Here is a 114,786-nt window from a genome sequence, read left to right as displayed (position 1 = left end):
AGACCGTCTACGAGATGTTCCCGCGGCTGAAGGAGCGGCGGAGCAATTTCGGCAACCAGCTCTCCGGCGGCGAGCAGCAGATGCTGGCGATCGGCCGCGCGCTCACCCTCAATCCGAAAGTGCTGCTGCTGGACGAGCCGACCGAGGGCCTTGCGCCCATCATCGTCGAGGAACTCCTGAAGGCGATCGGGACCATCACCCGGTCCGGAGGTATCTGCTCGATCATCGTCGAGCAGAATGCCCAAAAGATTCTGGGGCTCGCCGACCGCGTTGTGATATTGGAGCGCGGAACGATCGTCCACGACGCTCCGAGCGCCGCGCTGAAGACCGACCCCACTGTCCTGGAGCGCCATCTCGGCGTTGCCGGGGCGAGGGCCCACTAAGATGTCCAGGGAGTGATACATGCAGCGAACCAAAGCCCCCTTCCGCGCCGACGAGGTTGGCAGCCTCCTGCGTCCGGCCAAGATCAAGGAAGCCCGTAGCGGGCTGGAGAAGGGCGAGATTTCGGCCGACGATCTGCGCAAGATCGAGGACATGGAGATCGAGAAGGTCGTGCACAAGCAGGCCTCGATCGGGTTGAAGCTCGCCACCGACGGCGAATTCCGCCGCTCCTGGTGGCATTTCGACTTCCTGGCCAAGCTCACCGGCTGCGAGCTGTTTCATCCCGACACCGGCATCCAGTTCACGGGCGTGCAGACCCGTCACGATGCGGTCCGCGTCATCGGCAAGCTCGACTTTCCCGACAGCCATCCGATGCTGGACCACTTCCGCTTCCTGAAGAAGGTCGCTGACCAGGCCCACGTCACCGCCAAGATGACGATCCCCTCGCCGGCGGTGCTCCACTTCCGCGGCGGTCGCAAGTCGATCTCCAAGGACGTCTATCCCGATCTCGACGCCTTCTACGAAGATCTCGGCAAGACCTACCGCAAGGCCGTGAAGGCGTTCTACGACGCCGGCTGCCGCTATCTCCAGTTCGACGACACCGTCTGGGCCTATCTCTGCTCGCAGGACGAACTGCAGAAGGCGCGCGAGCGCGGCGATAACCCGGATGGCCTGCAGCAGATCTATGCGCGCGTCATCAACTACGCGCTGGCGGAGAAGCCGGCCGACATGGTGGTGACGACCCACGTCTGCCGCGGCAATTTCCGCTCGACCTGGATCTCCTCGGGGGGCTACGAGCCGGTGGCCGAGACCATGCTCGCCGGCACCAATTACGACGGCTACTTCCTGGAGTACGACAGCGACCGCGCCGGCGGCTTTGAGCCGCTGCGCTTCCTGCCCAAGGGCAACAAGGTCGTCGTGGTCGGCGTCATCACCTCGAAGTTCGGCGAGCTCGAGAAGAAGGATGACATCAAGCGCCGCCTGGAGGAAGCCGCCAAGTTCGCGCCCTTGGAGCAGCTCGCATTGTCCCCGCAATGCGGCTTTGCCTCGACGGAAGAAGGCAACATCCTCTCCGAGGAGGAGCAGTGGGCCAAGCTCAGCCTCGCGGTCGAGATCGCGAAGGAAGTGTGGGGTAATTGAGGCTTGGCGTCATTCCGGGGCGCGCTTGGCGCGAACCCGGAATCTCGAGATCCCGGGTCTGGCGCCTGCGCGCCATCCCGGGATGACGACGCGCAAGCGCGTCGTCACTTCTCCGCCAGATAGACCTCACCCAGCAGCGACGAGTTCGACCACGGCACCTGCTTATTCTTGGTGGTCGAGACGACCTCGGCCCGTACCCGCGTGAGCATCTGCTGTACCTCCAGCCCGGGCGTGCCGATATGACGGGACAGGGCGGCGGAGAACGGGGAGTTGGCGCCTTCGCCGTCGAGCGCCACCTGGCCCGGCGCCGTCGCGAATGCGATCAGCGTGCCGGCCCCGAGTGTTGCACCGGTGCCGAGACTCGTCGGCGCGGCGAGGCCCGACGCGCTCTCGATGGCGCGACTGTTTCCGGCAGATGCGACCTGCTGCGCCATCGGATTATTGCGGCAGGCATCGAAGATCAGGATGTTGGTGCGGACCTGGTCGTCGAGGCCGGCCATGATCGTGTCCATGTCGATCATCGCCTCCGTCAGGCTCGCGCCCGGTTTGAGCGCAACGTCGACCGGAATGAGATAGTTGCGGCCGTCCACCTGCACGCCGTGGCCCGCATAATAGACCAATGCCACCTGCGCCCGTGCGGCCGCGCGCAGAAAGTCGCGTGTCATCTTCTGCATCGCGGCGCGATCGAGATCGACGCCCTCCGACACGCTGAAGCCGATGTCGCGCAGGCTCTTGGCGACGGCGCGCGCATCGTTGGGTGGGTTGGGCAGCGCCTTGACGTGGGTATAGGCGCCGTTGCCGATCACCAGCGCCATGCGCGTGCCGCGGCCGACCGGGGCCGGCGATGGTGTCGGCGCCGCGCCGGTCTGCTGTGGAGCGGGGGCGGAGGCAGGCTGGGCCGTCGGTGAGGGCGCATCGCGCGGGATCGGCGTAGCCGCGTCCGTCAGCAGCGACAGGCGCACGCGTGCTGTGGCCTGGTTGGCCTTGCTGCCGGCGTCTGACGCCACGATCGCCAGCGTCGCCTTGTAGTCCTCGCCGGCGCGGGCGTAGTCGCCCTTGGCTTCATAGGCCAGCGCGCGATGCGTGTAGCCGGAGATCAGCACGCTGTTGGGCGGCGTCATGATGTTGACCGGCGGCTTCTCCTTGGTGAGCCGGATTGCCTCACTGCCGTCGGCGATGGCGCGATCGAGATCGCCCCTGGCGCGCCAGATCGCGGTGCGATTGATGAGCGGCTGCGGCAGCGAGGGATCGAGCCGGATCGCCTGGTTGATGTCGGCGAGCGCGCCGTCGAGATCTCCGAGCGCTTCCTTGGAGATTCCGCGGTTCTGGAACGAGAACGCCGATTTCGGATCGGCCTTGATCGCCATGTCGTAGTCGGCAATCGCCTTCGCATAATCGTGCTTGCCGCGCCGGGCGTTGCCCCGATTGTGGAAGATGGTGCCGCTGGGCGGGCCGAGCTTCAGCGCATCGTCGAAATCGGCGATCGCGATGTCGTACTCTCCCTTGTCGTAATAGGCCGAGCCCCTGAGGTTATAGACCGCCTGGCTCGGCTGCAGCCGGATCGCTTCCGTCGCATCGGCGATGACCTTGGCGTAATCGCCTTTCTTGTTCCAACCAACCGCCCGCCAGAAATACACGGTGGCGAGTTGCTCGCCCTTGAAGCCCTTCAGCGCGATGATCTTGGTGCAGGCGTCGACCATCTTGTCTGCGGGCGTGGTCTCGCTGGTGCAGAGGGGGCCGAGCTGGTTGCGCGGCTGCGCCGCCGCCGGCGCCGACCAGTGCGCGAACATGAGCAGGCAGAGCGTGACGAGCAGGCGGCGCATGGTGGTGTCTCAGGCGAGAGGAGGGGCGCTTGTTTGTTGCCCGGCCAGCCGCAGGGGTTCAGCTCTCTCCGGACGCACACAAGCCACCTACCGCTATTCCCTGAGTGGGCAGAATTTGCTATGACGCAGGTCCCAACTCTCCTGCCCACCGATTTCCCACGCATGAAGAACGACGAAATCCTGAGCCAGATCACCGACTTCTGCCGCAAGGCGGACATGGCGGAATCGACGTTCGGCCGGCGCGCGGTGAACGATGGGAAGCTGGTGCATCGCCTGCGCGAGGGAAAGCGCATTACCATCGACACGCTGGAGCGGATCCAAGCCTATATGGCGGCGTCGATGGCCGGCGGCGTGCCGCCGCCGCGGGGACTTCAGGTGCCCCCCGAGAAGCGCGATCCGCGCGGTAATTTCCGCTTCTTCGAGAACCGCCAGAAATACCTGCTATTCGTCCACACCTGCAGCGAAAAGCGGGTGATCGCGGACCGCGTCGCACTGGAGCTCGCCTCCATCCATCCGCGTCCGCCGGCGCTGCGCCTGTTCGACGCCGGCGTCGGCGACGGCACGGTGCTGGCGCGGGTGCTGCGCGCCACGCACCAGCGCTTCCCGCACATGCCGTTCTACGTCGCGGGCAAGGAGCTCAGCCTGGAGGATTTGCGCCTGACGCTGGAGAAGGTGCCGGACCGCATTTTCGAGCACCCGGCGTCGGTGTTCGTGTTCACCAACATGTTCTACGCGGAGGCGCCTTGGCTGACGCCGGCTTCGCCTGCCGCCGCGGCGGCAACCGTCTGGCATGAGGTGCCGCTCCGCGGCGCTTCGTCGGGCGAGTTCGAGCAGCAGATCGCGGAGCTGAGGCCTTTTCTGGAGCAGAACTGGCGCGCTGCGATCAGCCCACGCACGGCCATGCCGCTCTACGAGCGGCCGGTGGTCCTCGTGCTTTATCGTGAGGACCACAGGTTCCTGCTCGATTCGACCATTCCGCGGCCTGGCCAGACTGAGGCCAATTTCGACCTCGTCATCGCATCCCAGCCCTACCGGGCCCTGTCATCGGTCAATTTCCGGGCCAAGCGGATCATTGCACCTCTGGCGCGGGCGCTTCGGCCGGGCGGCAGGCTGATCGGAATCCACTCCCATGGGCAGGATCCGGGCATGGAAATGATCCAGGCGATCTGGCCGGGAGAAAATCCTTTCTCAGTCAGCCGTCATGAGCTACTGCGTGCAGTTAAGTATGAACTTGGATCGGTGGGCCGCGACTTAAATTTTAATGCATACGCGGATAACCGTTCGATCTTCAGGTATGATATGGAAGCGCTGCCCAACGAGGTCACCGGCACCATCGGGACGTCGACGGCCTTTGCAGCGTGGAATGCGGCGGTGTATGTCGCTCAGATTGAGGACGACCGATTGACGGAAATGACTCAAAACGGCCGCACTCTGGATGCCGCCAGGGACGTGCTGCGAAAGTACAATGGGCTCTGGTTTCTCGACGAATCCTACGTCATCTCGCGCCGGCGTGATTGACATCATCAAATGTAAACATCGCAAACGCCCGCCGGCTAGCGGCGGAACAAGGGGTTACTGATGCGCGCGTCCTATCTCTTCACCAGCGAGTCCGTGTCCGAGGGCCATCCGGACAAGGTCTGTGACCGGATCTCCGATGAGATCGTCGACCTGTTCTATCGTGAAGGGCCGAAGGCGGGCATCGACCCCTGGCAGATCCGCGCCGCCTGCGAGACGCTCGCGACCACCAACAAGGTGGTGATCGCCGGCGAGACCCGCGGCCCGAAGTCGGTGACCAACGAGCAGATCGAGAGCGTCGTGCGCGGCGCGATCAAGGACATCGGCTACGAGCAGGAAGGCTTCCACTGGAAGACCTGCGACATCGAGATCCTCCTGCATCCGCAGTCGGCCGACATCGCCCAGGGCGTCGATGCGCTGCAGCCGGGCGAGGTCAAGGAAGAAGGCGCGGGCGACCAGGGCATCATGTTCGGCTACGCCACCAACGAGACGCCCGATCTGATGCCGGCGCCGATCTTCTACGCCCACAAGATCCTGCGCCTGATCTCGGAAGCCCGTCACTCCGGCAAGGAGAAGGTGCTGGGCCCGGATTCCAAGAGCCAGGTCACCGTGCAGTACGAGAACGGCAAGCCCGTCGGCGTGCGCGAGATCGTGGTCTCGCACCAGCATCTGGTTCCCGACCTCACCTCGAACCAGGTTCGCGAGATCGTCGAGCCCTATGTGCGCGAGGCGCTGCCCAAGGACTGGATCACCCCGAAGACGATCTGGCACATCAACCCGACCGGCAAGTTCTACATCGGCGGTCCCGACGGCGATTCCGGCCTGACCGGCCGCAAGATCATCGTCGACACCTACGGCGGGGCGGCCCCGCATGGCGGCGGCGCGTTCTCCGGCAAGGATCCGACCAAGGTCGACCGCTCCGCGGCCTATGCGGCACGTTATGTCGCCAAGAACATCGTCGCCGCCGGCCTTGCCGACCGCTGCACGCTGCAGCTAGCCTATGCCATCGGCGTGGCGCGTCCGCTGTCGATCTACATCGACACCCACGGCACCGGTAAGGTGTCGGAAGACCAGCTCGAGAAGGCCGCGGCCAAGGCGATGGACCTCACCCCCCGCGGCATCCGGACCCATCTCGATCTCAACCGGCCGATCTACGCGCGCACCTCGGCCTACGGCCATTTCGGCCGCACGCCCGACAACGAGGGCGGCTTCTCCTGGGAGAAGACCGATCTCGTCGAGCAGCTCAAGCGCGCGCTCTGATTCACTCGCGTCGTTCCGGGCGCCGTGACAGCGCGAACCCGGAATCTCGAACTTTCCGGATTCCGGGTTCGCTCGTTCGACGAGCGCCCCGGAATGACGAGCCAAACAAACAGGAACCTCTCATGAACGCGAAGCCCGGCTTCACCGATTACATCGTCAAGGACATTTCGCTCGCCGATTTCGGCCGCAAGGAGATCTCGCTGGCCGAGACCGAGATGCCCGGCCTGATGGCCACCCGCGAAGAGTACGGCCCGAAGCAGCCGCTGAAGGGCGCGCGCATCGCCGGCTCGCTGCACATGACGATCCAGACCGCGGTGCTAATCGAGACGCTGGCGGCACTCGGTGCCGACATCCGCTGGGTCTCGTGCAACATCTATTCGACGCAGGACCACGCCGCGGCTGCGATCGCGGCTGCCGGGATTCCCGTTTTCGCCGTCAAGGGCGAGACGCTGAAGGACTACTGGGACTACACCGCAAAGCTGTTCGACTGGCACGGCGGCGGTCACCCCAATATGATCCTCGACGACGGTGGCGATGCCACCATGTACGTCCATCTTGGCCTGCGCGCCGAGAACGGAGATGCCGCCTTCCTGGAGAAGCCCGGCTCCGAAGAAGAGGAAGTCTTCTTCGCGCTTCTGAAGAAGCAGCTCAAGGAAAAGCCGAAGGGCTATTTCGCCGCCATCGCCAAGAGCATCAAGGGCGTCTCTGAGGAGACCACGACGGGCGTGCATCGTCTCTATGACATGCAGAAGGCAGGCACGCTGCTGTGGCCGGCCATCAACGTCAACGACAGCGTCACCAAGTCGAAGTTCGACAACCTCTATGGCTGCCGTGAATCGCTGGTCGACGGCATCCGCCGCGGCACCGACGTGATGCTGTCGGGCAAAGTCGCGATGGTCGCCGGCTTCGGCGACGTCGGCAAGGGGTCGGCCGCCTCGCTGCGCCAGGCCGGCTGCCGCGTCATGGTCTCGGAAATCGATCCGATCTGCGCGCTGCAGGCCGCGATGGAAGGCTACGAGGTCGTGACCATGGAAGACGCCGCGCCCCGCGCCGACATCTTCGTCACCGCCACCGGCAACAAGGACATCATCACGATCGAGCACATGCGCGCGATGAAGGATCGCGCCATCGTCTGCAACATCGGTCACTTCGACAACGAGATCCAGATCGCGTCTCTGCGCAATCTGAAGTGGACCAACATCAAGCCACAGGTCGACGAGATCGAATTCCCGGACAAGCACCGCATCATCATGCTGTCGGAGGGGCGCCTCGTGAACCTCGGCAATGCGATGGGCCATCCGTCCTTCGTGATGTCGGCGTCCTTCACCAACCAGACGCTGGCCCAGATCGAGCTGTTCGCCAACAACCAGGACGGCAAGTACAAGAAGGAAGTCTACGTGCTGCCGAAGACCCTCGACGAGAAGGTCGCCCGCCTGCACCTCGCCAAGATCGGCGTCAAGCTCACCGAGCTGCGCAAGGATCAGGCCGATTATATCGGCGTGAAGCAGGAAGGCCCGTACAAGAGCGATCACTACCGGTACTGAGACGCGGCGTCTGCCAGAACTGAAGAAGCCCCGGAGCAATCCGGGGCTTCTTTGCTTCCTGACGGTCAGCATGCGCGAAGCTGCCTCCCTCGGCGAGACTACGCCGCGACCACCTTGATCGTTGTCCTGAACACGTCCTTGTTGGGATTGACGACAACGATGGAGAGTTCGCCGACGTTACGTACATCTTCTTCGAGCAGGGCGATCGTGCCCTCTGTCGCGCTGGATTTCTTGAAAGCTCTGTCCTTTCCGTTGACCGTCGCCTTGGTGTCCGTCTGGAAGCCGCTCCCGGTGACAGTCAACTCCTCCAGTTTTCCCTGGGTCAGCTTGGCCGGGGCAACTCTGAGCTCGGCGTTGCTCGCGTTGAGAGGGTTGTCGCGCTCGACCGGTTTCTTCATCGCGAAGACTGCGTCGAACACTGCGGCAAGCTTGTCCGTTGCCTGTTTGGAGAACATGCCCGCCAATGCTGCGAAAGCGGCCATACCGTAGGGATTCAATTGCAGAGTAGAATTGGTCGGCACAGGCCCGCCCGCGGCCGGGGTTGAAAGAGTCGGAAGAAGAAGACCGCCTCGGACGATGAAGTAGAACAGCACGGCGAGCGTCATGCCGATCGGCACGCGCAAGATCATGAACCACAGCCAATTCGTGCTGAGCTTGCGGTTACCCACGTAGTCTCCGAACGACGTCATCGTGTGCGTGAGGCTGCCAAGTGCCCCGGCGACCATCACGGTGAACAACATCTGTTTGTCGGGCTCCCAGGAATGGCGCGAGAGGAAGATGTGGAAGCTCTTGAATGAGCGGCCGTCGGATTCAAGGACAGGCCATGTCGCAACGAGCAGATAGAAAAACAGGACGGTTATGATCAGGTAGAGCGCACCCATCAGGTTGACCGTGAGGATGGCGGGAGGCGTGATCAACTCGGCCTTAACGTTGCCGTTGTCGGACGTGCCATCCGCGGTGGAATCTGTCATGACAACCTCAATCTAAATGAATTGAAACAGCAGCCTCAAATAGCTCCCGTTATAGTAGATGGATCGCTTTGATGCAATTGTAGTCTCTGTCGTCGCGGTGATCGGCACTTCCAGGATGTTTGCCGCGCTGCACTCAACGGAGCGGGCAACTCCTCATGGATTGACGGGCGCGGCTAGCGGGCCGACAATCCGCCCCGGCGGAGGAAGCCATGCAACAACAACATTTCGACGTCCTCATCGTCGGTGCCGGGCTATCAGGCATCGGCGCCGGCTATCATCTGCAGACCAAGTGTCCGGCCAAGAGCTACGTCATCCTGGAGGGGCGCGACTGCATCGGCGGCACCTGGGACCTGTTTCGCTATCCCGGCATCCGCTCCGACAGCGACATGTTCACCCTCGGCTATTCGTTCAAGCCGTGGACCGATCCGAAGGCGATCGCCGACGGGCCGCAGATCCTGAACTACGTGCGCGAGACTGCTAGCGAGAACGGCATCGACAATCACATCCGCTATCATCATCGTGTCAAGCGTGCGGCGTGGTCGACGCCGGACGCGCGCTGGACGGTGGAAGCCGAGCGCAGCTCTGGCGAGGGGGCGGCCGAGCTCGTGCGCTTCACCTGCAATTTCCTATTCATGTGCACGGGCTATTACAAATACGAAGCGGGCTATACGCCGGAGTTCAAGGGCGTGGCGGATTTCGCCGGCCGCATCGTGCATCCGCAGAAGTGGACCGAGGACATCGACTACGCGGGCAAGCGTGTCGTCGTGATCGGCTCGGGCGCGACTGCGGTGACGCTGGTGCCGGAGCTCGCCAAGAAGGCGGCGCAGGTCACCATGCTGCAGCGCTCGCCGACCTATGTGGTGTCGCGGCCGGCGCAGGATCCCCTCGCCAACAAGCTGCGCCGCAATCTGCCGGCGCGGTTCGCCTATCACCTGATCCGCTGGCGCAACGTGATGTGGGGGATGTTCTTCTTCCAGCTCAGCCGGCGCAGGCCGGCGAAGGTGAAGGATCTCATCCTCAAGGGCGTGAGAATCGCGCTAGGCCCGGACTACGACGTCGCGACCCACTTCACGCCGCGCTACAATCCCTGGGACCAGCGGCTGTGCCTCGTGCCCGACGGCGACCTCTTCAAGGCGATCCGCGAGCAGCGCGCCAGCGTCGTCACCAGCGAGATCGACACCTTCACGCGTGACGGCATCCGCCTGAAGGATGGCCGCGAGCTGGCCGCCGACATCATCGTGACGGCGACCGGGCTGGTGCTCCAGGTCGTCGGCGGCCTCGAGGTCAGCGTCGACGGCCGCTCCGTCGATTTCGCCACCACGCTGACCTACAAGGGCATGATGTATGCCGACGTGCCGAACATGGCCTCGGCCTTCGGCTACACCAACGCGTCCTGGACGCTGAAATGCGACCTCACCTGCGAATATGTCTGTCGCATCATCAATTACATGGATCGGCACAATTTCCGCCAGTGCATGCCGCACAATGACGATCCCACCATCACCGCGCAGCCTTCGCTCGATTTTACCTCGGGCTACGTGCAGCGCTCGATCGCCAAAATGCCGAAGCAGGGCTCGAAACGGCCGTGGCGGCTCCACCAGAACTACGCGCTCGACATCGTCTCGTTGCGCTTCGGTCGGATCGACGACGGCGTGATGCAGTATTCCTGATCTTGCTACGTAGGATACCGGGATAGCTGCGCGTTCGCTTGAGACGAATCGCGACTTGCGGTAGTATTTTTGCGCTGCAAGAAGTTTATTTCCGACAACGTCTGAGTTCCGCGTCGTTGCCGTCTTGAGGGGAGCGCGGGACATGCACGTCCTTGCCCTGGTCACGCAAAAAGGCGGAAGCGGCAAGAGTACGCTGTCCGTTGGACTGGCGGTGGCAGCAATGCAACGCGCTGAGCGCGTCGCTCTTATTGAGGCGGACGCGCAAGGTACGATCTCGAAATGGAAAGAGCGCCGCGATCATCCCTATCCCCGCGTCGAGCGCGTTACCGATCCTGCCGAGATCGAACCGTTGATCGCGCGCCTGAAGGCCGAAGGCGTCTGGCTCGCCATCATCGACACAGCTGCCACGACCAACAGCCTGGCAATGCGCGTCATCGCCTGCGCCGATCTATGTCTCATCCCGGCGCGCCCGAGCCCGGCCGATATCGAAGCCGCAATTCCCACACTGATCGCCATTCGCAGGCTCAACCGGCGATTTGCCTTCATCCTCAATCAGACACCGACGCGGGGGTGCCGGCTGAGCGAAGCTGCCACATCGCTAAGCTCGCTCGGCGTGCTTGCACTCCCATTTATTGCGCAGCGTAACGATCACCAGGATGCACTCGGAGCAGGGTCAGGCGTGACGGAGTTCGCACCGGCGGGCAAAGCTTCGGACGAAATTGCAAGTCTGTGGGGCTGGATCGCGGCGCACTTGGCCGAGGAGTCGGATGACTATGGGAAAGGCGCGCTCAAAGCTGCCTGCTGACATTGCCCGCACCGGGCGTCGCTCGCTGCTGGAACTGGCGGCGGAAGTGAGCCGTGCGGTCGACGAGGGCTTGGCCATGCCGCCGGGCTCAGTCGCCGTCTTCCCCCAAGATGCGACGCAGATCGCGCAAGAAGCGCCTGCTCCGATGACTGTTCCGGCACGAGAAGCCGCCAGCGTCATCGTTGCAGGACCTGAACCTCCGAGCAGCACCGATCTCATCGCGGACATGGCCAAGGAGTATCAAGCCCGCGCATTGGACGGCATCAGCGCTGCGCTCAACTACGCCAACGATCTCGCAAAGTCACGGCTGGCCAGTGTGACATCAGAGGCCAATGAAACCGTCGTCACGGAGACCGATCTCATCGACGCGATTGGAACGGCAGCCGAATGTCGCACCGTCGTGCTCGAACTGATGAAGGTCAATGCGGGCGCGACCTTGGAATATGCGCGGGAGCTAGGGCGTGCCAAAACGCTGGCGGAGTTGGTTGAGCTGTCGGGCACGCATGCGCGAAAGCAATGCGAGTTGGTCCTGAAGCAAACCGAGTTGCTGAGGTCGCTTGCTCAAAGCATGATGAAGCCCACTGCCAGTTGATGCGGCTCGCCTGCCATCATCGCGCTCAGGATCCGCGCTGACGGTCGGCAACAGCAGGGCCGCGGCCTCGATCGGGGAGCGACGTCGCCCCCGGCGCCGTTCCCTCGCGGGTCACTTGAATGGTGACGATGGGCATTGTCGTTCTCCTCCGCTCAGTGGCCGGCGCTCTGGCCGCCGTCGACATGCAGGATCTCGCCGGTGACGAAGGAGGCACCTTCGAGATAGAGCACGGCGTCGACGACGTCGGACATCTCGCCCATGTGGCCGACCGGGTGCAGCGCGTCGAGCTGCGCGTGCGTCGCGACCGGATGCATCGGCGACTTGATGATGCCGGGCGACACCGCATTCACGCGGATGCCGCGCCTGGCGTATTCGATCGCGAGCGACTTGGTCGCGGCGTTCAGCCCGCCCTTGCTCAGCGAGGCCAGCACCGAGGGCACATTCGAATTGGCCTGATCGACCAGCGTCGTCGTGATCTGGACGACGTGGCCAGACCTCTGCTTCTCCATTTTGGCGATGGCGAGCTGCGTGATGTTGAAGAAGCCCGCGACATTAGTGCCCATCACTGCGGCATAGTCCTTGGCCGTGTACTGCGTGAACGGTTTTGCGACGAAGATGCCCGCGTTGTTGACCAGCGTGTCGATCCGGCCGAAGCGGGCGATTGCTTGCGACACCACGCGCTCTGCGGTGGACCGGTCGGCGATGTCGCCTGCAACGGCGAGGACGTCGTCGTCACCCGACGGCTTGATGGAGCGCGCAGTTGCGACGACGCGATAGTTGCGATCGCGAAAACCCTGGACCAGGGCGGCGCCGATACCCTGCGATGCACCGGTGATGATGGCGACCTTCTGCTCGATACCCATGACGCGCTCCTGTTGTCGGCTTGAAAACCTGCGCCAGCGGCGGCTGGCTTGGGCGTTGAGGTACGCTGCGGCGGCTTGCTTGCGAATATCCGCTGCCCGGCAGACACTCTTTCGCGGCGCGAACGAATGCCGGATCGATCTTGCGGAGGTTGTCGCAGCCGGCGCAAACGCCTAGCTTTCAGCCGAAATCTCAGGGGGGGTGCGGCGAGCGCATGGATCGTCTGGACGCGATGAAGGTGTTTGTCCTTGCGGTGGACGAGGGCAGTTTGGCTGCCGCAGGACGCAAGCTCGGCCGCTCGCCGGCGGCGGTGAGCCGCGCCGTCGCCTTTCTGGAGCAGCGGGTCGGCGCCGAGCTGCTGCACCGGACGACACGCTCGATCAAGCTGAGCGAGGAAGGCGAGCGTTATGTCGCGATCTGCCGCCGCGTGCTCACCGATCTGGAGGAGGCCGAGGACATCGCGGCCGGACCGCGCACGGCTCCGCGTGGTCTGCTCACGATCACCGCTCCGGTGGTCTCGGGCGAGATGGTACTGCGGCCGATCCTCGACGCGTTTCTCGACGCCTATCCGACCGTGTCGGCAAAACTCCTGCTGTTCGACCGTGCCGTCAATCTGATCGAGGAAGGCGTCGATATCGCGCTTCGCATCGGGTCCGTTGGCGGATTCGGCGATGGTGGCGATGCGGGTCGGCGGGATCAGCCGCGTCGTGGTGGCAGCTCCCCGCTACCTGAAACAGCATCCGCGCATCACCGAGCCGGGCGATCTCGCCAAACACCAGATCGTCGCGATGGCGCATCTGCCAAATTCCTGGACCTTTGCGCCGCAGCGGGGCTCATCGGCACCGCGCACCGTGCAGTTCACCCCGCGGCTCGTCGTCAACAGCACCTATGCGGCAGTGGCCTCCACTGTGGCCGGGCGCGGCGTGGCGCGGATGTATTCGTACCAAGTGGCCGAGCAGGTCGCGCGCCGCGAGCTCGAGATCGTGCTGGCGGACGACGAGGATCCGGAGATGCCGGCGCATCTGATCTGCCCGCAGGGCCGGCTTTCGGTGCCCAAGGTGCGCGCCTTCACCGACTTCGCCGTGCCCCGGCTGAAGAAGCAGTTTGCGCTGCTGAAGCAGAGCATCAAGGCGCGCTGAGCCGCTTCATGCCTCAGCAATGCGCGGTTTCGCGTATACGGCGGGGCGGCTGAATCGGCGATGGTTCCGGAACGGTTAACGCCGATTTAACGGATGAGTCCTAGCCTGTCTCGGCCGGGGTTACTCGCAAGGCCGAGGTGAGCCCAATGGAAGCCCAGAGAATAGCGGTCGACGCCGTCGTCGCGCTGACCGATTGCGACCGCGACGCCGTCATCGCCTTCATCCGCCGGCTTTACCTTGCCGGCGTCACCGACCCCAAGCGCCTGACCTTCAAGGGCCTGCAGGCGCTGTCGAGGGCCTGATTCGGCTCGGTTTTCGGCCGGTTTGAGCCCAGTCCATCCCCTTGCTCTCCGCGGCGTGATTGCAACCCACTGGCGAATATCTTGCCGCTCGGGCCGGGTCGGGCTACACGACACCCCGGCTGGGTCACCTGGGATTGGGGAAATGTTGAAACAGCTTTTTGCGCCGCAGCTCGTCATTTTGTATGTGCTGGCGGCCTCGACGCTTTACGTTCACTTCCGCGGCAAGCAGCGGCTGCGCTTCGCGCGCCAACTCGGCGATCACTCGACCTATCTCGCACCTTACAACGTGCTGATGTATGCGGGCTCGGCGGTGCCGAACAAGCCGGTGATCTCGGTCGATCAGTTTCCGGAGCTGAAGCCCCTCAGCGAGAACTGGGAGACCATCCGCGACGAGGCCGTGCGCCTGTTCGATGAAGGTTTCATCCGCGCGGCGGCGAAGAACAACGACTGGGGCTTCTACTCGTTCTTCAAGAGTGGCTGGAAGCGGTTTTACCTCAAGTGGTACGACGACTTCCTGCCGTCGGCGAACACGCTGTGCCCGAAGACGGTGGAGCTGCTCAAGTCGATCCCGAGCGTGCATGGCGCGATGTTCGCGATGCTGCCGCCCGGCGGCAAGCTCGGCGCGCACCGTGATCCCTTCGCGGGTTCGCTGCGCTATCACCTCGGCCTGGTCACGCCGAACTCGAACAAGTGCCGGATCCTCGTCGACGGCGTCGAATGCGTCTGGCGCGATGGCGAAGCCTTCATGTTCGACGAGACCTTCATCCATAGCGCCGAGAATGCGACCGACGTCAACCGCATCATCCTGTTCTGCGACGTCGAGCGCCCGATGAAGTACGGCTTCATGACCGCGATCAACCGCTGGGTCAGCCATCACATCGTCAAGGCGTCGGCGACCCAGAATGTCGATGGTGAGCACGTCGGCGTGCTCAACAAGGTGTTCGGCAAGCTCTACGAGATCCACCTCGCCAGCCGCAAGGTCAAGGAGTGGAACCGCAATGTCTATTACACGCTCAAATATTCGCTGACGGCGCTGATCCTCGGCCTGATCGTGTATTCGGCACTAAATTGAGGCAAATACGCGAGGCGGATCAGCGAAGCCTGGTCCGCCGTGGCCTCATCTCGATCCGCCCTTGCGCGATCGTCTGATCTCGGTCGGCATTGTCTAGTGATGGTGCTTGTGCTTGTGCCCTGCGGAGCCGTCGGGACGCTGATAGCCCCGCAACTCTGCATATCGCTGCATCTGGCTCTGATCGAGCAAGGCAGCGGTCGACAGATGATACTTGAGGTGGCTCTCGCGGAGTTGCCCCTGAGTTTCGGTAATGGCCCCAATGCTGGTCTTGAGCGCTTCCGATGTGACCGCACGGGACGAGAAAAGGTCTTCCAGCGCTCTCTCTTGCTCGACGAGCTTGTTACCCAGCGGAACCGCTTCCTGTTTCATTGCATCGAACAGCCGTTGAACCTCGGCGCGCTGATCGGCGGTCAGGCCGAGACGATCACTGAGCTCGAGTACGTGGCTCGGACCGGGATATCCATTGAGCTCCGCAGCAAGAGCCAGGCCCATCCCGCGTCCGGCGCGGAGATCGTCAATCTGTTGCTGCGACAGCGCCTTGATGGGGCGCTTCTCGAGGCCGGCATAAGGTTGACTGGACTGCGCGCCGGCCGCGCTGCTGGTGAGGACGAGGGAGGCTGCGAGCAGAAGCAGGCGGTTCATCAATCTGGCTCCATAGGGCCGATGTCGAAGCATCGAACCCCGGCTGTGACGTGACCCTGTCGCGATCGAGTGATCGCGGCGCGCAAATCTTGCTGGATGGTCCGGCCCATGGCAACAAAGATCGCCGATTGAGTTGCCGAATGTGGAGCAGGTGATGGCCTCTTTGCCGACCGCGAATGCTGAGATCACGCAGTTCTTCCGCCGATGGCTGGACACATTCGCAGGTTACGTCCGCGAGGTTGATTACGCCTCGGCGCGGCCGCTCTTCCATCCGGACGTGCTCGCTTTCGGCACCCATAACGACGTCATCCCCGGCCTCGATCGATGGGTCAAGACGCAATGGGACAATGTCTGGCCGAGGACGACCGACTTCCGTTTCGTCCTCGAGCAGACGTCCGTTCTGGCATCATCAGACGGCACGATGGCAACCGTGATCGCGCCGTGGACCAGCACGGGCTATCATCCCGATGGCAGCTCGTTCGCGCGCCCTGGCCGGGCGACGATGGTGTTTTCGAGGAACGGCGATGGCTGGCTGTGCGTGCATTCGCACATGTCGCTCAATCGCGGTGTGCCGCAGGCGAGCCATGCCGATCGGCCGGTGAAGGCGTGGTAGCCCGAGGGCGTGCACGATCGACATGCAAAAGGCCCCATTCCGGGGCCTTTTGAGTCCGAGCTGCAACAAGCCTTATTCCGGCTGGCCGATGCTGACCTTCAGCGTGCCGACGCCGTCGACGCCGCATTCGAGCTTGTCGCCGGGTTGGAGCTGCGACACGCCGGCGGGCGTGCCGGTCATGATGATGTCGCCGGCGGCGAGCTTCACCTGCTGGGAGAGCTGCCAGATGATCTCGGGCACGTTCCAGATCAATTCGGTGAGGTCGCCCTTCTGCGCTTCCTTGCCGTTGACGGTCAGCCAGATCTTGCCCTTGGCGGGATGGCCGATCTTCGAGGCCGGCTGCAGCGCGGAGCAGGGCGCCGAATAGTCGAACGACTTGCCGATCTCCCACGGGCGCTCCTTCTTGCGCGAGGCGATCTGGAGGTCGCGCCGGGTGAGGTCGATGCCGACGGCGTAGCCGTAGACGTGGTCCAGCGCCTTCTCGGCGGGAATGTTCAGTCCACCGCTCTTCATCGCGACGACCAGCTCGACCTCGTGATGCAGATCCTTGGTCAGCGGTGGATAGGGAATGGTGGCGCCGTCGGGCACCAGCATGTCGGCGTGCTTGGCGAAGAAGAACGGCGGGGCGCGCTCGTCATTGCCCATCTCGCGGATGTGTTCGAGATAGTTGCGACCGACGCACCAGATGCGGCGCACCGGATAACGGCCGCTCTCGCCGACAACGGGAAGCGAAGCCTGGGGCGGAAGCGGGATGACATAGGAGGCGGCGTTCATGCGGGTCTCGCTGCTCTTGGGGTGGAACGAACTCTATGCGGTTGCGCTGATCGGCGCCAGGGCGCCGGCGTCGTGATGCTGCAGGCGGAAGAACGAGGCGTAGCGGCCGCCGCGACGGAGCAGCTCGTCATGGCGGCCCTGCTCGACGATCTCGCCGCCTTCGACCACCAGGATGCTGTCTGCGTGCATGATGGTGTGCAGGCGGTGCGCGATCACGATGGTGGTGCGGTTCTGGCAGAGATGCTCGATCGCCTCCTGCACCTGCCGCTCGGATTCGGAATCGAGCGCGGCGGTGGCTTCGTCCAGGAGGATGATCGGCGCGTTCTTGAGCAGCGCGCGTGCGACCGCTATGCGCTGGCGCTGTCCGCCCGAGAGCTGGGTGCCGTGCTCGCCGACCGGCGTGTCGTAGCCGAGCGGAAAGCCCATGATGAAGTCGTGCGCGCAGGCCGCCTTCGCCGCCGCGACGATCTCGTCCTCGCTGGCGCCTGGCTTGCCGAAGGCGATGTTGTTGCGGATCGTATCGCGAAACAGATAGACGTCCTGGCCGACATAGGCGGTCTGGGCACGCAGCGATTTGCGCGAGACCGACGAGATCGACTGGCCGTCGATCACGATGTCGCCCTGCGTCACCTCGTAGAAGCGCAGCAGCAGCCCCAGCACCGTCGACTTGCCGCCGCCGGAGGGGCCGACCAGCGCAGTCACCTTGCCGGGCTCGGCAACGAAGCTCATGCGATTGAGCACGGTCTCGCCCGAGCGATAGGAGAAGCTGACGTCGCGCAGCTCGATGCGGGCATCTGTCAGCTTCAGCGCCGGCTTGTCATCGTCGGACTGCTCGCTCGCGGGGCTGTCGACGACCTCGAGCAGCATGCGGGCGCCGACCAGCTGGCTGTTGAGATCGATGTTGAGCCGGGCCAGCCGCTTGGCCGGCTCGGTCGCCATCAGGAACGCGGTCATGAAGGAGAAGAACGCGCCGGGCGTGGCGTTGAGCGCGACCACCGCGTAGCCACCGTACATCAGGCAGCCCGCGATCGCGAAGCCGCCCAGCATCTCCATCAGCGGGTTGGACCGGTTGGCGACGCGGGCCATCTTGTTGGCGTTGCGCTCGACGATCGCGATGTTCTCGTCGATGCGCTTCTGCATGGTCTCTTCGAGCGTGAACGCCTTGACGGTGCGGATGCCCTGCAGCGATTCCTGCATCGTCTCCATGATGTCGGCCGTGCCGGTGAACTGGTTGAAGGCAAGACCCTTGATGCGCTTGACAAGCTTGCGCAGCACCAGCATCGCCGGCGGCACCGCGACAAGGCCGATGAACGACATCAGCGGGTCCTGCCAGACCATCACGCTGATCATCGCGAGCAGCATCAAGAGGTCGCGCCCGACCGCGTTGACCAGCATGTTGAGGACGTCGGAGATCGACTTGGCGCCGGCGGTCAGGCGCGCCAGGAATTCGGAGGAGTGCCGCTCGGAGAAGAAGCCGACGCTTTCGCGCATCAGCTTGGCGAACAGCTGGCGCTGGTTGGTGGCGAGGATGGCGTTGCTGATCTTGGTCAGGATCACCATGTGGCCGTAGGTCGCCACGCCCTTGACGAACAGCAGAGCGACCGTGATGGCCGAGAACATCGCGATGCCCGGGATGTTCTTGTCGACATAGGCCTGGTTGATGACCTGGCCGAGGACGTAGGTCGCGCCTGCGGTCGCGCCGGCGGCAAGCGCCATCAGCGCGAAGGCGACGAGGTAGCGCCGCCAGTAGACGATTCCCTGTTCCGTGATCAGGCGGCGAATCAGGACCGCTGCCGCGTAGGGATCGTCGGTGATTTTCTTTGGAAACTGGGCCATCCGGTGTCCATTGACGGCGCAGGACAAAGCCTGCCCGCGCGTCAGGGATCGATGGGCCTCTGTGCCCGCTCAAGCCAGGTTTTTCAAGCCCAATTAAGGGCTTGCGCTTGGGATGTTTCTAGGCCGAGGCGGCGTGGCGGAGTTCGCCGTGGCGCTCGCGGAACAGCTTGTCCTCCCAGGCCAGCGCATGGCCTGCGATGGTCTCCAGATCGTCGTATTGCGGCCGCCAGTCGAGCAGGCTGCGGATGCGGCTGGTGTCGGCGACCATGGTCATGATGTCGCCGGGCCGGCGCGGGGCGTATTGCACGGCGAAGCTGCGGCCCGACACCCGGCGCACCGCGTCGATGGTCTCCAGCACCGAATAGCCGCGGCCATAGCCGCAATTGAGCGTGGTCGAGGCGCCGCCATTGCGTAAGTACGCGAGGGCCGAGCGATGCGCCTGCGACAGGTCGGTGACGTGGATGAAGTCGCGGATGCAGCTGCCGTCCGGGGTCGGATAGTCGGTGCCGAACACGTCGATCTTGGCGCGCTGGCCGGTGGCGGCTTCCACCGCGATCTTGAGCAGGTGCGTCGCGCCGACGGTGGCTAGCCCGATGCGCGCCTGCGGATCGGCGCCGGCGACGTTGAAATAGCGCAAGGTCACGTACTGCATGCCGTAGGCGGCGGCGACGTCGTGCAGCATGATCTCGGTCATCAGCTTCGACGAGCCGTAAGGCGACAGCGGCCGCGTCGGCGCGTGCTCGGGCACCGGCACCTGGTCAGGATTGCCGTAGACGGCGGCGGTCGAGGAGAAGATGAAGCGGCCGATGCCGCGCTTGACCGCGACGTTGAGCAGGTTGCGCGCGGTGGTGAAATTGTTGCGGTAATAGCCGAGCGGATCGCGCATCGAATCCGGTACGACGACGGAGCCTGCGAAATGGATGATGCTCTCGATGTCGTGCTGGGCGATCACGCCTTCGAGCAGGTTCTCGTCGCCGGCGTCCCCAATGAACAGCGGCACGCCTTCGGGCAGGTAGGCCGAGAAACCGGTGGAGAGATCGTCGATTACGACGACGTCCTCGCCGGCTTCCGCCAGCGCCAGGACCGTGTGACTTCCGATGTAGCCGGCGCCGCCGGTGACTAGCACAGTCATGATCTCACCCGTCTTCGATCAACGCGCAAGGCTAGCGCTTGCGTGGTGAAGAGGGGGTATCGGCTCAGCTGAACTGGTCACTATGCTTAATGTTGCGTATAGGGACTTTGCGAAACGGAGTGTGACGTGGCGAATTCCCCCGGCGATCTCGAAGTGATCGTGCCAAATCTGCACAGGCGCTATTCCGGGGTCACCGCGACCAACCGGATGGTGGCGCCGCGGCTGGCAAAGCTGTACCGCGCCGCCTGGTTCGGCTCGGACGCGCCGGCGGGGATCGCGCGTCTGAACGTTGCAGATTTCCTCAAGCTCTGGCGCCGCAAGGCGCCCTTGATCTGGCATGCGCGCCGCAACAACGAGATGATCGCCGGCGTTAGCTTGCGCGCGCTCGGCTGGCCGCTCAAGCTCGTGTTCACCTCGGCGGCGCAGCGGCATCACAGCTGGATCACGCGCTGGCTGATCCGGCGCATGGATGCGATCATCGCAACGTCAGATCTCTCAGCCTCGTTCCTGAAAGTGAAGGCGACGGTGATCCCGCACGGCGTCGACACCGACGTCTACGCGCCGCCCGCCGATCGCGCTGCGGCTTTCGCGGAAGCCGCGCTGCCGGGCCGCTACGCCATCGGCTGCTTCGGCCGCGTGCGGGCGCAGAAGGGCACCGATCTGTTCGTCGATGCGATGTGCCTTCTGCTGCCGCGCTATCCCGATTTCACCGCTGTCATCGTCGGGCAGATCACGCCGGAGCAGACGCCCTTCGCCAACGAGTTGAAGAAGCGCATCGAGGCCGCCGGCCTGCAATCGCGCATCGTCATCACCGGCGAATTGCCGATCGAAGCGGTGCAGCGCTGGTATCAGCGCCTGACGATCTACGCCTTCACCTCGCGCAATGAAGGCTTTGGGCTGACGCTGATCGAGGCGATGGCGGCGGGGAGCGCGCTGGTTGCCGCACGCGCCGGCGCGGCCGAGCTCGTCGTCGAGGATGGCGTTACCGGCGTGCTGATCCCGACGGGCGATGCCGACGCGCTCGCAGCAGCGCTCGAGCCATTGATGCGCAATGTGGCCGCAGCGACTGCGATGGGCGAGCGCGGGCGGGCGCGGGTGCTTGAGAAGTTCAGCCTCGATGCCGAAGCGGCGCGCATCGGCGAGGTCTACCGGCCGCTGCTGTGAGCACGGCTCCCCGGAGCCTCAAAACAAAACTGCGAAAACAACCCCATGCACAGTAGCCGAGGTCAGCAAAACCAAGGACTTGGACGAGAGTTTGATCGATTGCGGATTTTTCGCATCGCATTTTGACTCGTCGGGCAAAACAGGGGCAGAATGTCATCATTGGCGCGAGCCGCGGTCACGTCAGCTCTTTGCCCGCACTCCCATCTCCCCCAGCACTCTCTCCGCAATCCCCACCACCTCCGCCGCCGCAATATTCCGCATGCAGCGGTGATCGTTGATCTTGCAGACCGTGCTCTGGCAGGGCTGGCAGGACAGCTTTTCCTTGTCCTGCACGACGGTCGCCGCGAGGCCGTTGAGCGGGGCCCAGAGGTAGGGGCTGGTGGGACCGAAGATGCCCATGGTCGGCGTGCCCAGGGCCGCTGCGATGTGCATCAGGCCGGAATCGTTGGAGATGGCAACGCCAGCGGCGGCCATCGCGAGGACACCGTTGCGCAAGTCCGTGCCGGTGAGGTCGCGCACCCCTGGGCCAGCGGTCCCCGGGCCGGCGGCGGCAACGATCTCCTGGGCGAGCCCCTTTTCGGCGGGGCCGCCGACCACCCAGACCTCGAGGCCGCGCTCGACCAGCAGGCGGGCGGCTTCGGGATAAGAGGTCCAGCGCTTGGAGACGCCGACCGAGCCGGGGGCGAGCGCCACCGCGGCGCCGGCGCCGAGGCCATTGGCCTCGCGCCAGCGGGCGATCTCATCGGCGGGGACGCGCAGTTGCGGCACCGGCCATTCCGCCGGCAGGGGCGCGCCGTCGGGCTGGGCGAGGGCCGCGTTCTTGTCGATGAAGCGCGGCAGCTTCTTCTCACCCCAGCGCCAGCGGTTGAGCAGGCCGAACCGGAACTCGCCGACGAAGCCGATCCGTTCGGGGATACCGGCGAGCGCCGGCGCGATCGCCGCCTTCCAGGTCCGGGGCAGCACCAGGGCGGTGCCGTAGTTCCGCTTCCGTAGCAGCTCCGCCAGACCGAGCTGGCGTGTGACGGCCAGCCGGCTGCGCGGCAGGTCCCAGACGATGCCGGCGCGCACCCCGGGCATGTAATCGACCAGCGGGGCGCACAGGGACGTGGTGAGCAGGTCGACCGGCCGGTTCGGCCAGCGCTCCTTCAGGACCCGCACGACGGTGTGATTCCGTACGAAATCGCCGATCCACATGTAGGGAACGATCAGGATCGGGCGGGTGTCGCTCCGGTCTGCGTCACTACCAAGCTGCGAATCAATATTCATTCGTTATGAGGGCCGAGCGGGTGCCGATATCGCGGTTCGGTTAGCCGCTCCGGGCCGATAGGTAAAGCCGGCAGAACAGCGCTCCCAAAACCGCTTACACTTTGGCGGATCATGCGCTAGGGCAGGATCGGGCACCTAAAATCGGGCAGGGTGGTGGAATGTTGCTGGTGACCGGCGGGGCCGGTTTTATCGGATCGAATGTCGTCGCCGCGCTGAACGAAGCCGGTCGCAGCGACGTCGTGATCTGCGATCTCCTCGGAACCGAAGGCAAGTGGCGCAACCTCGCCAAGCGGCAACTTGTGGATATCGTTCCGCCGGCCGAGCTGATGGACTGGCTGAAGGGCCGCAAGCTGGAGGCCATGATCCATCTCGGGGCGATTTCCGAGACCACGGCGACCGACGGCGATCTCGTCGTCGAGACCAATTTCCGCCTGTCGATGCGTCTTCTGGACTGGTGCACGATGAACGCGGTGCCGTTCATCTACGCGTCCTCGGCGGCGACCTATGGCGACGGCGCGGAAGGCTTCGACGACGATTCCTCGTTGCCAGCGCTGAAGAAATTGCGGCCGATGAATCTCTACGGCTGGAGCAAGCACCTGTTCGATCTCGCGGTCGCCGAACGTGTGGCGCGCGGCGATCGCCTGCCGCCACAATGGGCCGGCCTGAAATTCTTCAACGTGTTCGGCCCGAACGAATATCACAAAGGCTCTATGATGAGCGTGCTGGCGCGGCGCTTCGACGACGTGAGGGCAGGCCGCGTCGTGCAGCTGTTCAAGTCGCATCGCGAGGGCATCGAGGACGGGGATCAGCGTCGCGATTTCATCTATGTCGACGACGTCGTGCGCGTGGTCCTGTGGCTGCTGGCGACGCGGTCGGTGTCCGGCCTGTTCAACGTCGGCACGGGCAAGGCGCGCAGCTTCAAGGACCTCATGCTGGCCGCCTATGGAGCGCTCGGCACCAGGCCCAACATCGAATATATCGACATGCCCGAGCAGATCCGCGGGGCTTACCAGTATTTCACCCAGAGCGAGGTCGATCGTCTGCTCCGCGCCGGCTATAACGGAGGCTTCACGACGCTCGAAGACGCGGTGAAGGCCTATGTCGGGGACTATCTCGACCGGCCCGATCGCTTTCGCTGAGGCCCTTTCGACCATGCCGACGCCCATTCTCGATTTCGATGCCCTCGCGCAAGCCATCTCAGGCCGGACGGTGCTGTGCATCGGCGATATCATGCTGGACGAGTTCGTCTACGGCGAGGTGTCGCGGATCTCGCCGGAAGCGCCGGCGCCCGTCATTGCCGCCCAGCGCAGCGAGATCCACGTCGGGGGCGCCGGCAACGTCGCGCGCAACGTCGCTTCGCTCGGCGCGCGCTGCATCTTCGTCGGCCTGATCGGCGAGGACGAGGCCGGTGCGCGGCTCGAGGCCGCGCTCAATGATCAAGCCGGCATCGAGAGCGTGCTGGTCCGCGACGCCTCGCGGCCGACCACGCGAAAAGTCCGTTTCGTCTCCGAACATTTTTCCACGCACATGCTGCGCGCGGATTGGGAGCAGGCGCTGGCCGCGTCCGACGACGTCGAAACCAAGTTGATCGACGCGATCCTGCCGCAGATCGCGCGCGCCGACATCGTGCTGCTGTCCGACTATGCCAAGGGCGTGCTGACGGCGCGCGTGATCCGCCATACCATCGATGCAGCGCGCAAGCTCGGCAAGCCCGTCATCGTCGATCCCAAAAGCCTGAACTGGGCGATCTACCGCGGCGCGACGCTGCTCACGCCCAACCGCAAGGAGTTCTCGGAAGCGACCCGCAGCCGCGCCGACACGGTGCAGAGCATCGTCGAGGCCAGCGAGGACGTGATGCGGCTCGCCGATTGCGAGGCGATCCTGGTCACCCAGGGCGAGCACGGCATGACCTTGGTGCCGCGGAATGGCGGGGCCGTCCACGTGCCGGCCGTCCCGGTGAAGGTGCGCGACGTCTCCGGCGCCGGTGACACCGTCGCCGCTGCGGTTGCGGTGTCGCTCGCGGCCGGCGCGGACTGGGACACGGCGCTGCGCATGGCCAACGCCGCTGCCGCCGTCGCGGTCGGCAAGCAGGGCACCGCCAGCGTCAGCGCGGCCGAGCTGCGGCGCAAGATCCTGCCGCATGCCACGCTCGCGGCCGAGGAGAAGATCGTGCTCGATCCGGCCGCACTCGACGCGCAGGTTGCCGAATGGAACAGGCAGGGCCTGCGCGTCGGCTTCACCAACGGCTGTTTCGACATCCTCCATCCCGGCCACGTCAAGGTGCTGACCGCGGCGCGCGCCGCCTGCGACCGCCTGATCGTGGGGCTCAACAGCGACGCCTCGGTGCGGCGGCTGAAGGGGGCCGATCGTCCGGTCCAGGACGAGCGCGCGCGCGCCGAGGTGCTCGCCGCACTGGAGGCCGTCGATCTCGTCGTCATCTTCGCGGAGGACACGCCGATCGACCTGATCACCAGGATCAAGCCTGGCGCGCTGGTGAAGGGGGGCGACTACACCCGCGAACAGGTCGTGGGCCACGAGGTGGTCGAGGCCGCTGGCGGGGCAGTCGTGCTGGTCGACATTCTCCAGGGCTTCAGCACGACGGCGCTGGTGCATCGCGCCAGGGGAGGGAGCAAGTGACGGCGCTCGTACGCGAAACGACCAGCGAAATGTTGCATCGCCGTCTGCGCAGCCCCGCTGCCTGGCGTGAGACCGTCGACCTGTTTGCGATCCTGACCGCGGCCTCGCTGCCCTGGTCGACCTCGCTCGCCGGCATCTTCAACGCACTGATGCTGGTCTGCATGGTGCCGTACTTGGACTTCCGCGCATTCCTGCAATCGCTGAAGCGTCCGATCTGCATCGCGCCGATCGCGCTCTTCTTTCTCGCGCTGCTGGGGACGCTATGGTCGGACGCGGCCTGGGGTGCGCGCTTCTACGCGGTCAGTCCGACCGTCAAGCTGCTCGTGCTGCCGGTTCTGCTCTATCATTTCGAGCGCTCGCCTCGGGGCAAGTGGGTCTTCGTCGCCTTCCTGGTGTCCTGCGCGTTGTTGTCGGTGATGTCCTGGCTGGTCGCCTTCTATCCGAACCTCTCGCTCAAGACAGACTCTGAGCGCGGCATTTTCGTCAAGAACTATATCGACCAGAGCCAGGAATTCGCGCTTTGCGCGGTCGCGCTGGCCTATCCGATCGTGATGCTGTTGCGCGAGAAGCGCTATTGGCTTGCCGGGCTGCTGACGGCGCTGGCGCTCAGCTTTTTCGTCAACATGGTGTTCGTGGTGGTGTCGCGCACCGCGCTCGTCACCATTCCGATCATGTTCGGCGTGTTTGCACTGCTTCACCTCAAATGGCGCAGTATCGCGCTCATCTCCGTCGCGTTGCTCGTTGGCGCCGTTCTCGCCTGGCACGCCTCGCCGTATTTGCGCCATACCGCCGAGAGGTTCTCCGACGACTACACGCGCTACATGGAAAGGGGCGAGCCGAGCTCGGCGGGCCTGCGGCTCGAATTCTGGCGAAAATCGCTCGGCTTCTTCGCTGACGCGCCGATCGCGGGGCACGGCACCGGCTCCACGCGCGGATTGTTCGAGCGGGTCGCGACGCCCGCCGGCCAGTACAAGGCGTCCGCCGAAGTGATCGGCAACCCCCACAATCAGACGTTGAATGTCGCCGTGCAATGGGGTCTGATCGGCGTCGCGGTGCTCTATGCGATCTGGATCCTGCATCTGCTGCTGTTCCGGGGCGACGGGCTTGCCAACTGGATCGGGCTGCTGGTGGTGGTGCAGAACGTCTTCACCTCGCTGTTCAATTCGCATTTGTTCGACTTCCACGAGGGCTGGATGTACGTCATCGGAGTCGGCGTCGCCGGCGGAATGGTGCTTCGGGAACAACAGCGCGGGGCGAAGATGGGGGAAGCCGGTTCCTGAGGGGCCACGCGGCTGGCAAGTCTCGTCGAGATGGGCTATCAGCGCGGTCAGGTTGTATCCAAACGGGTTTTCATCGGTCGGCGGATGACGCGGCTTTCGCATCTCACCTCGCGCAATTTCCTGATCGCGCTCCACGACCTGCTCGCGACCACGGCGGCGCTTTTTGCCGCCTTCTATCTGCGATTCGAGGGTGGGGACGGCTTCTTCGAGCGCCTGCCGCTGCTGTTCCAGATCCTGCCCTACTTCCTCGCCTTCAGCGTGGTCGTTTTCTTCGTCCTCAATCTGACCACGACGAAATGGCGCTTCATCTCGCTGCCGGATGCGCTGAACATCATTCGCGCGGCGACGGTGCTGACGTTCGCGCTGCTCGTGCTCGACTACATCTTCGTCTCCCCCAACGTCCGAGGCTCCTTTTTTCTCGGCAAGATGACGATCGTCCTCTACTGGTTCCTCGAGATCTCCTTCCTCAGCGCACTGCGCATGGCCTACCGGTACTTCCGCTATACGCGGGTGCGCCGTGATGCGAGGACCGGGGATGCCGCGCCGACCTTGCTGATCGGCCGCGCCGCGGATGCCGAGGTACTGCTGCGCGGGATCGAGAGCGGGGCGATCAAGCGGATCTGGCCGGTCGGCGTGCTGTCGCCGTCGAGCGCCGACCGCGGCCAGTTCATCCGCACCGTGCCGGTGCTGGGGGGCATCGACGACGTCGAGGACATCATCGCCGACTTCGCCAAGCGCGACAAGCCGATCGCGCGCCTCGTCATGACGCCGTCGGCGTTCGAGCCGGAGGCCCATCCGGAATCGGTCCTGATGCGGGCGCGCAAGCTCGGCGTCATCGTCAACCGGATGCCCTCGCTCGAGAGCGGCGACACGCCGCGACTCACGGCGGTCGCGGTCGAGGATCTCCTGCTGCGACCGAGCGAGAAGATCGACTATGCGCGCCTCGAGGCCCTGGTCAGGGGCAAGGCCGTGCTCGTCACCGGTGGCGGCGGCTCGATCGGCTCGGAAATCTGCGAGCGCGTCGTGGCCTTCGGCGCCGCGCGGCTCCTGATCGTGGAGAACTCGGAACCGGCGCTCTATGCGATCTCCGAAGCGCTCGCCGCCCGCCCGGCGGCAGCCGCGATCGAAGCGCGGATCGCCGACATCCGCGACCGCGAGCGCATCATGCGCGTGATGGCGGAGTTCAAGCCGGACATCGTATTCCACGCCGCGGCGCTCAAGCACGTTCCGATCCTCGAACGCGACTGGAGCGAAGGCGTCAAGACCAACATCTTCGGCTCGATCAACGTTGCGGACGCCGCCGTGGCGGCCGGCGCCGAGGCGATGGTGATGATCTCGACTGACAAGGCGATCGAGCCGGTGTCGATGCTCGGCCTGACCAAGCGCTTCGCGGAGATGTACTGCCAGGCGCTGGATCGCGACCTCGCCGCCGCCGCGCGCGGGGCCAAGCCGCCGATGCGACTGATCTCGGTGCGGTTCGGCAACGTGCTGGCCTCGAACGGCTCGGTGGTGCCGAAGTTCAAGGCCCAGATCGAGGCCGGCGGCCCGGTGACCGTGACGCATCCCGACATGGTCCGCTACTTCATGACCATCCGCGAGGCCTGCGATCTGGTGATCACCGCGGCCACGCATGCGCTCGGAACCCAGCGTCCCGACGTCTCCGTCTACGTGCTCAACATGGGCCAGCCGGTGAAGATCGTCGATCTCGCCGAGCGCATGATCCGCCTCTCCGGTCTGCAGCCCGGCTACGACATCGAGATCGTGTTCACCGGCATGCGCCCGGGCGAGCGCCTGCACGAGATCCTGTTCGCCTCGGAGGAGCCGACCCGCGAAATCGGCGTCCCCGGAATCATGGCGGCGCAGCCGAACGAACCGCCGATGCTGACGCTGCGCAAGTGGATCGCGGCGCTGGAGCAGGCGATCGCACGCGACGATCGCGCCACCATCAGGACCATCCTGAAGGACGCGGTCCCCGAATTCGGGTCGACCGCGGCCTGATCATGCAGCCTCGAGGCAGGATCGTCGTCGCTTGTGCCGATCTCGTCAGCGGATCGTTGCGCCACGTCGTTTCGTCGGAGCAGCGATGAGCGAGACCAGGCCGGTCGCGCTGGTGACGGGGGCGAGCGGCTTCCTTGGCCGGCATATCGTGCCTTCGCTGACGCGGGCGGGATGGTCGGTCCGCCGTGCGGTGCGCAATTCGGAAGCGACTGGCGGCGAGGCCGTGGTCAAGTCGATCGGGCCCGAGACCGACTGGCAGGCCGCGCTTGAAGGCGTCGACGCCGTCATCCATCTCGCGGCGCGCGTGCATTACAAGAACGAGGAGCACGCGGTCCAGCTCTACCGCGACGTCAATGTGGACGGCACACTGCATTTGGCGCGGAGTGCGGCCAGCGGTGGCGTGCGCCAGTTCGTCTTCATCAGCACCGTTCTTGTTCACGGCCGCAGCAATGACGGCGCTGCGCCGTTCAACGAAAAGGATGTCCCGACGCCGCGTGGCCTCTACGGGACATCCAAGGCCGAGGCCGAGGCGGGCTTGAGGCTGCTGGCGCACGACAGCGACATGAAGATCACGGTAATCAGGCCGCCGCTGGTCTACGGCGCGGGCGCCAAGGGCAATTTCGCGCTGCTGACGCGCGCGGTGAGGCTGGGGCTGCCGCTGCCCCTTGCGGCGATCCGCAACAGTCGCAATTTCCTTTCCGTGCAGAACCTCGCGTCCTTCATCCTGCACCGGCTCGGCCATCCCGACCCTACGAGCAATTTCGACATATTCCTGCTGGCGGACAGGGAGCGGGTCTCGACGCCTGAATTCGTCGCCTGCCTGGCGAGGGCGTCCGGCAAGCGCGCCCGGCTGTTCGGCATCCCGCCAAACCTGCTCAGCGCCGTCCTCCGCGGCTTGGGCGGTCAGAACATGCGTGACGGGCTGATCGGCTCGCTCGAGCTCGACATCTCCAAGGCGCTTGCGACCGGCTGGCAGCCGCAGCTCAGCCTCGAGGAAGGCTTGCGCCTCGCGGTGTCGGATCAGGCGCCCTGAGACCGGGAGAAACGCTTCAGCACAATTGCTGTCGCGAGCGCGCCGGCCACGAGAGCGAACGCGGTGACCGGCAACGTGGCGGCGCGAACGGTGAGGATAGCGAGGCCGACGAGCAAGAGGTTGAGCAGGAAGACGTGCCCGACTACCCGCTTCACCGTGAATCCGTTATCGGTCGCACGCTGATAAAAGTGGGTGCGGTGCGCCGACCAGAACGGTTCGCGCCGGATGATGCGCCGGAACAGCGTGATGGTGGAATCGGCAAGATAATAGGCGGGCAACAGCAGCGCCGCGGCCGGCTGCCCCTGAAACGCAAGCTCCAAAAGGCACCAGCCGAGCAGGAGGCCGATCGGCAGGCTGCCGACATCGCCCAGGAAGACTTTTGCGACCGGACGGTTGAACGGCGCAAAGCCGAGCACGGCGCCGCACAGGGCGGTGGCGATCAGCACCGCCGGCCATGAGAGATCCCCGAGCATTCCCAGCAGCAGCAGCGCGGCGGTGACCGGAACGACTTCCGCCACCGTCATCAGGTCGAGCCCATCCATGAAGTTGACGAGGTTCACGAACCAGACGCCGGCAAGGACGATGAGACCGCGCTCCAGCGCAAGCGGCAACGCCGGCACGATGCGCGCGGTGTCGGGGGCGGTGAGCACCACGGCGCCGACGCAGGCGGCCTGCAGCACCAGTCGCACCAGCACGGGCAGCGACTTGATGTCGTCGGCGAAGCCGACCAGCGCGATCACGATCGTGGCAGCGACCAGCGCCGGCGGGATCGCGACATTGGCGGAGGCCGCCCACAGCGATGCGACGATCAGCGTCGCGGCGATCACCGCGATGCCGGCGCCCTGCGGGGTCGGGACGCGATGTGAGGACCGCGCAGTCGGCCGCGCCAGCGCGTAGCGCTGCAGCAGGGGCCGGCCGGTCCAGGTCACGAGCGCGGAGATCAGCGCGGCGGCCGCAACGGCAAGCAGCAGGGCCGCGCCGGCGAGCGCATCGGCAGCCGAACTCACTCCGGCACTCCGATCGGGGCCGCCCCCTGCGCGGCCTTCTCCGCGCTGAGGATCCAGACCAGGCCGCCGACCGCGCCGACGATGAAGAACACGGCGCCGTACAGCAGCGAGACGTTGACGCCCTCGTTGGCGGCAAGTCCCGCGAAGCCGAATGCCAGGCCCATCGTGGCTTCCCGCACGCCCCAGCCGGCGATCGAGATCGGCATCATCGTGATCAGCATCACCGGCGGCACCAGCAGAAAGACGTCGCTGAAGCGGACCGGGGCCGCGATCGACTGCACCACGCACCAGGCGATGACGACGGCGAGCACGTGAACGAGGACCGATAGGATGGCGATGACCGGACCACGAGTGCGGCTGAAGATCACGCGATTGGCGATGACGGCACAGGCGTGGATGTGATGCGTCGCCCACCAGGTCTTCAGCCAGCGCCATTTCAGCGCGCCGAAGATCAGAAAGCCGAGGCCGCCGGCGAGCGCCAGGAGATCGACGAGCAGCAGCGCCGAGCGCCCGTGTTGATCCGTGATGAGCGCGTAGCTCCAGGGCAGGCTGGCGACGATGAGGACCGCGAGCGCGATCAGGCCGATGGCGCGGTCGACGAAGATCGAGTAGGTGGCTGCACGCCAGCCGGCGCCGGCGCGTGCGACCAGCCACAGCCGGACCGCATCGCCGCCGATCGCCGATGGCAGGGTCTGGTTGAAGAACGCGCCGATCACGTTGTAGCGCATGGCGCGGCTGAGCTCGAGCGGCGCGCCGCAGACGGCGCTGATCTCGCGCCAGCGCAGCACGCCGACGAAGATCTGCACGAACGTCACCACGATGGCGATGCCGATCCAGAGCAGGCTGGTGACGGTGAAGCGTGAAAACAGTTCGGACAGATCGACCTTGCGCAGCGCCAGGTAGAGCAGCGCCGCGGAAATCACGATCTTGACAGTCGACAGCAGGATTCGGCGCATCTCGTCCGCATGAACAGGGTTTGCGAAGATTTGAGGCAACCCGACGCGAGGCGCCGAATTCGGCCGCTTTGGTATGGTTTTGGCGCCGATCTTGCAATAGCCGTCGTTAAGGACGCCATGAGGAGACCGCTTGAAGGAGCGGGGAGCCTATTGCGACCCCGTGGAGGTGGCGGCTAGAGAGGGATCGGGCGAGGGATCACCCAGGGAACAGGATGACGGATCAGGCGATTTTGGTCACGGGTGCGGCCGGCTTCATCGGCTTCCACGTCGCCCGGCAGCTCCTGGGCGAAGGCCGCACCGTCGTTGGGCTCGACAATCTCAACAGCTATTACGATCCCGCGCTGAAGAAGGCGCGCCTTGCCCTGCTCCGGGACGAACCCCGCTTCTCGTTCGTCGAGGCCGATCTCGCCGATCGCGAGACCATGGCGGCGCTGTTCGCGCAACATCGTTTTGCCAAAGTCGTGCATCTCGCCGCGCAGGCCGGCGTGCGCTACTCGATCGAGCAGCCGCAGACCTACGCCGATTCCAATCTCGTCGGCTTTCTCAACGTGTTGGAGGGCTGCCGCAACAATGGCTGCGGTCATCTGGTCTACGCCTCGTCATCGTCCGTTTACGGCGCCAACACAAAACTGCCATTTGCGGTTGCGGACCGCACCGACCATCCGGTCAGCTTCTACGCCGCGACCAAGAAAGCGAATGAGGTGATGGCGCAGTCCTACAGCCATCTCTACCGCCTGCCGGTCACGGGGCTGCGGTTCTTCACCATCTACGGGCCATGGGGCCGCCCCGACATGGCCATGTTTCTGTTCGCGAGCGCCATCATGGCCGGCAAGCCGATCCGGATCTTCAACCATGGCAAAATGCGCCGCGATTTCACCTACATCGACGATGTGACGCGCGTCGTGTCCAAGCTGATCGATCTCGTGCCTGCGGAGGATCCGGCTGCCGCAAATGCGCCGTCAAAGCTCTACAATGTCGGCAATCATCATCCGGAGGAACTGATGCACGTCGTCGGTCTTCTGGAGCGGGAGCTGGGCCGGACGGCGATCAAAGAATTGCTGCCGATGCAGCCGGGAGATGTGCTGGAAACGTTCGCGGATGTCGAGGATCTCTCGCGCGACACCGGCTTTGCACCGTCAACGCCGATCGAGCATGGGGTTCATAACTTCGTCACCTGGTATCGGGACTATTTCAAGGTTTGAGATCACGATGGACAAACGCATAATCCCCCTGATCATGTGCGGCGGTGCCGGCACGCGGCTGTGGCCCGCTTCGCGCGAAGTACGCCCCAAGCAGTTCCTGCCGCTGTTCGGCACGCGCTCGACGTTCCAGGACACGCTGCTCCGCGTGTCCGATCCTTCTCTGTTCGACCGGCCGATCGTCATCACCAACGCGGCCTATCGCTTCATGGTGCTGGAGCAGCTCGCGGAGATCGGCATCGAGGCCGACGTGATCCTCGAGCCGATGCGGCGCGATTCCGGCCCTGCGATCGCGGCCGGCGCGGTGTTCGCGCAGAACCGCGCCGTTGACGCCATCGTGCTCGCGCTCGCCGCCGACCACGTCGTGCAGAATAGTGCCGCCTTCGTCGCCGCCTGTCGCGAGGGCCTCACCGCCGCGAATGCCGGGCGCATCGTCACGTTCGGCGTCAAGCCGGAGCGGCCGGCGACCGAATACGGCTACATCAATCCGGGCGAGATCATCGCGGGCGAGGTGCATGCGGTGGCGCGCTTCGTCGAGAAGCCGGACGCGGTGAAGGCCTCCGACTACGTCAATTCGGGCTATCTCTGGAACAGCGGCAATTTCATGTTCCCGGCGAGCGTGCTGCTCGACGAATATCGCAGGGTCGATGCGGCAAGCGTCGAGGCCGTCACCAATGCGGTCAACAATGCCGGCCGCGATCTCGGCTTCGTCACGCTGGAGCCCGAGGCGTTCGGCGCGGCCAAGGCGATCTCGATCGACTATGCGGTGATGGAGAAGACCTCGCGCGCCGCCGTGGTGCCGGTGTCGTGCGGCTGGTCCGACGTCGGCTCCTGGCATGCGGTGTGGGAGCTGTCGGAGAAGGACGCGCAAGGCAATGCCGCGCACGGCACCGCCGTGTTCGAGGATTCCCGCAACTGCAACGTCACCACCGATTCAGCACTGGTCGCACTCGAAGGCGTCGACGATCTCGTCGTGGTCGCCACCGCGGATGCGGTGCTGGTCTCGCGGCAGAAGGATGCCAACGGGCTGAAGCGCCTGGTGACGAAATTGAAATCGGTCGCGCCGAAGGTCACCGAGGAGCATCTCAAGGTGCACCGGCCCTGGGGCAGCTATCAATCCGTCGACAATGGCGAGCGCCACCAGGTCAAGCGCATCGTGGTGAAGCCGGGCGGGCGGCTGTCGCTGCAGAAGCACCATCATCGCGCCGAACACTGGATCGTGGTCCGCGGCACGGCCCAGGTGACCGTCAACGAGACCGTGAAGACGGTGCACGAGAACGAGTCGATCTACATCCCGATGGGCGCCGTCCACCGGATGGAGAATCCGGGCAAGATCCAGCTGGAGCTGATCGAGGTCCAGACTGGAAGCTATCTGGGGGAAGACGACATCATCCGGATTGAAGACGACTATCAAAGGTCGTAACCAGCAAGCTCCGAATCACGCGACCCGGGCCGGGAGAAAGGTATCCTTTTCGACCTAAGGCCCGGGGAACGTGTAACTTTTTGAATCAAATCGTGTCCGGCCCGCCAGGGCGGGCATTCGCCACAAATGTGGCGTCCGTGCTAGAAGCGGCCCGGGGATTTGCGTTGAATCGGGGTTTGCTCAGATGAGTTCCAGGGGATCTGCACCGGCAAAGGCCGGCTTGCGCGTCGGTGTCATTGGCGCCGGCGTGATGGGCAGCAACCATGCGCGCGTGCTCAGCGGCCTGCCCGGCGTCAGCCTCGTGGGCGTCGTCGATCCCTCGCCGGCACATCGCGCGCGGGCCACGGAACTCGCCAATTGCGAAAGCTTCGAGACACTCGACCAGCTGTTCGCCGAAGGCGTCGATGCCGTCACCATCGCAGCGCCGACCCATCTGCATCACGAGGTCGCGCTCGCTTGCATCGCCAAGAACATCCATGTGCTGGTCGAGAAGCCGATCGCCTCCACGGTGGCAGAGGGCTGCGAGATCGTCGCCGCCGCACAGAAGGCCGGCGTGACGCTGATGATCGGTCATGTCGAGCGCTTCAATCCGGCAGTCGCCGCGGTCAAGCAGGCGATCGCGGGCGAGGACATTCTCTCCATCGCGATCACCCGCGTCGGCCCGTTCCCGCCGCGCATGTCCAATGTCGGCGTCGTCATCGACCTTGCCGTGCACGACATCGATCTGATCCGCTGGTTCACCGAATCCGACATCGTCGAGGTGCAGCCGCAATTGTCGAGCGCGGTCGCCGAGCGCGAGGACATCGCGCTCTTGCAGTTCCGCACCGAGAGCGGCGTGCTCGCCCACATCAACACCAACTGGCTGACGCCGTTCAAGGCGCGCAGCGTGACGGTCGCAACGCGCGGCAAATACGTCATGGGCGATCTCTTGACGCGCCAGGTCACCGAATGCTTCGGCTTCAAGCCTGATGGCAGCTACTCGATGCGGCATCTGCCGGTCGGCCATGACGAGCCGCTCCGCGCCGAGCTGATCGCGTTCCTCAAGGCGGTGCGCAACGGCGAGACGCCGGCGGTGACGGGCGACGAGGGCGTCGCCAGCCTCGAGATCGCCACGCAATGCCTGGAGACGCCTTCGCGTCCTGCGGCGACGTCACCCGCGCGCAAGGGACCACGCCGCGTCGCCGGCTGATCCCTTTCCATGTCGACCGCTCAAACGTCACAAGGCGCCAAAAATCAGGTCGAGAATCAGGTCATGAACCAGCACTTACGTTCCGAACCCATTCCCTTCATCGACGTCGCCTCGCAGCGCCGCCGGCTCGGCGCCTCGCTCGATGCCGCCGTCAAGCGCGTGATGGACCATTGCCAGTTCGTCAACGGGCCGGAGGTCTTCGAGCTCGAGAAGCAGCTCGCGGCCTATTCGGGCGCCAAGCACGTGATCGGCTGCGCCAGCGGCACCGATGCGATCCTGATGGTGATGATGGCCAGGAATGTCGGGCCCGGCGATGCCGTGCTGTGTCCGTCCTTCACCTTCATCGCGACGGCCTCGCCGGTGGCGCGGACCGGTGCGACGCCGGTCTATGTCGACGTCGACGAGGCCACCTTCAACATGAGCCCGGAATCGCTCAAGCGCGGCATCGCCACCGCCCGCAAGGCCGGCCTCAAGCCCGTCGCGGTGATTCCGGTCGATTTGTTCGGCCAGCCCGCCGATCACGACGCCATCGCCGAGATCGCCCGGGCCGAAGGCCTGTTCGTGCTCGACGACGCCGCGCAAGGCTTTGGCGCCAGCTACAAGGGCCGCAAGCTCGGCACCTTCGGCCACGCCACCGCGACCAGCTTCTTCCCGGCAAAGCCGCTCGGCTGCTTCGGCGACGGCGGCGCCATCTTCACCGATGACGACGAGCTCGCCGCCACCTTGCGCAGCATCCGCGTGCACGGGCAGGGCGTCGACAAATATGACAACGTCCGCCTCGGCCTCACCGGCCGGCTCGACACCATGCAGGCCGCGGTGCTGATCGAGAAGCTGAAGATCTTCGACGACGAGATCGCCGCCCGCAACAGGGTCGCGGAGCGCTATGCGCGCGGCCTGTCCAATGTCGTCACCGTGCCGCGCCTTGCGCCCGGCAATACTTCGGTCTGGGCGCAGTACACCATCCGCCTGCCCAAAGGCACTGACCGCGACGGCTTTGCCGCCGCGTTGAAGGCGCAGGGCGTGCCGACCGCGATCTATTACGGCAAGTCGATGCATCAGCAGACCGCCTACAAGCAATATCCGGTCGCTGAGGGCGGATTGCCGGGTTGCGAGAGCCTGTCGCAGGACGTCATCAGCCTGCCGATGCATGCTTACCTGACAGAAGCCGACCAGGAGCGAATCATCGCCGCCGTGCAAGGCGCGCTGGCGGGGTGATCTCTGCGTTCTTGCCACGTTGCTCGTCATGCCCGGGCTTGTCCCGGGCATCCACGTCCTTCAAGTGCGCGTGGTGAGGCGTGGATGGCCGGGACAGGCCCGGCCATGACGCCGGGGGTGACTTTCGGTAGCCCCAACGCTCACCTCATCTACGATGGCCCTCCGCCGCTAGCACCTAGACCTAATCGCGCCATGCTCTAAAACAGACGCATGCTCGGACGCATCTTCACGGTCGGTGGTTACACGCTGTTGTCGCGGCTGACGGGATTTGCCCGCGACATCATGCTCGCGGCGATCCTCGGCGCCGGTCCGGTGGCCGACGCCTTTTTCGTGGCGCTGCGGCTGCCCAACCATTTCCGCGCGATCTTCGCCGAGGGCGCCTTCAACGCCGCCTGGGTGCCGGCCTATGCCCATGTCCATGGCGAGAAGGGCGAGGCGGCGGCAAAGCTGTTCGCCGACCGCATCTTCACGCTGCTGCTGGCCTCGCAACTGGTGCTGCTGATCCTCGCCTGGCTGTTCATGCCGCAGGCCATGAGCTTACTTGCGCCGGGCTTTTCCGAGGACGCCGAGCAGCGCAAGCTCGCGATCGAGTTGACCCGGATCACGTTTCCCTATCTCCTTTTGATCACGCTGGTGACGCTCTATGGCGGCATGCTCAACGTGATGCAGCGCTTCGCCAGCGCCGCGGCCGCCTCGATCTTCCTCAATGTCGCGATGATGATGACGCTGGCGGTGGCCGTCTGGTTTCCGACCGCGGGCCATGCGGCGGCCTGGGGCGTGCTGATCTCCGGCTTCCTGCAATATTTCCTGCTCGCCGGCGATCTCGCCCGCCATGGCGGCCTGCCGCGCTTTGCGCCCTTGAAGCTCGACGAGGACGTTCGCGGCTTCTTCAAAGCGCTGGGACCTGCGACGCTGGGCTCGATGGGCACGCAGCTCGCGCTGTTCGCCGACACCATCATCGCGACCTTCCTGCCCGCCGGTGCGCTGTCGGCGCTCTATTACGCCGACCGGCTCAACCAACTGCCGATCGGCGTCATCGGCATCGCCATCGGCACGGTGCTGCTGCCGGAGATGTCGCGGCGGATCACCGCAAACGACCACGATGGCGCGCTGAGCGCGCAGCGCCGCGCCTTCGATTTCACGCTGCTGTTCTCGATCCCGTTCGTCGCGGCCTTCCTCACCGTGCCCGATGCGATCATGCGCGCGCTGTTCGCGCGCGGTGCGTTCTCCAAGGCCGATGCCGCAGCCGCCGGTGCGACGCTCGCGGCCTATGCCATCGGCCTCATCCCGTTCGTGCTGATCCGCAGTGCGGTCGCGACCTTCTACGCGCGCAAGGACACCGCGACGCCGGTGCGGGCGTCGTTGACTGGTATCGCGGTCAATGTCGCGCTGAAGGTCGCCTTGATGGGATCGCTGGCCCAGGTCGGCCTCGCGCTGGCCACCGCCGTCGGCGTCTGGACCAATCTGCTCCTCGTGCTGTTCTTCGCCGTGCGGCGCGGCTTTCTCGTGCTCGACCGCGCCTGGCTGCTGTCGCTCGCCAAATTTCTGCTGACCGGATTGATCCTCGCCGCCGCGTTCTGGCTGATTGCGCGCTTCAGCGGCCCTGCGCTGGGCGCGATGCACTTCCGGGACGAATTGATGCTGATCCTGCTCGCGGTCGGCGGCACGATCGTCTACGCGCTTGCGATCCTGGTGCTGTTCGGCCGCAAGTGGCTGGTCTCGCTGGTGCGCGGCTAGAGAGAGCACGGCATTCGCCTCCAAGCTGCAGCCAACATCGGCACATCTCTTGATTTTGCGCGATTGCGGTGGTAGGAGTCACTCATGATCAAGTGCTCGCGCAAAGTCTCCCGCAACCACATCACCCGCTTCGGCTGGGCGGTGGGAGGAGTCGTGCGCTAGGATTTCGACGACAACTTTTCCACCAGGCCCCGCCGGCATCGGACGGGGCCTTTTCTTTTGGCCACGGTCCCTGCCGGCTCAACAGCAGGAGCGTCCGATGCCACCACAATTGACGAACATTTCATCCGAGGCCGAGCACGATGCCGCGGTGCTTCGCCTCGACCAATCCATTGCACTCGCGAAGGAGGCCATGGACGAGGTTCTGGCGGCAGCGGCTCGCCTCAACCTGTCCGTTGCAACGCCGAGCCAAGCCTTGTCGGGGAGAGAAGCTGCCGCAGCCGCGCCCGCACAAAGCCTCCTGGGCCTGCCCAGGCGATACCGGCGTGCGATTGGGGAATGGTTGCTGCACCCCCGGGTCAGTTTGCCGGACCTGAGTGACAGGGAGCTGATGGACATCGGCCTGACGCGCGCCGAGATCGATCATCTCACACCTGAGCGGGCGATCGATACGCTCAGAGATCGTACGACCTATCTGTTGAGCCGCGGCGGGATGTGAGTGATCGACAATCCCCTCAGATGCATCCGCGATGCAACCATACGAGGATAGCGACCATGACGTCACATTCGCACGCTGCTGAGGCGGACGTGGAGATCCGGCGATTGACCCTCGAAGACCTGGATATTTTCCGCGAACTCCGCGGAGAAGCACTCCAGCGGCATCCGCAGACGTTTGGATCGCCCGAAGAGGATGACGGCGGCGATGCCATGCTGGCTGCCTATCGCCATTGGCTCAGCGGCACCATGTTCGGCGCCTTTGGATGCGGGAGCTTGATCGGAATCGCCGGCCTCTATGTCTCCGTTGACAAAAGAACACGGCACAGGGGCCGCATGTACTCGGTCTACGTAACAGAAACCAGCCGAGGCAGAGGTGTCGGAGACAGGCTCATCAAAGAGCTTCTTGCCCATGCGGAGGCATGTGTCGAACAGGTGCATCTTGAGGTGCTCACGACGGCAATTGTTGCGATCAAGACCTATAGGCGCAACGGGTTCGAGGTCTACGGTACGGATCCCCGAGCCGTCCGCGTGGGTGACGTCACCTATGACAAATACCTTATGGTCAGGACGTTCAGCCGATAACGTTGGCCTGGTGTGGCTCATCGGGAATGCTGGCGCGGCGGTGCAACGCGCGGTCACGGCGTCGCAGCCGTCACCCGACCGCGTCTGTCGTGATCCCCGGCGCTCGGCTGGACTCCCCGACCGGGTCCATGGGACACTCCACCGAGCGGAGGGGGAAGCTCACATGATCCTGGTGACCGGCAGCGCGATCGCAAGGCAGGACTCGTTCGATGAGGTCCGTCGGCTAAGCCTGGAACACGTCCAGCGCTCGCGCGCCGAGCCCGGCTGCATCTCGCATGCGGTGCATGTCGATTGCGAGAACCCCCTCAAGTTCGTATTCGTCGAGCAGTGGGCCGATCGCGCTGCGCTGCTGGCGCACTTTGCGGTTCCGGCCTCGCGCGGCTTTGCCCGTGCGCTGCAATCGCTCGTCTCGGAGCCGACGACCCTTGAGGTCTACGACGCTGCCAGGATGGCCGGGCTTTGACGCGCCAGTTTTTCCACGGCAATATGCCCACAAAACAACCATGAGAACGGGAAGATAACATGGCGGCTCCCATCAAGTTCGGCGTTGGCCAAAGCGTGCTGCGCAAGGAGGATGACGCGCTCATCCGCGGCAAGGGCCGCTATACCGATGATTACGCGCCGCAGGCCGCCCTCCGCTGCCTGGTGCTGCGCTCGCCGCATGCGCATGCCAAATACACCATCGATGCAGGCCGCGCCCGCGGACTGCCGGGCGTCGCGCTGATCCTGACGGCTGCTGACGTTGCGGATCTCGGCAATCTGCCCTGCCTGTTCAACCTCGAGACCGATCCGTTCACCGGCCCGCCTTACCCGATCCTGGCCAAGGACGAGGTGCGTCACGTCGGCGATGCCGTCGCCTTCGTGGTCGCCGAGACCATCGATCAGGCCCGCGACGCGATCGAGGCGATCGAGGTCAATTGGTCGCCGCTGCCGGCGGTGACCGGTGTCGTCAACGCTGTGAAGAAGGGCGCGCCGCAGGTCTGGCCCGACAAGCCCGGCAATGTGCTGTTCGACGTCTCGATCGGCGACAAGGCCGCGACCGAAGCTGCGTTCGCCAAGGCGCATGCGGTCGCCGAGATCTCCATCGTCAATCCGCGCGTGGTCGCGAACTTCCTGGAGACGCGCGCGGCGGTCTGCGAATACGATTCAAAGCGCGACCATCTGACGCTGACGGTCGGCAGCCAGGGCAGCCACCGCCTGCGCGACATCCTCTGTCAGAACGTCCTCAACATCCCCACCGACAAGATGCGGGTGATCTGCCCTGACGTCGGCGGCGGGTTCGGCACAAAGCTGTTTCCCTATCGGGAATATGCCCTGATGGCGGTCGCCGCGCGAAAGCTGAAGAAGGCGGTGAAGTGGGCGGCCGACCGCTCCGAGCATTTCATGGGCGATGCGCAGGGCCGCGACAACGTCACCACCGCCAAGATGGCGCTGGCTGAAGACGGCAAATTCCTGGCGATGGATTGCGACCTGATGGGCGACATGGGCGCGTATCTGTCGACCTTCGGGCCCTACATCCCGCATGGCGGCGCCGGCATGCTGCCGGGCCTCTACGACATTCAGGCGTTCCATTGCCGGGTGCGCACCATCTTCACCCACAGCGTGCCGGTCGATGCCTATCGCGGCGCGGGCCGGCCTGAAGCTGCCTATGTCATCGAGCGCCTCGTCGATGCCTGCGCGCGAAAGCTCGACATGACGCCGGATGCCATCCGCCGCAAGAATTTCATCCCGCCGAAGGCGTTGCCCTACAAGACCGCTACCGGCAAGGTCTACGATTCCGGCGACTTCGCCGCGCATCTGAAGCGCGCGATGGAGATCGCGGAATGGAAGGAATTTCCCAAGCGCGCCAAGCTGGCCAAGAAGCAGGGGCTCATCCGCGGCATCGGGCTTGCGAGCTATGTCGAGATCTGCGGCGTGATGGGCGAGGAGACCGCCAACGTCCGCCTCGATGCCAATGGCGACGTCACCGTGCTGATCGGCACGCAATCGAGCGGGCAGGGCCATCAGACCGCCTATGCGCAGATCGTTGCCGAGCAGTTCGGCGTTGCGCCCGAGCGCGTGCATGTCCGCCAGGGCGATACCGACGAGATCGCGACCGGCCTCGGCACCGGCGGCTCGGCCTCGATCCCCTCGGGTGGCGTCAGTGTCGAGCGCGCCACGCGCGAGCTCGGGCAAAAGCTGAAGGAGATCGCGGCGCAGGCGCTCGAAGCCAGCGCCGGCGACCTCGAGATTTCGGAAGGCGTGGTGCGGATCGCCGGCACCGACCGCTCGATCTCGTTTGCCGATCTCGCCAAGCGGCCCGGGGCCGATCCGTCGAAGCTGAACGGCAGCGCGACCTTTGCCAGCGCCGACGGCACCTATCCCAACGGTACCCATGTTGCGGAGGTCGAGATCGATCCGGCGACCGGCATCATCAAGATCGTCAACTACGTGATCGTCGACGATTTCGGCAAGACGCTCAATCCGCTGCTTTTGGCGGGCCAGGTGCATGGCGGTGCCATGCAGGGCATCGGCCAGGCCTTGATGGAGCAGGTGGTGTATGGACCGACCGACGGCCAGCTCATCACCGCGACCTTCATGGACTATGCGCTGCCGCGCGCGGCGGACGGGCCGGCCTTCGTGTTCGAGACCCACAACGTGCCCTGCAAGACCAATCCGATGGGCGTAAAGGGGGCCGGCGAGGCCGGTGCGATCGGCTCCTGTCCGGCCGTCGTCAACGCCATCGTGGATGCGCTCTGGCGCGAATACAAGATCGACCACATCGACATGCCGGCAACGCCCGAGCGGGTGTGGGTTGCGATCAGCGAGCATCACCGCCGTCACAGCTTGTGAAGCCGGGCTTCCCGCGCGCACGGGAATAAACGCGCCGCGCGGGGTTCTACCCATGATGGGTCCCGGCTTCACCAGAAGCCGGCGACGTCTCATTCCCTGAACGTCTCGAGAGCCGGAGAAACGAACCAATGAAACGGACGATGATTGTCGCGGGCGCCCTCGTGCTGGGCGCGGGCGCCGTCATGGCGCAACAGGAGATTGCCGTCCAGCAGGACAATCTGATGCGAGCGATCGCCAAGAATCAGTATGGCGTCCTCCAGAAGATGAGCAAGGGCGATATTCCCTTCGACAAGAAGGCTGCCGATGAGGCCATCGCCGCCATCGAGGCCGATGTCGCCAAGATCGCCAAGACCTTCGAGATCAATCCCAAGCAGGATGTCATCAATGCGACCTACGGCTCCTCGCCGAAGGTCTGGCAGAACAAGGCCGATTTCGATTCCAAGATTCCGCCGGTGCAGAAGGCGATCGCCGACGCCAAAGGCAAGATCACCAATGTCGCGGGCCTGAAGGCGGCCTACACTGAGATCAACGACCGCTGCAATGATTGCCACGAAACCTATCGCGTGAAGTTGAAATAGCGGGGCGGGCTACCAAGGACTTCAGAAAGGGCGGCTGCGAAAGCAGCCGCCTTTTTCTTGACCGCAGCCCGCAGGAACTTCTGTTCGCAAGGCCTGACGGATTGCCGCGAGAGCGGCTATCTTTGCGCGAGCGGCCGTGCGCCACCCGAGTCTCCTCCCGGCACCCTCACGTGAGTTCCAACGCGCGGCGAGCACCTATCAACAGCGAGACAGGCCATGGCAAAACCGTTCCCGTCGAAGACCCATATCGGCAATCACATGCTGCATCCGGAAACCCTGATGCTGACCTATGGCTATGATCCGCAATTGTCGGAGGGCGCCATCAAGCCGCCGGTGTTCCTGACCTCCACCTTCGTGTTCAAGACCGCCGAGGACGGGCAGGACTTCTTCGACTACGTCGCCGGCCGGCGTGAGCCGCCGGAAGGCATGGGCGCGGGCCTGGTCTATTCGCGCTTCAATCATCCCAACAGCGAGATCGTCGAGGACAGGCTCGCGATCTACGAGCGCACGGAGAGTTGCGCGCTGTTCTCGTCCGGCATGGCCGCCATCGCAACCACGATCCTGGCCTTCGTTCGCCCCGGCGATGTCATCCTGCACTCGCAGCCGCTCTATGGCGGGACGGAGACGCTGCTGACGAATACGCTCGCGCGCCTGTCGATCGGCGCGGTCGGCTTTGCCGATGGCATCGACGAGACGGCAGTCAGGCAGGCCTCGGAGGAGGCCATGGGCAAGGGGCGGGTTTCGATGATCCTGATCGAGACGCCGGCCAATCCGACCAACGGCCTCGTCGACATCGCAATGATCCGCCGCACCGCCGAGGCCATCGGCAAGGCCCAGGGACATACGCCGGTCATCGCCTGCGACAACACGCTGCTCGGGCCGGTGTTTCAGCGGCCGATCGAGCACGGCGCGGACCTGTCGCTGTATTCGCTGACCAAATATGTCGGCGGCCATTCCGACCTGATCGCGGGCGCCGCGCTCGGCTCGAAGGCGATCATGAAAGGCATCAAGGCCTTGCGCGGCGCCATCGGGACCCAGCTCGATCCGCATTCCTGCTGGATGATCAACCGCTCGCTCGAGACGCTGAGCCTGCGGATGGAGAAGGCAAATGCGAATGCGCGGCTCGTGGCGGACTTCCTGCGCGACCACCCGAAGGTCGCCAGGGTGCACTATCTCGGTCATCACGAGCAGGGCTCGCTCTCGGGGCGCGTGTTCGCGCGGCAATGCCTGGGCGCGGGCTCGACGTTCTCGTTCGACATCGTCGGCGGCAAGGAGGCGGCGGTGAAATTCCTCAACGCGCTGCAGATCCTCAAGCTGGCGGTGAGCCTCGGCGGCACGGAATCGCTCGCAAGCCTGCCGGCGACGATGACCCATTCCGGCGTTCCCGCCGACATCCGCCAAAAGATCGGCGTGCTCGATTCCACGATCCGGCTGTCGATCGGCATCGAGAATCCGTCGGACCTGATCGCCGATCTCGCGCAGGCGCTGAACGCGGCTTGAGCGAGGCAGGTCCTCGCCCCGAATCGAAAAGGCCGGACGCTTCCTCCTTGCGTCCGGCCTTTCCGCAACGAAGCCCGCGTTTTCGCTTTACTTCGTCACCTGACCGCGGATCTCGCCGCCCGGGTTCGCGGCGGTGTGGATGTTGATGTAGTACTTGCCGCCGAGCAGATCGGCGGCCTGCGCGTCGGTGAGCGTGGCTTCGCCCTTGACCGGGCTCGAGGCTGCATTCGGGATCGGGACCGCGACGCCTGCGTTCTTGCCGGCTTCGGCGGGCCCGTGGAAATGCGCGGCGGTGGCGGGGCCCGACAGACCGGAATAGGTGACGGTCCAGGACAGCTTCTTGCTGGCAGCGTCGTAGTCCAGATCGGCCGTTCCGGTGGCGCTGCTGGTGTTGGCGGGGACTTCGGATTTGCCGTCCAGCGTCGCCTTGAGTTTTTCCGCGCTGGCCGGGCCGGAGAACGCAACGGCAGCTCCGAGTACCAGTGTGGCAAAAACGGCTTTTGTCATGGGTCTCTCCTGTTGACGCCTGATTGCTCTTCAAACAGTGCGTCATGCGGTTTATTCCGGCATTACAGCCGGGCCGTCTAAAATATTCGTGGTTGGATCGGGCGCGGCATGACCCTTAAGTTCGCGCGTTCACGATGGAATGATCGAATGCTGCGACGAACGCTTCTTGCCGCCCTGATCGCCGCCGCCGCGGCGTTCGCCCTCTATTGGTGGCTGACCGCCCCGCTCGCGCTGGCCTTGCCGGCGCCGACACGCAACCCTGATCTTGCCAACGGGCAGGAGCTGTTCAACGCCGGCGGCTGCTCGTCCTGTCATGCCACTCCCAATCAGCCCGATCGCCTGCGGCTCGGCGGCGGGCTGGCGCTGGGCTCGCCGTTCGGGACGTTCTACGTCCCCAACATTTCCCCCGACCTGGCCGACGGGATCGGCCGCTGGAGCGAGGCCGCTTTCGTCAACGCCGTGATGCGCGGCGTCTCGCCCGCGGGCACCCACTATTTCCCCGCATTCCCCTACACGTCCTATCGTCTGGCAAGCGTCGACGACGTCCGCGATCTCTTTGCCTATCTGAAGACGCTTCCGCCGGTGTCCGGCACAGTGGGCGACCACGCGCTGCCGTTTCCGTTCAACATCCGCCGCAATATCGGCATCTGGAAATTGCTGTTCATGGACACGGCGCCGTTCGTCACGGACGCCGCGCGCTCGCCGCAATGGAATCGCGGCGCCTATCTGGTGAATGCTTTCGGCCATTGCGCCGAATGCCACAGCCCGCGCAATGCGCTCGGCGGCATCATCGCCGGCCAGCGCTTTGCCGGCGGGCCCAATCCGGAAGGAGAGGGCTGGGTGCCCAACATCACGCAGCAGGGCATCGGCAGCTGGAGCGAGAAGGATATCGCAGATTTTCTCGAGACCGGCGACATGCCCGAAGGCGACAGCGCTTCGGGGGCGATGCGGCCGGTGATCAAGAATCTGGCGCAGCTGACCGCGGAAGACCGCGCTGCGATGGCCGCCTATCTGAAGTCGCTGCCGCCGGTGCAGGGACCGACACCGCCCAAGCGCAAGCAGGGCGGCTGAGCCGCAACGCTAGCCCGTGCCGAACGCCTTGAAGGTGATGATGGTGAGGGTGTCCTGGATGCCCGGCAGCACCTGCACCTTCTCATTCACGAAGTGGCCGATGTCGGTGTCGTTGTCGACGTAGAACTTCACCAGGAGGTCGTACTGGCCGGCCGTGGAGTAGATCTCGGAGGCGATCTCGGCTTCGGCAAGCGCATTGGCCACCGTATAGGACTGGCCGAGCTTGCACTTGATCTGAACGAAAAAAGGAACCATCGCGGGCACTCCGAAAGCGTATTCGTCCGGCTAATAGGCCAAAACCGGCTGGATTTAGCAAGCGAACTTGCTGGACCATCCGAGGCGCATTCGGGCGCGATGCTAGGATGGGACCGCTGCGGCCGCCAATGCATCCCTCAGCCGCTGGGCGAGCTCGACCTTGCGGTAGGGCTTGGTCAGCACGATCGCCTGCGCCTGCGCGCGGCCCTGCTCGACCAGGGTCTCCAGCGCGTAGCCCGAGGTGAACAGGACCGGCAGGCCGGGACGCACCCGCCGCGCCTGATTGGCGAGCTCCCAGCCGCTCATGCCGCCGGGCATCACGATATCGGTGAACAGCAAGTCGATGCCGGGATCGCTCTGCAGCTGCTGCAAGGCATCCTTGCCGTTGACCGCGGCGACGACGCGATATCCGAGCGCTTCCACCCTGCGAATGACGGAGGAGCGGACGAACGGATCGTCCTCGACGATCAGGACCGTCTCGTAGCCTCGCGGCGCCGTGTCCTCGCCGTCGGGAAGATCGGCGTGCGACCTGCCGGTGCTCGCGCGCGGCAGGTAGATCCTGGCCGTGGTCCCAAGGCCAGCCTCGCTGTAGATCGAGACATGGCCGCCCGACTGCTTGGCAAAGCCATAGACCATGCTGAGGCCGAGGCCCGAGCCCTTGCCGACCTCCTTGGTGGTGAAGAACGGCTCGAACGCGCGTGCGGCGACCTCGGGCGTCATGCCTTCGCCGTCGTCGGTGACCGCGATCAGGGCGTAGCTGCCGGGTGCGACCTCCCGGTGAACGGCACCATCATCATCCTCGATCGTGACCAGCTCGGTGGCCAGCGTGAGGTGGCCTCCCGATGGCATGGCATCCTGCGCGTTGAGCGCGAGATTGAGCACGGCGGATTCGAGCTGGGCGCGGTCGGCAAAGGCCAGGATCGCGCCGGGCCCCGAGCTCGTCCTGATCTCGATGTCTTCGCGCAAGGTGCGCTTGAGCAGCTTGAACATGGAATCGAGCAGGCTGCGGCAATCGATCGTCTGAGGCCGCAGCAATTGGCGGCGGCTGAAGGCGAGCAGGCGCTGCGTCAGCTCGGCGCCCCGTTCGCCCGATTGGCAGATGTCGTCGGCAAAGCGCCTGAGCTCGGGCCTCGCCTTGAGCTGCTCGCTCAGATGCTCGGCATTGCCGATGATGACGGTCAGCAGATTGTTGAAGTCGTGCGCGATGCCGCCGGAGAGCTGACCGACCGTCTCCATCTTCTGTGCCTGCTGAAGCTGCTGCTCGGTCAGCTTGCGCGCGGTGAGGTCGTGGACAATGCCGACGAAGATCAATTCGCCGTCCTGGCGCGCCTCGCCGACCGACAGCTCCATCGGAAACGTCGTGCCGTCCTTGCGCAGGCCGACGGCCTCGCCGCCCGTCGCGAAATGCCGCGCCTGGCGGTCGGGCGCCGCATCCGCCTCAGGCATCAGCATGCCGACGTTGCGGTTCATCACCTCGTCGGCCCGGTAGCCGAACAGGCGCTCGCAGGCCGGATTGAACAGCAGGATGCGGTCCTGCGCATCGAACAGGATGACGCCGTCGACCGCGGTCTCGACGATCGCAGTGAGGCGCGCCACGCTCTCGCGCATCGCGCGCTGGGCGTCCCGGACCTGCTGCAGCAGCAGCGTGGCGTCGCGGCTCTTGATTTCCTCCTCCTCGAGCGCGGCCTGGACCTGTCGCAGCTCGAACGGCGAGGGGATCGTCAGGATCTTCGGCAGCAGCGGCCAGAGCGCGGCGGCGGTGAAGACCGAGGCGACCGCCGTCGCGGCCTTAACCATGCCCTCGATGCCGTAGATCGGAACCCAGAGCGTGTAGATCGACAGCACGTGGGTCAGGCCGCACGCCATGATGAAGATCGCGAACGCCCAGTAGACCCAGCCGAACTTGAGGTCGCGCCGCCTGGTGACGAGGATGGCGAGGGCGAACGGGATCGAGAAATAGGCGGCGGCAATAGAGGCGTCGGAAACGACGTGAAGCCAGATCAGCTCAGGCTCCCACAACAGGCAGATGCCGTGCGGCGACAGCATGGACGAGTCGAGGAGACGTTCGAAGAAGGCCCACATCGTTCCACCCCAGGAGTCTTGTTCAGGTGGCTTGCGGGCCGGGCGACCCGCAACATGAGGTCCGCTGACGGTTCCACCACCCGACGTCTCGCGTAACAGGCGAAGCACGCTAAGGTACGCGACTATAGCAAGGGTCCGGCGCCCGTTGCATTTTTAAGCCCGCATCATTGCGGGCCGTGGTCCGCGGCTGTGTCCGACTGATTCGCGGTCCGCGCAATCGATTCGCGAATCACGCTTGGCGGCGGCCCGGCGCGGTTGCCGGCGTTCCATGGTCGCGCTAGGACAGGCCATGGCAGCCTCCCCAAGCACATGTCTCCGGCGATGACGACCCCGGTCTCACTCACCATCGCCGGTTCCGATTCGAGCGGCGGCGCCGGCATCCAGGCGGACCTGAAGACCTTTGCCGCGCTCGGCGTTTACGGCGCCTCCGTGATCACGGCTCTGACGGCGCAGAACACGCGCGGCGTGACCGGCATTCACGCGGTGCCGGCCGGGTTCGTCACCGAGCAGATCGACGCGGTGTTCTCCGACCTCGACATCGGCGCGGTGAAGATCGGAATGGTCGCCCAGGCCGCCAGCATCGATGCGATCGCGGCCGCGCTGTCGCGCTGGTCGCCCCGGCATGTCGTGCTCGATCCCGTCATGGTCGCGACCTCCGGCGACCGCCTGCTCGCCACGGAGGCCGTCGACGCCCTGCGCACCAGGCTGATGCCGCTGGCGGCCGTGATCACGCCGAATCTGCCGGAGGCTGCGGCCCTGCTCGATGCGCCGGTGGCGGCGAGCGAGGCCGAGATCGAAAGCCAGGGACGCCGCCTGCTGGCGCTGGGCTGCCGCGCCGTCCTGATCAAGGGCGGGCACGGGGAGGGCGCCGAGAGCACCGATTATCTCGTCACTGCCGAGACCACGATCGCGCTCGCCGCGCCGCGTGTGGCCACCCGCAACACCCATGGCACCGGCTGCTCGCTGTCCTCCGCCATCGCGGCGGGGCTCGCCAAGGGCGAGGACCTCGAGGCCGCCGTGCGCAACGCGAAGGCCTGGATCAGCGCCGCGATCGCCGCCGCCGACCGCTTCAGCGTCGGCCACGGCCATGGGCCGATCCATCATTTCCACAAATTCTACTGACGGTGCCGTAGACGTGGCCTCCGGGGTCTCGCACCCCCTGCGGCGCCATGTCGCCTGATTGTCGCATGCGACTGATATTCGCGGGGGTGGGCGAGGCAAGGCGTGATTCGTATTTGAAGGTGCCTCGAGGGTTCAATCGGTCATCCCCCTGTCACGGGACATTGTTACAGGCTGGCGCATGGGAAGTTACGATGTGAGTGACGAGAGCCCGGAGCGGCGCTTTCGCACGTTGTTCATCTCCGACGTCCATCTCGGAGCCCGCGGTTCACAAGCCGATCTTCTGCTCGACTTCCTGCGCTACCATGATGCCGACACGATCTATCTCGTCGGCGACATCGTCGATGGCTGGGCGTTGAAATCGAGCTGGCACTGGCCGCAATCGCACAACGACCTCGTCCAGAAGCTTTTGCGCAAGGCGCGCAAGGGCGCCAAGGTCATCTACATCCCCGGCAATCACGACGAGTTCCTGCGCAACTATTACGGCACGCATTTCGGCGGCATCGACGTGGTCGAGAACACGGTTCACACCGGCGCCGACGGCAAGCGCTATCTCGTCATTCACGGCGACATCTTCGATCTCGTGGTGCAGAACGCGCGCTGGCTCGCTCATCTCGGCGACAAGGCCTACGACTTCGCGATCCAGATGAACCGCCTGGTCAACTTCTTCCGCCGGCTGTTCGGCGTGCCCTATTGGTCGCTGTCGCAATGGGCCAAGCAGAAGGTCAAGAACGCCGTCAACTATATCGGCGCCTTCGAGCAGGCGCTCGCGGCCGAAGCGCGCCGTCACGACGCCGACGGCGTGATCTGCGGCCACATCCATTACGCCGTGATCCGCGACGAGGCCGGCATCCGCTACATGAATTGCGGCGACTGGGTGGAGAGCTGCACGGCCCTGGTCGAGCACGACGACGGCCATTTCGAGATCATCACCTGGGCGGATCATTTGCAGAAGCCGGAGCAGGTGCCACAGGTCGCGGCAAGGGCAGCCTGATGCGCATCCTGGTCGCGACCGACGCCTGGCACCCGCAAGTCAACGGTGTGGTTCGGACGCTGACCAAGCTGGCTGATGCCGCCAAGGGGCTCGGAGTCGAGTTCGCGTTCCTGACGCCGCAATCATTCCGCACCTTCGCCATGCCGAGCTATCGCGACGTGCGCCTCGCCATGCCGCGCCCGGCCCGGATCGCCGGGTTGATCGAGGAAGCGCGGCCGGACAGCATCCACATCGCGACCGAAGGGCCGATCGGCCTGATGGTCCGCCGCTATTGCCGCCAGCGCAAGCTGCCGTTCACGACCAGCTTCCACACCCGCTTCCCCGAATATGTCCGCGCCCGCGTCCCGGTCCCGGGCTCGCTGATCTGGCGGGCGCTGCGGCGCTTCCACAGCGCCAGCCGCGCCGTGATGGCGGCGACGCCGGCGCTCGCACGCGAACTGACCGAGCGCGGCTTCGACAATGTCGTGCTGTGGCCGCGCGGCGTGGATACGACGTTGTTCCACCCCCGCGTCGTCGATCTCTGCCTGCCGGCACCCGTGTTCCTGTCGGTCGGCCGCGTCGCAGTCGAGAAGAATCTCGAGGCGTTCCTCGACCTCGACCTGCCCGGCACCAAGGTGATCGTCGGCGACGGCCCGGCGCGCGCCGCGCTGGAAGAGGCCTATCCCGATGCGATCTTCCTCGGCGAGAAGCACGGCGAGGAATTGGCGGATATCTATGCGGCCGCCGACGTGTTCGTGTTCCCGAGCAAGACGGACACGTTCGGTCTGGTCCTGCTGGAGGCGCTGGCGAGCGGCCTGCCGGTCGCGGCCTTCCCCGTGAAGGGGCCCCTCGACGTGATCGGCGACGCGCCGGTCGGAGCGCTCGATCACGATCTGCGCAATGCCTGCTTTGCCGCGCTCGACATCTCCCGGCAGGATTGCGTCGCCTTTGCCGCCAATTACACCTGGGAAGCCTCGGCGAAGGTCTTTATCGACAGCATCCAGGCTGTCGGCGCGGTGTTGCCCGGCCGAAATGGCGCGGAACAGCCGCGTTTCGTGGCTTGAGGCAAGAAATCCTCTCGCGGAGGTGTCTTGCCGGGGCATGATCGGCCGCGATAGCATTCCGCCATGACCGAACAGCTCCTTCCGGTCGGCCCTGCCGACATCGATGCCGCAGCGCGCGTGATCGCGCCTTACGCCATCCGCACCCCGCTGTTGTCCTTTCCCGTGCTCAACGAGCGCGTCGGTGCAAAAGTGTTCCTGAAGCCGGAGATGCTCCAGCGCACCGGCTCGTTCAAGTTTCGCGGCGCCTTCAACAAGGTGTTCTCGATCCCGCAGGACAAGCGCGCCGGCGGCGTCGTCGCGTTCTCCTCCGGCAATCACGCGCAGGGCGTGGCGGCGGCGGCAAAGATCCTGGATATGCAGGCCACCATCGTGATGCCGGCGGATGCCCCGCTGTCGAAGCGCGAGCGCACCAAATCCTACGGCGCCGAGGTCGTGCTGTACGACCGCGACAAGGACGACCGCGAAGCGATCTCGCGCGGCATCGCCGAGAAGCGCGGTGCGACGCTGGTCAAGCCCTACGACGATCCCTTCGTGATCGCAGGGCAGGGCACCGCCGGCCGCGAGATCGCCGAGGACATGGCAACCCTCGGCCTTAGCCCCGACATCGTGGTGGCGCCGGCCTCCGGCGGCGGCCTGATCGCGGGCGTCGCCACGGCGGTGAAGGCGCGCTATCCGCAAGCCGAGATCGTGGTCGCCGAGCCCGAGGCCTTCGACGATCACGGCATCTCACTCAGCGCAGGCCATCGCGAGCCGCATCCGCCGGCCGGCCGCACCATCTGCGATGCGCTGATGGCGCTGATGCCCGGCGAGATGACGTTTGCGATCAACAGCAAGCTGCTCGCGCGCGGCGTCACCGCCTCGGACAAGGAAGTCGGCGCGGCGGTGGCTTTCGCCTATCGCGAGCTGAAGCTGGTGGTGGAGCCGGGCGGTGCGGTGGGGCTTGCTGCGCTACTCGCGGGCCGCCTTGATGTGGCCGGCAAGAACGTCGTCATCGTGCTGTCAGGCGGCAATGTCGATGCGGATCTGTTCGCGGAGCTGGTGGCCTAGCAGCATTCCGGGGCACTCATAGCGTGAGCCCGGAATCCATTTCTCAACCGTCACCGCCGCACAATGGATTCCGGGCCTGCGCCTTACGGCGCATCCCGGAATGACCAAGGCCAGACATGAAGAAGGGGCAGAGCGTTTCCGCTCTGCCCCTTTCTCGTCTCGCTCGCCGCAATCAGTGCATGAAGCCGCCGCGACGGCTGCCACCATTGTTCATGCTCGGCGCCTGGTTCATCGACTGCCGGAAGTTGTTGTTGCTGCTGACCATGCGGTTCGGCACCGTGGTGAGCTGCGGACGGCTCGTCTGCACGTTGGTCTGCACCTGCACCTTGCTGACCGGATTGTTGTTGGGCTTCATGATGCCGGTGTTGCCGTTGGTGACGCGGATCGGCTGGTTCTGCGTCTGAACGTTGACCGGCTTCACGTCGATCCTGGTGCCGCCTTTGCCGACATTCACCGGCATGCCGACGATCTTGGGCGGAGAGCTGTTGGGTGTGCCGGCATTGTTGCCGCCGTTCTGCGGATTGTTGGTCGCAGGCAGGGTCACGATCTTGCCGATGCCGGCCTTGCCGTTGATGGTGTTGGTCGGCGCAGGCAGCGTGACGATCTTGCCCGGGGTCTGCGGCGGCGTGCCGTTCTGCGGGTTCGGCTGGTTGTTGCCGGCAGGCAGGGTGACGATCTGGCCGCCATTGCCGAGCTTGCCGACGACATTGCCGTCGAGCGGCTTCTGCACGACCGGCAGATTGCCGTTCACCTGCGCGCCATTGCCCGACGGCATCAGCGGCATGTATTTGGGCTGGCCGAGATTGCCGATCTTGAGCGTCGGGGCAATGTTCTGCGGCGCCAGGAACTTGGTCGCCTGCATCAGGGGGATCTGCTTCGGCTGCACCTGCAGCTTCAGCGCGACCTGCGCATAGGGGCTGTTGCCGTAGCTGTCATAGAAGCTCTTGTAGGCGAGCGGCGAGTTGGCGAGCACCGCCTTGTGCCAGGCTTGCGAGATCAGGATGTTGTTGAGCAGCCAGCGGATGTGGTCGCACAGCGGGTCGTGCGGGTACATCCGGATGAACTCCTGATAGTACTCCGGCCGGCCCTCGGACACAACGTAATCATAGGCCTGGCGGGTGGAGCGGCTCGGCAAATTGGAGGCCATCTGCACGACAGGCGCTTTCACCGGCGCGCGGTTGGCGGCAACGGCGGTGTCACCGAAGAAGGTGAAGTCGCTCGTCAGCGACGAGCTCTCCCACGGAATCTGCGCGCCGCTGGTGGTCTGGTTGACCTGCAGGCGCACGCGCTTGAACAGCTGCTCGATCGGCACGTTGGGCTCGCGTGCGACGTTCAGGAACGCCTGCGTGTAGGGGCTGTGACCATTGGTGCCGTCGAGCGCCTCGGTGCCCGGCGCGGTCGAGTAGCCGACGATCGAGCCGTTCGGCGCATCGACGATGGCGAGGCCGCGGCCGGCGTCGTTGATTTCAGGGAACGGGTTGTTGCGGCAGGCATCGAGGATGACGATGCGCATGCGGCTCGGGATCGTCTCGAGCGTCGACATCACGTCGACGAGGCGCAGCGAATTGTTGACGAGCTCGGTCGGGCTGGAGACCTTGGCGTCGACCGGAACCAGATAGTTCTCGCCGGCGAGCTGCACGCCGTGGCCGGCGTAATAGACCATCGCGACCGTATTCGGACCGCGCGAGGCGACCTTGGCGGAGAAGTCCTGGACGACGCGGAGCATGTCGTTCTGGGTCAAGTCGGTCGCGGCGACCACTTCGAACCCGGCGGAGTTCAGGAACTGCGCCATCGACTGGGCGTCATCGTCGGGATTCGCAAGCTGCGGCGCGTTCTGGTAGTTCGCATTGCCGATGACCAGCGCCACCCGCTGCTCCGGGCCTTGCAGCGCGGTGGGGGCGGGCTGCACCGGGGCAACCTGCGCGGAAACCGGCCCGCAGGCGAAGCCGAATAGGCTTCCCAACAGGCTCGCTGTCATGAAAAAGGGCTTTAGGCGGAACATGGCGTGCTCCTTTGGCACTCATCTCGATGCGAGATTGGTTGCGCCCAAGCTTGACCGCGTTCGAGCCTTGCGGTCCGTGATCCCTGTCACCATGGTCGCCTCCGTGATCTGAATCACGCTCGGAACCTGTTATGGTTAGCGATCGATTGGGAGGACGTCCGCCACATGCTGAAATCGATCGATCCGATCCTGACCCCCGATTTGCTCTGGCTGCTCGCCGCGATGGGCCATGGCGACGACCTCGTGTTCGTCGATGCCAATCACCCCGCCTCCCGGATCGCGCAGAGCACCTCGTCGCAGCGCCTGATCCAATTGCCGGGCATGACGATGGACACTGCCATCCGCGCCATCATGTCGGTCTATCCGCTCGACGATTTCGATCCCGATCCGGTGCGTGTGATGATGCCGGTCGACGATCCCGACCGCGTGCCCGAGGTGCAGCGCGCAGTGCTCGCGGAGATCGCACGTGCCGCTGGCCGGCCAGTCACGCCCGGCAAGCTCGCGCGTTCGGATTTCTATCGCGCGGCGGCGGCCGGCTTTGGCGTCGTGCAGGTCGGTGACAGCAGAGGCTATGGCTGCTTCCTGATCCGCAAGGGCGTGATCGGCTAGTGGAGCCGCGTTCGATCGACGAAACGCTTGATGCAAAGCGGATGCGATCTCGTGTGCGAAGATCCCCGCGCCTGGGAAGCTCAGCAAGCACTCGAATTTGAGTGGCCTTCTCGCATCCGCCTGTCTATCGTCGATTCATGTCTCGCCTTCTGTGTCTCTTTGTTGCTGTCGTCCTGTCGCTGCTGCCCGCCGTCGCGCCCGCCGAACCCGTGCAAAAGCGCCCCAAGCCGGTCTGGAAGGGCTACGGCTTTCTGCCGGGCTATCGGCAGCCGCTCAGCAACAGCATTCCGCTCTACAAGCAGAAGGACGCCATGCGGCGCCTGTCGCGTGCCGACCGGCGCCATTGGTATATCGATCCGGTTCCGCAATATTACCGCTGGGACGGCGAGTGGCACTATTTCGGCCGTCCCGGCTTCAACGGCGGCCGCTACAACGGCGGCAGCTTCGGTCCGTGCTGGACGCGCACGCCGATTGGTCCGATCTGGAATTGCGGGTGAGGCGCCGAGGTCAGGGAAAGCTGCGGACGACCTCGATCAAGCCGACGATTGCGGCATTGAACGCATCGAGGTCCTCGGCCGGAATCCAGTACTCCAGATGTGAGCGCCCGCCCGCTTCCTGCACATCGTATCTTTCGATGAAGCTGCGCTTGACTGCAAAACGGGTCACGAAGCCCGATCCGCTCGCCGGGACATTCCAGTCGCGCGCGATCTTGATGGCGTAGTCTTCGGTCAGCACCGGATAGAAGATCGGCTGGTCGGGCAGGCGCGGCGGAAACGCGCGCATGCCGGATTGCTGGATCAGCTCCAGCTCCTTTGGACCGATGGGGCGCCAGAGGGTGAGGGTGTCTTCGATGGGAGACATGTTCGTGAGGTCCAAGATCGAGCGTCGTCATTGCGAGCGCAGCGAAGCAATCCAGAATCCCTCCGCGGAGACAGCCTGGATTGCTTCGCTCCGCTCGCAATGACGGTGTGTGGGAGCGCGCGCCCTTACGAAAAGAACGCGATCTTCTCGGCCTGGGTCATGCGGCGGATCGGGGCGAGCGGGTCGTTGGCCGGGGCGCGGGGTTTTTGCAGGATGCCGCTGGCGAGGATGGTGGCGCCGAGCGAGGCGTCGGACATGGACGCGGGCAGGGGTGAAGACATGGGCGAGGGCATCGGCAGCGTCGCGGTCGGGGCTGCCGCCGATGATGCCGTGGCCGCCATGGCCGGTGCCTGCTGCTCCATCACTTCGGCGGCAGCTTCCGCGATGGCGTCGGTGAGGCGCGCGAGCGAGTCCAGCGCGATCGGCGCGTCCGCTGCGGGCTCTTCGGCGATGGCTACGACAACCGGCTCAGCTGCGACCGGTTGCGGCTGTTCGGTTGCAATGGACGCAACGACATCCGCGCGCGCCGGCTCCGGTGTTGCGGCCGCCATCTCCACCGGCTCGATGATCTCGTCGAAGTCGGGATCGGGCGCAGCCATCTCCATCGCGATGGCCTCGAGGATGGCTTCGTCCTCGGCCTCGGCTGCGGCGTCGAGCGAGAACTCGTCGCTGGCTTCCGTCAAGGCCTCCGGCTTAGCGGCCGGTTCTTCAAACGCAACGGCGTCGAGCTCGGCCTCATCGGGCGTGTTTTCGAGCGCCGCGCTTTCGGCAGGGATCTGGCTGTCGGCCGCGATCTCCTCGGCGGCGGCCGCGTCCATCGCCTGCTCGGCCATGGCGGCGGTTTCCGCGACGGCGGTTGCGGCGAGGGGCGTATCGAGTTCCGAAGCTGCTGCGATCTCTTCGCGCGTCTCCGTAAAAGCCACGGGTACATCGCCGGCCATCGCCGCAGGCGCCGTCTCGACGGGCGAGGCGACCGTTGACGGCGCCTCCTGCGCCGGGGCCGGCGCAGCGGCCTGCGGCGTTGCGTCGCCGTCGAGCTGCTCGACCCGGTCCTTCAGCAGATCGAACGCAGCCTTGAGCTCGATGCGGGGATCGAGGGTCGAGATCTGCCCGCAGGCCGCCTCGATCGAGGCCAGCTGCGAATCAATGAGGTCGCAGATTCGCCCGTCGGCGCCGATCTCGCGCCAGCGCCAGGAGATCTCCTTGATGATGCGGACCCCGCGCGGGATCGGCGCGAGGCTCGCCTCGATCGCGCCGGGATCGAACGCGGCGAGCGCGATCGTCTCGGCTTCGCGGATGGCGCGGCGGATCTCGACCAGCGCCTCGGGCAAGCGGTCCTCGACGACCGGTTGCCGCTGTGCCGCAAGGGTTTCCTCGATCCTGGCGACCGCATCCAGCACCATGCTTGTGTCGGCGTTGCGGTTGCGCTTGGCATACTCGCCGAGGAACCAGCGGCCGCGCGCGGTCTCCATGAAGGCTTCGCGGATCGCTTCGTAATCCTGCTCGTTCGGCGCGGCCGCGCGGGCAGACATGGGCGAGAGGGCGAATGCTTCGTTGGCCATGACAATCTCGTCGCGCAAATCAGTGCGCGTTACTGTAACGATCACCACGATATCGACCGAATCGCAATTGGTTTGATGCAGTCCGAATCACAAATCCCCATCGCGGCAGCGACGAAGCGGCGATTCGCCGTGAGCCTCGCCGTGTTCTATTCGGCCTTCTTTGCGGTTCTGGGCACGCACATGCCGTTCTTCCCGGTCTGGCTGAAGGCGATCGGCATCGACGCGGCCTGGATCGGCATCATCAACGCCCTGCCGGCGATCACGCGCTTCACCACGCTGCCGCAAGTGACCGCCTTCGCCGAAAAGCGGCAGGCCATTCGCGCCGCCATCATGCTGTCGGTGCTGGCCACCGCGATCGGATTTACGGCGGTCGGCCTGCAGCAGCAGCCGCTGGCGCTGTTCCTGATCTACGCGCTGACCTGCATGATGTGGACGCCGACGATGCCGCTGACCGACGCCTATGCGTTGCGCGGCGTCGCCCGCTACGGGCTCGACTACGGCCCCTTGCGGCTGTGGGGGTCGGCGGCGTTCGCCGCCGGCTCGCTCGCCTGCGGCTACCTCGTCGACGTCATCGCTCCGCGCGACCTGATCTGGGTCATCGTGGCCTGGGCCGTGGTCGCGGTTCTCGCCAGCCTGCTGCTGCAGCCGCTCGACGATCTCAGGCGGAGGACGCCGGAGCGGCACGCCGGCAAGCCGCTGCTGCGCGATGCCGGCTTCTGGGCCGTGATCGCGTCGGCGGCGCTGATCCAGAGCAGCCACATCGCCTTCTACACCTTCTCGGCCATCGACTGGCAACTCCATGGCATCAGCGGGCTGACCATCGCGGTGTTGTGGACGCTGGGCGTGATGGCCGAGATCGTCGTGTTCGCGCTGTCGCCGCGCTTCTCGCTGCAGCCGTCCACGCTGATGGCGATCGGCGGCGTGATCGCCGTGCTGCGCTGGATCATCACCGCGAGCGAGCCGCCGCTCGTGCTGCTCGCGATCGCCCAGCTCGGCCACGGCTTCAGCTTCGGCCTGACCATCCTCGGCACCATGAACTTGCTGGTGCAGCGCGTGCCTTCGCATCAGATCGCGCGCGGGCAGGGCTATTACGCCGCCTGCAACGGGCTGCTGGGGGCGGCGACCTCGATCGCGTCAGGCGCGATCTATGCCCGCATTGGCGACAATGTCTATTACGTCATGGCCACGATGGCCGCTGCCGGTGCCATCCTGATCTGGTCGGCGCGGCATCGCCTCACGGCTCAGCCCCAGAGCGAAGCGTCCGGCGGATAGACCAGGCTGCCGTCGTAGCGCAGGCCGTGGTCGCGGTCGCGCGCCAGCAGCAAGGGGCCGTCGAGATCGACGAAGCGCGCCTGCGGTGTCACCAGCATCGCAGGCGCCATCGACAGCGAGGTCGCGACCATGCAGCCGATCATGATCTCGAAGCCGAGCGCTTGCGCGGCATCGGCCATGGCCAGCGCCTCGGTGAGGCCGCCGGTCTTGTCGAGCTTGATGTTCACGGCGTCGTAGCGTTCGCGCAAGGGCGCAAGCGAAGCGCGGTCGTGCACGCTCTCGTCGGCGCAGACGGCGAGGGGGCGCTTGATGCGCGCCAGCGCTTCGTCGCGGCCTGCCGGCAGCGGCTGCTCCACCAGGGTGACGCCGGAAGCGGCGCAGGCGGCGAGATTGGCTTCCAGATCGGCCTCGGTCCAGGCCTCGTTGGCATCGACGATCAACTCGGCTTCAGGGGCGGCCTTGCGTACGGCGGCGATCCGCTCCGGATCGCCGTCGCCGCCGAGCTTGATCTTGAGCAGCGGACGGTGCGCCGCTTTGGCGGTCGCCGCGGCCATCGCCTCGGGAGTCGCTAACGAGATCGTGTAAGCCGTGGTGCGCTCCACCGGGGCCGGGCGGCCCAGCAGGTTCCAGGCGCGCAAGCCGGCCGCCTTGGCCTCGAGGTCGATCAGGGCGCAATCCAGGGCGTTGCGGGCCGCGCCTGGTGGCATGGCGGCCTGGAGGGTCTCTCGCGTCAGCCCGCCCGCGACGGCCTCCTGCATGGCCTGGATCGCGACCAGCGTCGCCTCCGGCGTCTCGCCGTAGCGGGGATAGGGCACGCACTCGCCGCGGCCGGTCAGGCCGTCCCGGCTGACCTCCGCCACGACGGTGACGGCCTCGGTCTTGGCGCCCCGGCTGATGGTAAAGCTGCCGGCGATCGGGAAGCGCTCGATTCGCGCCGCCAGAGACACAAGTTTGCTGGAAGTCATTTTGAACTCTGGCGAAATCTGAACCTGCTAGTTACCTCTAGCAACTAACATTAACCCCTTGGGGATACCTTCTCTGGGTAAGGGCGCGTGCGCAACCATCTGATTTTCTCCGCCCCGGCACGGGAGCGGACATGAGTGGCGATCCGAAGCTGGAGCGGATTGCCAAGGGCAACGCGCTGGCATTGTGCGCCACCGGGACCTGGACCGCGAGCTTTGCGCCGCTCCTGGAGCGGATGGTGGCGGACGCCGAGAAGCTCGCAGGCAGCCCGCAGAGCATCTTCATCGACGTCTCCGAGGTCGCCAAGCTCGACACGTTCGGCGCCTGGCTGCTCGAGCGGCTGCGCCGCAGCCTGACCAAGGGACCCGTCGAGGCCCAGATCGCAGGCCTCTCCGCCAATTATTCCAGCCTCGTGGACGAGGTGCGGCGGGTCAGGGCGACGGCAATGGTCGACAACAATCCGATCACCATCTCCGGCATGCTGGAGCAGATCGGACGGGCCGTGGCCGGCGTCGCCGGCACGGTGGCGGGCCTCGTCGACATGCTGGGCGCCGTGCTCGCGGCGTGGTTTCGCGTCCTGATCCATCCGCGCTCGTTCCGCCTGACCTCGACCGTGCACCACATGGAGCAGGTCTGCTGGCGCGCGGTGCCGATCATCGTGCTGATCACGTTCCTGATCGGCTGCATCATCGCGCAACAGGGCATCTTCCATTTCCGCCGCTTCGGCGCCGACATCTTCGTCGTCGACATGCTCGGCGTCCTGGTGCTGCGCGAGATCGGCGTGCTGCTGGTCGCGATCATGGTCGCGGGCCGCTCCGGCAGCGCCTATACCGCCGAGCTCGGCTCGATGAAGATGCGCGAGGAGATCGACGCGCTGCGCACCATGGGGTTCGACCCGATCGAGGTTCTGGTGCTGCCGCGCATGATGGCGCTGGTGCTGGCGCTGCCGATCCTCGCATTTCTCGGCGCCATGGCCGCACTCTATGGCGGCGGCCTGGTGGCCTGGCTCTATGGCGGCGTTCAGCCGGAGGCCTTCCTGCTGCGCCTGCGCGATGCCATCTCGATCGACCATTTCATCGTCGGCATCGTCAAGGCACCGGTGATGGCCGCCGTGATCGGCATCGTCGCCTGCGTCGAAGGGCTCGCCGTGCAGGGCAGCGCGGAATCGCTGGGGCAGCACACTACCGCCTCGGTGGTGAAGGGCATCTTCTTCGTCATCGTCATGGACGGCATCTTCGCCATCTTCTTTGCCTCGATCGGAATGTGACGATGGCAAGAGAAACTCAGAGCGAGATACAGGATCCGATCATCCGCGTCCGCGACATCACCGTGCAGTTCGGCGCAACACGCGTGCTGGACGGTCTCAACCTCGACGTCAAGCGCGGCGAGATTTTGGGATTTGTCGGCCCCTCGGGCGCGGGCAAGTCCGTTTTGACGCGCACCATCATCGGCCTCGTGCCGAAGGTCGCGGGCTCCATCGAAGTGTTCGGCGTTGATCTCGATTCCTCGAGCACGACGCAGCGGCGCAACGTCGAGCGGCGCTGGGGCGTCCTGTTCCAGCAGGGCGCGCTGTTCTCCTCGCTGACCGTGCGGCAGAACATCCAGTTTCCGATGCGCGAATATCTGCGCGTCTCGCAGCGGCTGATGGACGAGATCACCATGGCCAAGCTCACCATGGTCGGGCTCAAGCCCGAGGTCGCCGAGCGTTTCCCGTCCGAGCTCTCCGGCGGCATGATCAAGCGCGTGGCGCTGGCACGCGCGCTGTCGCTCGATCCCGACCTCGTCTTCCTGGACGAGCCGACCTCCGGTCTCGATCCGATCGGCGCCGGCGACTTCGACGACTTGGTCCGAACCCTCCAGCGCACTTTGGGGCTGACGGTTTTCATGGTAACCCACGACCTCGACAGCCTATACACAGCATGTGACCGCATCGCCGTTTTAGGGAACGGTAAGATCATTGCGGCAGGGTCGATCGCCGACATGCAGGCCTCGCAGCATCCCTGGCTGAGGCAGTATTTTCATGGCAAGCGCGCCCGCGCGGTCATGGGCTGAGTAGCTGGGTTGAGTAGCTGGGTCGAGTAGCCGGAGCACCTGATGGAAACGCGGGCGAATTACATCTTGATCGGCTCGTTCACGCTGGCGGTGATCGCGGCCGCGATCGGTTTCGTGCTGTGGTTTCAGTCGCTGCACACCACCAAGCAGCGCAGCCCGCTTCGCGTCGTGTTCGAGGGGCCGGCGGCGGGCCTGCGCAACGGCGGTAGCGTGAATTTCAACGGTATCAGGGTGGGCGAGGTGGTCTCAGTGAAACTCGACAACCCGCGGCGGGTTGTCGCACTCGCGATGATCGAGAACAACGCCCCGATCCGCAAGGACACACTCGTCGGCCTCGAATTCCAGGGCCTCACCGGCGTTGCCGCGATCTCGCTGAAGGGCGGCGAAGAGGCCGCGCCGTCGCCGCCGCTCGACCAGGACGGCATCCCGACGCTCACGGCCGACCCCAACAAGCTCCAGGACGTCACCGAGGCGATCCGCGCCACGCTGCAGAACGTCAACAAGATCGTCTCCGACAATCAGGAATCGGTGAAGAACTCGCTGAAGAACCTCGAGACCTTCACCAACTCGCTGGCGCGCAATTCCGAGAAGATCGACGCCGTGATGGCCAAGGTCGACGGCGTCATGCTCAAGGCCGACAGCCTCATGCTCGGCCTCAACACGCTGGCCGGCGGCAAGGACGGTGGCGAGCTGTTCCAGGCGGTGAAGTCGATCCGCGAGCTCGCCGAGGATTTCGACAAGCGCTCGGGTGCTTTGATGGCCGACGGCCGCCGCACCCTCGGCGACATCAGCCGCGCCGTGAACAATTTCGACCGCAACCCGACCCGCGTGCTGTTCGGCGCCAGCAACAGCGCGCCAGCCGCCCCGCCGCCCGAGCCGCCGAAGCCCGCGGCAGCGCCGAGGCGGTAGGCGCACGCGTTCGTGCACTTCGCACTTTGGTCGTCGTAGGTCTCGTGTCCCGGACGCGCTGCAACGCGCCAGCGTTGCTGCGCTGAGCCGGGACCCAGATGGCAACACGGGTACAAGCCGTGACATGGGCCCCGGCTCAGCAGCGCACCGCTGAAGAAGCGCTGCGCTGCGTCCGGGGCACGAGTGCGAATCACGCGCCCCAAACAAAAACGGAGCCTGCGAGGGCTCCGTTTTCATTCGCTATTCGCAATTCGCCATTGGCGAGCTTCCGCTCACCCCAGTCGTCCCGCCGCGTGCGCGAGCAGGGTGTACACCAGGCCCGTCTCCGAGATCAGGTGGCTGCGCAGCTCCTGCGGGCCGCGGCCGTCGCGGGCGACTTCGTCGAGCAGGCGCTCGAACTCGGCGACGTAGCGGTCGACCGTGCCCTTGAAGTTGCGGTCGGCGCGGTACTTGCGGGCGACCTCGTCGAAGGCCTTCTGACCGGCGGGCGTGTAGAGGCGCTTGGTGAAGGCCTTGTTCTCGCCGCGCTGGTAGCGGTCCCACATCTCGGCGGCGAGGTTGCGGTCCATCAGCCGGCCGATGTCGAGCGACAGCGATTCCAGCGGATTGCCGCTTGCCTGCGGCGCCTGCGGCTGCGGCGCGGGTGCCGCGCGGCCGCGCGGAGCCTGGCCGGCCGGCGCGCCCTGGTTGGCGTCGGTGCGGTTGAGCAGGTCCGACAGCCAGCCGTCACGGCCCTGGTCGTTGCCACCGGGCGCGACCGGCGGCGCTTCGGTGCGGCGCGCGGCCGGCATGCCGAGGTCCGGCGGCGGCAGCGTGGACGCGCTCCCAGCGTCGCGCATGCGGGTCTCGGTGCCACGAACCTCGGCCGTTGCCATCATCGGCTCTTCCTGGCGCCGGACGGCGACGGAGGCGCGGCCGGTGGTCGTGACGTCGAGCCCGCGGCCATGCTGCGCCACGATGCGGTTGAGCTCGGCGAGCGCCTCGATCTGGTCGACGATCACCTTGCGCATCTGCGCCGTGCTCTCGGCGGCCTCCTGCGGCATCTCGAGCACGCCGCGGCGCAGCTCGTTACGGGTGGCTTCGAGCTCATTGTGCATCTCGAAAGCCATCTGCTTCATGCTGGCGACGAGGTTGGTGAACTTCTCGGTCGACTGCTTGAACATCGCATCCGCCTCGTCCGTGGTCTGGCGGTAGATGTCGTGCATCGCCTCGATGGTCTGCCGGTGCTCCTCTTCGGAGGCCGCGCGCACCGCCTCGAACTGGCGGGTGATCGCGGCCGAGCCGGCGCCGGCGGTCTCGGCGACGACGCGGGCGATGTCGCGGGCGCGCTCTTCGGCCGCGGCGAGCGATTCATCGAGCAGGCCGGTGAAGCGCGACAGCCGCTGGTCGAGATCGGCCGTGCGCAGGTCGATCGTGGTGACGAGCGATTCCAGCGCCTGCTTGCGTTCGGCGAGCGAAGCAGTGGTGTTCTTGTTGCTCTGCTCGACGACCTGCGCGGCCTCGACCAGCGCCTGGCCATGCTTGTCGAACTGGGTCGACAGCTCGCCGAGATCCTGTAGCGCCTTCGTGGTCTTGCTGTTGAAGACGTTGAGCTGCTCTTCCAGGTTCTGCGTCGCCGCGCCGTTGCGCGAGGTGACGTCGTTCATCGCCGAGACGAAGTCGGCGACGCGCGTCACCAGCGCCCGCTCGAGCGAGTTGAGGTTGTCGTGCGCACCGGTCAGCACCTCCTGGAGCAGGATGTTGCCTTCGCGCAGGCGCTCGAACAGGGCGACCGTGTCGGTGCGCAGGATCTTGCTGGTCTCCTGCATCTCCGTGACCGCCGCGATCGAGACCTGGCGCGACTGGTCGATCGCCGAGCGCGAGGCCTGCTCGAGATCCTTGAGCGACTTGCTGACCGCGGTGGTGGCGACCTCGCTCGCCGCGTTGATGGTGCGGGCGACGTCCGAGCCGTTGCCCATCATGGTCTGCGAGAAGGCCTGGCCGCGCGTCTCGATCGACTTCAGCGCGTCGGAGGTGACGCGGTCGATGTCGAGCGTGAGCTGGCTGGTCTTGGAGCCGATCGCGTCGACCAGCGCGCCGCGCTTGGCGTCGATCATGTTCGACAGACGGTCGGCCTGCTGCTGCACGTAGGTGACGATCTCGTCGGTCTTGCCGGTCATGGCCTGGCCGAAGCTGGAGCTGGCGGCGAGTACCGAGCGCTCGACGTCGGCCGAGCTCGACTTGACGCGCGAGCTCGCCTCGTTGGAGGCCGAGATCAGCGCGTTCTGGGCGGTGAGCGCGCTGGTCTGGATGTCGTTGGTCGCGTTGGCGGTGGCCGCGCTCAGCGTGCGCTCGATCTCGGTCGAGATCGTGCGGATCTGGCTCGCGGCGTCGGCCGAGGTCGAGGTCAGCGAGATCTGGGCCTCACGCGCGCTGTTGAGGATGGTCGAGGCGGTGTCGGCGCCGACCGCGGTCAGCGTGCGTTCGATGTCCGTGGTCAGCGACTTGATCTGGCTCGCCGCATCGGTCGAGGCGGAGATCAGCGTGCCCTGGGCCTCGCGCACGCCGCTGGTCAGCGCCTCGATGGTGGCGCCGCCGGCGGTCGCCAGCGCGCGCTGCATCTCGGCCGCGAGCGAACGGACCTGGCTGGTTTGTTCCGCGGAGACGGCAAGAAGGGTGCTCTGGGCGTCGCGGGCGCTGGTGGTGATGGTCTCGGCGGTGGTCTGGCCGACCTGCGAGAGCGAGCGATGCACGTCGGCCGCGAGCGACTTGACCTGGCTCGCCGCGTCCGAGGACGCCGTCACCAGCGTGCTCTGCGCCTCGCGGGCGCCGCTCATGATGGTCTCGGCCGTCGAGGTGCCCGCCATCGTCAGCGAACGCTGCACGTCCGAGGACAGCGCCTTGATCTGGTTTGCGGTCTCGGTCGAGGCCGCGATCAGTGTGCTCTGCGCATCGCGGGCGCCGGCGGTGATCGATTCCGCCGTGGCGGTGCCGGCCATCGACAGCGAGCGCTGTACGTCGGCGGTGAGCGTCTTGACCTGGTTGGCCGCATCCGAGGACGCGGTGACGAGGGTGGTCTGCACCTCGCGGGCGCCGGCCAGGATCGAGGCCGCGGTGGCGGAGCCGGCCGCCGACAGCGTGCGCTCGACGTCGGCCGCGAGCCCCTTGATCTGGTTGGCGGCTTCGCCCGAGGCCGCGACCAGCGTCGATTGCGCTTCGCGGGCGCTGGTCAGGATCGAGTTCGCCGCACCGGTGCCGACCGCGGTCAGCGCCTGCTCGACCTCGGCGGAGGTCATCTTGAGCTGGGCATTGACGTCGGAGGAGACCGTCAGCAGCGACTGCTGGGCGGTGCGCGCGCCGGTCTGGATGGTCTCGCTGGTGTTGACGACGAGGTTGGTGAGCGAGCGCTCGGCGTCCTCGACATGCGAGCGGATCGCGGTTGAGATCATCTCGGCGCGGGACATCATGTCCTCGCTGGCCTGGCGTCCGCTGCTTTCGATGCGGCCGGCCACGGCCTCGACGCGGGAGCCGAGCAGATCCTCGAACTGCGCCACGCGCACGTCGATGTCGCTGGCGACCGAGCCGACCTTGGTCTCGATGGCCTGCTGGATCTCCTGGAAGCGTGCCGTGACCGTGTCGGTCAGATGCATGCTGCGGCCGTCGATGATCTCGGTGACGCCGGTGATGCGGCGGTCGACCGCCTCGATCGCCTGCGCGGTGCCGTCGGTGAGCGTCGAGGTCAGCAGCGTCAGGCGCGTGTCGATCGACTGCACGGCCTGCGATGCGCCGTTGGTCACGGCGGTGGTGAGGTAGGTGAGGCGGGAGTCGATGGACTCGAGTGCCTGCGTCGCGCCACCCGTGAGCGTCGTCGTGAGGTGGGTCAAGCTGGTATCGATCGAGTGGATGGTCTGCGACGCACCATCGGTCAGCGACGTTGTAAGGTGATTCAGGCGAGCATCGATTGTTTCGATGGCTTGCGATGCGCCGTCGGTCAGGGAGGTCGTGAGGTAGGTGAGGCGCGAGTCGATCGACTGGATCGCCTGCGCGGCTCCGTCGGTCAGCGACGTCGCCAGCGTGTTGATGCGTCCGTCGATGGTCTCGGTCATCGACTTTGCGCGGCTGTCGAACGACAGCTCGAGCGCGGCGACGCGGCCGACGAGCTGCTCGTCGAAGGTCCTGATGTGGCCCTGGATGGTGCCGTCGAGGCTGGCGATCTTGCCGTTCAGCGAGGCGTCGATATTGCCGACGCGTTCGCCGATCGTGGTCTCGAACTGCGCGAGGCGCTGGTCGAGCACCGCCGTGATCTGGCCGCCGTTCGAGGTGAAGCGGGTGTCGAAATCGTCGACATAGGTCTTCAGCGTCTCGGCGATGTCCTGCGTGCGCTGGCCCATGCGCTCGACGATCTCGCCGCCGAAGGTCTTCACGGTGCGGTCGAACTCGGAGATGTGGCGGGTGATCAGCGCGCCCAGCGTGCCGGAATCGCGGGCGAACTTCTCGACCAGCTCGGTGCCCTGGTTCCGCACCAGCTCGTCGAACGCGCTCATCTGCAGCGACAGCGAATCGTGCGCGGTCTCGGTCTGGCTGACGACCTTGGCGACGAGAGCGTTGACGGTGGCGTCGAGCGCTTCGCTGGCCTTGTCGCCGCTCGTCATGATCTGGCCGGCGAGGCGGTTGCCGGCGTCGTCGATCTTGGCGGAGATGTCGTTGGACCGCAGCTCGAGCTCGAGCAGCAGCGAGTCCGACGAGTTCTTCAAGGAATCGTGCACCTGCTCGGTGCGCTCGGAGATGCCGTCGACGATCGCGGCGGAACGCTGCTCGAACTCGCCGGTGATGCGGTCGATGCGCTCGTTCAGCATCTCGTGGACGCGGTCGGCGAGGTCGACGAACTCGTCGTGGACGTGGCCGGTCTTGAAGTTGAGGCTGGTGGTCAGCCGCTCGCTGGCGTCGAGCACGGCGCGCGTGGTCTCGTTGCTGGCTTCCTCGAGGCGGTCGAGCAAGTCGCCGCCGCGCTCGCCGAGCGCCAGGATCATGTTGTCGCCGGCATTGCTCAGCGCCTGGGTGATGTGGGCGCCGCGCTCTTCCAGAGCGCCGGTGATGGACTTGGCCACCTCATCGACGCGGGAGGCGATCGCGTCCGAGATCAGCGCGATGTCGTGGCGCAGGTCGATCTGCACGCCTGAAATGGCGCTGCGAACCTGCTCGGCCTGGCCGACCAGATTGTCGCGCTGATGTGCGATGTCCTGCAGCAAAGCGCGGATGCGCACCTCGTTGTCGGAATAGGCCCGTTCGAGCGCGGCGACCTCGTTGGCGACCAGCGTCTCGAGCTCGCCGGCGCGCGCGATCGCGCGCTCGATGCCGTCGCCCATCGCCGCGACCTCGCGCCGGATGGCCTGGCCGACGGTGACCATGGAATCGGAGGCCGAGCCTTCCGGCTCGGAGAAGCGGATCGCGACCTGCGCCATCGCCTGCGCGATCATCCGCATTTCCTGGCCGCGCCAGACCAGGCTGGCGAGGAAGTAGAACAGCATGATCGGCGCGAAGAACATCGCGACGAGGCCGGCGATCACGAGCACGCCGCCGCTCTGGCCCATGGCGGCCTGGATCGAGGGCAGGAAGCCGAAGGTCAGCGCGGCGCAGGCCGCGAGCCAGATGCCGGCGAAGATGGTGGCGAAGGTGTAAACGCTGCGGGCAGGGCGGCCCTTTTGCAGCGCCTGGAGCAGCTGGCCGATGGTCTCGCGGTCGTCATTGGCGGCGCGGCGCGCGGTGCGCGGCTCCTCGACCGGGTCGAACACGGTCGACCGCTCATTGGCGGCGGGGCGCGGCTCGAAGCTCGGCTCATCGAACACCGGTGGCGCGGCCGGCGGCACCGGGGGCGCCGTTTCGTTGCGCATCGTGGCGTTGCGGCTGGTATCGGCCGCCGTGTCGCTGATGTTCAGGGCTTCCTGGATCGCAGAAAGCGCAACTTCTGTAGGGTCTTTGACCTTTTTCGGAGTGTTCGCCATGTTCAGTCCGAGCCCTCGTTACTTGTACGCGTCCCCCCGCGAGCCCTGCGCGCGGCGCAAGCCCACAGACCGGATCATGCCGCTTGCGCGGATCTCCGAGCCGTCCCCACCCGGACGGCTTGTCCGCCAATTTCTGCAACATCCTATTGGCAGAGCGTCGCGAATGAAATGCCCGCGATTAAGACATTCTTAATCATCGTTAACAGGATCGCGCCGTAACGCCTTAGCAATCAACGCAATTCTCAACCGGACTCGGCCAATTGCGGCAACTTTTCGTCAATAAAGCGGCGGACCTGCGTCAAACGCGCCCAACATTTCGTTAACCATTTCCGTGCTTGTGTGAGGGAACCTGACCGCCGGACCGGCGGCCGTCGCGCGATGCCGGGGCCTGCGCCATGACGCCTGAACTGCAAGGGATGGACTGGATGCCTTCGCCCCCGCTTGCGCCCATCGACAGCCCGCTCGACCTCGATCACCTCTCCCGGATGACGCTCGGCGACGCCGAGCTGGAGCAGGAAGTTCTGGCCATGTTCGCGGAGCAGGCGGCCCGTCTGCTCGCGGCGATGACGGCATTGCCGGCCGAGACCGGCACGCTCGCGCACAAGCTCAAGGGCTCGGCGCGCGGGGTCGGTGCCTTTGCGGTGGCCGATGCCGCTGCCAGCCTCGAGATCGCGATCCGGACCGGCCATGGCCGGCCCCACGCCTTCGCCGCGCTGAAAGAGGCGGTGGCCGAGGCCCGCGCTGCCATCGCGGCGATGCTGAAGCGTTGAGCCGATACGGCCGGAGTCGGGCTCTAGTCGCTTGTTTTGACGCGTCTTCTTCCCGCGAAGCGGGGATTCAATTCGTCACAAAACGCTATGGCGCCGGGCTGACCGACCCGTTATAGGACAGCCGGGACCCTCCTTCATTCAAAGCACCGCGGCAGCACGAGCACACATGGCCAAGATTCACTTTGTCGACCACAAGGGCGAAACCCGCACGGTGGAAATCGAGAACGGCGCAACCGTGATGGAAGCTGCGATCCGCAACAGCATTCCCGGCATCGAGGCCGAATGCGGCGGCGCCTGCGCCTGCGCAACCTGCCATGTCTATGTCGACGAAGCCTGGCGCGAGAAGGTCGGCAGCCCGACGCCGATGGAAGAGGACATGCTCGACTTCGGCTTCGACGTGCGCCCGAATTCGCGCCTGTCCTGCCAGATCAAGGTCTCCGACGAGCTCGACGGCCTCGTCGTGGCAACGCCCGAGCGCCAGGCCTGATCGTCTCCAAGCAGACTCTCCAAGCAGCTTCTCCAAGTCGACTAGATGCTCGGCGGCGCCACCTCGATGCCGCGCTTGTGCCAGGGTTTGAGCTTCTCGATCACCTCTGCAGTCAGCGGCGCCGGTCGCCGCGTCGCCTCGTCGAGCAGGACGCCGACCGACGTCGCCGACGCGATGCACGTGCCGTTCGAGAACACGACCTGCTCGAATGTCACCGACGTTCGCCCCAGCTTGACCACGCCGAGGCCGAGCTCGATCGTGCCCGGCCAGTGCAGCTCGGCGCGAAAGTGCATGTCGAGCCGCACCATGATCCAGGCGAGCCCCGGCGGGGTCAGCCCGTATTCGGGAAGCTTCATCAGCGTGACACGGCCGGTCTCGAAATAAGTGGCGTAGACCGCGTTGTTGACGTGCTGGTTCGGGTCTAGATCGCCGAAGCGGACGTTGTCGCTGAGGCGAAACGGAAAGTCCTCAAGGCGCGGGGTCGTGTCGAGGCGGGCTGGTGCGTTCACCGATTGATCTCCGTCATATCCCTCCTCGTTACAGCCCAGTTATTTTGGCCCGGCAAGTGGGCGCGGCTGCGGGGCGATCCCGCTTTTATGCCTTCCCTGTTCCATCCCCGTTGGCTAGACAGGCGGGGTCACCTCTGCCCAACGGGCGCCGTCCAACCGATAACGATCGATAAAGAGACGACATGAGCGACGTGATCAAAACCGATGTGCTGATTATTGGGGCCGGGCCGTGTGGTCTGTTCGCCGCCTTCGAGCTCGGCCTTCTCGACATGAAGGCGCATTTCGTCGACATCCTCGACAAGGTCGGCGGCCAGTGTGCCGAGCTCTATCCGGAAAAGCCGATCTACGACATTCCCGGCATTCCGCAGGTTTCGGGGCAGGGGCTGACCGACGCGTTGATGGAGCAGATCAAGCCGTTTCATCCGACCTTCCATCTCGGCGAGATGGTCGAGACCGTGGAGAAGATCGGCGATCCCTTGTTTCGCTGCACCACGGATGCCGGCAAGGTGTTCGAATGCAAGGTGGTGGTGATCGCGGCCGGCGGCGGCTCGTTCCAGCCCAAGCGCCCGCCGGTGCCCGGCATCGAGGCCTTTGAAGGCACCTCGGTGCATTACGCCGTGCGCAAGATGGAGACGTTCCGCGACAAGAGCGTGCTGATCGTCGGCGGCGGCGATTCCGCGCTCGACTGGACGCTCAATCTGCATCCGATTGCGAAGCGCATCACGCTGCTGCATCGGCGCGACGAGTTTCGCGCCGCGCCCCACAGCGTCGAGCAGATGCGCGCGCTGGTTGCCGGCGGCAAGATGGATCTGCGGCTCGGCCAGGTCACCGCGCTCTCCGGCGCTGACGGCAAGCTCACCGGCGCGACCGTCAAGGGCAACGACAACAGCATCAGCGAAATCGCCTGCGACACCATGCTGCCGTTCTTCGGGCTCACCATGAAGCTCGGCCCGGTCGCGAACTGGGGCATTGCGCTGGAGAACAATCTGGTTCCGGTGGAGACGTCCGCGTTCGAGACCAACGTGCCGGGCATCTTCGCGATCGGCGATATCAACACCTATCCCGGCAAGATCAAGTTGATCCTGTGCGGCTTCCACGAGGGCGCGCTGATGTCGCAAAAAGCCCATCGTTATGTCTATCCGGAGAAGCGGCTCGTGTTCCAGTACACGACCTCGTCCTCCAGCCTGCAAAAGAAGCTCGGTGTCAACTGACCGAAGCGTTGCGGGGCGGCGATGCCCCATGTTTCTGGTGCTGGAACCGTTCGCGAAATCGCCGTAGTCTGCGGCCATTCCGGTCGTAGGCTCGGCCAGGTTTTTGGCTCAGCAAAGCTTGGCTCTGCGAAGTCTTGGCTTAGTCTTGGCTCAGCAAAGGTGATTGGCTCAGCAAGGTGATGATAATGCGGACTCTCGTTTCCAGCTTTCGGCTGCTCTCCTTCGTCGCACTCGCATTGTCGCTCGCGATCGTGACGCCGTGCGCGGCGCAGACCGCCGAGCCCACGGCGGCGGGCCTCTGGCAGAAGGTCGAAGACGGCAGGACCGTCGGATGGTTCCTTTTCGTCGATCGCAACGGCGTGTTCGAAGGCGTGATCGCCAAGACCTTCCCGCGGCCGACCGACGACCCGAACGAGGTCTGCTCCAAGTGCACCGACGATCGCAAGAACGCTCGGGTGCTCGGCATCTCCTTCGTCCGCGACATGAAGCGCGAAGGATTGAAGTACGAGGGCGGCAACGTGCTCAATCCGCGCGACGGCCAGATCTGGAAGGCCAACATGCGGGTCAGCCCCGACGGTCAGACCCTGACGTTGCGCGGCTATCTCGGCATCGCGCTGCTCGGCAAGGACGAGACCTGGACGCGCCTGCCCGATGCCAACATCGCGCAGGTCGATCCGGCCATCGTCGCAAAATACTTGCCCGCGCAGGCTGCAGCCGCCAAGCAACCGGCGCCCGCGGTGAAGAAGGGCGGCGCGATGACGGCGCCGGCAAAGCAGTAAGGGCGCAAGCCGCGCGCTGCGCGGCCTCAATAGCTCTCGCCTTGGCGCAGGGTTTCCAGCCCGTGCGGCACCTTCGTTGAATGGCGAACGCGCCTCGGACCCCCTCCAGTAGTTCCCCGGAATGCGCGCTGGCGCTGGATTTGCATAGCTGTCGGCAAAGCTGCTGGGGGAGCGAGTCGCCGTCTCCACGCCTGCCGCGCGCGATGCGGACGGCGGACGGCAGCGTTTGCCCCGCGGTGATCACTTCGACCGCGGAGACCACATGAAACCTGCAAGACAGTGTGCCGCCGTGCTGCTGGGGCTGACGGTGCTGACGCATTCGGCGCTGGCGCGTGACGACGGCCGTTTCGCCAACTCGCCCCTGAAACCCTGGTTCGAGAGTCTGCATAGCGAGTTCGGGCAATGCTGCTCGGATGCCGACGGCTACGTCATTGCCGACGTCGATTGGGAGTCCGATCGCGGTCGCTACCGCGTGCGCATCGACGACGAGTGGGTCGTGGTGCCCGACGGCGCCGTGATCACCGTGCCGAACAAGTTCGGCCGCACCATGGTGTGGAAGCACTATGTCGACGGCCATCCGCGCGTGCGCTGCTTCATGCCGGGCAGCATGACGTAGACGCGCGTCATTCCGGCCGACGCGGAGCGCCGAGCCGGAACGACAACGCCAAGCTTAGCGCGCCTGGTTGTTCGAACCCGCGCTCGCGAGCTGCTTGATCCGCGGCGACAGCACGGAGACCTGCACCGGCGAGGCCGGCATGCCGGCCACGGTCATCGCAGGGCTTGCCGACTGCTCCTCGACGCCGGCGCCGCCGAGCACCCGGACCTGGGTCGCCGTGATCGGAAACGACGTTACTAGGAGGGAAGCTCGCTGGCGAACGCGGCGGCCGAGCTCGCAATCATGGCGCCGGCAACGGCAATCATCGAGAGAACACGCATTGGAAAATCTCCGTGGAAGATGTCAATCGGAGGTTTGGTCGCCGCGATGACGGCACAGGTTCGCCCCTGCGCGAACATTCCCGTTGTCTTCGGCGCAGATATCGATTGCTCGATGCGAAAGGACGAAACGCGGAAGAAGTTTGCCGCGCCAATGTTTCCGGACGGTTTCGCGGAAGGCGCCGATGCGCACCGCTCAATGCTCTTGCAGATCGAGCTGCGCGGATCTCGCCGGCGCGGCGACCCCGGCAAAGCGCAGGCGCATCGTGGTGCCGCAGCCGGGCGCGGAAGCGACGATCAACTCCCCGCCATGGGCCGCCATGATCTCGCGGACGATCGACAGGCCGAGGCCGGCGCCTTCACCTGCGGCGTTGCCGGTCTGAAACGGCTCGGTCAGCCTGTGTTCGGCGCCATCGGGCAGGCCAGCGCCATCATCGTGAATCGATACGCCATCGCAGCCGAGCGTGGCGACGATGCGCCGCGCGCCATGGGCGTGGACGAGCGCGTTGCCGACGAGATTGGCAAGCGCACTGTGGATCGCAGCGTCCACGCCCTGCACCACGAATGGGCCTTTTCCGTCGTGCTCCAGCGCAAGCTCGATGCCGGCGTCCAGCGCGGAGGGGCTGAAATCGGCCAGCACATCCAGCGTGATCTGGGCAAGATCGATCGGCCGCTTCTCGATCGCATGATTTTGCAAACGCGCCAGGTCCAGCATAGCCGAGACCAGCGAGGTCAGCCGGCGGACGTCGCGCACCAGCTCGGCCTTCAGAGCCGGCTCGGGCACGTCCTCGATCTTGGCGCGCAGCAGCGTCAGGGGCGTGCGGAGCTGATGGGCGGCATTGCCGAGGAAGCGGCGCTGCATCCTGATATAGGCATCGATCTCGCCGAAAGCGCGGTTCAGCGCCTCGACCAGCGGCTTCAACTCGCGAGGGACCTCGGACAGCGAGATCAGGCCCTGCGGCGCCGACGGATCGATCGCGAGGGCGCGACGCGCCACCCGCTCGATGCTGCGAGAGACGAAACGTGCAGTCAAAGCCGAGCCAATGGCGACGGTTGCAGCAAAGGCCAGCGCCACCAGGAAGATCGAAAAGACCCTGCGGAGGAGGAAAGTCCTTGCAATCCGGCCAAAGCGAACCTGAGGCTCGCCGACCATCATCGCGAGCCGCAACGGGCCCCGTTGCACGGCGGAAAGACAGAAAGTGCTCTTCTGGTCGAGCGTGTAGAAGACGGACGAACCAACGGGCCCGTGGTAAGGAAGCACGAAGGGAAGGGGAGGCCGGTGTTCGCTGCCGTACTCGCTGAGCAGGTCGCCCGCGGACACGACGTACCAGAGGTTTGGGCTGTCCGCCTTCAATTCCTCGAGGGCAGGAGTCGAACGTATTGTCAGTTTTTGCCCTTCGATCACCGTCGCGCGATCGAGAACGGCGGCCACGACCTGACATGTCCTGAACTCGCGTTCCTCGGTCGGGTAGCGCCAGATGAAGAGGCCGAGCATGGCCAGGAAGATCGTCGTCGCGGCGATGCCGAGCGACAGCGCAAAGGTTCGGGCGATCGACCTCATCGCGGCGTTGCCAGCCGCAGGATGTAGCCGATGCCCCGCATGCTGCGGATCTCGACGTCGCCGCCGAGCTCGGCCAATTTCTTGCGCAGGCGCGAGACCTGGGCTTCGAGCGTGTTGGATTCGATCTCGTCGTCGAAGCCGTAGATCTCCTCGATCAGGGCGGCGCGGGTGATGACGCGGTCGCGCCGCATCAGCAGCGCCCCCAGGATCAGCGCCTCGCGCCGGCGCAGCAGGATCCTGGTGTCGGCGACCACCGCCTCGTTGCTGCCGAGATGCAGCTCGACGTTGCCGAGCGACAGCACCGATGGAGCGAGCAGCCGCGGCCGGCGCAGCACCGCGCGCACGCGCGCGAGCAGCTCCTGCGGCTCGAACGGCTTGCCGAGATAATCGTCGGCCCCGCCATTGAGCCCTTCGACGACGTCCTCCTTGGCGTCCTTGGACGTCAGCATGATGATCGCAGGACGGTCGGGCGACTGGCTCAGCGCCGTGACCACCTGGAGCGCATCTCCGTCGGGCAGCATCCGGTCGACGATTGCCAGATCATATTTGAAATTGCTCAATGCCTGGCGCGCATCGGCGATCGAGCCGACCAGATCGACGATGCCGTGCAATTGCCCGAGCAGGCGCCTGACATAGGCGCCGATCTGGGGTTCGTCTTCGATCACGAGGGAGCGCACGCGGGTCGTCCTTGACTCTGCTGGGGCAACAAAACCCTGACCGTGACGCTCCCTGGCCGAACTCTGGCGTTTCGGCTCGTGCGCGAGGGTTCCCATAAAGGCAGCGAGCTTGGCGAATAAAAGGCAGGACCGGGCGAGCTCGCGGGCACGGCCTGTCACGTTTTTGGGGGCGTGATCGCACCGCGGCAATGTTGGGGCAATGTTGATCCGGCGGGCGTGCCTGCCAGCGCCGGACATGGCCCTGGGGAGCATCCGATCGCACCTTGCAATCTTGGGGCAATTTTGCCGGACCAGATGCTGTGGCTCCTAACCACAACAGTCGACTCGGCCTGCAAGGCCGGTCCGGGGCCCCGCAATGAATGATTTCGAAGAAGCCGCTCTCCGCCTCACGGCGATTGTGCGGCGGACGTCCGCCTGTCTCGCCGCACTCGCTGCGACCATGGCGACTGCGCCATCAGTATCGGCGCAGACCGCGTTCACGCTGCCAGCGCCGCCATTCGAGCTGCCGATGCTGCCCTCACCATCCGGAAACTGGACCGTCATGGTCGGCATCGGCGGCGAATACAAGCCTAACTTCGTCGGATCGGACGACGGAAGGTTTCTTCCGGTCCCGATTTTCTCGATCCGCCGCGCCGGATCGTTCGACCAGTTTCGCGGACCGCGCGACAGCGCCAGCATCGCGCTGCTCGACATCGGCAATTTTCGCGCGGGCCCGGCGTTCAAATACGTTTCCTCGCGCAAGAGCGGCAAATATGCCGAACTGACCGGGCTCGGCGACGTCAAGGCCGCCTATGAGCTCGGCGGCTTCGTCGAGTACTATCCGGTCGACTGGCTGCGCCTGCGCAGCGAGTTGCGCCAGGGTATGGGCGGCCATACCGGCACCGTCGCAGACGTTTCTGCCGACGTCATCGTGCCTCTGATTCAAAGGCTGACGATCTCGGCCGGCCCGCGCATCACCTGGAAGAGCACCAAGGCCACCGCCCCGTATTTTGGCGTCGATGCCGTGCAGGCGCTGGCATCGGGGCTTCCAAGATACGATGCCAGAGGCGGTGCGCACTCGGTCGGCTTCGGCAGCCAGATCTCCTATCGCATCAATCCGCAGTGGGAGGTTCACGCCTATATCGAATACGAGAAGCTGCTCGGCGACGCCGCGGACAGCCCGCTGGTCAAGCTGCGGGGATCGTCGAACCAGACCACCGTTGGCCTCGGCGCGTCCTATTCGTTCGATTTCAGGATTCGATAGACCATGCGCGCCAAGGCCATCCTCATTCTCGCCTGCGCGATCGCCTGCGTCGCACTCGGCGCCGCCGCGGCGTTCGAGACGCGTGCGAGCCGCCTCCAGGCGATCAAGACCATCGGCATCATCTCGGCCATCGGCGAGGAGATCAGCCTGACGCGAGCGGGCCTGACGGGGCTCGACAACGCCGCGCAGACTGCCTCGATCAGCGCATGGGGGCTGGACGAATTGATCGTGCAGCAGGCGACGAAGCTGCTGAGCGGACGGTTTCAGGTGCAGCCGGTCAGCTACCGGCGGGCGGCCTTCGCCGCGATCAGGGATTCGGCGGTCGCGCCGGTCAATCTGCTGCGGAGCGACCCCTTCAAGGAGCTGGTTCGCAGCGATGTCACGCCGCAGGGACTGGACGCATATATCGTCATCACGCGGGCGAGATCGAAGCTTGGAAACGGCCGCAACGTCGAGGGCGTCGGGTTCGCCGAATATCGGACGCTGCTTGCGGACTACGGACTGATCCACGCTTTGTACGAGGTCCGCCTCATCGAGGGAAAGTCGTTCGACGTGATCGAGAAGAGGGCGGCCGCGCCGCTCGACAACACCGGAACGGTGCGGATCGCCGGCCCGAGCGGACCGATCGAAGCGACGTTCGAGGGCTCGGGTTCGAGCGAGCGGCTGCGCGCAGCGATCGCGGACCTCATCGTCCGCAGCCTGCCGCTCACGCTGGGTGACATGCACCTGATCGACGGCCGGTGACGGTTGACGCGCAGACGCTTCAGGTCACCGGCGCGGGATTGAACAGCGTGAGGTCGTTGTGGATGCCCCAGCGGTCCGACCAGGGTTTGGTGCGGCCAGAGGCGACATCGAGGATCAGGCGGAACAGGTCCCAGCCGGTCTCCTCGATGGTCTTCTCGCCGGTTGCGATCTTCCCGGCATCGAAGTCGATCAGGTCCTTCCAGCGCCCCGCGAGCTCGCTGCGCGTTGCGACCTTGATCACCGGTGCTGCCGCAAGGCCGTAAGGCGTGCCGCGGCCGGTGGTGAACACCTGCAACGTCATGCCCGAGGCGAGCTGCAGCGTGCCGCAGATGAAGTCGGAGGCCGGCGTCGCGGCGAACAGCAGGCCCTTCTGCGTCGCCTTCTCGCCGGGCGAGAGCACGCCGGCAATCGCGCTCGAGCCGGACTTGACGATGGAGCCCAGCGACTTCTCGACGATGTTGGCAAGGCCGCCCTTCTTGTTGCCGGGCGTGGTGTTGGCGCTGCGGTCGGCGCCGCCGCGGGCGAGATAAGAATCGTACCAAGCCATCTCGCGCACCAGCGCGCGGCCGACGTCCTCGTTGATGGCGCGGCGCGTGAGCAGCTGGATCGCATCGCGCACTTCGGTCACTTCCGAGAACATGACGGTGGCTCCGGCGCGTACCAGGAGGTCGGCTGCGAAGCCGACGGCGGGGTTCGCCGTGACGCCGGAGAAGGCATCGCTGCCGCCGCATTGCAGGCCGATGACGAGATCGGACGCCGGGCAGGTCTCGCGCTTGCGGGTGTTGAGCACCTTCAGCCGCGCCTCGGCCTGGGTCATGATGGCATCGACGATGGCGCCAAAGCCGTCGAAAGCCTCGTCCTGCATGCGCACGATGGCGTCGTTCACGCCTTCCGGCACCAGCCGCTCGGGCGCGAGCTTCTCGCAGCCGAGGCCGATCACCAGAATCTCGCCGCCGAAATTCGGATTGAGGGCGAGGTTCTGCAGCGTGCGGATCGGCACCACCGCGTCGGGCGCGGTGATGGCGACGCCGCAGCCATAGGCGTGCGTCAGCGGCACGACGTCGTCCACGTTCGGATATTTCGGCAGCAGCTCGGCGCGGATGCGCTTCACCGCATATTCCATCGTGCCTTTGACGCATTGCACGGAGGAGGAGATGCCCAAAATATTCTTCGTGCCGACCGAACCGTCCGGATTGCGGTAGCCCTCGAAGGTGAAACCTTCGAGCGGCGGCAGCGGCGCGGGGACGGCGGTGGAGATTTCGAGCTTGTCGAGGTCAGGGGCCTCCGGCATGCGGATGCGTGCCTCGTCCACCCATTCGCCGGCCAGGATCGGCGACAGCGCGTAGCCGATGATCTCGCCGTAACGGATGATCGGCTCGCCTTCGGCGATGTCGACCAGCGCGGTCTTGTGGCCCTGCGGCACGAAGGCGCGCAGCGTCAGGCCGCAGGCAAAGCGCGCGCCGGCGGGAAGCCCGAAATCATTGACCACGATCGCGACATTGTCGCGCTCGTTGAGCTTGATGTAGCGGGGCTGCTCCTTTGCTGCGACGTCCTGGTCCATCTGCGCTTGCCTCAGAAGTCGTAGGGTGGGCAAAGGCGCAACGCGCCGTGCCCACCGCCCTCACACCGAGCGTAAGCGGTGGGCACGCTTCGCTTTGCCCACCCTACGATATCTCAGCCCGGGAACGTATAAGCCGTCTTCACCGTGGTGTAGAACTCGCGCGCGTAGGAGCCCTGCTCGCGGGCGCCGTAGCTCGAGCCCTTGCGGCCGCCGAACGGCACGTGATAGTCGACGCCGGCGGTCGGCAGATTGACCATGACCATGCCGGACTCGCTGTTGCGCTTGTAGTGCGAGGCGTATTTCAGGCTGGTGGTGCAGATGCCGGAGGCGAGGCCGAACTCGGTATCGTTGGAGATGGCGAGCGCCTCTTCGTAATTCTTGGCGCGAATGACGGCGGCGACCGGGCCAAAAATCTCCTCGCGCGCGATGCGCATATTGTTGTTGGCCTCGGTGAACAGCGCCGGCTGCAGATAGTGACCGGGGTTTTCGCGCTTCAGCAGCTCGCCGCCGAAGGCGAGCTTGGCGCCTTCGTCCTGGCCGATCTTGATGTAGCGGAGGTCTTGGTCGAGCTGGTTCTGATCGACCACCGGGCCGATATGCACGCCGGCCTTGAGCGCATCATCCACCGACAGGCTGTTCAGACGCTCGGCCACGGCGGCGACGAAGCGGTCGTGAATGCCTTCGGTGACGATCAGGCGGGACGAGGCGGTGCAGCGCTGGCCGGTGGAGAAATAGGCGCCGTTGACGGCGACCTCGACGGCGGTCTTGAGGTCGGCGTCGTCGAGCACCACCAGCGGGTTCTTGCCGCCCATCTCGAGCTGGAACTTCTTCATGGGGCTCGAGAGCACGCAGGCCTGCGCGATCTTGCGTCCCGTCTGCACCGAGCCGGTGAAGGAGATCGCGGCAACGTCCGGATGCTCGAGCAGGGTCTGGCCGACGACCGAGCCGGAGCCGACGACGAGGTTGAACACGCCCGCGGGAATGCCAGAGCGGGTGATGATCTCGGACAGCGCATGCGCCGAGCCGGGCACCAGCTCGGCCGGCTTGAACACCACGGTGTTGCCGTAGCAGAGCGCCGGCGCGATCTTCCAGGCCGGGATCGCGATCGGGAAATTCCAGGGCGTGATCATGCCGACGACGCCGACCGGCTCACGGGTGAGCTCGACGTCGAGGCCCGGACGCACCGAGGCGCCCTTCTCGCCGATCAGGCGCAGCGCCTCGCCGGCGAAGAATGCGAAGATCTGGCCGGCGCGCGCGACCTCGCCGATGCCTTCGGGGAGGGTCTTGCCTTCCTCGCGGGCGAGCAGGCGGCCGAGCTCTTCCTTGCGGGCGAGGATCTCGAGCGAAATCTTGTTCAATGCGTCGAAGCGCGCCTGTGGCGTCGACTGCGACCAGGCGGGGAAAGCGGCCTTGGCGGCGGCGATCGCCTTCTCGGTCTGCGCCTTGTCGGCCTTGGCGTATTCGCCGACGAGGTCATTGGTGTTGGAGGGATTGATGTTCCTGGTGACGCCGGAGCCGTCGACCCATTCGCCGCCGATGAAGTTCTTCAGGATCGCTGTCATCTTTTTCCTCCAGGGGAACGTTTTAACGGACCAGGCAGGGACGCTTGTCGTCAAACGTCCAGCCGGGGATCAGGTCCTGCATGGCCATAGCGTCATCCCGCCCGCCGAGTCCATGCTTCTTGTAGAGCTCGTGTGCGGCCTCGATGGCGGCGCGGTCGATCTCGATGCCGAGGCCGGGGCGGTCCGGGACGGCGATCTTGCCGCCCCTGATCCGGAGCGGCTCTTTCGTCAGGGCCTGGCCGTCCTGCCAGATCCAGTGGGTGTCGATCGCGGTGACCTTCCCCGGAGCGGCGGCGCCGACATGGGTGAACATTGCGAGCGAAATGTCGAAATGGTTGTTGGAGTGCGAGCCCCAGGTCAGGCCGTTGTCACGGCAGGTCTGGGCCACGCGTACCGAGCCTTGCATGGTCCAGAAATGGGGGTCGGCCAGCGGGATGTCCACCGCCCCGAGCCGCAGCGCATGGGAGAGCTGCCGCCAGTCGGTCGCGATCATGTTGGTGGCGGTCGGCAGGCTGGTTGCGCGGCGGAACTCGGCCATGATCTCGCGGCCGGAGAAGCCGGCCTCGGCACCGCAGGGGTCCTCGGCATAGGCGAGGATGCCATGCATGTTCTTGCAGAGACGGATCGCCTCATCCAGCGACCAGGCGCCGTTGGGATCCAGCGTGACGCGCGCGCTGGGAAAGCGCTTTGCGATGGCGGTTACCGCCTCGATCTCCTGCTCGCCGCGGAGCACTCCGCCCTTGAGCTTGAAGTCGGCGAAGCCGTAATGGTCGTGGGTGGCCTCCGCGAGCCGCACCACGGCCTCGGGCGTCATCGCCTCCTGGTGGCGGAGATTGAACCAGTCGGGCTTGCCGGTCTCGCCGGTGACGTAGTCGAGCTTCGACTTGCGGCGGTCGCCGACGAAGAAGAGATAGCCGAGCGTCTCGACGCTGTTGCGCTGCTGACCCTCGCCGAGCAGTGCGGCGACGGGCAGTCCGAGATGCTGGCCGAGCAGGTCGAGCAACGCGGACTCAACGGCGGTGACCGCGTGGATCATCACGCGAAGATCAAAAGTCTGCTTGCCGCGGCCGCCCGCGTCACGGTCGGCGAAGGCGGTACGGATGTCGGCGAGGATGTTGTTCATCGCGCCGACGGTCTTGCCGATCACGAGGTCGCGCGCGTCCTGGAGCGTCTGCCAGATCTTCTGCCCGCCCGGTACCTCGCCGACGCCGGTGTGACCGGCATTGTCGGTGAGGATGACGATGTTGCGGGTGAAGAACGGCGCATGCGCGCCGCTGAGATTGAGGAGCATGCTGTCGCGGCCCGCGACCGGGATCACCTGCATCGCGGTGACGACAGGTGCGCCGGCGACTGACGCGCCGGCGACTGCGGCGGGAATCTCGGTCTGGGCCATCGCACGCTCCTCCCTGTCGTCTTGTTATTCTGCAGCCTGTTGTGACGATCGTGCGGCGGGCAGCTTCTGCACCAGCGCGGTCAGCTCCGCCAGCTCCTGCTCGGTGAGATCGGTCAGCGGCGGACGGACCGGGCCGGAATCGCGGCCGATCACCTTCATGCCGGCCTTGATGATCGAGACCGCGTAACCCTTCTTGCGGTTTCGGATCGCGATCAGCGGCAGGATGAAATCCTTCAGGCCGGCCTGGATCGTGGCGTGGTCGCGCTTGCGCACCGCGGCGTAGAAGTTGGTGGCGAATTCCGGCACGAAGTTGAACACGGCCGAGGAATAGGTCGTCACGCCCATGTCGAGATAGGGCAGCGCGAAGGTCTCGGCGGTCGGCAGGCCGCCGACATAGGTGAGGCGGTCGCCGAGCTGGGTGTAGACGCGGGTCATCAACTCGATGTCGCCGATCCCGTCCTTGTAGCCGACGAGGTTCGGGCAGCGCTCGGCAAGGCGCGCGAGCGTGTCGGGCTGCAGGATTGCGTTGTCACGGTTGTAGACGATGACGCCGATCTTCACGGCGGCGCAGACCGCCTCCACATGGGCGGCAAGGCCTTCCTGCTCGGAATGGGTGAGGTAGGGCGGCAGCAGCAGGAGGCCGTCGGCGCCGGCCTTTTCCGCACCGATGGCGATCTCGCGCGCGATTGCGGTGCCGTAGCCGGTGCCGGCGAGCACGGGCACGCGGCCCTTGGTCTCGTCGACGGCGACCTTGACGACCTGCGGAACCTCAGTCGGGGTCAACGAGAAGAACTCGCCGGTGCCGCCGGCGGCGAAGAGACCTGCGACGTCATAACCGCACAGCCAGTCCATGTTGGCGCGATAGGTCGCCTCGTCGAAGGAATAGTCCGCCCTGAACGGCGTGACGGGGAAGGACAGGAGGCCCGATCCGATCTTCTGGGCCATTTCCTGCGGGGTCATCTTGCTCATGGGCGCTTCCTTGTCGTGTTGCGGAGGACGCAAGCAGAAGCCGCACGTCCATGCGCCGTGGTTTAGGAGACCGTTCGATGCGCGTCCAAGCCAAAGCCTATATCGACCGATGCGGATTGAGCATCAATCCTCCGCCAGCTCCGCGGAGGACAATTCGCCGGCGATCTTGACCAGCGCCGACAGCAGCGGGTTCTCGTCCGCGCGCCGCCACACCATGAACAGCTCGACCGGAACGCGGGTGCGCAGCTTCAGCGGACGCAGGCGGACGTCGGAGATCTTCAGGCTCGCCGCCGCCGCCGGCACGATGGCAAGACCGAGGCCGGCGCGCACCATCGCGAGGATCGAGTGGATCTGACTGAGATGCTGGACGTAGCGCGGCAGCACGTCGGCACGGGTGAACAGCGCCACCAGGAGGTCGTGAAAGTAGCGGCTCTCATAGGGCGAATACATCACGAAGGGCTGGTCGTCGAAATCCTTGATGGTGATGCCGTCGGCATTGGCCAGCGGATGTTTTTTCGGGATCGCCGCGAGCAGCGGCTCGGCGACGACGCGGCGGCTGGCGAGCTCAGGCCGCGCGATCGGCGGGCGCAGCAACCCGGCGTCGATCTGACCCGAAGTCAGCGCCTCGAACTGATCGCCCGATACCATCTCCTTCAGGGAGAAATCGACCTCCGGCAATTTGGCGCGGCAGGCGGCGATGAGCTCGGGCAGGAAGCCATAGGCCGCGGCCGCGGTGAAGCCGACCTTGAGCGAGCCGGTCTTGCCGAGTGCGATGCGGCGGGCGACCTGCGAGGCGCTCTCCGCAAGCTTGAGGATGCGCCGCGCCTCCGGCAGGAAGCTGCGCCCAGCCGGGGTGAGACGCACCGAGCGGCTGGTGCGCTCCAAGAGCGGCGCGTCGATGATGTGCTCGAGCACCTGGATCTGCCGGGACAGCGGCGGCTGCGTCATGTTGAGCCGCACGGCGGCACGGCCGAAATGCAATTCCTCCGCCACCGTGACGAAACAGCGGAGCTGGTTGAGGTCGAACATCGATACATGCCTTAGATGAATAAGGCGTTTCCCCGGCACTTCTAGCATCGATCACCCCCAAAACAAAGACGGCGGCTTTGTGGGCCGCCGTTGAGTTGCCTGGTCCGGCTCCCATGGGAGCCCTCAGGAGGAACAGGCTGATGCGAGACCGCCTCACGTCCGCTGCGGGCGCCACTGAGCTCATCACGCGCCTCTCTTAGGTCTCGGCCGTTTGCCCGACAGGAGTCCTAGAGGTGCGCGCGGCGAGGTGTCCAAGCTCAAGGCAGCATCGATCGATGCTGTTTTTGGATCGATGGAACGGCGGGAGAGGGGAACAGGTGGTGGCAAAGGTGCCCACCACGCACACCGCTGTCATTCCCCGCGACCCGGCTACGCCAAGGCTTCGCCGAGGTTAGGGTCTGGGGCGCGTCGAAGCTTTAGCGAAGGCGGCAGGCCGGGAATCCAGTACGCCGCGGCGTTTCGATTCATCACAACCGTTACGGAGTACTGGATCGCCCGATTCAAGTCGGGCGATGACCACCGGGGGTGTGAAGACAGTGCGCCCCTATTGCTGCGCGCTCGGCAGCAACTGCGGCAATTGTCCGCGCGTCACGTTCGGCGGCACGGCGTCGAGCCCGAGCACGGCGCTCGCCGCCGGCAGCGTCGCATCGGCCATCGCGGCATGCCCTTCCGCGCTCGGATGCACCGCGCCGCCATAGACGGCGGAGAGCACGCCCCAGGTGGCATCGTGAATGTCGGTCGGCTGGCTCGCCGCCGGAAGGCCCTGCGGATAGGTCATCGCGGCGAAATAGCTGTCATTGGCATCGCGGATCCAGCGCGCGCGGGGCAGGTAGGCGCGATACTCCGAGGCGCCGCGGCCGCACAGCATCGGCTGGCTCGCCGCGCTGACGATGTCGGGATCGAAGCTCTGGCCGTTGGCGGCAAAGCAACTGCGGTCGAATTCGGGATCGTTGCCGGAACGGGCGCAGAAGCCGTGCTCGGCGAACGCGGCCTGGTGCGCATCGACGAAGGTCATGCGGTCGGCTTCGGGATCGCGGCACAGCGCACCGCGGGTGCAGGTGGCGAGCCCCTTCAGCTGCGGCAGGAATTCGCTGTCGACGAAGGTGGAGACGCGGGCGAGGCGCTGCGGATCGGCATTGAAGGACGGGTGGATGTCGAAGCCGGCTCGGCCGCCGCGGCAGGGCGTGCCGCCGTCGGCGAGCGTAGGATTGGCATAGGAGACATAGACCACGCGCGAGAGGTCGCCGCCGACCAGCGGCTTCAGCGCCTCGCGCAGCTTGACGAAATTCTGCGGCAGCTCGCGTTGGAGCGCATCACGGGAATCGTCGACGCTCGCCATCACGCCGGAGCGGCGGAACAGCGCGCGTTCGGTGGCGGTTTCGACGATGACGTCGGCGACGAGGCCGGAGAAATAGACGTCGTTGGCGCCGACCGAGAGCAGCACGAGATCGAGCGTGCGATCGGGCTGGCGCTTCTTCGCCGCGGTGACGGCTTCCCGCAGCTCGGCGACTTGCGCGTTCACGCTGGTGTTGCAGACGCCGGTCTTGCCGGGCGGGCATTCGCGGGCGCGCTGCGAGCCGAGCAGCCCGTCGCCGATGCTCGCGCCGGTGCAGGCGAGCGGCAGGAAGGTCACGGCGATGTGGGTGTAGCGCACCGCGAGCGCCAGCGCGGTGCGCGCCTGATAGCTGTAGAGCGATCGATGGCACGGCGCATTGAACCAGAGCGCGCTGTAGCGTTGCCAGTTGGCGAGCGTATCCGGCGCCTCGCAGGCGCGGCCGCCCTTGAAGCCGTGGCGGCTCGGCCGGTAGTACTGCGCGCCGGCGGTGCCGAGATAGGAGCGGAAGCAAAAACCGTCGTCCGACAACGCCAGCGGCCGGTCCGGATTGCCTTCGCCGGAGGCGATGCTGTCGCCGAGACCTGCGATGAAGATGTCGCGGACCTGGATCTCGGTCTGGACCCGCTGGGTCGGATCGGAGCCGGCCGAGACATCGACGGTCGCAACCGTCGGCTTGCCGTAGCGGACGCGCAAATTGATCGGCTCGGCACAGTCGAAGGTCGAGCTCTGCGGCCCGTCGCCGTCATCGAACGACCAGGCGCAGGTGGCGCCGACCGGCACCGCGCCGGTCAGGCGCACCGTCACGGGATGGTCGATCGGCGTGATGTAGTTCTCTTTGACGTTGTCGCGGGTGCAGGGCTGGTTGACCCGGCCCTGCAGGTCGATGCAGAGCCGGTTGACCATGTTGCGGGCCCAGCCGCGGCCCTCGCTCTGGAGCTCCAGCGACTGCTCGGCGGCCAGAATGCTGCGGTTGCGCGCGTTCTCGACATGGAGCAGGAAGTCGCGCTCCTCGCGGAATAGCCGGAAGCGGTTACGCACCTCCCAGCTGATCTGCATGGGGCCGGCGTCCTGCGCGGCGGCGTGCTCGGGCAAAGCGAGGAGGCCGGCAAGCAGCACGGCGCCTGCCGAGAGGGTGCGAAGGAATACGGAAATCATGGCCCGCGTCTTCAACGGCAAAGTTGAGGCGGAAATAAGAGAGGATTGCGCGCCGGCCCGCAACCTTTGCCTGATGATTCCGAGGTGCCTTCGGCGGCTCAGCGCTTGCCGGCCTGCCGCAGCAGCCGTTCGCGCTCCATCGGCGTCACCTCCTTCGGCAGGTTGGCCTGCGCGCAGGCTTCCGCCAGCCGCCGCCGCTCCTGCCACGGCGCGACCACATTCATCCAGAGCTCGCGCGTGCCCATGATGGAGATGGCAAGGCCGAACGGGATCACGAAATAGAGAATGCGGAACACCAGCAGGGTCGCCAAAAGCTCCTCGCGGCCGAACTGGGGCAGTGCCACCAGCATGGCGGCATCGAACACGCCGATCGAGCCCGGCGCGTGGCTGGCAAAGCCGATCAGGGTCGCCAGGATGAACACGACCGCGAGCGACATGAAGTCGATCGGCGGGTTGGCCGGCATCAAGAGGTACATGGCCGTGGCGCAGAAGCCGAGATCGACGACGCCGATCAGGATCTGCACCAAGGTCAGCGGCGCCGAGGGCAGCACCACCTTCCAGCCTTTCTGGCCGAGCTCGCGGCGCTTCTCGCCCATGCAGAGCCAGACCAGATAGGCGCCGATCGATGCGAGGCCGCCGAGGGCGATCAACCGGTTGAGCGAGGAGGGGAGCTGATCCATCGAGGAGGCCGCGTCCGGATGGATGGCCATGCCGATGGAGAGCACGAAGATGTTACCGAGCCAGAAGGTCAGGCCCGACAGGAAGCAGATCTTCGCGACGTCGATCGCGTTCAGCCCGTAGTCCGAATAGATCCGGAAGCGGATCGCGCCGCCGGTGAAGACCGTGGCGCCGATGTTGTGGCCGATCGAATAGGACGTGAAGCTGGACAGCGCCGCGATGCGATAGGGCACGTGCCTCTTGCCTATCGTTCGCAGTGCAAAATAATCGTAGAAGGTCAGCGTACAGAACGCGAAGAAGACGCAGATCGCCGCCAGCCCGATATTGCCGCGGGGGATCTCCGTCAACGCGGTCAGGATGACCCCGGTATCGATGCCCTTGAGGGTCCGCACCAGCGTGGTGATCGCAAACGCGATGATGATGATGCTCGCGGCGACTCCGAGCCGTCGCCAGCCGATCCATCTCTTGAAGCCGCGTTTCAGCGCGGGCAGCAGTCCGTGCATTCATCCTCCCGGCGGGGGGCAAGTCCGACCGGGCCAGGCATTGGCCGGTCGGGTGCGATCACGGCCAAAAGGCAGGCATCGATCGCGAGGCATGATCCAGCTCATTTAAGGCAAAATCAGCGGCTTGTGCAGCCCTTGACAACAACAGGTTCTGCGTTCGGCGGGCCACTTCTGTCATACGCGGTTCATATCGGCGGCGCGTTAAGCATATGAGTCGCGCAACCCTGGCTCCATTGACGCATTGACCGTGCCGACACGATTTCCAATCCTGGCGCCGCCAGCATTGTTCCAGCGCAACCCGCATTCACGTTTTTGGAACGTCGATGCCGCGTGGTCGTTAGGCTCCATCAGCAATTGAACATGGCGGAATACGCGGCTTTTTTCGTACGAGCCGGCGCCACCGTGTTCCCAAGACCCGAGAGGATCGGAACGATGGGACTGTTCACAAAAGACATCAAGACCATGAACGACCTGTTCGTGCATCAGCTCCAGGACATCTATTACGCCGAGCAGCAGCTCACCAAGGCGCTGCCGAAAATGGCGAGCAAGGCCACTGATCCGCAGCTGAAACAGGGCTTTTTGACGCACCTCGAAGAAACCAAGCAGCACGTCGCGCGGCTCGAGGAGGTCTTCAAGATGCACGGCGCCGCGGTGAAGGCGGTCGATTGCCCGGCCATCGACGGCATCATCAAGGAAGCCGACGAGACCGCCGGCGAAGTTGCCGACAAGGCGGTGCTCGACGCGGCCCTGATCAACGCGGCACAGGCCGCGGAGCATTACGAGATCGCCCGCTACGGCAGCCTGATCGCCTGGGCCAAGCAGCTCGGCCGTAACGATTGCGCGGCGGTGCTGGCCAAGACGCTCGAGGAGGAGAAGGCGACCGACAAGAAGCTGACGACGCTCGCCGAGAGCAAGGTGAATCTGCGCGCGGCGAGCTGAGAAGAGGAAACTACGAGCGCCGCGCGACGGTCCGCGCGGCGCTTTTGCTTGTTCGCTTCCCGCTGCCGCGGTGCTGCTTCGGTGCGCCGTCGCGAGGATCAGCAATGTGAGCGAACTCGCTCATCTTCTATTCACCACTTCCGGAACAGGTTTGTAGCCGGTTACCGATCGTCCACCACTGTCGGCTCAAGTGCGGGTCGATAGGGGCCGGCAATGTATCAAGTTCTCTACTGTCTCACCGACGAGCACGACTGGCGACTGGTGGCCCTTGCGGGCGCAGTGTGCCTGCTCGCCAGCGCCGCGGCGATCAGCCTGTTTCAGCGCGCACGCGCGACGCACGGAGCCGCGCGTCTGGCCTGGATCGCCCTGGATGCGGCCGTCAGCGGATGCGGCATCTGGGCGACGCATTTCATCGCGATGCTCGCCTATGGCCCCGGGAGCGCCGGCACCTACAACATCCCGGTGACGATTCTGTCGCTGATGCTTGCGATCTCCTTGACCTTCGTGGGCCTGAGCATCGCCGTGGCGTCCTCGCGCCCGGTGTGGATCGTCGTCGGCGGCGCCATCGTCGGCCTTGGTGTCGCGGCGATGCATTACACCGGCATGGCGGCGCTGGAGATGCCGGCACGGCTGAATTGGATCGGGAGCACCGTTGCCGCCTCGGTGCTGTTCGGAATCGTCTTCGCAGCGCTCGCGCTGTTCGTCGCTGCCCGAGGCGACGGCGTTCGGCATGCGCTGAGCGCGACCGCTCTGTTGACGCTCGCGATCGTTGCCCACCATTTCACCGCGATGGGCGCGGTGCTGCTGACGCCGGACCCGACGATCGCGATCAGCGGGCTCTCGGTCCCGCCGGCCTCGCTGTCGTTCCTGACTGCCAGCGCCGCCGTCGCGATCATCGCGATTGCGCTCGTGGCCGCGCTGCTCGACCGCCGCGCCAAGGGCGAACTGGGCCGCCAGCAGATCGTGCTGGACAGCGCGCTGCAGAACATGTCGCAGGGGCTGTGCATGTTCGACGCCGACGGCAAGATCATCCTGTTCAACGAGCGCTATGCCGGGATGCTCCGTCGTACCGACGTGCCGCTCACCGGCCGCTTGCTGGTCGACGTGCTCAGGGAAGAGCAGGCCAAGGGCCAGTGGCAGGGCGATGCGGATGAATTCTTCGCCCGCCTCGTCGCCGACGCGCGCGATGGCCGCACCACGACCGACGTCGTCAACCGGTTCGGCCGCTCCATCCGGGTCGTCAACCAGCCGATGCAGGGCGGCGGCTGGGTCGCGACCTTCGAGGACATCACCGAATGGCTGGAGGCGCAGGCCAAGATCTCGCACATGGCGCGCCATGACGCTCTGACCAGCCTGCCGAACCGGGTGCTGTTCCACGAACAGCTCGAGCAGGGGCTGCGCCAGACCAAGTCGGGCGACCAGCTCGCGGTGCTTTGTCTCGATCTCGATCACTTCAAGGACATCAACGACTCGCTCGGCCATCCCATCGGCGATGCGCTGCTCAAGGAGGTCGGCCGCAGGCTCGAGGCCACCGTCGGCGAACAGGATACCGTGGCGCGGCTCGGCGGCGACGAGTTCGCGGTGGTCCAGATCGGACGCTCCGAGGAGATCGCCGCGCGATCGCTTGCCGGGCGCCTCGTCGAGGTGATCTCGGCGCCTTACCAGATAAACGACCATCAGATCGTGATCGGCGTCTCGATCGGCATCTCGCTGTCGCCGCAGGACGGCAGCAATCCGGACGAGCTGCTCAAGAACGCGGACCTTGCGCTCTACCGCGCCAAGGCGGACGGCCGCGGCACCTATCGCTTCTTCGAGACCGGCATGGATGCGCGTGCGCAGGCGCGGCGCCTTCTGGAAATGGATCTGCGCGCGGCGCTGCATCGCGACGAGTTTGAGGTCTACTACCAGCCGATCCGCGAAGTCGCCAGCGGTCGCGTCGTCGCCTTCGAGGCGCTGCTGCGCTGGAACCATCCGCAGCGCGGACTGATCGCGCCGATCAGCTTCATCCCGCTGGCCGAGGAGACCGGGCTCATCGTTCAGCTCGGCGAGTTCGTGCTGCGCTCCGCCTGCACTGATGCAGCCACTTGGCCCGACGATGTCGACGTCGCCGTCAATTTGTCGCCGGTGCAGTTCAAGAGCCCGAACCTGATCGCGGCGGTGACAGAGGCGTTGGCCTTATCGGGACTCGGTGCGCGCCGCCTCGAGCTCGAGATTACCGAATCCGTCCTGCTCCAGAACAGCGAGGCGACGCTGACCACCTTGCACGAGCTGCGCGCCATGGGCGTGCGGATCTCGCTCGACGATTTCGGCACCGGCTATTCGTCGCTGAGCTATCTGCGCAGCTTCCCGTTCGACAAGATCAAGATCGACCGTTCCTTCGTGTCGGAGCTGGCGACGCGCGAGGATTCCATGGCGATCATTCGCGCCGTGACAAGCCTCGGCCGCAGCCTCGGCATCGTCACTACGGCGGAGGGCGTCGAGAACGACGCGCAGCTCGAGCTGCTCCGGCGCGAGGGCTGCACCCAGGCGCAGGGTTATCTGTTCAGCAAGCCGCGGCCCGCCTCGGATGTCGCGCTCATGCTGGAACGGCCGCGGCTGCGCGCGTCGGCTTGAGAGGTCGGCTTCGGCGCAGCGCGAAATGCGCGCCGCAGAACGCCATCACGGCGCCGAGACACAGGGCGGCAAGCCCGGCGAGCACGCCCGAGACGGTCGGGATCGGGCTCGGCGCCGACGCCGCCTGACCCGCTCCCGCAAGCAGCAGCACGCCGACCGCGATCAGGAATTGCCGCATCCGCTGCGGGATCTGCCCGGAGACGGCGCTCTGCATCAGGCTCGCGGTGAAGTAGCCGCCGGAGAAGCCGACGGTGGCGATCAGCCACCAGGCGATGGCAGCGCCCGCCGGAACGAACTCATGCGTGTCGGAGCGCCAGAGGCGGCCGAGATCGAGACCGTAGCGCGCGCCCAGCATGTGCACGGCGAGCGCGAGCAGCACACCGGAGATCATTGCGGCGCCGAGAATCAGGCGGCGCGGAAAAAAGGTCGTCTCAGCCATGCCTCGCTTGTAGGATGGCCAGGGGCGATCGCGCAAGCCGATGGGATCATTGATCGACATGCAGGGAGCGGAAGCGGGTTCGACCACGAGCTATGCCTACAAGGCCTCGCTGATCGGCTCGGCGCATCGCTTCGAGCTGACGGAGCAGGGGCTGTCCTGGCATATCGGCGGCCGCTCCGGCCTCTGGCGCTATGACGAGATCTCGGCGATCCGGCTGTCGTTCCGCCCGGTGTCGATGCAGCAGCACCGCTTCCGCGCCGATATCAGCCGCACCGGCGGCGGCCGCATCGCAATCCTGTCAACGAGCTGGCAGACCGCGGCGCTGATGGCGCCGCAGGACAACGGTTTTCGCGATTTCCTGATCGAGCTGCATGCGCGCATGGCCAAAGCCGGCAGCCGCGCCGAATTGACCGCGGGCCTCGGCCGCAAGACCTACGCGGCGGTGCTGACGTTCCTGACCGTGCTCGCTGTGGCCATGGTGGGGCTGTTGATCCGCGCGCTTCTGACCGGCGAGCTCGCCGGCGTGCTGTTCATTCTCGGCTTCGCCGCGCTGTTCGCCTGGCAGGTCGGCGGCTTCGTGCGGCGCAACCGGCCGCAGAGCTACAGTTTCGATCGCGTGCCGAAGGCCCTGCTGCCCTAGTGCAATCGGCCGCAATCAAACGTGACTTCGCGTCCCGCCATAGGCGTCGCATCTTGTGGTCATGTCAGCCATGGATCGCAGCACCCGTCTGCCGACGGCAGATGAGATCGCCAGAATCAACCGCACGCATCTGATCGACACGCCGCTCCGGCCAGCCGACCTGCTGTTCGTGTTCGGCACCCGCGAGGACGATGGCTTGCGTGCCGACACCGCCGCAAGGCTGTGGCGCGAGGGCCTGTTTCGCCGGTCGATTGTCAGCGGCGGTGTAACGCCGGGCTCGGAGCAATCCGAGTGCAGCATCATCAAGGCCGCGATGGTTGCGGCGGGCATTCCGGCGGACCTTATCCTCGAGGAGCATCGCGCGATGAACACCGGCGAGAACGTCATCTTCTCGCTTCCGATCATCGATGCGGCAATCGGGCTGCAGAATATCCGCAGCGTGATCTGTCTCGGCAACACCTGGACCGCGCGGCGCTACCCGATGACGCTGCATCGGCATTGGCCGGGGGTCGAGAAGATGCTGCTCACCGTCGACAGTTTCACGACACCGCGTGCGCTCTGGCATACCGACGCCGAATTTCGCCGCCGCATGCTGCACGAATGGGACAAGATCGAGCCTTACAAGGCGAGGGGCTTTATCGCGGACTGGCCGGAGGTCTGATTCCTACTCCGTCGAATCGAAATCGTCCTCCTTGGTGCCGAGCAGCGAGACGATGGTGCGCAGGCCGGAATCGAGCTGCTCGGGCGAGGGCGGGGCGAGCGCGAGCCGCACCGCGTTCGGGGCATGACCGTGCGCGATCGCGAAGGTCGAGGACGGCGTCAGCGCGATGCCGCGCCGTGCTGCTGCGGCGACGAAGGTCTGCGAGCGCCAGTGCGGCGGCAGCGTCAGCCAGAGATGATAGGAGCGCGGATCGGCGGCGAGCTGGTAGCCGGAGAGCAGCCGTGCGGCGGTCTGCTGGCGGCGCGCGGCGTCGATGCGTTTCAACCGGGTCAGCTCGGCGACGGTGCCGTCGGCCATCAGCCGCTGCCCGGCCGCGAGCGCATGGCCGGAGGCGATCCAGCCGCCGGTGCGGACCGCGCTCATCACGCTCTCGCGCAAGTGAGGCGGCGCGACCAGGATGCCGAGCGCGAGGCCCGGCGCGACCTTCTTGGACAGGCTGTCGATCACGATGCAGCGGTCCGGCCCGAGCGCGGCCAGCGGCGTATCGTCGGCGAGGAAGCCGTAGACGGTGTCCTCGATGATGGGAAGATCGAGTTTCTCGGCGACGCGCATGATGTCGGCGCGCCGCGTCGCGTTCATGGTGACGCCGAGCGGATTCTGGATGATGGGTTGCAGATACAGCGCCGACAGATGCGCCTCGCGATGGGCCTTCTGGATGGCGTCGGGCCGCGCGCCGTGCTCGTCCATCGGAATCGGGACCAGCGTCACACCTAGCCGCGCGGCGATGCTCTTGACGTAGGGATAGGTCAGCGCCTCGACGCCGCAGCGGCCGCCGGTCGGAACGAGCGCGGCAAGCGCGGCAGCGAGCGATTGCTTGCCGTTGGCGGTGAAGAAGATCTGGTCCGCCTGCGGCGCAAAATCCTTGCGCGCGAGATAGGCAGCGGCGGCAACGCGGGCGCTCTTGGTGCCGGTGCTGGTCGAAACGCGCAACGCGGATTCCAGCGCGTCGATGCGCTCTAGCCCGGCGAGGCTCTTGGCGATCATCGCCCATTGCTGCGGCAATAGCGGGTAGTTGACCTCGAGATTGATGCGCGCGTCGGCCGGCTCGCGCATGGTCTCGACGTCACGCCTGACGTCGCCGGAGATGAACGTGCCGCGCCCGACCTCGCCGACCACGAGGCCGCGGCGGAGCAATTCCGTATAAACCCGGCTCGCGGTCGAGACCGCGATGCCGCGGTCATAGGCAAAATTGCGCTGCGGCGGCAGCCGGTCGCCGGGCCTTAACGTGCCGTTAGTGATATCGGCCGCAATGGCATCGGCGAGCTTCACATACTCGAACTTGGACATATTGCACCGAGAGCAATGTTTTGCTTGCTCCGAGGAGTGTACTGGAGCATTTAAGTTCCATCAAGTTCCGCGATTGAGCCGAGGAGAGCGAGAGCAATTCCTGTGGCAAATGAGGTGCAGGCGCCCAGAAGCGTCAGCGCCAACGGCACCTGCATCGCCGCGCGGGACGATAGGCCGGAGAAGAAGAATGACCACGATCTCGCAAACTGCCGGGCGGACTTTACGCCCATCCTCGTCGGGCGGATTTTTGAGTGCCCTCGCCCTGCGCCTTACCGCGCTGTTCGACCGCCTGGAGCGCCGCTCCGCCGTCAAGACCCTGAACGAGCTCGACGACCGCGCCCTGCGAGACATCGGCATCACGCGCAGCCAGATCGAGGATGCCGTGTACGGGCAGTTCAAGGCCGAGCTGTCGCGGTATCTGTGATCCTCGCGTGTCCCGGACGCGCTGCAGCGTGAAACGTTGCGGCGCAGAGCCCGGACCCAGGAAGCCGCACAAGACGCTGCAACATGGGCCTCGGCTCAGCAGCGCATCGTCGAAGAGACGCCGCGCTGCGTCCGGAGCGCGGGAGCGGTGTTCTCGTGCACAGCTGTCCCAACCTCGTCATTGCGAGCGCAGCGAAGCAATCCAGAATCTTCCCGCGGTGGCAGTCTGGATTGCTTCGTCGCAAGGGCTCCTCGCAATGACGGAATGTGTTGCGATGGCATCGGCTCTTCAATTCGCATCTCACTCGCAGACACACTTTCGCATTCTCGCGGCGCAATTCGCCCGAGCTTTGTCTCGACACCTTGCCCCAATGGAAAAGGGCGCAGGGAAGACCGGGTGCCGGCCGGGCACCCACGGTCCACTGTGCGAAAGGTGGCAACGAAGAATTTGCACAGCGGCATACAGGTGAAGCCAAACATCCGGCCTTCCCTGCGCAGTGGCTTTACGGCTTATGTCGCGCTCTCCCTGGGGAGCGATGCACTATTGCCCCCATCGCCCTGCGGCTGAGCGATGCGCGTGTCCGGTTGGATCGCCGCATCACCACAAGACTTGGCGCACAGACCCCGGGCGCCAGGACCACACGATTTTGCCGTACGCGAACCGCACCCGTCGTTGGCGCGAGGTCTTCCCTCACGGTTACCCGCCCTGCGAAGCTTTTCGCGCCGATGTGGCCCGCGTCCACCGCCGCCCGGCCCGCGTTCGTGACGATCGCGATACGCCCCTCTTCCTTGGGCCGGGTTGCGCGACACATACGTCATTTCCGAATTTCGGTAAAGCGAAATATTTTGGGCGGATCGGATTGACCGAGCGCTTGGGTGGTTTGCCCGTCGGGCAACGCAAGGGATTGTGGCCTCGTGCCGAAATTGCTTGGGAATCGCTTCTGGTTGCGGGGCAATCCCGGCGAGGCCGCCGCCACGAGCAAAAACGCCGCCCGCTTGAAATGAAGCGCAGGCGGCGGCTGATCAGCCCCGGGAGGGTGAGAGTAAAATCCCGATACCAGTTGGTCTCTACGGAGGCGGCGTAGGTTCAGCCTATTGGAGATGAAGCCCTACCTTGGCGCCAACAGTCCCGGCGAGGTCAGCCAATTGTTGACCTCGCCGGCAACGTCGATCTGTTGGGCTTTTCGCAAAAGCTCCGTGCGGCGGATACCGGCGGGCATCCCTTTGGCCTGTTGGCGAAGGTTGAGTGCCTCTTGGGCCAAGCGGTATTCGAATGTCGATGCTGGCTGTGGGGATCGAGTCGGCATTTTGATGCTCCGCTGCAGGGTTGAGCGGGAGCGCAACTCGCGTTCACACCGCCGATAGATGCTAAGGGCCGCTCGGCGGTAACGAGACAATGCGCGCATATCTGCCGAATAGCGAGGGCTTTGTTTTGTTCCGCGCAGGAACTATCGGCACACTGCCCCAGGGGCGCTGCTGACTGGACTACGTGTCATCGCTCGAAGCGCCGCTTGAACGATCAACGCGCACGGTTCTAAATTCCGGAGGGCCATCAAGCAGGCGCTGCTTTCTCTTCGATTGGTCGGTGGAACTCGCAGAACTGTCGGCCCTGTCATCCAGTACCGCACCGGCCAGATGAAGCGCACGCTTTCGTTGGCGGGCCACTCGGCTACCTTTCGGATTTTTTCTCGTCATTCATCTGACCCTCTCGATTGGAGTGCGCGTTTCGTCCGCAATCGGTGAAGCTCAGCAGCCGCGGCAAATGTTCTTCAGCTTGGCGGCGGTTCGCGCTTCTTCCGCAAGAAACGGATCCTTGTAGCCTGACGATGAGGCGATGCCCGGTTTCGGCGGGTTTGCTTGCTTCGGGAGAAATGCCGCATCGTAGCAGGAGAGGCGTGCGCCAGTGCTTTCGATCGCACGGCAGTTCGGCTCCGCGGCGGAAGCTGCCGGCGTGAAGGTGCCCATTGCCGATGCCAGCAAAAGCGCCGCGGTCTTTGTTCGAGCCGTCTTCATGTTCAACATTCCACTCTACTTGGATCTACTCGCCCAAGTGGGACGCTCGCCGGTCCAGGCTGGAAGAGCATTCCATTCGGACCAGCGCATCCTGCGCTCCTCATCTCCGACCCTCACGAAAACAAAGGGAGCATCGTCCCGACCTGTTCTCGAACCCACAAAGATCGCCGGAACGCCGTAGGCATCCCGGATGATTGCTGTGTTTGCCATTCCCGCCTCCTGTCTCTGCTCGCGTCTTGACTTGAGTCTTGGCTTTGAGGCTTGCTTTTGAGTCTCGGTTCAGGGGCCGCGCCCGCCTGTTGGCGCGGCGCAATTGAACGGACCTGCCGCTAAAGAACGGCCACGACCGCGATCAGCAGCACCAGGAAGAAGGGCACCAGTAACGGCGGAACGAGCCACTCACGAATGTCGAATTGACCAAATCGGACATCTGACCGCCTTCTTTCATTTGGAGGCGGGAGCGCTATGCTCTCAGTCACCGATAACAGCCAAGAAGCGCGCGGTGATGCCAACTCTGTAGCACCCATCTTGCCAATTAGCGAGATCAATCTCGTCCGGTTTGCGCGCAATTGATCAGGACGAGCCGCTCACACCAGTTCATCGGTCCACACCTTGAAGCTGATGAGCTCGCCTGGTCCGAAAATATGAACGATCGGAACATCCGCCGCATCGCGGCCCTGGGCGATCAGGACCCGGCCGATCCGCGGCGTGTTGTTGCGTGCATCGAAGGTGTACCAGCGGCCGCCGAGGTAGGCATCGAACCAGCCTGCAAAGTCGCCGGGGGCGTGCGGCGGCGGAATGCCGATGTCGCCGAGATAGCCGGTGCAGTAGCGCGCCGGAATGTTCATGCAGCGGCAGAACGCGATGGCGAGATGCGCATAGTCGCGGCAGACGCCCTTCCGCTCGTTGAAGGCCTCCCATGCCGTCATGGTGGCCCGCGCGTGCTCGTATCCGAACGCGATGTGATGGTGAACGAAATCGCAGATCGCCTGGACGCGCGGCCAGCCGGGCGCCGTTTTCTCGAACAGCTTCCAAGCGATGTCGGAAAGCCGATCTGTTTCGCAATATCGGCTGCCGAGCAAATAGAGGATGGTGTCCGATGGAAGATCCTCGACCGCGTGCTGCGCGGCTGAAGGCACGATCACGTCGGGCAAGCCGCTGTCGCGCACCGTTCCGCCGGCAGACAGGCGCATGCGGCCGGGCGGCGCAACGATCCGGCTGCACCAGTTCCCGAAGCTGTCGCGGTAGGGCTTGATCGGAACAGAAGGCGAGGTGATGAGGTGATCCGGCACGACAACATCGGATGCCCGCGTGAAATGTGTGCCGACCATCGCGATCAATGGCGTGACTTGCTGGAAGTCGTAGACCATTTCGAAGCCGACCCGGATCTGCATGCTTAGGCCTCGGCTCCTACTGCGCCGACCGGAATTGGCCGCCGCATGAGTCGTGTTGGCGCGAACTCAGGTCGGCATCGCTGCGACAGTCCGGGTCTGCGTCGTCGCTGAAGAGAAGATGGCTATGAGCCAGCCGAATGCAATGCCAAGCGGCGCTATGCCCGCCTGTGGACAAGGATGAAGGCGATGACTTTCCGCGCGGTCAGCCCGTCCGGCCGCGCCGCCCCTCGGGTGTCCCGGACGCGCTGCAACGCCCTTGCGTTGCTGCGCAGAGCCGGGACCCAGGAAGCCGCCGCGCGTGCTGATGCATGGGCCCCGGCCCTGCAGCGCACCGCTGAAGAGGCGCTGCGCTGCGTCCGGGGCACCAACCAGCCACCTAATGCCTCACCACCAGCACCGAGCACTTGGCGTAGCGCACGACGTGGCCGGCGTTGGAGCCGAGAAAATAGGTGCGCATCGCCGGGCGGTGCGAGGTCATCACGATCAGGTCGGCCTTCATGTGCGCGGCTTCCTCCAGGATCTCGTGATAGATGCCGCCCTGGCGTACCACGCTGGAGATGCGGGAAGGCTCGATGCCGGATTCGCGCGCGACGATGGCGAGGGCCTCTTCCGAGGTCTGTCGCTGCTGCTCGTCGAAATCGGCCGGGACGTATTCGGCCAGCATCACCGGCGTCATCGGCAACACGTTGATCAGCCGCACGGCGCCGCTCCAGGTCTGCGACAACGTCGCCGCGGTCGCGATCGCCGGCTTGGCGAGATCGGTGTCGGCGAGATCGATGGGCACGAGGATGGACTTGAACATCTGCGCCTCCCTGTGAACCAGGCTGGATCAACCGGTCGAGACGGCGCCCGCGCGTCTCTTAGCCGGATCGAAGCAGCTCATCGTAGTAGCTTGGGGCTGACGAACAGCACCAGCTTGCCGCGGCGGTAGGCCACGTCATCCCAATCCTTGACGTCAAAGTCGAAGATCGCAAGCCCCGCTGTGGGCAGGTTGTCGCCGAGGGCCTTGGCGCCATCAGGATCGCCGCCGCCGGTCAGCATCAGGGCGACCTCGTGCATGCCGGGATTGTGGCCGATCAGAAGCAATTGCTTCGGATCGGCCGGGGCGGTTGCCGTGCGAATGGTGTCCAGGATCTGTGCGGGATCGGCGCCATAGAGTTCCGGCAGGACCTCGACCTGCGGCGCCGGGACGCGGTCCTTCATCGCCTCCCAGGCGACGTCCCAGGTCTGACGGGCCCGTACGGCGTGGGAGACCAATACGGTATCAGGGAAGGGCGGATGGGTGGCGATCCAGTCGCCCATCCGCGCGGCATCCTTGTGGCCGCGGTCGTCGAGCCGGCGGTCCTGGTCACGCCCGCTCGGTGCGTCGGTCTCGGTCTTGGCGTGACGCAGCAGCATCAAACGGCGCATGGCATTCTCGAATCGTTCCACGTCCAGGATAATCTACAGGGGCCGGTTGAGGACAAGGTGACAAGGGCCCGCACAGTCCTCTAAGAAAACTGCATGAGCGAGACTTTCACAAGCGTGTCCCAGGAAGAAGCCGGCTTTCGCGACCGCGTGCGGCTGTCGTTCGATCTCGATGCCGACATTTGTGTGATCGGGGCGGGCCTGGCCGGGCTTACCGTGGCGCTGGAGGCGGCCCGGCTCGGGGCCAGCGTCGCGGTGCTCGAGGGCCGGCATATCGGCTGGAACGCCTCCGGCAACCAGCTCGGCACCGTGATGCCGGGCTTCGCGTTGCCGCTCACGGACCTGATCGAGCGCATCGGCTTCGAGGACGCCCGCGAATTGTGGACCCTGTCGAAGCAGGGCGCCGAGTTCGTCCGGGCCAATGCCAGCGAAGAGAGCATGCCGGGGATCGGCCTCAGCGACGGCGTACTGGAGGTCTCCAATGTCGATGCCGGCGACCGGCTGATCAGCCGGTTGCAGATGCTGAACGAGGATTTCGATACCGAGGTCGAAGGCTGGCAGGTCGATCGCGTGCGCGAGGCGCTCAAGACCGATCATTACTTCCACGGCGTGTATTATCCGAGAGCGTTCCAGGTCGACGGCCGGAAATACGTGCACGGCCTCGCGGCGCTGGCACGGCGGGCAGGCGCCCGCATCTTCGAGGACACGCCGGTCGTCAGCATCGATCATTCCGGCATCCGCAAGCGGATCGTCACGCCCTCGGCGCGGCTGCGCGCGAGCCACATCGTGCTCGCCGGCAACATTCATCTCGGCGCGCCCTCGAAACGCCTGTCGGAGACGTTGCTGCCGGTCTGGCGCTATGCCGCCGTGACCGCGCCGCTCGGCGAACGCCTGCACGAGATCATCGCCTTCAAGGGATCGGTGATGGATTCCGACGGTGTCGACCATTTCCGGGTCGTCGACGGCGACCGGCTGATGTGGGAGAGCCCGGAGACCACCTGGGCGGCGCGTCCGCAGCGCTTCGCCGGCGCCGTCGGGCGGCGGATCCGCAGGATCTTTCCCGAGCTCGGCAATGTCGAGATCACCGAGACGTTCGGCGGCGCCACCGGCCAGACCGTGCATGGCATGCCGCAGATCGGCCAGCTGCGCAAAGGCCTGTGGGTGGTGAGCGGGTTCGGCCGCCAGGGCATGAACACCTCCGCCATGGCCGGGCAGATGATCGCGCGCAGCATTTTGTCGGGCGATGAGCGCTGGAAGCTGTTCTCGCCGTTCGAGCTGGTCTGGGCGGGCGGCGCCACGGGGCGCGTCGCCGGCCAGCTGGTCGGGATCTGGGGCAGGGCGAGCTCGGCCGCCGCCGGTGCGCTCGCCCGCTATCGCGAGCGCGCCAGGGTCAAGGACAGGCAACGCGAGGCCCGCCTCGCCGAAGCCAACCGTGCCGCCGGCACCGGTCCGCGCCGTGCGCCGCCCGGCGTGCGGCCCCGGCCGGCGCCGGCGTCGAAAGCTGCGGTCGGCGCTGCGGAACCGGTCGTGCACGACGACCGCGTCTCGCAATAAGTTGAGCGAAATTCCGCTCCGACGTGTAACTTCGGCTGGCAGAAGCCCGTATCTCGGGGCGTGGACTTCCCGCGCACGGAGAATGACATGCTTGACCGCCGCATCCTGCTCACGTCTGTCGCCGGCCTGTTTGGCCTTTCGGCCTTCCGCTGGCTGAGAGGAACACCTGCCGAGGCCGGCGAGAAGGCCGCGCAAAAGTTCGAGATCACCAAGACGGAGGCCGAATGGCGCGCCCAGCTCACGCCGCAGCAATATGAGATCCTGCGCAACCACGGCACCGAGCGGCCCGGCTCCAGCCCGCTGCTCAAGGAGAAGCGCAAGGGAATCTTCGCCTGCGCCGGCTGCGACCTGCCGCTGTTTACGTCGGAGACCAAGTTCGAGAGCGGCACGGGCTGGCCGAGCTTCTATGCGCCGATCGAAGGCAATGTCGGCAAGACCGAGGACCGCACCTACGGCATGGTCCGCACCGAGGTGCATTGCCGGCGCTGCGGTGGCCATCTCGGCCATGTCTTCGACGACGGCCCGAAGCCGACCGGATTGCGCTATTGCATCGACGGCTTCGGCTTGGTCTTCCACCCCGCCGCGGCGTCGGCAACGTAGGTCGTTGAGACGTCATTCCGGAGCGATGCGCGAGCATCGAATCCGGAATCTCGAGATTCCGGATCCGGTCCTGCGGACCGCTCCGGAATGACTTCATGTCCCCGGCAATTGTTGCCGGTCCCGGCAAATGTGCCCCGGTCGTCAGACCGGGGCTTTTTCATTAAGTCATTGATTTCCTGAGCATACCAGCATTGGCATAGGCCTTGCGACGTCTCTTTCCGATTGCGGCCATGGTCGACCGGCCGCCGAGATCGGATTTGGAGACAAAGTTATGGGTATCTTCGATGCAATGAACACCTCGGTGGGTGGCCTGCAGGCGCAGTCCTTCGCGCTGCAGAACATTTCCGGCAACATCGCGAACTCGTCCACCACCGGTTACAAGGGCATCGGCACCAGCTTCGTCGATCTCATTCCGGACTCCTCGGTCCCGAGCAAGCAGGTCGCAGGCGGCGTGACGGCCAACGCCAAAGCCACCATCACCACCCAGGGCACGATCTCGTCCTCCAGCGTCGCCACCAACATGGCGATCACCGGCGACGGCTTCTTCTCGATCCAGAAGGCGAGCGGCGTCGTCGACAACGTACCTGTCTTCACCGGCGTCACCTACTACACGCGGCGCGGCGACTTCCAGCTCAATGCCAACGGCAACCTCGTCAACGGCGCCGGCTATTACCTGATGGGCGTCACGGTCGACCCGAAGACCGGTAACCCGACCGGCAGCGTGGCGAACGTGCTGCAGTTCCAGAACAACTTCATTCCGGCGCAGGCGACCACCTCGATCCAGTACGCCGCGAACCTGCCGACGCAGCCCAACACGGTGGCGAAAACCACCGCCTCGACCGGCACCCTGCTCGCAGCCGGCGGCCTCAACCCGTCCGATTTCGCGGCCAACCCGCTGCCGGTCGGCACGCCGCCGGCGCCCTATGCCAATGCAACCGTGTCAGGCGCGGCTGCAACCGGCAACATCCGCTCGGCCTATTCCTCGACGACGGCCACCGGCACGGTCGCGCTCCAGAACAATTCGTCCGCGGTCGCCTCGACCACCACCTCGCTCGACAATGCCGCCGGCACCCATCTCGCCTCCAGCATCCTCACCGCGCTGAGCGGCCAGACGCTGACCGTCAACGGCAACACCATCACCTTCAACGGCGGCACCACGGTCTCGACCGTCGGCAGCAACACCACGATCGGTCTCGGCGCGGGCACGACGGCGACGGTGGCCGACATCCTGAACGCGATCCAGACCGCCGGCGGCGCCGGCGTCACCGCCTCGCTCTCGGTCAGCGGCAATATCCAGATCGCGACCGGCACCGGCACCGACGTCGCGATCGGCAGCGGCACGGCCGCCACCGCGCTCGGGATCAGCAGCGTGACCCGCGGCGGCAACGTGCTGTCATCGCCCGCGATCTCCGGCGCGACCGTGCTGAGCGGCTCGGCCACCGCCGGCGGCGCCCAGGTGCTCACATCGGGCTTCTCCGCGGGCGATACCATCACCGTCAACGGCCAGACCCTGACCTTCATGGCCTCGGGCGCTTCGGGTGCGAACCAGATCAACGTCACCGACAACATCACGACCCTGCTCGGCAAGATCGACGCGCTCTCCGGCGCCTCGGGATCGTCGGTCAGCAGCGGCGGCGTGATCACGCTCAACACCGGCACCGTCTCCAACCTGACGGTCTCGAGCTCCAACAGCGCGGCCTTCTCCGCGCTCGGCTTCACCTCGACCATCACCAGGAATCGCGAGGGTGGCGGCACCGCCGGCACCGGCGGCGTCATCGGCAACGACATCGCCACCTTCACCAAGGAATCGATCAGCGGCGGCGCGGTGACCGCCTACAACGCCGCCGGCACGCCGGTGAACCTGCAATTGCGCTGGGCCAAGACCGACAGCGCCTCGCTGGGCGCGGGTCATTCCGACAGCTGGAACCTGTTCTACCAGACCGACCCGAACGCCACCGGCACCACGGTCGGCTGGGTCAACACCGGTCAGACCTTCACCTTTGCCGCCGACGGCTCGCTGACCTCGCCGAGCGGCTCGGGCATCACCATCAACAACGTCACCGTCAGCGGCCAGTCGCTCGGCTCCGTCGCCTTCAACATCTCCTCCGGAGGCCTGACGCAATATGCCAGCACCAGCGGCGCGGTGACCATCAACACCATCACGCAGAACGGCTATGCCGCCGGTCAGCTTCGCTCGGTCGCCGTCAACAATAGCGGCATCGTGGTCGGCACCTTCTCCAACGGCCAGAACCTGAACCTTGCCCAGGTGCAGCTGTCGCACTTCAACGGCACCAATTACCTGAAGGCGATGGACGGCGGCGCCTATGCGGCGACCGAACAATCGGGCGACGCCATCGACGGCGCCTCGGGCACCATCGCCGGCTCCTCGCTGGAGGGCTCCAACACCGACATCGCCGACGAATTCACCAAGCTGATCGTGACCCAGCAGGCCTATTCGGCCAACACCAAGGTGATCACGACGGCGAATTCGATGGTGCAGGATCTCCTCAACGTGTTGCGCTGATCGGCGCGTGACGTAACCAAAGGCGGGCCAGTGATATGGGTTTGAGTTCAGCCCTCGCCAGCGCGATGAGCGGTCTGCGTGCCAACCAGGCCGCGCTCTCGATCGTCTCCTCGAACGTCGCGAACGCGCAGACGCCGGGTTACGTCGTCCAGACGCCGAACCAGATCGAGGTCACCACCGGCGAGTTCGGCGCGACGGCGATGACCACCGGCGTCAGCCGCCTGCTCGACACCTACGTGCAGAACCAGCTGCGGACCGAGACCGGCGGCGGCGGCTACGCCGACCAGATGGCCAACATCCTGAAGCAGCTTCAGAATGTCTATGGCACGCCCGGCAATTCCGGCACGCTCGAAGATGCGTTGAACAAGTTCACGACGGCGCTGCAGGCGCTGTCGACCAGCTCGGGGGCGTCGTCGGCGCAGACCGTCGCGCTCGGAGCGGCGCAGGCGCTCGCGACGCAGCTCAACGTCACCACCAAGGGAATCCAGTCGCTTCGCTCCAACGTCGAGCAGGATCTCGGCAATTCGGCGCAGGCCGCCAATGCGGCCATGAAGCAGATCGCCGACATCAACACCAGGCTCCAGGGCTTGTCGGCCAACGATCCCTCGGCCGCAACGCTGATGGACCAGCGCGACCAGGCCATCAACACGCTCTCGAAATATGTCGACGTCCGCGTCACCACCGACAACTCGAACCAGGCCAACATCTACACCACGACCGGCATTCAGCTGGTCGGCGCGGGGCTCGCATCGGAATTCTCCTTTGCCTCCGCCGGCGCGCTGTCGGCGACCTCGCTTTACAACATCGACCCCACCAAATCCGGCGTCGGCGCGCTCAACATCAAGCTGCCGAACGGCTCGCAGGTGGACGTCGTCGCCAACAACGTGGTGTCGTCGGGACAGATTGCGGCCGATCTGAAGCTGCGCGATGAAATTCTGGTGCAGGCGCAGAACCAGATCGACCAGCTCGCCGCCACGATGACGAGCGCATTGTCCGACAAGACCACGGCCGGCAGCACCGTGTCCGGCCCGCCGGCTGGTTTCGACCTGGAGCTTGCCGGCGCGCTGCCGGGCAACACCGTCAACATCACCTACACCGACACGGCCACCAACACGCAGCGCCAGATCACGCTGGTCAACGTGACCGACCCGGCGGCGCTGCCGCTCCAGAACGCGACCAACGCCAACCCGATGCGGATCGGCGTCGACTTCGCCGGCGGCATGGGCGCGATCGCCTCTGCGCTGAACACCGCGCTGGCGGGCACGCATCTGTCGTTCTCCGCAGCCCCGTCACCGGCGACCGCCACGACGCTGCGGGTGACCGACGACAACACCGGCCTTGCCAAGGTCGGTTCGGCCTCGACCACCAAGACGATCTCGTCGCTGACCTCGGGCAATCCGCAGCTGCCGCTGTTCACCGACGGCGGACAGGCGCTCTACACCGGCGCGATCACGGCATCGGGCTCGCAGATGACCGGCCTTGCCGGACGCATCGCCGTGAACACGCAGCTGGTCGCCGACCCGACCAGGATGTCGGTCTACAACACCTCGCCGGTGACGCCCGCGGGCGACACCACGCGTTCGGACTACCTCTATTCCCAGCTCACCAGTGCGGTGTTTTCCTATTCGCCGCAGAGCGGCCTCGGCTCTGCGACCCAGCCCTTCACCGGCAGCGTCTCGAACTTCCTCCAGCAGTTCCTGAGCGTGCAGGCCAACGCCGCGACCCAGGCGACGCAGCTCCAGCAGGGCCAGAGCGTCGTGGTCTCGACGCTTCAGGCCAAGTTCGACTCGACCTCCAAGGTCAACCTGGACGCGGAGATGTCGAACCTGATCCAGCTGCAGAACGCCTACGCCGCCAATGCGCATGTCATGTCGGTGGTGCAGAGCATGATGAACACGTTGATCCAGGCTCAATTGTAAACAGTAACAGGGCTCCGAAAGATGGCGATCAGCAGCATCAACTATTCTTCGTCGATCCTCGGCGCCCAGATCCGCAACTTGAATCAGCAGCTCACCGACCTGTCGACGCAGCTTGCGACCGGCAAGCTGTCGCAGAATTATTCCGGCATGGGCACCAACGAGGGCTTTGCCATCGCAGGCCGCGCGCAGCTCTCCAACATCGCCGCCTATACCGACACGATCACCAACGTCAACGTCAGCATCAACCTCGCCAACACGGCGCTGCAATCGCTGACCAAGATCCGCAGCACGGTGCAAACGGGCTCTGCCTCCACCGCGCAGGATCTCAACGTCAACGGCCAGACCATTGCGCAGAACACCGCGGCGGCCCAGTTCGGGTCGATGGTCGGCGTCCTCAACACGCAGACCGGCAACCGCTATCTGTTCTCCGGAACGGCCGTCAACACCCAGTCGGTGGCCAATGCCGGCGACATCATCAACGGCACCACGACGCAGGCCGGCTTCAAGACCGTCATGGCCGAGCGCCAGGCCGCGGACTTAGGGGCCAGCGGCATGGGCCGCCTGGTGCAGACGCAGCCGACGGCAAGCTCCGTGCAGGTGTCGGAGGACGTCGCCGGTTCGCCGTTCGGCCTCAAGATCAAGGCGGTGTCCTCGACGCTGACAGGCGCGACCGTCACCGGTCCGAGCGGCTCGCCGGTGTCGTTCTCGGTCGATCTCAACGGCGTCAATCCGAACAACGGCGACAAGCTCAGTATTCAGTTCACCCTGCCGGACGGCACGACCGAGCAGATCGACCTGACGGCGTCCTCGGCGACGCCGACGCCGCTCGGCAGCTTCGCGATCGATGCGAGCACGCCCGTCAACCCGAACAATACCGCCGCGAATCTCAACACGGCGCTGAACACCGCGATTCAGAAGCTCGCCAACACCTCGCTGGTGGCGGCATCGGCGATCGTTGCGGGCGACAATTTCTTCAACACCGCGAGCTCTGCGATCGGCACCCCCGTCACCAACCAGGCAGCGCCGGCTGCCCCGGTCACCGGCGCGACGGCACTATCGGGCGCGAGCCCCTCGGACTCGATCTCGCCGGGCTTCGTCGCAGGCGATACCATCACCGTCAACGGCACCACGCTGACCTTCGTGGCCTCGGGCGCGACCGGCAACCAGCTCAACGTCACCGACAGCATCCAGACCCTGCTGAGCAAGGTCGACGCGATCACCGGGACGTCGAAGCCCTCGACGGTCCATGGCGGCTCGATCACGATCAACACCGACGATGCGGCGAGCCTCAGCATCACGACGTCGAACACCGGCGCGCTGAGCGCGCTCGGGTTCGGCTCGACGCCGGTGACCGCCACGCAGCCGCCGCTGCGCGTCGGCTCCTCGCCCGCGAGCTCGGCGACCACGCTGGTGAACGGCTCGGCCAATACGGTGAAATGGTATCTGGGCAATGACGGGCCCGGCTCGCCGCGCTCAACCGCGATGGCGCGGGTCGACGATGCCGTGACGGTGCAGTACGGCGCCCAGGCGAATGAGGATGCGATCCGCCGGCAATTGCAGGCGATCGCGGTGTTCGGCACCTTCTCGACCTCGCCGACCGGGCAATATTCGGGCGGGCAGGTTTCGGCGCTCAGCCTGCGGGTGACCCAGGCGCTGACGCAGCAGCCCGGACAGCAGCGCATCGAGGACATCCAGACCGACATCGCGATGGCCCAGAACACGATGAAGGACGCGAGCACGCGTCAGACCCAGGCCAAGGCGCAGCTCCAGACCATCATCGACCAGGCGGAATCGGCTTCGCCCGACCAAGTCGCGAGCGAGATCCTGGCGCTGCAGAACGCCCTGCAGGCGTCCTATCAGGTGACCTCGAACCTGGCGCAGCTCTCGCTCGTCAAGTTCCTGTAAGGCGGCGTTAACACGCCGTTAACCATGCCTGTTTACCTCTTGGTGAGGATTGCAAGCGGGGGCGGAGCGGTCGATGTCGGACAAGATGCAGCTGGTGGTCGCGACCCCTTGCTTCGGCGGGCAGGTGTCGAGCATTTATGCAAGCTCGATCTTCGCGCTGCAGCGCGCCGTGCACGGCATGTCCAATCTCGAGCTCAAGGTTCTCCTGCGCGACGGCGACGCGCTGATCACCCGAGCGCGGGCCAACCTGGCCGCGATGTTTCTGGACGATCCGAAGGCGACGCATTTCCTGTTCATCGATGCCGATATCGGCTTCAAGCCGGAGCAGGTGTTCCGCCTGATCGAATGCGGCGCGGACGTCGTCGCCGGCTGCTATCCGATCAAGCGGGTCAACTGGAACAAGGCCGCGCGGGCGATCCAGTCGGGTCGGGCCGACGTGCCGGCCGCCTCGCTCGATTACGTGCTCGAGATCGAGGATCCCGACCGCATCGTCGTGGTCAACGGCTTCACCCGCGTGCGCTATGCCGGCACCGGCTTCCTGATGATCCGGCGTCACGTGCTGGAGGCGATGTGCCGCCACCCCGACTACGCGAACCTCCAGTTCTTCCGCGAGCATTCCCATGATGCGCTGGCGGCGAGCCGGAACCGATTCGCGCTGTTCGAATGCATGATCGATCCCGTGACCGGCACGTATCTGTCCGAGGACTTCGCGTTCTGCAAGCGCTGGACCGACATCGGCGGCGAGATCTGGGCCGACATTCAGAGCCCGCTCGACCACGTCGGGCCGTCGGTGTTCCACGGCGACATCGCCTCGCAATTCGCAGCTGCGCCTGCGGCGGCGGCCGATGCCGCGGCGTGAGCCTTTCGGGTTGAGCGGCCGTGCATCTCCTCGGTCGGAGCTGCAGCGCGCCGCCGACGGCGGCTCGCGTTATCGCCTGCGCGACCTCTTCACGCCGCTCGACACGCTGCTCGTTTCGGGCGGAGATCCGCGTCTGGCGCTCGATCCCAGCGGCCGCGTCAACGCCTATGGCTGCCCGGCTTCGCCGGAGCCGGAGGTCTGGAATTTCGCCTCATCGACCGCGTCGACGATCTCGCAGGCGGCCTATGACCGCGCCGCGCTGGCGCGCGAAGAGCTGATGCACAAGTGCCTGTTCGACGAGGTCGAGCTCGCTTTCGATGCACGCTGCGAGGACATGCGCCACGAGCTGCGCGGTCATCTGCAGCTCTCGCCGCGCGTCGACGTGGTGTTCTCGCCGTCCGGCACGGACTCCCAGCTCCACGCTCTGTTCCTGGCGCGCACGATGCTCGGCGCGCGGCCTGTGACGATCGTGGTCGGCGCCGACCAGACCGGTAGCGGCACGGCCCATACCGCGCGTGGAATTCATTTCAGCGCCCTGACGGCGAGTGGCCTTGCGGTTCGCAAGGACGCCGCGGTCGCGGGGCTCGCCGGCGCCGGCATCTCGCTGCCGTTGCGCGCGCCGGGGGCCGGGATCGCGATGCGCATGGACGCCGATGAGGCGGTGCTGCATGCGGTCGAGGCCACGATCGCGCAAGGCGCGCCGTTGCTGCTCCAGATCATGGATTCCTCGAAGCTCGGATGGCGTGCGCCGAGCACGGCCTGTCTCGACGAGATCGCGCGGCGTTGGCCGCGCAAGGTCCAGATCGTCGTCGACGCCTGCCAGGCCCGGCTCGGCCGCCGGCGGCTGCGCTCCTATCTAGACCGCGGCTATATGGTGTTGATCACCGGCTCCAAATTCTTCGGCGGACCGGCCTTCAGCGGGGCGCTGCTCGTGCCGAAGGGCCTGTCGCGCTCGCTCGACCGCGTCGAGGGAATCGCACCTGGAATCCTTGACTATGCTGGCCGCTGCGATTGGCCGATGGGCTGGACGGCGCTGCGTTCGCGCTTCGAATGCCGCCCGAATTTCGGTCAATGGCTGCGCTGGGAGGCGGCGCTGGCCGAGATCGGCAGCTACTACGCCGTTCCCGGGGCTTTCCGCGCCGGGATGCTCGCCGAGCTCGCTGCCGGCATCGACAGCATGATCGCATTGTCGCCGTCGTTGCGCTCCGTTCCAGCGGCGCCCAACGTGGCCGGTATCGACGACGAAGAATTCGCGCAACCCACCATCTTTCCGTTCACGCTGCTGCGCGACGGCAAGCCGGTTTCCGTTGCCGAGACCACTGCCGTTCATCGCGCGCTGGCGCGTGACGTCAGCGAAGAGATCAACGGCAGCGCGGAGGACCGTCAGGTCGCCGCGCAGCGCTGCCTGATCGGCCAGCCGGTGCGGCTGGAGCGGCAGGGCGAGACGCCGCAGGCCGCGCTGCGCCTCTGCGTTGGTGCGCGGCTCGTGACGGAGGTCTGGTCGCCGGACAGGGCGGAGGCGCAGCGCAACGTGCAGCGCCTGCTGGACCAAATCGCCCATGTCCTGGTGAAGATCGAGCTGTTGCTCGCCGGTGGTGCAGCGACGGCGGTGCCGGTAAAGTCCGCGTTCGAGGTGTGAGATGCAGCGTCCGATTTCCGCGCCGATCGGCCTGACCGCCGCGAACTATGCCGACCGCATCGGCTTTGCGCAGCTGACGCGCCGGGCCTTCGAAGGCGCCGATCTGCATCCGTTGCGCGACCAGCTCGTTGCACGCATCGCGGCGGGGACCGCGCTGGCGGGCGAGGGGCTGGACCTGTCGTTGATCACTCAGCTGCTGGGCGACAAGGATCGGGGGCTTGCGATCCAGTCCGAGGTGCTGGCGTTCCATCAATTATTCCGAACGCCCGGCGCAGGCCCGAAGCCGGGCCTGCGCCTGCTCGCGCTTGCAGCCGACATCGACATGGGCGGCAACACGCCGATCGATTTCCTGCTCGAAGGCTCCGATGTCGAGTTGTTGACTCTTTATGTGATCAAGAGCGTCGGTTTGCCCGAGACCTTGCCGGAGCACGACGTGGCCATCGTGGTCGCGTCCGATTCCGAGGAATGCCGTGAGGCGCTCGCGCTGATCGAAGAGGCCGCACCACACTGGCCGCGGCCGCTGCTCAATCGTCCCGATCGCATCGGCAATCTCGATCGTGACAAGCTGTATCGGCTGCTGACGGACGTGCCCGGCCTCGACATTCCCGCGACCATCCACGCTACGCGCGCGCAATTGTCGGACCTCGCGCAGGGGCGGATCGCATGCGAGGACATCGCAGGCGAACTGCACTTTCCGATGATCGCACGGCCGCGCGGCTCGCATGCCGGCGTCGGGCTCGCGAAGCTCGACGATGCGGCGGCTCTGGCGGCCTATCTCGCCGAACGGAAAGAGCAGGACTTCTTCGTCGCACGCTTCGTCGATTATGTGAGCCCCGACGGGCTCTACCGCAAGTATCGCCTCGCCATGGTCGACGGCAAGCCGTACGCGTGCCACATGGCGATCGCCGACCGTTGGGACATCTGGTATCTCAACGCCTACATGGCCTTCAGCGAAGAGAAGCGGGCCGAGGAAGCCGTCTTCATGCGCGACTTCGACCACGCCTTCGGCGAGCGCCACGGAAACGCGCTCGAGGAGATGAGCCGGCGCGTCGGCCTCGATTATTTCATCGTCGATTGCGCCGAGAACGCGGACGGCGAGCTTCTGGTGTTCGAGGCCGACAACACCGCCGTCGTGCACAACATGGATTCGCCGGTCGTGTTTCCGTACAAGCCGCCGCAGATGCGCAAGATCTTCGACGCGTTCACGGCGATGCTGTCGCGGCACGCAAAGACGGGCAGGGAGAGCGCTGCATGAACGAGATCATCCGCAATACGCACAGCCCCGTCGCGGATACCTCGCTCGATCCGCAGGACTGGAGCGAGTTTCGTGCGCTGGCCCACCGCATGCTGGACGAGACGATCGACGGCATCGCGAACGTTCGGGCGCGCCCGGTCTGGCAGCCGATTCCAGATGACGTCCGTGCTGCATTCAGGACGGACGTGCCGCGCGAGGCGACCGGCCTTGCCGAGGTCTATCGCGAATTCTCCGAGCATGTCGCGCCCTATGCGACCGGGAACGTCCACCCCGGCTTCATGGGCTGGGTGCACGGCGGCGGCACCGCGGTCGGCATGCTCGCGGAGATGCTCGCCGCCGGCCTCAACGCCAATCTCGGCGGACGCGACCACATGCCGATCGAGGTGGAGCGCCAGATCGTCGACTGGATGCGCCGCCTGTTCCTCTTTCCCGAGAGCGCGAGCGGCATCTTCGTCACGGGCACGTCGATGGCCAATCTGATGGCCGTGCTGGTGGCGCGCACCACCGCGCTCGGCACGCTGGCGCGGCAGCACGGCATCGGCAACGACGGTGCGCTGCTCACGGCCTATACGTCGCAGGCAGCGCATGGCTGCATATCGAGGGCGATGGACATTGCCGGGCTCGGCACCGATGCGCTGCGCAGGATCGCCGTCGATGCCGATCATCGGATCGACGTTGCCGCGTTGCGCGCACAGATCGCCGTCGATCGCGAGGTCGGCTTCAAGCCTTTCCTGGTGGTCGCATCCGCCGGTACGGTCGATATCGGCGCGATCGACGACCTCAGGGCGGTTGCTGCGCTGTGCCGCGAGGAAGGAATCTGGTTTCACGTCGACGGCGCTTTCGGTGCGCTTGCGATCCTGTCGCCGAAGCTAGCGCCGCTGCTCGGCGGCATCGAGCTTGCGGACTCGATCGCACTCGACTTCCACAAATGGGGGCAGGTGCCGTACGATGCGGGCTTCCTGCTGGTGCGGGACGGCGAGCGGCATCGGCAAGCCTTCGCGCAGCCGGCGGCCTATCTGAGCCGCGAGGCGAGGGGGCTTGCGGCGGGCGCGGTCTGGCCCTGCGATCTCGGTCCCGATCTGTCGCGCGGCTTTCGTGCGCTCAAGACGTGGTTCACGCTGAAGACGTTCGGCACCGACCGGCTGGGCCGGGCAATCGCACGAAGCTGCGCGCTCGCCAAATATCTGGAGACGCGCGTGCTGGCCGAACCGCGGCTGGAATTGCTGGCGCCGGTCAATCTCAACATCGTCTGCTTCCGCTATCGCAGCGGCGATGCGGTCAATCGCGAGATCGTCGCCGACGTCCAGGAGTCCGGCATCGCCGCGCCATCGAGCACGACGCTGGACGGAAAGTTCGCGATCCGCGCCGCGATCGTCAATCACCGCACCGAGGAGGCGGACATCGATGCGCTGGTCGCGGCCGTGCTGCAGTTCGGTGGACAACGGAGCGGCGGAGTGATCGAGGTCGAAGCGCCGCCGCTCGTCGCGCAATAGCTTGACGAACGTCCGAGACGACAACGGCCCCGGAGGCGATCCGGGGCCGTTATCGTTGGCGCGAACGGCTGTATCAGGCGGCGGCGGTGCTGACGTCGTCCTTGTCCCCTGCCGCCTTGGGATGAGCGGCCTCGAACTGGTTGCGCAGCTTATCCTCATAGGCGATCAGCTTGCGGGCTTCCTTCAGCGCTCGGTAGAGGTCGCCGTTCAGGATGTTGTTGTTGATGGCTTCGATGATCGGCCAGGCGCTCGGCACCGCGGTGACAATGTCGCGCACCAGGTTGAAATAGGTGCCGTGCTGGGTCTGCGGATCCGGGGAGATGTACATGAGCTGGACGGCCAGATAGACGAGCTTGGCGGGCGTGTCCGCGGTCTCCGGCGTGAGGATGTCGCGCTCGCGCAGGATCGGCACGTTCTCGCCATCGATCAGGAGGCGGGCCCGCTGGTCGGTGTTGGTGATCACGGAATTGCCGACGATGATGCGCTCGTGCGGTTTGAGCTCGACCTTGAGGGCCATTGCTGTTCTCCATCAACGCTTTCGTAACCGAGCGTTCGTTGCGGCCTATCAGGACGTGATTCTCGCTCGCAACTAGTTAACGAGCTGTAAATTTGGGCCAACTCGGCCAAAAAGCTCAATGCTTTCAATGGCGCGTTTGGTGCGGCGGCGCGGCCATGCGCGTCGCTTCCGAGGCCGAATCACGCGTGACCGGGCGAAAGCGCGGATTTCATTTCATGTTTCGTTAGAGGTCTCGGCGCCACGGTCCGCCGGTCGCTGGGTCGGTCGCGATCCAAGCAGACGTGTAACAGTAGCGTCGTTTACCAGAAAGGTAACAGAGTCATGTCCGGTATCGTCCTCTCCGCATCGGTTCGTCAGAACCTGCTCTCCCTCCAGTCCACCGCTGACCTCCTCGCCACCACGCAGAATCGTCTGTCGACCGGCAAGAGCGTCAACTCGGCCCTGGACAATCCCACCAACTTCTTCACCGCGCAGTCGCTCGACAACCGCGCCAGCGACATCAACAACCTGCTCGACGGCATCGCCAACGGCGTGCAGGTGCTGCAGGCTGCCAACACCGGCATCACCTCGCTGCAGAAGCTGATCGACTCTGCCAAGTCGATCGCCAACCAGGCGCTGCAGACCACGGTCGGCTATTCCACCAAGTCCAACGTCTCCGCCACCATCTCCGGTGCGACGTCGGCCGACCTGCGCGGCACGACTTCGTTCGCCAGCGCGACGGCGAGCAGCAACGTGCTGTTCAGCGGCGCAGCCGGCGGCACCACCGCGGCGACCGGCACCACCACGCTCGGTGCCACCATCGGCGCGTTCACGGGCACGGCGGCGACGGCCGGCGACGGCACCACGGCCCTGACCGGCACCATCACCCTGATCGCCACCAACGGCACGACC

96 protein-coding genes and 1 pseudogene (1 of these 97 only partly in view) are annotated in these 114,786 nt (G+C 65.5%); 63 read left to right on the top strand and 34 right to left on the bottom strand.

The genetic code is table 11. The features are described from left to right. Together AC24YW_RS24230 and AC24YW_RS24225 are read left to right on the top strand one after the other, a co-directional pair. On the top strand, positions 1-383 hold the 3' portion of the coding sequence (locus AC24YW_RS24230) for an ABC transporter ATP-binding protein (RefSeq protein WP_487485065.1). It extends 334 nt beyond the left edge of the window; 383 of the gene's 717 nt are visible here — the last part of the coding sequence; the start codon falls outside the window, past its left edge; it ends in the stop codon at positions 381-383. Positions 384-402: 19 nt separating this feature from the next. Beyond that, positions 403-1,521, top strand: coding sequence for a cobalamin-independent methionine synthase II family protein (locus tag AC24YW_RS24225; protein WP_487485064.1), 1,119 nt, complete (start codon positions 403-405; stop codon positions 1,519-1,521). A 104-nt stretch (positions 1,522-1,625) separates the two neighbouring features. Here the strand turns inward: AC24YW_RS24225 and AC24YW_RS24220 are convergent, their stop codons facing one another. Continuing rightward, a complete protein-coding gene (locus AC24YW_RS24220; RefSeq protein WP_487485063.1) occupies positions 1,626-3,344 on the bottom strand; it encodes a caspase family protein in 1,719 nt (572 codons plus the stop codon). A 162-nt stretch (positions 3,345-3,506) separates the two neighbouring features. Here AC24YW_RS24220 and AC24YW_RS24215 point away from each other — a divergent pair, with 162 nt between their 5' ends. From AC24YW_RS24215 to ahcY, 3 genes are all read left to right on the top strand, one after another. Then, a complete protein-coding gene (locus tag AC24YW_RS24215; protein WP_057028724.1) occupies positions 3,507-4,862 on the top strand; it encodes a hypothetical protein in 1,356 nt (451 codons plus the stop codon). A 60-nt stretch (positions 4,863-4,922) separates the two neighbouring features. After that, positions 4,923-6,119: a methionine adenosyltransferase gene (gene metK, locus AC24YW_RS24210; RefSeq protein WP_172785319.1), complete on the top strand. Its 1,197-nt coding sequence runs from the start codon at positions 4,923-4,925 to the stop codon at positions 6,117-6,119. 122 nt (positions 6,120-6,241) lie between these two features. Further along, positions 6,242-7,663 (top strand): adenosylhomocysteinase, encoded by a 1,422-nt coding sequence (gene ahcY / locus AC24YW_RS24205; protein WP_487485062.1) that lies wholly within the window; start codon positions 6,242-6,244, stop codon positions 7,661-7,663. A gap of 98 nt (positions 7,664-7,761) precedes the next feature. Here ahcY and AC24YW_RS24200 read toward each other — a convergent pair whose 3' ends face one another. After that, on the bottom strand, positions 7,762-8,634 hold the full coding sequence (locus tag AC24YW_RS24200; protein ID WP_487485061.1) for a hypothetical protein: 873 nt from the start codon (positions 8,632-8,634) through the stop codon (positions 7,762-7,764). Positions 8,635-8,843: 209 nt separating this feature from the next. Here AC24YW_RS24200 and AC24YW_RS24195 point away from each other — a divergent pair, with 209 nt between their 5' ends. The 3 genes from AC24YW_RS24195 to AC24YW_RS24185 all read left to right on the top strand — a co-directional run bounded on the left by AC24YW_RS24195 (position 8,844) and on the right by AC24YW_RS24185 (position 11,701). Next, positions 8,844-10,304 (top strand): flavin-containing monooxygenase, encoded by a 1,461-nt coding sequence (locus tag AC24YW_RS24195; RefSeq protein WP_487485060.1) that lies wholly within the window; start codon positions 8,844-8,846, stop codon positions 10,302-10,304. A gap of 142 nt (positions 10,305-10,446) precedes the next feature. Further along, the gene (locus AC24YW_RS24190; protein ID WP_487485059.1) at positions 10,447-11,109 is read left to right on the top strand and encodes a nucleotide-binding protein; all 663 of its coding nucleotides are present in this window, start codon (positions 10,447-10,449) and stop codon (positions 11,107-11,109) included. Beyond that, on the top strand, positions 11,078-11,701 hold the full coding sequence (locus AC24YW_RS24185) for a phasin family protein (protein ID WP_487485058.1): 624 nt from the start codon (positions 11,078-11,080) through the stop codon (positions 11,699-11,701). Before AC24YW_RS24190 ends, AC24YW_RS24185 begins: the two co-directional genes overlap by 32 nt. A 152-nt stretch (positions 11,702-11,853) precedes the next feature. Here the strand turns inward: AC24YW_RS24185 and AC24YW_RS24180 are convergent, their stop codons facing one another. Then, positions 11,854-12,564, bottom strand: coding sequence for an SDR family NAD(P)-dependent oxidoreductase (locus AC24YW_RS24180; RefSeq protein WP_487485057.1), 711 nt, complete (start codon positions 12,562-12,564; stop codon positions 11,854-11,856). Positions 12,565-12,776: 212 nt separating this feature from the next. Here AC24YW_RS24180 and AC24YW_RS24175 point away from each other — a divergent pair. The 3 genes and pseudogenes from AC24YW_RS24175 (at position 12,777) to AC24YW_RS24165 (ending at position 15,075) form a co-directional block, all read left to right on the top strand. Next, positions 12,777-13,701, top strand: a pseudogene (locus AC24YW_RS24175) (LysR family transcriptional regulator). Between the two features lie 146 nt (positions 13,702-13,847). Continuing rightward, entirely contained in the window at positions 13,848-14,003 is a 156-nt protein-coding gene (locus AC24YW_RS24170; RefSeq protein WP_007612486.1) for a hypothetical protein, read from the top strand. A gap of 142 nt (positions 14,004-14,145) precedes the next feature. Then, complete coding sequence (locus tag AC24YW_RS24165) at positions 14,146-15,075, top strand: aspartyl/asparaginyl beta-hydroxylase domain-containing protein (protein WP_487485056.1); 930 nt, start codon at positions 14,146-14,148, stop codon at positions 15,073-15,075. A 93-nt stretch (positions 15,076-15,168) separates the two neighbouring features. On the opposite strand, the gene AC24YW_RS24160 is transcribed toward AC24YW_RS24165, so the two are convergent. Then, positions 15,169-15,717 carry a Spy/CpxP family protein refolding chaperone gene (locus tag AC24YW_RS24160; protein ID WP_487485055.1) on the bottom strand — a complete coding sequence of 183 codons (549 nt, stop codon included), beginning with the start codon at positions 15,715-15,717 and terminating at the stop codon, positions 15,169-15,171. A gap of 154 nt (positions 15,718-15,871) precedes the next feature. Between AC24YW_RS24160 and AC24YW_RS24155 the strand changes: the two genes are divergently transcribed. Next, the gene (locus AC24YW_RS24155; RefSeq protein WP_487485054.1) at positions 15,872-16,330 is read left to right on the top strand and encodes a YybH family protein; all 459 of its coding nucleotides are present in this window, start codon (positions 15,872-15,874) and stop codon (positions 16,328-16,330) included. A gap of 72 nt (positions 16,331-16,402) precedes the next feature. On the opposite strand, the gene AC24YW_RS24150 is transcribed toward AC24YW_RS24155, so the two are convergent. The 3 genes from AC24YW_RS24150 to galE all read right to left on the bottom strand — a co-directional run bounded on the left by AC24YW_RS24150 (position 16,403) and on the right by galE (position 20,072). Next, a complete protein-coding gene (locus AC24YW_RS24150) occupies positions 16,403-17,104 on the bottom strand; it encodes a fumarylacetoacetate hydrolase family protein (RefSeq protein WP_487485053.1) in 702 nt (233 codons plus the stop codon). A gap of 33 nt (positions 17,105-17,137) precedes the next feature. Further along, positions 17,138-18,940, bottom strand: a complete 1,803-nt coding sequence (locus AC24YW_RS24145; RefSeq protein ID WP_487485052.1) for an ABC transporter ATP-binding protein — start codon at positions 18,938-18,940, stop codon at positions 17,138-17,140. Between the two features lie 118 nt (positions 18,941-19,058). After that, on the bottom strand, positions 19,059-20,072 hold the full coding sequence (gene galE / locus AC24YW_RS24140) for a UDP-glucose 4-epimerase GalE (RefSeq protein WP_487485051.1): 1,014 nt from the start codon (positions 20,070-20,072) through the stop codon (positions 19,059-19,061). Between the two features lie 126 nt (positions 20,073-20,198). Between galE and AC24YW_RS24135 the strand changes: the two genes are divergently transcribed. Then, a complete protein-coding gene (locus AC24YW_RS24135) occupies positions 20,199-21,236 on the top strand; it encodes a glycosyltransferase family 4 protein (protein WP_487485050.1) in 1,038 nt (345 codons plus the stop codon). 180 nt (positions 21,237-21,416) lie between these two features. On the opposite strand, the gene waaF is transcribed toward AC24YW_RS24135, so the two are convergent. Next, positions 21,417-22,502, bottom strand: coding sequence for a lipopolysaccharide heptosyltransferase II (waaF, locus tag AC24YW_RS24130; RefSeq protein WP_487485049.1), 1,086 nt, complete (start codon positions 22,500-22,502; stop codon positions 21,417-21,419). 158 nt (positions 22,503-22,660) lie between these two features. Here waaF and rfaD point away from each other — a divergent pair, with 158 nt between their 5' ends. From rfaD to AC24YW_RS24105, 5 genes are all read left to right on the top strand, one after another. After that, entirely contained in the window at positions 22,661-23,641 is a 981-nt protein-coding gene (rfaD, locus tag AC24YW_RS24125) for an ADP-glyceromanno-heptose 6-epimerase (RefSeq protein WP_487485048.1), read from the top strand. A 13-nt stretch (positions 23,642-23,654) separates the two neighbouring features. Further along, on the top strand, positions 23,655-25,139 hold the full coding sequence (gene rfaE1, locus AC24YW_RS24120; protein WP_487485047.1) for a D-glycero-beta-D-manno-heptose-7-phosphate kinase: 1,485 nt from the start codon (positions 23,655-23,657) through the stop codon (positions 25,137-25,139). Beyond that, positions 25,136-26,419 carry an O-antigen ligase family protein gene (locus AC24YW_RS24115; RefSeq protein ID WP_487485046.1) on the top strand — a complete coding sequence of 428 codons (1,284 nt, stop codon included), beginning with the start codon at positions 25,136-25,138 and terminating at the stop codon, positions 26,417-26,419. Before rfaE1 ends, AC24YW_RS24115 begins: the two co-directional genes overlap by 4 nt. 84 nt (positions 26,420-26,503) lie before the next feature. Then, positions 26,504-28,417 (top strand): SDR family NAD(P)-dependent oxidoreductase, encoded by a 1,914-nt coding sequence (locus tag AC24YW_RS24110; protein WP_487485045.1) that lies wholly within the window; start codon positions 26,504-26,506, stop codon positions 28,415-28,417. 85 nt (positions 28,418-28,502) lie between these two features. Next, a complete protein-coding gene (locus tag AC24YW_RS24105; protein ID WP_487485044.1) occupies positions 28,503-29,450 on the top strand; it encodes an NAD-dependent epimerase/dehydratase family protein in 948 nt (315 codons plus the stop codon). Here AC24YW_RS24105 and AC24YW_RS24100 read toward each other — a convergent pair. Together AC24YW_RS24100 and AC24YW_RS24095 are read right to left on the bottom strand one after the other, a co-directional pair. Further along, positions 29,438-30,457, bottom strand: coding sequence for an MraY family glycosyltransferase (locus tag AC24YW_RS24100; RefSeq protein ID WP_487485043.1), 1,020 nt, complete (start codon positions 30,455-30,457; stop codon positions 29,438-29,440). The genes AC24YW_RS24105 and AC24YW_RS24100 overlap by 13 nt on opposite strands. Then, positions 30,454-31,413 carry a lysylphosphatidylglycerol synthase transmembrane domain-containing protein gene (locus AC24YW_RS24095; protein ID WP_487485042.1) on the bottom strand — a complete coding sequence of 320 codons (960 nt, stop codon included), beginning with the start codon at positions 31,411-31,413 and terminating at the stop codon, positions 30,454-30,456. Before AC24YW_RS24095 ends, AC24YW_RS24100 begins: the two co-directional genes overlap by 4 nt. 212 nt (positions 31,414-31,625) lie before the next feature. Here AC24YW_RS24095 and AC24YW_RS24090 point away from each other — a divergent pair, with 212 nt between their 5' ends. The 11 genes from AC24YW_RS24090 to AC24YW_RS24040 all read left to right on the top strand — a co-directional run bounded on the left by AC24YW_RS24090 (position 31,626) and on the right by AC24YW_RS24040 (position 44,325). Then, positions 31,626-32,615, top strand: coding sequence for an NAD-dependent epimerase (locus AC24YW_RS24090; protein WP_487485041.1), 990 nt, complete (start codon positions 31,626-31,628; stop codon positions 32,613-32,615). Between the two features lie 7 nt (positions 32,616-32,622). After that, positions 32,623-34,035 (top strand): mannose-1-phosphate guanylyltransferase/mannose-6-phosphate isomerase, encoded by a 1,413-nt coding sequence (locus AC24YW_RS24085; RefSeq protein ID WP_487485040.1) that lies wholly within the window; start codon positions 32,623-32,625, stop codon positions 34,033-34,035. Between the two features lie 184 nt (positions 34,036-34,219). Further along, positions 34,220-35,224, top strand: coding sequence for a Gfo/Idh/MocA family protein (locus AC24YW_RS24080; protein WP_487485039.1), 1,005 nt, complete (start codon positions 34,220-34,222; stop codon positions 35,222-35,224). A 63-nt stretch (positions 35,225-35,287) separates the two neighbouring features. Beyond that, a complete protein-coding gene (locus AC24YW_RS24075; protein WP_487485342.1) occupies positions 35,288-36,439 on the top strand; it encodes a DegT/DnrJ/EryC1/StrS family aminotransferase in 1,152 nt (383 codons plus the stop codon). A 210-nt stretch (positions 36,440-36,649) separates the two neighbouring features. After that, positions 36,650-38,176 (top strand): murein biosynthesis integral membrane protein MurJ, encoded by a 1,527-nt coding sequence (gene murJ, locus AC24YW_RS24070; RefSeq protein ID WP_487485038.1) that lies wholly within the window; start codon positions 36,650-36,652, stop codon positions 38,174-38,176. 259 nt (positions 38,177-38,435) lie between these two features. Continuing rightward, entirely contained in the window at positions 38,436-38,834 is a 399-nt protein-coding gene (locus AC24YW_RS24065; RefSeq protein WP_487485037.1) for a DUF1127 domain-containing protein, read from the top strand. Positions 38,835-38,890: 56 nt separating this feature from the next. Continuing rightward, on the top strand, positions 38,891-39,415 hold the full coding sequence (locus AC24YW_RS24060) for an N-acetyltransferase family protein (RefSeq protein ID WP_487485036.1): 525 nt from the start codon (positions 38,891-38,893) through the stop codon (positions 39,413-39,415). A 163-nt stretch (positions 39,416-39,578) separates the two neighbouring features. Then, positions 39,579-39,878 carry a putative quinol monooxygenase gene (locus AC24YW_RS24055; protein ID WP_487485035.1) on the top strand — a complete coding sequence of 100 codons (300 nt, stop codon included), beginning with the start codon at positions 39,579-39,581 and terminating at the stop codon, positions 39,876-39,878. A gap of 59 nt (positions 39,879-39,937) precedes the next feature. Further along, entirely contained in the window at positions 39,938-42,247 is a 2,310-nt protein-coding gene (locus tag AC24YW_RS24050; protein WP_487485034.1) for a xanthine dehydrogenase family protein molybdopterin-binding subunit, read from the top strand. A 128-nt stretch (positions 42,248-42,375) separates the two neighbouring features. Further along, positions 42,376-42,825: a cytochrome c gene (locus AC24YW_RS24045; protein ID WP_487485033.1), complete on the top strand. Its 450-nt coding sequence runs from the start codon at positions 42,376-42,378 to the stop codon at positions 42,823-42,825. Positions 42,826-43,041: 216 nt separating this feature from the next. Beyond that, entirely contained in the window at positions 43,042-44,325 is a 1,284-nt protein-coding gene (locus AC24YW_RS24040) for a cystathionine gamma-synthase family protein (RefSeq protein ID WP_487485032.1), read from the top strand. An 87-nt stretch (positions 44,326-44,412) separates the two neighbouring features. Here the strand turns inward: AC24YW_RS24040 and AC24YW_RS24035 are convergent, their stop codons facing one another. After that, entirely contained in the window at positions 44,413-44,832 is a 420-nt protein-coding gene (locus AC24YW_RS24035; protein ID WP_487485031.1) for a CHRD domain-containing protein, read from the bottom strand. A gap of 147 nt (positions 44,833-44,979) precedes the next feature. Here AC24YW_RS24035 and AC24YW_RS24030 point away from each other — a divergent pair, with 147 nt between their 5' ends. Continuing rightward, positions 44,980-45,903: a c-type cytochrome gene (locus AC24YW_RS24030; protein ID WP_487485030.1), complete on the top strand. Its 924-nt coding sequence runs from the start codon at positions 44,980-44,982 to the stop codon at positions 45,901-45,903. 9 nt (positions 45,904-45,912) lie between these two features. Here AC24YW_RS24030 and AC24YW_RS24025 read toward each other — a convergent pair whose 3' ends face one another. After that, complete coding sequence (locus tag AC24YW_RS24025; protein ID WP_194481732.1) at positions 45,913-46,158, bottom strand: Lrp/AsnC ligand binding domain-containing protein; 246 nt, start codon at positions 46,156-46,158, stop codon at positions 45,913-45,915. Positions 46,159-46,260: 102 nt separating this feature from the next. After that, on the bottom strand, positions 46,261-48,204 hold the full coding sequence (locus tag AC24YW_RS24020) for a PAS domain S-box protein (RefSeq protein WP_487485029.1): 1,944 nt from the start codon (positions 48,202-48,204) through the stop codon (positions 46,261-46,263). A 357-nt stretch (positions 48,205-48,561) separates the two neighbouring features. Between AC24YW_RS24020 and thiD the strand changes: the two genes are divergently transcribed. The 4 genes from thiD to AC24YW_RS24000 all read left to right on the top strand — a co-directional run bounded on the left by thiD (position 48,562) and on the right by AC24YW_RS24000 (position 52,443). Next, positions 48,562-49,362 carry a bifunctional hydroxymethylpyrimidine kinase/phosphomethylpyrimidine kinase gene (gene thiD / locus AC24YW_RS24015; protein WP_487485028.1) on the top strand — a complete coding sequence of 267 codons (801 nt, stop codon included), beginning with the start codon at positions 48,562-48,564 and terminating at the stop codon, positions 49,360-49,362. A gap of 178 nt (positions 49,363-49,540) precedes the next feature. After that, the gene (locus AC24YW_RS24010) at positions 49,541-50,353 is read left to right on the top strand and encodes a UDP-2,3-diacylglucosamine diphosphatase (RefSeq protein ID WP_487485027.1); all 813 of its coding nucleotides are present in this window, start codon (positions 49,541-49,543) and stop codon (positions 50,351-50,353) included. Then, the gene (locus tag AC24YW_RS24005; protein WP_487485026.1) at positions 50,353-51,396 is read left to right on the top strand and encodes a glycosyltransferase family 4 protein; all 1,044 of its coding nucleotides are present in this window, start codon (positions 50,353-50,355) and stop codon (positions 51,394-51,396) included. The genes AC24YW_RS24010 and AC24YW_RS24005 overlap by 1 nt, the downstream gene beginning before the upstream one ends. A gap of 63 nt (positions 51,397-51,459) precedes the next feature. Continuing rightward, positions 51,460-52,443, top strand: coding sequence for a threonine/serine dehydratase family protein (locus tag AC24YW_RS24000; protein ID WP_487485025.1), 984 nt, complete (start codon positions 51,460-51,462; stop codon positions 52,441-52,443). Positions 52,444-52,615: 172 nt separating this feature from the next. Here the strand turns inward: AC24YW_RS24000 and AC24YW_RS23995 are convergent, their stop codons facing one another. Beyond that, complete coding sequence (locus AC24YW_RS23995; protein WP_487485024.1) at positions 52,616-54,445, bottom strand: caspase family protein; 1,830 nt, start codon at positions 54,443-54,445, stop codon at positions 52,616-52,618. A 165-nt stretch (positions 54,446-54,610) separates the two neighbouring features. On the opposite strand from AC24YW_RS23995, the gene AC24YW_RS23990 reads away from it, so the two are divergent. Beyond that, positions 54,611-55,054, top strand: coding sequence for an RbsD/FucU family protein (locus AC24YW_RS23990; protein ID WP_487485023.1), 444 nt, complete (start codon positions 54,611-54,613; stop codon positions 55,052-55,054). Positions 55,055-55,191: 137 nt separating this feature from the next. Next, positions 55,192-55,551, top strand: coding sequence for a hypothetical protein (locus tag AC24YW_RS23985; RefSeq protein ID WP_036044570.1), 360 nt, complete (start codon positions 55,192-55,194; stop codon positions 55,549-55,551). A gap of 10 nt (positions 55,552-55,561) precedes the next feature. On the opposite strand, the gene AC24YW_RS23980 is transcribed toward AC24YW_RS23985, so the two are convergent. Both AC24YW_RS23980 and AC24YW_RS23975 read right to left on the bottom strand, forming a co-directional pair. Then, on the bottom strand, positions 55,562-55,915 hold the full coding sequence (locus AC24YW_RS23980; RefSeq protein ID WP_487485022.1) for an ADP-ribosylation/crystallin J1: 354 nt from the start codon (positions 55,913-55,915) through the stop codon (positions 55,562-55,564). A 125-nt stretch (positions 55,916-56,040) separates the two neighbouring features. Beyond that, positions 56,041-57,477 carry a hypothetical protein gene (locus AC24YW_RS23975; protein WP_487485021.1) on the bottom strand — a complete coding sequence of 479 codons (1,437 nt, stop codon included), beginning with the start codon at positions 57,475-57,477 and terminating at the stop codon, positions 56,041-56,043. Positions 57,478-57,552: 75 nt separating this feature from the next. On the opposite strand from AC24YW_RS23975, the gene AC24YW_RS23970 reads away from it, so the two are divergent. Further along, positions 57,553-58,749, top strand: coding sequence for an MFS transporter (locus tag AC24YW_RS23970; protein WP_487485020.1), 1,197 nt, complete (start codon positions 57,553-57,555; stop codon positions 58,747-58,749). Here AC24YW_RS23970 and dgcA read toward each other — a convergent pair. Beyond that, positions 58,719-59,714, bottom strand: a complete 996-nt coding sequence (gene dgcA, locus AC24YW_RS23965) for an N-acetyl-D-Glu racemase DgcA (protein ID WP_487485019.1) — start codon at positions 59,712-59,714, stop codon at positions 58,719-58,721. The two genes, AC24YW_RS23970 and dgcA, sit on opposite strands and share 31 nt — an antisense overlap. A 131-nt stretch (positions 59,715-59,845) precedes the next feature. Between dgcA and AC24YW_RS23960 the strand changes: the two genes are divergently transcribed. Genes AC24YW_RS23960 through AC24YW_RS23950 form a run of 3 tightly spaced genes read left to right on the top strand, consistent with a single transcriptional unit; the run spans position 59,846 to position 62,673 of the window. Continuing rightward, complete coding sequence (locus tag AC24YW_RS23960) at positions 59,846-60,979, top strand: MlaE family ABC transporter permease (protein WP_487485018.1); 1,134 nt, start codon at positions 59,846-59,848, stop codon at positions 60,977-60,979. Positions 60,980-60,981: 2 nt separating this feature from the next. Further along, on the top strand, positions 60,982-61,764 hold the full coding sequence (locus AC24YW_RS23955; protein WP_487485017.1) for an ABC transporter ATP-binding protein: 783 nt from the start codon (positions 60,982-60,984) through the stop codon (positions 61,762-61,764). A 42-nt stretch (positions 61,765-61,806) separates the two neighbouring features. Next, positions 61,807-62,673: an MlaD family protein gene (locus tag AC24YW_RS23950; protein ID WP_487485016.1), complete on the top strand. Its 867-nt coding sequence runs from the start codon at positions 61,807-61,809 to the stop codon at positions 62,671-62,673. 272 nt (positions 62,674-62,945) lie between these two features. Here AC24YW_RS23950 and AC24YW_RS23945 read toward each other — a convergent pair whose 3' ends face one another. Then, a complete protein-coding gene (locus AC24YW_RS23945) occupies positions 62,946-68,654 on the bottom strand; it encodes an apolipoprotein A-IV repeat region-like domain-containing protein (RefSeq protein WP_487485015.1) in 5,709 nt (1,902 codons plus the stop codon). A 395-nt stretch (positions 68,655-69,049) separates the two neighbouring features. On the opposite strand from AC24YW_RS23945, the gene AC24YW_RS23940 reads away from it, so the two are divergent. Further along, positions 69,050-69,424: an Hpt domain-containing protein gene (locus tag AC24YW_RS23940; protein ID WP_487485014.1), complete on the top strand. Its 375-nt coding sequence runs from the start codon at positions 69,050-69,052 to the stop codon at positions 69,422-69,424. A 166-nt stretch (positions 69,425-69,590) separates the two neighbouring features. Continuing rightward, positions 69,591-69,911, top strand: a complete 321-nt coding sequence (locus AC24YW_RS23935; RefSeq protein ID WP_008143731.1) for a 2Fe-2S iron-sulfur cluster-binding protein — start codon at positions 69,591-69,593, stop codon at positions 69,909-69,911. A gap of 41 nt (positions 69,912-69,952) precedes the next feature. Here the strand turns inward: AC24YW_RS23935 and AC24YW_RS23930 are convergent, their stop codons facing one another. Then, on the bottom strand, positions 69,953-70,420 hold the full coding sequence (locus AC24YW_RS23930; RefSeq protein WP_487485013.1) for an acyl-CoA thioesterase: 468 nt from the start codon (positions 70,418-70,420) through the stop codon (positions 69,953-69,955). 182 nt (positions 70,421-70,602) lie between these two features. Between AC24YW_RS23930 and AC24YW_RS23925 the strand changes: the two genes are divergently transcribed. The 3 genes from AC24YW_RS23925 (at position 70,603) to AC24YW_RS23915 (ending at position 73,026) form a co-directional block, all read left to right on the top strand. After that, positions 70,603-71,631, top strand: a complete 1,029-nt coding sequence (locus tag AC24YW_RS23925; RefSeq protein ID WP_487485012.1) for an NAD(P)/FAD-dependent oxidoreductase — start codon at positions 70,603-70,605, stop codon at positions 71,629-71,631. 185 nt (positions 71,632-71,816) lie between these two features. Further along, the gene (locus AC24YW_RS23920) at positions 71,817-72,410 is read left to right on the top strand and encodes a DUF2147 domain-containing protein (protein WP_487485011.1); all 594 of its coding nucleotides are present in this window, start codon (positions 71,817-71,819) and stop codon (positions 72,408-72,410) included. A gap of 262 nt (positions 72,411-72,672) precedes the next feature. Further along, positions 72,673-73,026, top strand: coding sequence for a hypothetical protein (locus tag AC24YW_RS23915; RefSeq protein WP_487485010.1), 354 nt, complete (start codon positions 72,673-72,675; stop codon positions 73,024-73,026). 513 nt (positions 73,027-73,539) lie between these two features. Here AC24YW_RS23915 and AC24YW_RS23910 read toward each other — a convergent pair. After that, positions 73,540-74,904: a sensor histidine kinase gene (locus AC24YW_RS23910; protein WP_487485009.1), complete on the bottom strand. Its 1,365-nt coding sequence runs from the start codon at positions 74,902-74,904 to the stop codon at positions 73,540-73,542. Further along, a complete protein-coding gene (locus AC24YW_RS23905; protein WP_487485008.1) occupies positions 74,901-75,581 on the bottom strand; it encodes a response regulator transcription factor in 681 nt (226 codons plus the stop codon). Before AC24YW_RS23905 ends, AC24YW_RS23910 begins: the two co-directional genes overlap by 4 nt. A gap of 355 nt (positions 75,582-75,936) precedes the next feature. Here AC24YW_RS23905 and AC24YW_RS23900 point away from each other — a divergent pair, with 355 nt between their 5' ends. Both AC24YW_RS23900 and AC24YW_RS23895 read left to right on the top strand, forming a co-directional pair. Beyond that, a complete protein-coding gene (locus AC24YW_RS23900) occupies positions 75,937-76,824 on the top strand; it encodes a MipA/OmpV family protein (RefSeq protein WP_487485007.1) in 888 nt (295 codons plus the stop codon). Positions 76,825-76,827: 3 nt separating this feature from the next. Next, positions 76,828-77,568: a hypothetical protein gene (locus AC24YW_RS23895; protein WP_487485006.1), complete on the top strand. Its 741-nt coding sequence runs from the start codon at positions 76,828-76,830 to the stop codon at positions 77,566-77,568. Between the two features lie 19 nt (positions 77,569-77,587). Here AC24YW_RS23895 and garD read toward each other — a convergent pair whose 3' ends face one another. The 7 genes from garD to AC24YW_RS23860 form a co-directional block, all read right to left on the bottom strand. Continuing rightward, a complete protein-coding gene (gene garD, locus AC24YW_RS23890; RefSeq protein ID WP_487485005.1) occupies positions 77,588-79,129 on the bottom strand; it encodes a galactarate dehydratase in 1,542 nt (513 codons plus the stop codon). A gap of 113 nt (positions 79,130-79,242) precedes the next feature. After that, the gene (locus tag AC24YW_RS23885; protein WP_487485004.1) at positions 79,243-80,691 is read right to left on the bottom strand and encodes an aldehyde dehydrogenase family protein; all 1,449 of its coding nucleotides are present in this window, start codon (positions 80,689-80,691) and stop codon (positions 79,243-79,245) included. Positions 80,692-80,713: 22 nt separating this feature from the next. Further along, positions 80,714-82,084, bottom strand: a complete 1,371-nt coding sequence (gudD, locus tag AC24YW_RS23880; protein ID WP_487485003.1) for a glucarate dehydratase — start codon at positions 82,082-82,084, stop codon at positions 80,714-80,716. Between the two features lie 24 nt (positions 82,085-82,108). Further along, the gene (gene kdgD, locus AC24YW_RS23875; protein ID WP_487485002.1) at positions 82,109-83,053 is read right to left on the bottom strand and encodes a 5-dehydro-4-deoxyglucarate dehydratase; all 945 of its coding nucleotides are present in this window, start codon (positions 83,051-83,053) and stop codon (positions 82,109-82,111) included. Between the two features lie 123 nt (positions 83,054-83,176). Further along, positions 83,177-84,082, bottom strand: coding sequence for a LysR family transcriptional regulator (locus tag AC24YW_RS23870; RefSeq protein WP_487485001.1), 906 nt, complete (start codon positions 84,080-84,082; stop codon positions 83,177-83,179). A gap of 544 nt (positions 84,083-84,626) precedes the next feature. Continuing rightward, positions 84,627-86,573, bottom strand: coding sequence for an SGNH/GDSL hydrolase family protein (locus tag AC24YW_RS23865; RefSeq protein ID WP_487485000.1), 1,947 nt, complete (start codon positions 86,571-86,573; stop codon positions 84,627-84,629). A gap of 98 nt (positions 86,574-86,671) precedes the next feature. After that, positions 86,672-87,754 carry a lysylphosphatidylglycerol synthase transmembrane domain-containing protein gene (locus tag AC24YW_RS23860; protein WP_487484999.1) on the bottom strand — a complete coding sequence of 361 codons (1,083 nt, stop codon included), beginning with the start codon at positions 87,752-87,754 and terminating at the stop codon, positions 86,672-86,674. A 432-nt stretch (positions 87,755-88,186) separates the two neighbouring features. On the opposite strand from AC24YW_RS23860, the gene AC24YW_RS23855 reads away from it, so the two are divergent. Continuing rightward, positions 88,187-88,693 (top strand): YciE/YciF ferroxidase family protein, encoded by a 507-nt coding sequence (locus tag AC24YW_RS23855; protein ID WP_487484998.1) that lies wholly within the window; start codon positions 88,187-88,189, stop codon positions 88,691-88,693. Between the two features lie 213 nt (positions 88,694-88,906). Then, the gene (locus AC24YW_RS23850; RefSeq protein ID WP_487484997.1) at positions 88,907-91,306 is read left to right on the top strand and encodes a bifunctional diguanylate cyclase/phosphodiesterase; all 2,400 of its coding nucleotides are present in this window, start codon (positions 88,907-88,909) and stop codon (positions 91,304-91,306) included. On the opposite strand, the gene AC24YW_RS23845 is transcribed toward AC24YW_RS23850, so the two are convergent. Further along, positions 91,269-91,745: a hypothetical protein gene (locus tag AC24YW_RS23845; protein ID WP_487484996.1), complete on the bottom strand. Its 477-nt coding sequence runs from the start codon at positions 91,743-91,745 to the stop codon at positions 91,269-91,271. The two genes, AC24YW_RS23850 and AC24YW_RS23845, sit on opposite strands and share 38 nt — an antisense overlap. Positions 91,746-91,785: 40 nt before the next feature. On the opposite strand from AC24YW_RS23845, the gene AC24YW_RS23840 reads away from it, so the two are divergent. Both AC24YW_RS23840 and AC24YW_RS23835 read left to right on the top strand, forming a co-directional pair. Further along, the gene (locus tag AC24YW_RS23840; RefSeq protein WP_487484995.1) at positions 91,786-92,385 is read left to right on the top strand and encodes a hypothetical protein; all 600 of its coding nucleotides are present in this window, start codon (positions 91,786-91,788) and stop codon (positions 92,383-92,385) included. 61 nt (positions 92,386-92,446) lie between these two features. After that, on the top strand, positions 92,447-93,046 hold the full coding sequence (locus tag AC24YW_RS23835) for a YdcF family protein (RefSeq protein WP_487484994.1): 600 nt from the start codon (positions 92,447-92,449) through the stop codon (positions 93,044-93,046). 3 nt (positions 93,047-93,049) lie between these two features. On the opposite strand, the gene AC24YW_RS23830 is transcribed toward AC24YW_RS23835, so the two are convergent. Next, complete coding sequence (locus tag AC24YW_RS23830) at positions 93,050-94,393, bottom strand: aminotransferase-like domain-containing protein (RefSeq protein ID WP_487484993.1); 1,344 nt, start codon at positions 94,391-94,393, stop codon at positions 93,050-93,052. Positions 94,394-94,580: 187 nt separating this feature from the next. Between AC24YW_RS23830 and AC24YW_RS23825 the strand changes: the two genes are divergently transcribed. Next, positions 94,581-94,817: a DUF1127 domain-containing protein gene (locus tag AC24YW_RS23825; protein ID WP_487484992.1), complete on the top strand. Its 237-nt coding sequence runs from the start codon at positions 94,581-94,583 to the stop codon at positions 94,815-94,817. A gap of 1,902 nt (positions 94,818-96,719) precedes the next feature. Then, positions 96,720-97,010, top strand: coding sequence for a hypothetical protein (locus tag AC24YW_RS23820; protein ID WP_487484991.1), 291 nt, complete (start codon positions 96,720-96,722; stop codon positions 97,008-97,010). Positions 97,011-97,416: 406 nt separating this feature from the next. Here the strand turns inward: AC24YW_RS23820 and AC24YW_RS23815 are convergent, their stop codons facing one another. From AC24YW_RS23815 to AC24YW_RS23805, 3 genes are all read right to left on the bottom strand, one after another. Next, entirely contained in the window at positions 97,417-98,223 is an 807-nt protein-coding gene (locus tag AC24YW_RS23815) for a transglutaminase-like domain-containing protein (RefSeq protein ID WP_487484990.1), read from the bottom strand. A 376-nt stretch (positions 98,224-98,599) separates the two neighbouring features. Continuing rightward, positions 98,600-99,025 carry a universal stress protein gene (locus tag AC24YW_RS23810; protein WP_128264455.1) on the bottom strand — a complete coding sequence of 142 codons (426 nt, stop codon included), beginning with the start codon at positions 99,023-99,025 and terminating at the stop codon, positions 98,600-98,602. Positions 99,026-99,102: 77 nt separating this feature from the next. Then, a complete protein-coding gene (locus tag AC24YW_RS23805) occupies positions 99,103-99,633 on the bottom strand; it encodes a SixA phosphatase family protein (protein WP_487484989.1) in 531 nt (176 codons plus the stop codon). Between the two features lie 93 nt (positions 99,634-99,726). Here AC24YW_RS23805 and AC24YW_RS23800 point away from each other — a divergent pair, with 93 nt between their 5' ends. The 9 genes from AC24YW_RS23800 (at position 99,727) to AC24YW_RS23760 (ending at position 113,378) form a co-directional block, all read left to right on the top strand. Then, a complete protein-coding gene (locus AC24YW_RS23800) occupies positions 99,727-101,184 on the top strand; it encodes an NAD(P)/FAD-dependent oxidoreductase (protein WP_487484988.1) in 1,458 nt (485 codons plus the stop codon). Between the two features lie 87 nt (positions 101,185-101,271). Then, positions 101,272-101,784: a peptide-methionine (R)-S-oxide reductase MsrB gene (gene msrB, locus AC24YW_RS23795; RefSeq protein WP_487484987.1), complete on the top strand. Its 513-nt coding sequence runs from the start codon at positions 101,272-101,274 to the stop codon at positions 101,782-101,784. A 271-nt stretch (positions 101,785-102,055) separates the two neighbouring features. Next, on the top strand, positions 102,056-104,308 hold the full coding sequence (locus AC24YW_RS23790; protein ID WP_487484986.1) for a flagellar hook-basal body complex protein: 2,253 nt from the start codon (positions 102,056-102,058) through the stop codon (positions 104,306-104,308). Positions 104,309-104,343: 35 nt separating this feature from the next. Next, the gene (gene flgK / locus AC24YW_RS23785) at positions 104,344-106,227 is read left to right on the top strand and encodes a flagellar hook-associated protein FlgK (RefSeq protein WP_487484985.1); all 1,884 of its coding nucleotides are present in this window, start codon (positions 104,344-104,346) and stop codon (positions 106,225-106,227) included. A gap of 21 nt (positions 106,228-106,248) precedes the next feature. Further along, positions 106,249-108,132, top strand: coding sequence for a flagellar protein (locus tag AC24YW_RS23780; RefSeq protein WP_487484984.1), 1,884 nt, complete (start codon positions 106,249-106,251; stop codon positions 108,130-108,132). Positions 108,133-108,205: 73 nt separating this feature from the next. Next, positions 108,206-108,991 carry a hypothetical protein gene (locus AC24YW_RS23775; protein ID WP_487484983.1) on the top strand — a complete coding sequence of 262 codons (786 nt, stop codon included), beginning with the start codon at positions 108,206-108,208 and terminating at the stop codon, positions 108,989-108,991. Then, positions 108,978-110,630 (top strand): hypothetical protein, encoded by a 1,653-nt coding sequence (locus tag AC24YW_RS23770; protein ID WP_487484982.1) that lies wholly within the window; start codon positions 108,978-108,980, stop codon positions 110,628-110,630. Before AC24YW_RS23775 ends, AC24YW_RS23770 begins: the two co-directional genes overlap by 14 nt. A 1-nt stretch (position 110,631) precedes the next feature. Beyond that, a complete protein-coding gene (locus tag AC24YW_RS23765) occupies positions 110,632-111,885 on the top strand; it encodes an ATP-grasp domain-containing protein (protein ID WP_487484981.1) in 1,254 nt (417 codons plus the stop codon). Then, positions 111,882-113,378 carry a pyridoxal phosphate-dependent decarboxylase family protein gene (locus AC24YW_RS23760; protein ID WP_487484980.1) on the top strand — a complete coding sequence of 499 codons (1,497 nt, stop codon included), beginning with the start codon at positions 111,882-111,884 and terminating at the stop codon, positions 113,376-113,378. Before AC24YW_RS23765 ends, AC24YW_RS23760 begins: the two co-directional genes overlap by 4 nt. A gap of 73 nt (positions 113,379-113,451) precedes the next feature. Here AC24YW_RS23760 and flbT read toward each other — a convergent pair whose 3' ends face one another. Next, the gene (gene flbT, locus AC24YW_RS23755; protein WP_487484979.1) at positions 113,452-113,895 is read right to left on the bottom strand and encodes a flagellar biosynthesis repressor FlbT; all 444 of its coding nucleotides are present in this window, start codon (positions 113,893-113,895) and stop codon (positions 113,452-113,454) included. Positions 113,896-114,216: 321 nt separating this feature from the next. Here flbT and AC24YW_RS23750 point away from each other — a divergent pair. After that, the coding region (locus AC24YW_RS23750) for a flagellin N-terminal helical domain-containing protein (protein WP_487484978.1) at positions 114,217-114,786 on the top strand (570 nt) is incomplete at its 3' end.

It is taken from the genome of Bradyrhizobium sp. USDA3516 (genome assembly GCF_057651995.1).
This window is presented reverse-complemented; position numbering and strand designations above follow the sequence as displayed.

Coding starts and splice junctions, on each gene's coding strand:
- AC24YW_RS24180 (WP_487485057.1), bottom strand. CDS start 12,564: ATGGGTATCGAGCAGAAGGTCGCCATCATCACCGGTGCATCGCAGGGT.
- AC24YW_RS23925 (WP_487485012.1), top strand. CDS start 70,603: ATGAGCGACGTGATCAAAACCGATGTGCTGATTATTGGGGCCGGGCCG.
- AC24YW_RS23860 (WP_487484999.1), bottom strand. CDS start 87,754: ATGCACGGACTGCTGCCCGCGCTGAAACGCGGCTTCAAGAGATGGATC.
- AC24YW_RS24155 (WP_487485054.1), top strand. CDS start 15,872: ATGGCCTCTTTGCCGACCGCGAATGCTGAGATCACGCAGTTCTTCCGC.
- dgcA (WP_487485019.1), bottom strand. CDS start 59,714: ATGACTTCCAGCAAACTTGTGTCTCTGGCGGCGCGAATCGAGCGCTTC.
- AC24YW_RS24105 (WP_487485044.1), top strand. CDS start 28,503: ATGAGCGAGACCAGGCCGGTCGCGCTGGTGACGGGGGCGAGCGGCTTC.
- AC24YW_RS23895 (WP_487485006.1), top strand. CDS start 76,828: ATGCGCGCCAAGGCCATCCTCATTCTCGCCTGCGCGATCGCCTGCGTC.
- AC24YW_RS24170 (WP_007612486.1), top strand. CDS start 13,848: ATGGAAGCCCAGAGAATAGCGGTCGACGCCGTCGTCGCGCTGACCGAT.
- AC24YW_RS24185 (WP_487485058.1), top strand. CDS start 11,078: ATGGGAAAGGCGCGCTCAAAGCTGCCTGCTGACATTGCCCGCACCGGG.
- msrB (WP_487484987.1), top strand. CDS start 101,272: ATGCTTGACCGCCGCATCCTGCTCACGTCTGTCGCCGGCCTGTTTGGC.
- AC24YW_RS23915 (WP_487485010.1), top strand. CDS start 72,673: ATGAAACCTGCAAGACAGTGTGCCGCCGTGCTGCTGGGGCTGACGGTG.
- AC24YW_RS23885 (WP_487485004.1), bottom strand. CDS start 80,691: ATGACAGCGATCCTGAAGAACTTCATCGGCGGCGAATGGGTCGACGGC.
- AC24YW_RS23945 (WP_487485015.1), bottom strand. CDS start 68,654: ATGGCGAACACTCCGAAAAAGGTCAAAGACCCTACAGAAGTTGCGCTT.
- AC24YW_RS24065 (WP_487485037.1), top strand. CDS start 38,436: ATGCCACCACAATTGACGAACATTTCATCCGAGGCCGAGCACGATGCC.
- galE (WP_487485051.1), bottom strand. CDS start 20,072: ATGACTGTGCTAGTCACCGGCGGCGCCGGCTACATCGGAAGTCACACG.
- AC24YW_RS24200 (WP_487485061.1), bottom strand. CDS start 8,634: ATGACAGATTCCACCGCGGATGGCACGTCCGACAACGGCAACGTTAAG.
- AC24YW_RS23835 (WP_487484994.1), top strand. CDS start 92,447: ATGTCAGCCATGGATCGCAGCACCCGTCTGCCGACGGCAGATGAGATC.
- AC24YW_RS24110 (WP_487485045.1), top strand. CDS start 26,504: ATGACGCGGCTTTCGCATCTCACCTCGCGCAATTTCCTGATCGCGCTC.
- ahcY (WP_487485062.1), top strand. CDS start 6,242: ATGAACGCGAAGCCCGGCTTCACCGATTACATCGTCAAGGACATTTCG.
- AC24YW_RS23790 (WP_487484986.1), top strand. CDS start 102,056: ATGGGTATCTTCGATGCAATGAACACCTCGGTGGGTGGCCTGCAGGCG.
- murJ (WP_487485038.1), top strand. CDS start 36,650: ATGCTCGGACGCATCTTCACGGTCGGTGGTTACACGCTGTTGTCGCGG.
- AC24YW_RS24080 (WP_487485039.1), top strand. CDS start 34,220: ATGAGTTCCAGGGGATCTGCACCGGCAAAGGCCGGCTTGCGCGTCGGT.
- AC24YW_RS23865 (WP_487485000.1), bottom strand. CDS start 86,573: ATGATTTCCGTATTCCTTCGCACCCTCTCGGCAGGCGCCGTGCTGCTT.
- rfaD (WP_487485048.1), top strand. CDS start 22,661: ATGTTGCTGGTGACCGGCGGGGCCGGTTTTATCGGATCGAATGTCGTC.
- AC24YW_RS23955 (WP_487485017.1), top strand. CDS start 60,982: ATGGCAAGAGAAACTCAGAGCGAGATACAGGATCCGATCATCCGCGTC.
- AC24YW_RS23980 (WP_487485022.1), bottom strand. CDS start 55,915: ATGTCTCCCATCGAAGACACCCTCACCCTCTGGCGCCCCATCGGTCCA.
- AC24YW_RS24160 (WP_487485055.1), bottom strand. CDS start 15,717: ATGAACCGCCTGCTTCTGCTCGCAGCCTCCCTCGTCCTCACCAGCAGC.
- AC24YW_RS23990 (WP_487485023.1), top strand. CDS start 54,611: ATGCTGAAATCGATCGATCCGATCCTGACCCCCGATTTGCTCTGGCTG.
- AC24YW_RS24095 (WP_487485042.1), bottom strand. CDS start 31,413: ATGCGCCGAATCCTGCTGTCGACTGTCAAGATCGTGATTTCCGCGGCG.
- AC24YW_RS23840 (WP_487484995.1), top strand. CDS start 91,786: ATGGGATCATTGATCGACATGCAGGGAGCGGAAGCGGGTTCGACCACG.
- AC24YW_RS23760 (WP_487484980.1), top strand. CDS start 111,882: ATGAACGAGATCATCCGCAATACGCACAGCCCCGTCGCGGATACCTCG.
- AC24YW_RS24075 (WP_487485342.1), top strand. CDS start 35,288: ATGAACCAGCACTTACGTTCCGAACCCATTCCCTTCATCGACGTCGCC.
- AC24YW_RS23780 (WP_487484984.1), top strand. CDS start 106,249: ATGGCGATCAGCAGCATCAACTATTCTTCGTCGATCCTCGGCGCCCAG.
- AC24YW_RS24000 (WP_487485025.1), top strand. CDS start 51,460: ATGACCGAACAGCTCCTTCCGGTCGGCCCTGCCGACATCGATGCCGCA.
- AC24YW_RS23870 (WP_487485001.1), bottom strand. CDS start 84,082: ATGTTCGACCTCAACCAGCTCCGCTGTTTCGTCACGGTGGCGGAGGAA.
- AC24YW_RS24020 (WP_487485029.1), bottom strand. CDS start 48,204: ATGCTGTCGCCGCACGGCATCTGCCTGTTGTGGGAGCCTGAGCTGATC.
- AC24YW_RS23900 (WP_487485007.1), top strand. CDS start 75,937: ATGAATGATTTCGAAGAAGCCGCTCTCCGCCTCACGGCGATTGTGCGG.
- AC24YW_RS23855 (WP_487484998.1), top strand. CDS start 88,187: ATGGGACTGTTCACAAAAGACATCAAGACCATGAACGACCTGTTCGTG.
- AC24YW_RS23935 (WP_008143731.1), top strand. CDS start 69,591: ATGGCCAAGATTCACTTTGTCGACCACAAGGGCGAAACCCGCACGGTG.
- AC24YW_RS23975 (WP_487485021.1), bottom strand. CDS start 57,477: ATGGCCAACGAAGCATTCGCCCTCTCGCCCATGTCTGCCCGCGCGGCC.
- AC24YW_RS24005 (WP_487485026.1), top strand. CDS start 50,353: ATGCGCATCCTGGTCGCGACCGACGCCTGGCACCCGCAAGTCAACGGT.
- AC24YW_RS24045 (WP_487485033.1), top strand. CDS start 42,376: ATGAAACGGACGATGATTGTCGCGGGCGCCCTCGTGCTGGGCGCGGGC.
- AC24YW_RS24165 (WP_487485056.1), top strand. CDS start 14,146: ATGTTGAAACAGCTTTTTGCGCCGCAGCTCGTCATTTTGTATGTGCTG.
- AC24YW_RS23775 (WP_487484983.1), top strand. CDS start 108,206: ATGTCGGACAAGATGCAGCTGGTGGTCGCGACCCCTTGCTTCGGCGGG.
- rfaE1 (WP_487485047.1), top strand. CDS start 23,655: ATGCCGACGCCCATTCTCGATTTCGATGCCCTCGCGCAAGCCATCTCA.
- AC24YW_RS23970 (WP_487485020.1), top strand. CDS start 57,553: ATGCAGTCCGAATCACAAATCCCCATCGCGGCAGCGACGAAGCGGCGA.
- AC24YW_RS23830 (WP_487484993.1), bottom strand. CDS start 94,393: ATGTCCAAGTTCGAGTATGTGAAGCTCGCCGATGCCATTGCGGCCGAT.
- garD (WP_487485005.1), bottom strand. CDS start 79,129: ATGGACCAGGACGTCGCAGCAAAGGAGCAGCCCCGCTACATCAAGCTC.
- AC24YW_RS24030 (WP_487485030.1), top strand. CDS start 44,980: ATGCTGCGACGAACGCTTCTTGCCGCCCTGATCGCCGCCGCCGCGGCG.
- thiD (WP_487485028.1), top strand. CDS start 48,562: ATGACGACCCCGGTCTCACTCACCATCGCCGGTTCCGATTCGAGCGGC.
- AC24YW_RS23805 (WP_487484989.1), bottom strand. CDS start 99,633: ATGCGCCGTTTGATGCTGCTGCGTCACGCCAAGACCGAGACCGACGCA.
- AC24YW_RS23950 (WP_487485016.1), top strand. CDS start 61,807: ATGGAAACGCGGGCGAATTACATCTTGATCGGCTCGTTCACGCTGGCG.
- AC24YW_RS23765 (WP_487484981.1), top strand. CDS start 110,632: ATGCAGCGTCCGATTTCCGCGCCGATCGGCCTGACCGCCGCGAACTAT.
- AC24YW_RS23985 (WP_036044570.1), top strand. CDS start 55,192: ATGTCTCGCCTTCTGTGTCTCTTTGTTGCTGTCGTCCTGTCGCTGCTG.
- AC24YW_RS24060 (WP_487485036.1), top strand. CDS start 38,891: ATGACGTCACATTCGCACGCTGCTGAGGCGGACGTGGAGATCCGGCGA.
- AC24YW_RS24225 (WP_487485064.1), top strand. CDS start 403: ATGCAGCGAACCAAAGCCCCCTTCCGCGCCGACGAGGTTGGCAGCCTC.
- AC24YW_RS24145 (WP_487485052.1), bottom strand. CDS start 18,940: ATGGCCCAGTTTCCAAAGAAAATCACCGACGATCCCTACGCGGCAGCG.
- kdgD (WP_487485002.1), bottom strand. CDS start 83,053: ATGAGCAAGATGACCCCGCAGGAAATGGCCCAGAAGATCGGATCGGGC.
- AC24YW_RS23960 (WP_487485018.1), top strand. CDS start 59,846: ATGAGTGGCGATCCGAAGCTGGAGCGGATTGCCAAGGGCAACGCGCTG.
- AC24YW_RS24025 (WP_194481732.1), bottom strand. CDS start 46,158: ATGGTTCCTTTTTTCGTTCAGATCAAGTGCAAGCTCGGCCAGTCCTAT.
- AC24YW_RS24040 (WP_487485032.1), top strand. CDS start 43,042: ATGGCAAAACCGTTCCCGTCGAAGACCCATATCGGCAATCACATGCTG.
- AC24YW_RS23825 (WP_487484992.1), top strand. CDS start 94,581: ATGACCACGATCTCGCAAACTGCCGGGCGGACTTTACGCCCATCCTCG.
- AC24YW_RS24010 (WP_487485027.1), top strand. CDS start 49,541: ATGGGAAGTTACGATGTGAGTGACGAGAGCCCGGAGCGGCGCTTTCGC.
- AC24YW_RS23850 (WP_487484997.1), top strand. CDS start 88,907: ATGTATCAAGTTCTCTACTGTCTCACCGACGAGCACGACTGGCGACTG.
- AC24YW_RS24085 (WP_487485040.1), top strand. CDS start 32,623: ATGGACAAACGCATAATCCCCCTGATCATGTGCGGCGGTGCCGGCACG.
- AC24YW_RS23845 (WP_487484996.1), bottom strand. CDS start 91,745: ATGGCTGAGACGACCTTTTTTCCGCGCCGCCTGATTCTCGGCGCCGCA.
- AC24YW_RS24090 (WP_487485041.1), top strand. CDS start 31,626: ATGACGGATCAGGCGATTTTGGTCACGGGTGCGGCCGGCTTCATCGGC.
- AC24YW_RS23770 (WP_487484982.1), top strand. CDS start 108,978: ATGCCGCGGCGTGAGCCTTTCGGGTTGAGCGGCCGTGCATCTCCTCGG.
- AC24YW_RS23920 (WP_487485011.1), top strand. CDS start 71,817: ATGCGGACTCTCGTTTCCAGCTTTCGGCTGCTCTCCTTCGTCGCACTC.
- AC24YW_RS23810 (WP_128264455.1), bottom strand. CDS start 99,025: ATGTTCAAGTCCATCCTCGTGCCCATCGATCTCGCCGACACCGATCTC.
- AC24YW_RS24050 (WP_487485034.1), top strand. CDS start 39,938: ATGGCGGCTCCCATCAAGTTCGGCGTTGGCCAAAGCGTGCTGCGCAAG.
- AC24YW_RS23815 (WP_487484990.1), bottom strand. CDS start 98,223: ATGCAGATCCGGGTCGGCTTCGAAATGGTCTACGACTTCCAGCAAGTC.
- AC24YW_RS24220 (WP_487485063.1), bottom strand. CDS start 3,344: ATGCGCCGCCTGCTCGTCACGCTCTGCCTGCTCATGTTCGCGCACTGG.
- waaF (WP_487485049.1), bottom strand. CDS start 22,502: ATGAATATTGATTCGCAGCTTGGTAGTGACGCAGACCGGAGCGACACC.
- AC24YW_RS23995 (WP_487485024.1), bottom strand. CDS start 54,445: ATGTTCCGCCTAAAGCCCTTTTTCATGACAGCGAGCCTGTTGGGAAGC.
- AC24YW_RS24150 (WP_487485053.1), bottom strand. CDS start 17,104: ATGAACGCCGCCTCCTATGTCATCCCGCTTCCGCCCCAGGCTTCGCTT.
- metK (WP_172785319.1), top strand. CDS start 4,923: ATGCGCGCGTCCTATCTCTTCACCAGCGAGTCCGTGTCCGAGGGCCAT.
- flgK (WP_487484985.1), top strand. CDS start 104,344: ATGGGTTTGAGTTCAGCCCTCGCCAGCGCGATGAGCGGTCTGCGTGCC.
- AC24YW_RS23800 (WP_487484988.1), top strand. CDS start 99,727: ATGAGCGAGACTTTCACAAGCGTGTCCCAGGAAGAAGCCGGCTTTCGC.
- AC24YW_RS24055 (WP_487485035.1), top strand. CDS start 39,579: ATGATCCTGGTGACCGGCAGCGCGATCGCAAGGCAGGACTCGTTCGAT.
- AC24YW_RS24195 (WP_487485060.1), top strand. CDS start 8,844: ATGCAACAACAACATTTCGACGTCCTCATCGTCGGTGCCGGGCTATCA.
- AC24YW_RS23910 (WP_487485009.1), bottom strand. CDS start 74,904: ATGAGGTCGATCGCCCGAACCTTTGCGCTGTCGCTCGGCATCGCCGCG.
- gudD (WP_487485003.1), bottom strand. CDS start 82,084: ATGGCCCAGACCGAGATTCCCGCCGCAGTCGCCGGCGCGTCAGTCGCC.
- flbT (WP_487484979.1), bottom strand. CDS start 113,895: ATGGCCCTCAAGGTCGAGCTCAAACCGCACGAGCGCATCATCGTCGGC.
- AC24YW_RS24035 (WP_487485031.1), bottom strand. CDS start 44,832: ATGACAAAAGCCGTTTTTGCCACACTGGTACTCGGAGCTGCCGTTGCG.
- AC24YW_RS23940 (WP_487485014.1), top strand. CDS start 69,050: ATGACGCCTGAACTGCAAGGGATGGACTGGATGCCTTCGCCCCCGCTT.
- AC24YW_RS24190 (WP_487485059.1), top strand. CDS start 10,447: ATGCACGTCCTTGCCCTGGTCACGCAAAAAGGCGGAAGCGGCAAGAGT.
- AC24YW_RS24215 (WP_057028724.1), top strand. CDS start 3,507: ATGAAGAACGACGAAATCCTGAGCCAGATCACCGACTTCTGCCGCAAG.